At 71.5% G+C, this 115343-nt stretch carries 95 protein-coding genes and 4 pseudogenes (1 of these 99 running past the window's edge); 38 read left to right on the top strand and 61 right to left on the bottom strand.

Annotated features, from left to right (window positions below; translation table 11 throughout):
* Positions 1 to 234: 234 nt before the first annotated feature.
* The 3 genes from AQJ11_RS21120 to thyX form a co-directional block, all read right to left on the bottom strand.
* On the bottom strand, positions 235 to 1920 hold the full coding sequence (locus AQJ11_RS21120) for a ribonuclease J (protein WP_014675386.1): 1686 nt from the start codon (positions 1918 to 1920) through the stop codon (positions 235 to 237).
* Between the two features lie 155 nt (positions 1921 to 2075).
* On the bottom strand, positions 2076 to 2975 hold the full coding sequence (dapA, locus tag AQJ11_RS21125) for a 4-hydroxy-tetrahydrodipicolinate synthase (protein ID WP_014675385.1): 900 nt from the start codon (positions 2973 to 2975) through the stop codon (positions 2076 to 2078).
* A 211-nt stretch (positions 2976 to 3186) separates the two neighbouring features.
* Complete coding sequence (gene thyX, locus AQJ11_RS21130; protein ID WP_041665521.1) at positions 3187 to 3936, bottom strand: FAD-dependent thymidylate synthase; 750 nt, start codon at positions 3934 to 3936, stop codon at positions 3187 to 3189.
* 175 nt (positions 3937 to 4111) lie between these two features.
* Between thyX and AQJ11_RS21135 the strand changes: the two genes are divergently transcribed.
* Complete coding sequence (locus AQJ11_RS21135; protein WP_059264043.1) at positions 4112 to 4372, top strand: hypothetical protein; 261 nt, start codon at positions 4112 to 4114, stop codon at positions 4370 to 4372.
* Between the two features lie 102 nt (positions 4373 to 4474).
* Complete coding sequence (locus tag AQJ11_RS21140; RefSeq protein ID WP_014675382.1) at positions 4475 to 5029, top strand: YdbT family protein; 555 nt, start codon at positions 4475 to 4477, stop codon at positions 5027 to 5029.
* 40 nt (positions 5030 to 5069) lie between these two features.
* Here the strand turns inward: AQJ11_RS21140 and AQJ11_RS21145 are convergent, their stop codons facing one another.
* From AQJ11_RS21145 to rpsO, 5 genes are all read right to left on the bottom strand, one after another.
* Complete coding sequence (locus tag AQJ11_RS21145; RefSeq protein ID WP_058082124.1) at positions 5070 to 5525, bottom strand: tetratricopeptide repeat protein; 456 nt, start codon at positions 5523 to 5525, stop codon at positions 5070 to 5072.
* 28 nt (positions 5526 to 5553) lie between these two features.
* Positions 5554 to 6306: a 4-hydroxy-tetrahydrodipicolinate reductase gene (dapB, locus tag AQJ11_RS21150; RefSeq protein WP_058082123.1), complete on the bottom strand. Its 753-nt coding sequence runs from the start codon at positions 6304 to 6306 to the stop codon at positions 5554 to 5556.
* Between the two features lie 26 nt (positions 6307 to 6332).
* Positions 6333 to 7712 carry a M16 family metallopeptidase gene (locus tag AQJ11_RS21155; RefSeq protein ID WP_014675379.1) on the bottom strand — a complete coding sequence of 460 codons (1380 nt, stop codon included), beginning with the start codon at positions 7710 to 7712 and terminating at the stop codon, positions 6333 to 6335.
* On the bottom strand, positions 7709 to 9928 hold the full coding sequence (locus tag AQJ11_RS21160; RefSeq protein ID WP_014675378.1) for a polyribonucleotide nucleotidyltransferase: 2220 nt from the start codon (positions 9926 to 9928) through the stop codon (positions 7709 to 7711). The genes AQJ11_RS21155 and AQJ11_RS21160 overlap by 4 nt, the downstream gene beginning before the upstream one ends.
* A 380-nt stretch (positions 9929 to 10308) precedes the next feature.
* Positions 10309 to 10596, bottom strand: coding sequence for a 30S ribosomal protein S15 (rpsO, locus tag AQJ11_RS21165; protein WP_014675377.1), 288 nt, complete (start codon positions 10594 to 10596; stop codon positions 10309 to 10311).
* A 272-nt stretch (positions 10597 to 10868) separates the two neighbouring features.
* Between rpsO and AQJ11_RS21170 the strand changes: the two genes are divergently transcribed.
* Positions 10869 to 11159 (top strand): DUF397 domain-containing protein, encoded by a 291-nt coding sequence (locus AQJ11_RS21170; protein WP_014675376.1) that lies wholly within the window; start codon positions 10869 to 10871, stop codon positions 11157 to 11159.
* Between the two features lie 164 nt (positions 11160 to 11323).
* Here the strand turns inward: AQJ11_RS21170 and eccD are convergent, their stop codons facing one another.
* Positions 11324 to 12832: a type VII secretion integral membrane protein EccD gene (gene eccD / locus AQJ11_RS21175; RefSeq protein WP_059264242.1), complete on the bottom strand. Its 1509-nt coding sequence runs from the start codon at positions 12830 to 12832 to the stop codon at positions 11324 to 11326.
* 336 nt (positions 12833 to 13168) lie between these two features.
* Between eccD and eccCa the strand changes: the two genes are divergently transcribed.
* The 4 genes from eccCa to AQJ11_RS49285 all read left to right on the top strand — a co-directional run bounded on the left by eccCa (position 13169) and on the right by AQJ11_RS49285 (position 20650).
* A complete protein-coding gene (eccCa, locus tag AQJ11_RS21180) occupies positions 13169 to 17143 on the top strand; it encodes a type VII secretion protein EccCa (RefSeq protein ID WP_059264044.1) in 3975 nt (1324 codons plus the stop codon).
* A gap of 72 nt (positions 17144 to 17215) precedes the next feature.
* Positions 17216 to 17665 (top strand): hypothetical protein, encoded by a 450-nt coding sequence (locus AQJ11_RS21185; protein WP_059264045.1) that lies wholly within the window; start codon positions 17216 to 17218, stop codon positions 17663 to 17665.
* Positions 17666 to 17670: 5 nt separating this feature from the next.
* Positions 17671 to 19953 carry a DUF6571 family protein gene (locus AQJ11_RS21190; protein WP_059264046.1) on the top strand — a complete coding sequence of 761 codons (2283 nt, stop codon included), beginning with the start codon at positions 17671 to 17673 and terminating at the stop codon, positions 19951 to 19953.
* Positions 19954 to 19966: 13 nt separating this feature from the next.
* Positions 19967 to 20650 (top strand): hypothetical protein, encoded by a 684-nt coding sequence (locus AQJ11_RS49285; RefSeq protein ID WP_159061677.1) that lies wholly within the window; start codon positions 19967 to 19969, stop codon positions 20648 to 20650.
* 328 nt (positions 20651 to 20978) lie between these two features.
* On the opposite strand, the gene AQJ11_RS21200 is transcribed toward AQJ11_RS49285, so the two are convergent.
* The 5 genes from AQJ11_RS21200 to AQJ11_RS21215 all read right to left on the bottom strand — a co-directional run bounded on the left by AQJ11_RS21200 (position 20979) and on the right by AQJ11_RS21215 (position 25386).
* Positions 20979 to 21278: a WXG100 family type VII secretion target gene (locus AQJ11_RS21200; protein ID WP_058082116.1), complete on the bottom strand. Its 300-nt coding sequence runs from the start codon at positions 21276 to 21278 to the stop codon at positions 20979 to 20981.
* 78 nt (positions 21279 to 21356) lie between these two features.
* Entirely contained in the window at positions 21357 to 21701 is a 345-nt protein-coding gene (locus AQJ11_RS21205; protein ID WP_030657588.1) for a WXG100 family type VII secretion target, read from the bottom strand.
* Positions 21702 to 21829: 128 nt separating this feature from the next.
* Entirely contained in the window at positions 21830 to 23083 is a 1254-nt protein-coding gene (locus AQJ11_RS21210) for a S8 family serine peptidase (RefSeq protein WP_398780604.1), read from the bottom strand.
* Positions 23084 to 23173: 90 nt separating this feature from the next.
* Positions 23174 to 24934: a hypothetical protein gene (locus tag AQJ11_RS46130; RefSeq protein ID WP_079082370.1), complete on the bottom strand. Its 1761-nt coding sequence runs from the start codon at positions 24932 to 24934 to the stop codon at positions 23174 to 23176.
* A 2-nt stretch (positions 24935 to 24936) separates the two neighbouring features.
* A complete protein-coding gene (locus tag AQJ11_RS21215; protein ID WP_059264244.1) occupies positions 24937 to 25386 on the bottom strand; it encodes a hypothetical protein in 450 nt (149 codons plus the stop codon).
* Positions 25387 to 26144: 758 nt separating this feature from the next.
* Here AQJ11_RS21215 and AQJ11_RS21220 point away from each other — a divergent pair.
* On the top strand, positions 26145 to 26849 hold the full coding sequence (locus AQJ11_RS21220) for a hypothetical protein (protein WP_059264047.1): 705 nt from the start codon (positions 26145 to 26147) through the stop codon (positions 26847 to 26849).
* Positions 26850 to 26866: 17 nt separating this feature from the next.
* Here AQJ11_RS21220 and AQJ11_RS21225 read toward each other — a convergent pair whose 3' ends face one another.
* The 3 genes from AQJ11_RS21225 to AQJ11_RS21235 are packed head-to-tail and all read right to left on the bottom strand — an operon-like array spanning position 26867 to position 28982.
* On the bottom strand, positions 26867 to 27373 hold the full coding sequence (locus tag AQJ11_RS21225) for a hypothetical protein (protein WP_244218310.1): 507 nt from the start codon (positions 27371 to 27373) through the stop codon (positions 26867 to 26869).
* Between the two features lie 36 nt (positions 27374 to 27409).
* Positions 27410 to 28651 (bottom strand): putative T7SS-secreted protein, encoded by a 1242-nt coding sequence (locus AQJ11_RS48325; protein ID WP_059264048.1) that lies wholly within the window; start codon positions 28649 to 28651, stop codon positions 27410 to 27412.
* 19 nt (positions 28652 to 28670) lie between these two features.
* Complete coding sequence (locus AQJ11_RS21235) at positions 28671 to 28982, bottom strand: hypothetical protein (RefSeq protein ID WP_159061679.1); 312 nt, start codon at positions 28980 to 28982, stop codon at positions 28671 to 28673.
* Positions 28983 to 29017: 35 nt separating this feature from the next.
* On the opposite strand from AQJ11_RS21235, the gene AQJ11_RS21240 reads away from it, so the two are divergent.
* Together AQJ11_RS21240 and AQJ11_RS21245 are read left to right on the top strand one after the other, a co-directional pair.
* Positions 29018 to 29716 (top strand): hypothetical protein, encoded by a 699-nt coding sequence (locus tag AQJ11_RS21240; protein WP_159061680.1) that lies wholly within the window; start codon positions 29018 to 29020, stop codon positions 29714 to 29716.
* 131 nt (positions 29717 to 29847) lie between these two features.
* A complete protein-coding gene (locus AQJ11_RS21245) occupies positions 29848 to 30201 on the top strand; it encodes a DUF4333 domain-containing protein (RefSeq protein WP_059264051.1) in 354 nt (117 codons plus the stop codon).
* Between the two features lie 109 nt (positions 30202 to 30310).
* Here the strand turns inward: AQJ11_RS21245 and mycP are convergent, their stop codons facing one another.
* Together mycP and eccB are read right to left on the bottom strand one after the other, a co-directional pair.
* On the bottom strand, positions 30311 to 31576 hold the full coding sequence (mycP, locus tag AQJ11_RS21250) for a type VII secretion-associated serine protease mycosin (RefSeq protein WP_059264052.1): 1266 nt from the start codon (positions 31574 to 31576) through the stop codon (positions 30311 to 30313).
* 24 nt (positions 31577 to 31600) lie between these two features.
* Entirely contained in the window at positions 31601 to 33124 is a 1524-nt protein-coding gene (gene eccB / locus AQJ11_RS21255; RefSeq protein WP_058082109.1) for a type VII secretion protein EccB, read from the bottom strand.
* A gap of 207 nt (positions 33125 to 33331) precedes the next feature.
* Between eccB and eccE the strand changes: the two genes are divergently transcribed.
* From eccE to AQJ11_RS21270, 4 genes and pseudogenes are all read left to right on the top strand, one after another.
* Positions 33332 to 34693, top strand: a complete 1362-nt coding sequence (gene eccE, locus AQJ11_RS21260; RefSeq protein ID WP_059264053.1) for a type VII secretion protein EccE — start codon at positions 33332 to 33334, stop codon at positions 34691 to 34693.
* Positions 34693 to 35442 carry a hypothetical protein gene (locus AQJ11_RS21265; RefSeq protein ID WP_059264054.1) on the top strand — a complete coding sequence of 250 codons (750 nt, stop codon included), beginning with the start codon at positions 34693 to 34695 and terminating at the stop codon, positions 35440 to 35442. Before eccE ends, AQJ11_RS21265 begins: the two co-directional genes overlap by 1 nt.
* 322 nt (positions 35443 to 35764) lie before the next feature.
* Positions 35765 to 35821: pseudogene (locus AQJ11_RS52705) on the top strand (hypothetical protein); the annotation flags it as partial.
* Between the two features lie 417 nt (positions 35822 to 36238).
* Positions 36239 to 39250 (top strand): MinD/ParA family ATP-binding protein, encoded by a 3012-nt coding sequence (locus AQJ11_RS21270; protein WP_244218311.1) that lies wholly within the window; start codon positions 36239 to 36241, stop codon positions 39248 to 39250.
* A gap of 93 nt (positions 39251 to 39343) precedes the next feature.
* Here the strand turns inward: AQJ11_RS21270 and AQJ11_RS21275 are convergent, their stop codons facing one another.
* The 9 genes from AQJ11_RS21275 to rimP form a co-directional block, all read right to left on the bottom strand.
* Complete coding sequence (locus AQJ11_RS21275; RefSeq protein WP_014675354.1) at positions 39344 to 40291, bottom strand: bifunctional riboflavin kinase/FAD synthetase; 948 nt, start codon at positions 40289 to 40291, stop codon at positions 39344 to 39346.
* A gap of 130 nt (positions 40292 to 40421) precedes the next feature.
* Positions 40422 to 44555, bottom strand: coding sequence for a trypsin-like peptidase domain-containing protein (locus AQJ11_RS21280; protein WP_059264056.1), 4134 nt, complete (start codon positions 44553 to 44555; stop codon positions 40422 to 40424).
* Positions 44556 to 44948: 393 nt separating this feature from the next.
* Complete coding sequence (gene truB / locus AQJ11_RS21285; protein WP_014675352.1) at positions 44949 to 45854, bottom strand: tRNA pseudouridine(55) synthase TruB; 906 nt, start codon at positions 45852 to 45854, stop codon at positions 44949 to 44951.
* Complete coding sequence (rbfA, locus tag AQJ11_RS21290) at positions 45851 to 46309, bottom strand: 30S ribosome-binding factor RbfA (RefSeq protein ID WP_014675351.1); 459 nt, start codon at positions 46307 to 46309, stop codon at positions 45851 to 45853. Before rbfA ends, truB begins: the two co-directional genes overlap by 4 nt.
* Positions 46310 to 46349: 40 nt before the next feature.
* Positions 46350 to 46643: a DUF503 domain-containing protein gene (locus AQJ11_RS21295; protein ID WP_014675350.1), complete on the bottom strand. Its 294-nt coding sequence runs from the start codon at positions 46641 to 46643 to the stop codon at positions 46350 to 46352.
* A gap of 195 nt (positions 46644 to 46838) precedes the next feature.
* Entirely contained in the window at positions 46839 to 49913 is a 3075-nt protein-coding gene (gene infB / locus AQJ11_RS21300) for a translation initiation factor IF-2 (protein WP_058082102.1), read from the bottom strand.
* 145 nt (positions 49914 to 50058) lie between these two features.
* Positions 50059 to 50355, bottom strand: a complete 297-nt coding sequence (locus AQJ11_RS46140) for a YlxR family protein (RefSeq protein ID WP_078611825.1) — start codon at positions 50353 to 50355, stop codon at positions 50059 to 50061.
* Between the two features lie 124 nt (positions 50356 to 50479).
* Positions 50480 to 51466, bottom strand: a complete 987-nt coding sequence (gene nusA, locus AQJ11_RS21305) for a transcription termination factor NusA (protein ID WP_014675348.1) — start codon at positions 51464 to 51466, stop codon at positions 50480 to 50482.
* 2 nt (positions 51467 to 51468) lie between these two features.
* On the bottom strand, positions 51469 to 51996 hold the full coding sequence (gene rimP, locus AQJ11_RS21310) for a ribosome maturation factor RimP (protein ID WP_014675347.1): 528 nt from the start codon (positions 51994 to 51996) through the stop codon (positions 51469 to 51471).
* Between the two features lie 231 nt (positions 51997 to 52227).
* Here rimP and AQJ11_RS21315 point away from each other — a divergent pair, with 231 nt between their 5' ends.
* The 3 genes from AQJ11_RS21315 (at position 52228) to AQJ11_RS21325 (ending at position 54230) form a co-directional block, all read left to right on the top strand.
* Positions 52228 to 52728 (top strand): hypothetical protein, encoded by a 501-nt coding sequence (locus tag AQJ11_RS21315; RefSeq protein ID WP_059264057.1) that lies wholly within the window; start codon positions 52228 to 52230, stop codon positions 52726 to 52728.
* Entirely contained in the window at positions 52725 to 53225 is a 501-nt protein-coding gene (locus AQJ11_RS21320) for a ferritin-like domain-containing protein (protein WP_059264058.1), read from the top strand. Before AQJ11_RS21315 ends, AQJ11_RS21320 begins: the two co-directional genes overlap by 4 nt.
* Positions 53226 to 53330: 105 nt before the next feature.
* Positions 53331 to 54230, top strand: a complete 900-nt coding sequence (locus AQJ11_RS21325; protein WP_059264059.1) for an aminoglycoside phosphotransferase family protein — start codon at positions 53331 to 53333, stop codon at positions 54228 to 54230.
* Between the two features lie 371 nt (positions 54231 to 54601).
* Here the strand turns inward: AQJ11_RS21325 and AQJ11_RS21330 are convergent, their stop codons facing one another.
* The 6 genes from AQJ11_RS21330 to dxr all read right to left on the bottom strand — a co-directional run bounded on the left by AQJ11_RS21330 (position 54602) and on the right by dxr (position 61883).
* Positions 54602 to 56308 (bottom strand): proline--tRNA ligase, encoded by a 1707-nt coding sequence (locus AQJ11_RS21330; protein ID WP_059264060.1) that lies wholly within the window; start codon positions 56306 to 56308, stop codon positions 54602 to 54604.
* Between the two features lie 73 nt (positions 56309 to 56381).
* A complete protein-coding gene (locus tag AQJ11_RS21335) occupies positions 56382 to 56912 on the bottom strand; it encodes a GNAT family N-acetyltransferase (RefSeq protein ID WP_059264061.1) in 531 nt (176 codons plus the stop codon).
* 20 nt (positions 56913 to 56932) lie between these two features.
* The gene (locus tag AQJ11_RS21340; RefSeq protein WP_014675340.1) at positions 56933 to 57781 is read right to left on the bottom strand and encodes a GNAT family N-acetyltransferase; all 849 of its coding nucleotides are present in this window, start codon (positions 57779 to 57781) and stop codon (positions 56933 to 56935) included.
* Positions 57782 to 57983: 202 nt separating this feature from the next.
* The gene (ispG, locus tag AQJ11_RS21345) at positions 57984 to 59141 is read right to left on the bottom strand and encodes a flavodoxin-dependent (E)-4-hydroxy-3-methylbut-2-enyl-diphosphate synthase (RefSeq protein WP_058082097.1); all 1158 of its coding nucleotides are present in this window, start codon (positions 59139 to 59141) and stop codon (positions 57984 to 57986) included.
* A gap of 172 nt (positions 59142 to 59313) precedes the next feature.
* Entirely contained in the window at positions 59314 to 60615 is a 1302-nt protein-coding gene (locus AQJ11_RS21350; protein WP_014675338.1) for a M50 family metallopeptidase, read from the bottom strand.
* The gene (gene dxr, locus AQJ11_RS21355; RefSeq protein WP_059264062.1) at positions 60612 to 61883 is read right to left on the bottom strand and encodes a 1-deoxy-D-xylulose-5-phosphate reductoisomerase; all 1272 of its coding nucleotides are present in this window, start codon (positions 61881 to 61883) and stop codon (positions 60612 to 60614) included. Before dxr ends, AQJ11_RS21350 begins: the two co-directional genes overlap by 4 nt.
* Before the next feature lie 172 nt (positions 61884 to 62055).
* Between dxr and AQJ11_RS21360 the strand changes: the two genes are divergently transcribed.
* Positions 62056 to 62514, top strand: coding sequence for a lamin tail domain-containing protein (locus tag AQJ11_RS21360; RefSeq protein WP_059264063.1), 459 nt, complete (start codon positions 62056 to 62058; stop codon positions 62512 to 62514).
* Here the strand turns inward: AQJ11_RS21360 and AQJ11_RS21365 are convergent.
* Positions 62511 to 64448, bottom strand: a complete 1938-nt coding sequence (locus tag AQJ11_RS21365) for an acyl-CoA dehydrogenase family protein (RefSeq protein ID WP_059264064.1) — start codon at positions 64446 to 64448, stop codon at positions 62511 to 62513. The two genes, AQJ11_RS21360 and AQJ11_RS21365, sit on opposite strands and share 4 nt — an antisense overlap.
* Before the next feature lie 315 nt (positions 64449 to 64763).
* Between AQJ11_RS21365 and AQJ11_RS21370 the strand changes: the two genes are divergently transcribed.
* Positions 64764 to 65777 carry a LacI family DNA-binding transcriptional regulator gene (locus tag AQJ11_RS21370; RefSeq protein WP_059264065.1) on the top strand — a complete coding sequence of 338 codons (1014 nt, stop codon included), beginning with the start codon at positions 64764 to 64766 and terminating at the stop codon, positions 65775 to 65777.
* Positions 65778 to 65965: 188 nt separating this feature from the next.
* Here AQJ11_RS21370 and AQJ11_RS46150 read toward each other — a convergent pair.
* The 5 genes and pseudogenes from AQJ11_RS46150 to AQJ11_RS21400 form a co-directional block, all read right to left on the bottom strand.
* Positions 65966 to 66217 (bottom strand): annotated as a pseudogene (locus AQJ11_RS46150) (Beta-galactosidase C-terminal domain); the annotation flags it as partial.
* A 370-nt stretch (positions 66218 to 66587) separates the two neighbouring features.
* Positions 66588 to 66887 carry a hypothetical protein gene (locus AQJ11_RS21385; RefSeq protein ID WP_059264068.1) on the bottom strand — a complete coding sequence of 100 codons (300 nt, stop codon included), beginning with the start codon at positions 66885 to 66887 and terminating at the stop codon, positions 66588 to 66590.
* Positions 66888 to 67038: 151 nt separating this feature from the next.
* Positions 67039 to 68484: an aldehyde dehydrogenase family protein gene (locus tag AQJ11_RS21390; protein ID WP_014675331.1), complete on the bottom strand. Its 1446-nt coding sequence runs from the start codon at positions 68482 to 68484 to the stop codon at positions 67039 to 67041.
* A gap of 165 nt (positions 68485 to 68649) precedes the next feature.
* The gene (locus AQJ11_RS21395; RefSeq protein ID WP_059264069.1) at positions 68650 to 70227 is read right to left on the bottom strand and encodes a PucR family transcriptional regulator; all 1578 of its coding nucleotides are present in this window, start codon (positions 70225 to 70227) and stop codon (positions 68650 to 68652) included.
* A 107-nt stretch (positions 70228 to 70334) separates the two neighbouring features.
* The gene (locus tag AQJ11_RS21400) at positions 70335 to 72497 is read right to left on the bottom strand and encodes a type IV secretory system conjugative DNA transfer family protein (protein WP_059264070.1); all 2163 of its coding nucleotides are present in this window, start codon (positions 72495 to 72497) and stop codon (positions 70335 to 70337) included.
* A gap of 279 nt (positions 72498 to 72776) precedes the next feature.
* Between AQJ11_RS21400 and gabT the strand changes: the two genes are divergently transcribed.
* On the top strand, positions 72777 to 74111 hold the full coding sequence (gene gabT / locus AQJ11_RS21405) for a 4-aminobutyrate--2-oxoglutarate transaminase (RefSeq protein WP_059264071.1): 1335 nt from the start codon (positions 72777 to 72779) through the stop codon (positions 74109 to 74111).
* Positions 74112 to 74511: 400 nt separating this feature from the next.
* A pseudogene (locus AQJ11_RS46160) lies at positions 74512 to 75147 on the top strand (phosphatase PAP2 family protein); the annotation flags it as partial.
* On the opposite strand, the gene AQJ11_RS21415 reads toward AQJ11_RS46160, so the two are convergent.
* The 8 genes from AQJ11_RS21415 to AQJ11_RS21450 form a co-directional block, all read right to left on the bottom strand.
* Positions 75089 to 76900, bottom strand: a complete 1812-nt coding sequence (locus AQJ11_RS21415; protein WP_059264072.1) for a chitinase — start codon at positions 76898 to 76900, stop codon at positions 75089 to 75091. The pseudogene AQJ11_RS46160 and the gene AQJ11_RS21415 sit on opposite strands and share 59 nt — an antisense overlap.
* 84 nt (positions 76901 to 76984) lie before the next feature.
* Complete coding sequence (locus tag AQJ11_RS21420; protein ID WP_059264073.1) at positions 76985 to 77443, bottom strand: hypothetical protein; 459 nt, start codon at positions 77441 to 77443, stop codon at positions 76985 to 76987.
* Positions 77444 to 77559: 116 nt separating this feature from the next.
* Complete coding sequence (locus AQJ11_RS21425; protein WP_059264074.1) at positions 77560 to 78990, bottom strand: NAD(P)/FAD-dependent oxidoreductase; 1431 nt, start codon at positions 78988 to 78990, stop codon at positions 77560 to 77562.
* A 38-nt stretch (positions 78991 to 79028) separates the two neighbouring features.
* Positions 79029 to 79829 (bottom strand): ABC transporter permease, encoded by an 801-nt coding sequence (locus AQJ11_RS21430; RefSeq protein ID WP_014675321.1) that lies wholly within the window; start codon positions 79827 to 79829, stop codon positions 79029 to 79031.
* Complete coding sequence (locus AQJ11_RS21435) at positions 79830 to 80759, bottom strand: ABC transporter permease (protein WP_058082083.1); 930 nt, start codon at positions 80757 to 80759, stop codon at positions 79830 to 79832.
* The gene (locus tag AQJ11_RS21440; RefSeq protein WP_059264075.1) at positions 80759 to 81919 is read right to left on the bottom strand and encodes an ABC transporter ATP-binding protein; all 1161 of its coding nucleotides are present in this window, start codon (positions 81917 to 81919) and stop codon (positions 80759 to 80761) included. Before AQJ11_RS21440 ends, AQJ11_RS21435 begins: the two co-directional genes overlap by 1 nt.
* Entirely contained in the window at positions 81916 to 83163 is a 1248-nt protein-coding gene (locus AQJ11_RS21445) for a polyamine ABC transporter substrate-binding protein (protein ID WP_014675318.1), read from the bottom strand. Before AQJ11_RS21445 ends, AQJ11_RS21440 begins: the two co-directional genes overlap by 4 nt.
* Before the next feature lie 50 nt (positions 83164 to 83213).
* Positions 83214 to 84749, bottom strand: a complete 1536-nt coding sequence (locus tag AQJ11_RS21450; protein WP_059264076.1) for a gamma-aminobutyraldehyde dehydrogenase — start codon at positions 84747 to 84749, stop codon at positions 83214 to 83216.
* Between the two features lie 208 nt (positions 84750 to 84957).
* On the opposite strand from AQJ11_RS21450, the gene AQJ11_RS21455 reads away from it, so the two are divergent.
* Positions 84958 to 85521, top strand: a complete 564-nt coding sequence (locus AQJ11_RS21455; protein ID WP_059264077.1) for an NADAR family protein — start codon at positions 84958 to 84960, stop codon at positions 85519 to 85521.
* 119 nt (positions 85522 to 85640) lie between these two features.
* Here AQJ11_RS21455 and AQJ11_RS51140 read toward each other — a convergent pair whose 3' ends face one another.
* Entirely contained in the window at positions 85641 to 86513 is an 873-nt protein-coding gene (locus tag AQJ11_RS51140) for a DUF4190 domain-containing protein (RefSeq protein ID WP_244218312.1), read from the bottom strand.
* Between the two features lie 18 nt (positions 86514 to 86531).
* Here AQJ11_RS51140 and AQJ11_RS21465 point away from each other — a divergent pair.
* The 3 genes and pseudogenes from AQJ11_RS21465 (at position 86532) to AQJ11_RS21475 (ending at position 89957) form a co-directional block, all read left to right on the top strand.
* A pseudogene (locus AQJ11_RS21465) lies at positions 86532 to 87766 on the top strand (adenosine deaminase).
* Positions 87767 to 87786: 20 nt separating this feature from the next.
* Positions 87787 to 88473, top strand: coding sequence for a glycerophosphodiester phosphodiesterase (locus AQJ11_RS21470; protein ID WP_015493357.1), 687 nt, complete (start codon positions 87787 to 87789; stop codon positions 88471 to 88473).
* 338 nt (positions 88474 to 88811) lie between these two features.
* Positions 88812 to 89957 (top strand): serine hydrolase domain-containing protein, encoded by a 1146-nt coding sequence (locus AQJ11_RS21475; protein WP_059264078.1) that lies wholly within the window; start codon positions 88812 to 88814, stop codon positions 89955 to 89957.
* On the opposite strand, the gene AQJ11_RS21480 is transcribed toward AQJ11_RS21475, so the two are convergent.
* Entirely contained in the window at positions 89947 to 90459 is a 513-nt protein-coding gene (locus tag AQJ11_RS21480; RefSeq protein WP_059264079.1) for a hypothetical protein, read from the bottom strand. The genes AQJ11_RS21475 and AQJ11_RS21480 overlap by 11 nt on opposite strands.
* A 31-nt stretch (positions 90460 to 90490) precedes the next feature.
* Positions 90491 to 91135 (bottom strand): nitroreductase family protein, encoded by a 645-nt coding sequence (locus AQJ11_RS21485; protein WP_014675310.1) that lies wholly within the window; start codon positions 91133 to 91135, stop codon positions 90491 to 90493.
* 98 nt (positions 91136 to 91233) lie between these two features.
* On the opposite strand from AQJ11_RS21485, the gene AQJ11_RS21490 reads away from it, so the two are divergent.
* Positions 91234 to 91977, top strand: coding sequence for an IclR family transcriptional regulator (locus AQJ11_RS21490; protein WP_059264080.1), 744 nt, complete (start codon positions 91234 to 91236; stop codon positions 91975 to 91977).
* Positions 91978 to 92002: 25 nt separating this feature from the next.
* On the opposite strand, the gene AQJ11_RS21495 is transcribed toward AQJ11_RS21490, so the two are convergent.
* The gene (locus AQJ11_RS21495) at positions 92003 to 93430 is read right to left on the bottom strand and encodes a phytoene desaturase family protein (protein WP_059264081.1); all 1428 of its coding nucleotides are present in this window, start codon (positions 93428 to 93430) and stop codon (positions 92003 to 92005) included.
* A 157-nt stretch (positions 93431 to 93587) separates the two neighbouring features.
* Between AQJ11_RS21495 and AQJ11_RS21500 the strand changes: the two genes are divergently transcribed.
* The 5 genes from AQJ11_RS21500 (at position 93588) to AQJ11_RS21520 (ending at position 99074) form a co-directional block, all read left to right on the top strand.
* Positions 93588 to 94793, top strand: a complete 1206-nt coding sequence (locus tag AQJ11_RS21500) for an exo-beta-N-acetylmuramidase NamZ family protein (protein ID WP_059264082.1) — start codon at positions 93588 to 93590, stop codon at positions 94791 to 94793.
* Positions 94794 to 94940: 147 nt separating this feature from the next.
* On the top strand, positions 94941 to 95873 hold the full coding sequence (locus AQJ11_RS21505) for a GNAT family N-acetyltransferase (protein WP_059264083.1): 933 nt from the start codon (positions 94941 to 94943) through the stop codon (positions 95871 to 95873).
* The gene (locus AQJ11_RS21510) at positions 95870 to 97255 is read left to right on the top strand and encodes an extracellular solute-binding protein (protein WP_244218313.1); all 1386 of its coding nucleotides are present in this window, start codon (positions 95870 to 95872) and stop codon (positions 97253 to 97255) included. Before AQJ11_RS21505 ends, AQJ11_RS21510 begins: the two co-directional genes overlap by 4 nt.
* Complete coding sequence (locus AQJ11_RS21515) at positions 97249 to 98208, top strand: carbohydrate ABC transporter permease (RefSeq protein WP_059264084.1); 960 nt, start codon at positions 97249 to 97251, stop codon at positions 98206 to 98208. Before AQJ11_RS21510 ends, AQJ11_RS21515 begins: the two co-directional genes overlap by 7 nt.
* A complete protein-coding gene (locus tag AQJ11_RS21520) occupies positions 98205 to 99074 on the top strand; it encodes a carbohydrate ABC transporter permease (protein ID WP_059264085.1) in 870 nt (289 codons plus the stop codon). Before AQJ11_RS21515 ends, AQJ11_RS21520 begins: the two co-directional genes overlap by 4 nt.
* A 25-nt stretch (positions 99075 to 99099) precedes the next feature.
* Here the strand turns inward: AQJ11_RS21520 and AQJ11_RS21525 are convergent, their stop codons facing one another.
* Together AQJ11_RS21525 and AQJ11_RS21530 are read right to left on the bottom strand one after the other, a co-directional pair.
* A complete protein-coding gene (locus AQJ11_RS21525) occupies positions 99100 to 100293 on the bottom strand; it encodes a polyamine ABC transporter substrate-binding protein (RefSeq protein WP_059264086.1) in 1194 nt (397 codons plus the stop codon).
* A gap of 51 nt (positions 100294 to 100344) precedes the next feature.
* On the bottom strand, positions 100345 to 101784 hold the full coding sequence (locus AQJ11_RS21530) for a gamma-aminobutyraldehyde dehydrogenase (RefSeq protein WP_014675301.1): 1440 nt from the start codon (positions 101782 to 101784) through the stop codon (positions 100345 to 100347).
* Positions 101785 to 101954: 170 nt separating this feature from the next.
* Here AQJ11_RS21530 and AQJ11_RS21535 point away from each other — a divergent pair, with 170 nt between their 5' ends.
* The 7 genes from AQJ11_RS21535 to AQJ11_RS21565 all read left to right on the top strand — a co-directional run bounded on the left by AQJ11_RS21535 (position 101955) and on the right by AQJ11_RS21565 (position 108644).
* On the top strand, positions 101955 to 102476 hold the full coding sequence (locus tag AQJ11_RS21535) for an Lrp/AsnC family transcriptional regulator (RefSeq protein ID WP_041665515.1): 522 nt from the start codon (positions 101955 to 101957) through the stop codon (positions 102474 to 102476).
* A 19-nt stretch (positions 102477 to 102495) separates the two neighbouring features.
* A complete protein-coding gene (locus tag AQJ11_RS21540) occupies positions 102496 to 103860 on the top strand; it encodes an aspartate aminotransferase family protein (protein WP_058082068.1) in 1365 nt (454 codons plus the stop codon).
* Between the two features lie 190 nt (positions 103861 to 104050).
* Entirely contained in the window at positions 104051 to 104791 is a 741-nt protein-coding gene (locus AQJ11_RS21545; protein ID WP_014675298.1) for an ABC transporter ATP-binding protein, read from the top strand.
* A complete protein-coding gene (locus AQJ11_RS21550; protein WP_059264087.1) occupies positions 104773 to 106110 on the top strand; it encodes a hypothetical protein in 1338 nt (445 codons plus the stop codon). Before AQJ11_RS21545 ends, AQJ11_RS21550 begins: the two co-directional genes overlap by 19 nt.
* A gap of 97 nt (positions 106111 to 106207) precedes the next feature.
* Positions 106208 to 106615, top strand: coding sequence for a VOC family protein (locus tag AQJ11_RS21555; RefSeq protein WP_014675296.1), 408 nt, complete (start codon positions 106208 to 106210; stop codon positions 106613 to 106615).
* 35 nt (positions 106616 to 106650) lie between these two features.
* On the top strand, positions 106651 to 107775 hold the full coding sequence (locus AQJ11_RS21560) for an LOG family protein (protein ID WP_059264088.1): 1125 nt from the start codon (positions 106651 to 106653) through the stop codon (positions 107773 to 107775).
* A 203-nt stretch (positions 107776 to 107978) separates the two neighbouring features.
* Positions 107979 to 108644, top strand: coding sequence for an LAETG motif-containing sortase-dependent surface protein (locus AQJ11_RS21565; protein WP_059264089.1), 666 nt, complete (start codon positions 107979 to 107981; stop codon positions 108642 to 108644).
* Between the two features lie 63 nt (positions 108645 to 108707).
* On the opposite strand, the gene AQJ11_RS21570 is transcribed toward AQJ11_RS21565, so the two are convergent.
* The 7 genes from AQJ11_RS21570 to AQJ11_RS21600 all read right to left on the bottom strand — a co-directional run.
* A complete protein-coding gene (locus tag AQJ11_RS21570) occupies positions 108708 to 109505 on the bottom strand; it encodes a maleylpyruvate isomerase family mycothiol-dependent enzyme (protein ID WP_059264090.1) in 798 nt (265 codons plus the stop codon).
* A 24-nt stretch (positions 109506 to 109529) separates the two neighbouring features.
* Positions 109530 to 110549: an ABC transporter ATP-binding protein gene (locus AQJ11_RS21575; RefSeq protein WP_014675292.1), complete on the bottom strand. Its 1020-nt coding sequence runs from the start codon at positions 110547 to 110549 to the stop codon at positions 109530 to 109532.
* Complete coding sequence (locus AQJ11_RS21580; protein WP_014675291.1) at positions 110550 to 112151, bottom strand: ABC transporter permease; 1602 nt, start codon at positions 112149 to 112151, stop codon at positions 110550 to 110552.
* An 80-nt stretch (positions 112152 to 112231) separates the two neighbouring features.
* Positions 112232 to 113305, bottom strand: a complete 1074-nt coding sequence (locus AQJ11_RS21585; RefSeq protein ID WP_059264091.1) for a thiamine ABC transporter substrate-binding protein — start codon at positions 113303 to 113305, stop codon at positions 112232 to 112234.
* A 212-nt stretch (positions 113306 to 113517) separates the two neighbouring features.
* Positions 113518 to 114624, bottom strand: a complete 1107-nt coding sequence (rlmN, locus tag AQJ11_RS21590) for a dual-specificity RNA methyltransferase RlmN (protein WP_014675289.1) — start codon at positions 114622 to 114624, stop codon at positions 113518 to 113520.
* A gap of 60 nt (positions 114625 to 114684) precedes the next feature.
* The gene (locus AQJ11_RS21595; RefSeq protein ID WP_059264092.1) at positions 114685 to 114873 is read right to left on the bottom strand and encodes a hypothetical protein; all 189 of its coding nucleotides are present in this window, start codon (positions 114871 to 114873) and stop codon (positions 114685 to 114687) included.
* A gap of 40 nt (positions 114874 to 114913) precedes the next feature.
* A protein-coding gene (locus tag AQJ11_RS21600) for a cytochrome P450 (RefSeq protein WP_244218314.1) crosses the window boundary here: on the bottom strand, positions 114914 to 115343 show its final stretch. 851 nt of this gene lie beyond the right edge of the window; only the last 430 of its 1281 coding nucleotides appear in the window; the start codon falls outside the window, past its right edge; the stop codon is at positions 114914 to 114916.

The raw sequence follows: 115343 nt of genomic DNA on the forward strand, positions 1-115343 counted from the left end.
TCTTTTTCCGATCCGATTTCCTCGGTGCTTTCCAGGTTCCCGCTCTCGCGTTTCCCTTTCCGGCGGTTCCGACTTTATCAGAAGTTCTGAGTCGGTTTTCCCACCCGCTCCGGGCATCCGTGTCCAGCGCGTGAAGTGCTGGGGTTCCCGGTTGGGCGGAGCCGTAAACGTACTGGAGCGGGGCGCCTCGATGCAAATCGAGGCGCCCCGCTCCAGGTGCGGACCGACGAGGCGTCAGACCTCCACGACCACCGGCAGGATCATCGGCCTGCGGCGATAGGTGTCCGAGACCCACTTACCGAGGGTCCGGCGGACGAGCTGCTGGAGCTGGTGGGGCTCCACGACGCCGTCCTGGGCGGACCGCTCCAGGACCTCGGTGATCTTCGGGAGGACGTCAGCGAAGGCCGAGTCCTCGATGCCGGAGCCGCGGGCCTGGACGTGCGGGCCGCCGGTGATCTTGCCGGTGGAGGCGTCCACGACCACGAACACCGAGATGATGCCCTCGTCGCCGAGGATCTTCCGGTCCTTCAGTGCCGGCTCACCGACATCGCCGACCGAGAGGCCGTCGACGTAGACGTAACCCGCCTGGACCTTGCCGGAGATCTTCGCCTTGCCCTCGACCAGGTCGACGGCCACGCCGTCCTCGGCGATGACGATCCGGTCGTGCGGGACACCGGTCAGGGCGCCCAGTTCCGCGTTCGCCCTCAGGTGGCGCCACTCGCCGTGGACCGGCATCAGGTTCTTCGGACGGCAGATGTTGTAGAAGTACAGCAGCTCGCCCGCGGACGCGTGGCCGGAGACATGCACCTTGGCGTTGCCCTTGTGGACGACGTTGGCGCCCCAGCGGGTCAGGCCGTTGATCACGCGGTAGACCGCGTTCTCGTTCCCGGGGATCAGCGAGGACGCGAGGATGACCGTGTCGCCCTGGACGATGCGGATCTGGTGGTCACGGTTGGCCATGCGGGACAAGGCCGCCATCGGTTCGCCCTGGGAGCCCGTGCAGACGAGGACCACCTCGTGGTCGGGCAGGTCGTCCAGCGTCTTGACGTCGACCACCAGGCCCGGCGGCACCTTCAGGTAACCGAGGTCGCGGGCGATGCCCATGTTGCGGACCATGGAGCGGCCGACGAAGGCGACCCGGCGGCCGTACTCGTGCGCCGCGTCCAGAATCTGCTGGATGCGGTGGACATGGCTGGCGAAGCTCGCCACGATGATCCGCTTGCGGGCGCCGGCGAAGACCTGCCGCAGGACGTTGGAGATGTCGCGCTCGTGCGGGGTGAAGCCCGGGACCTCGGCGTTCGTGGAGTCGGCGAGGAGGAGGTCGATGCCCTCTTCGCTCAGCCGCGCGAAGGCGTGCAGGTCCGTGAGGCGGTTGTCCAGGGGGAGCTGGTCCATCTTGAAGTCGCCCGTGTGCACCACCATGCCGGCGGGGGTGCGGATGGCGACGGCCAGGGCGTCCGGGATGGAGTGGTTGACGGCGACGAACTCGCAGTCGAAGGGGCCGATGCGCTCGCGGTTCCCCTCCGCCACCTCCAGGGTGTACGGGCGGATCCGGTGCTCCTGGAGCTTGGCCTCGATCAGCGCGAGGGTGAGCTTGGAGCCGATCAGCGGGATGTCCGGCTTCTCGCGGAGCAGGAAGGGGACGCCGCCGATGTGGTCCTCGTGGCCGTGCGTGAGGACGATGCCCTCGATGTCGTCGAGGCGGTCCCGGATGGACGAGAAGTCCGGCAGAATCAGGTCGATTCCGGGCTGCTCCTCCTCGGGGAAGAGCACTCCGCAGTCGACGATCAGCAGGCGACCGCCGTACTCGAAGACCGTCATGTTTCGGCCGATCTCGCCGAGGCCGCCGAGTGGGGTGACCCGCAGGCCACCCTCGGGCAGCGCCGGGGGCGGGCCGAGTTCAGGATGCGGATGACTCAAAAGACTCTCCTCACCACGCGCGCCACGTACCGGTAGGGCACGTGGCGCGCGTGACGTTCGTGCGCAAGCAGTTGTCGTTGTCGAGTGCAGGCACCGGTGGCCTGCGTCTTCAGTTGTTCTTCAGTTGTGAAGCCCCTGTGGTGCCAAGTCTGTTGTCAGAGCTGTACCCCGCCGGCGGCAAGATCGATCTTGAGCTGCGCGATCTCCTCGGGCGAACACTCGACCATCGGCGGGCGCAGCGGTCCGGCCGGCAGTCCCTGGAGGGCCAGGGCGGCCTTGGTGGTCATGACTCCCTGGGTGCGGAACATGCCGGTGTAGACCGGGAGCAGCTTCTGGTGGATCTCCGTGGCCTTGACGACGTCACCCGAGGTGTACGCGTCCACCAGGGCGCGCAGGTCGGGGGTGACCAGGTGGCCGACGACGGAGACGAAGCCGACCGCGCCCACGGAGAGCAGCGGGAGGTTGAGCATGTCGTCGCCGGAGTACCAGGCGAGACCGGACCGGGCGATGGCCCAGCCGGCGCGGCCGAGGTCGCCCTTGGCGTCCTTGTTGGCGACGATGCGGGGGTGCTCGGCGAGCCGGACGAGGGTCTCGGTGCTGATCGGGACGCCGCTGCGGCCGGGGATGTCGTAGAGCATGACCGGCAGGCCGGTGGCGTCGGCGACGGCCGTGAAGTGCCGGTACAGGCCCTCCTGCGGGGGCTTGTTGTAGTACGGCGTGACGACCAGGAGGCCGTGGGCGCCGATCCGCTCGGCTTCGCGGGCCAGCTCGACGCTGTGGTGGGTGTCGTTGGTGCCGACTCCGGCGACGACGTGGGCGCGGTCTCCGACGGCCTCCAGGACGGCTCGTACGAGGTCCGATTTCTCCGCGTCACTGGTGGTGGGGGACTCGCCGGTGGTGCCGTTGACGATCAGGCCGTCGTTGCCTGCGTCCACCAGGTGGGCGGCGAGTCGCTGCGCGCCGTCGAGGTCGAGTGCGCCGTCCGCCGTGAAGGGCGTGACCATGGCGGTGAGGACCCGCCCGAAGGGGGTCTGCGGAGTCGAGGTCGGAGCCATGGGTAACACGCTACTCGGTGCCCGATGCGGGATGTGCCCTTGGGGTGTCGGGAAAGTCAGGACAAAGAGGGAGCCCGGCACTGCCTGCTCGGGGGTTCAAGCAGTGCCGGGTCCGTTTGATCAGGCTAGATGAACTTCTCTAAATGCCGCAATACGGACACCTCGCCAGGCTGACCCGTACATCCGTTCCCGACAGGGGAACAAGGCTTCGTTACGGGGCCACACGCCCGTTCGCGTTGAAGGCGGCGTAGGTCAGCGGCATGAGCCTGGCCCACTCCGCCTCCATCTTCTCGCCCACCATCTCGATCTCCCGCTGCGGGAAGGACGGCACCTTGGCCAGCTCGTGCTGGGTGCGCAGGCCGAGGAAGTGCATCAGGGAGCGCGCGTTGCAGGTGGCGTACATCGAGGAGTAGAGGCCGACGGGGAGGGCGGCGCGGGCCACCTCGCGCGCGACGCCCTCGGCGAGCAGCTTCTGGTAGGCCGCGTACGCCTGCTCGTAGGACTCCCGCAAGGCGCTGCTCACGGCCTCGTGCTGGGCCGGGGTCCCCTCGACGAAGACGTACTTGCCGGGGCGGCCCTGCTGGACGAGCTTGCGGTCGGCACCGGGGACGTAGAAGACCGGCTGGAGCTCGCGGTAGCGGCCCGACTCCTCGTTGTACGACCAGCCGACCCGGTGCCGCATGAACTCGCGGAAGACGAAGATCGGGGCGCTGATGAAGAACGTCATCGAGTTGTGCTCGAACGGGCTGCCGTGCCGGTCGCGCATCAGGAAGTTGATCAGGCCCTTGGAGCGCTCGGGGTCCTTCCTCAGCTCGTCCAGGGACTGCTCGCCGGCGGTGGAGACGCGGGCGGCGAAGAGCACGTCGGCGTCCGAAGCGCTGGACTTCACCAGCTCGACGGTGACGTCACTGCGGAACGTGAGCGACTCGGGGGTGGTCACGGGGGTTGGGGTCCTTCCCATCACTGCGGTGGTTCGCGACCACCTTACGGGGGCACCCGGCGGGGCCCGGCACCACCTCACCCCAAAAAACGCACCCACGATTTTTTCGGACATGGGCACCTTTTGTGTCACTCGATCGTCTGTATCGGTGAGGTCCGCACATTCGATCACCCACCATGAGAGGAACGGCATCACGATGTTCCGCCCCCAGCTACCGCCGGGAGGGACCCCCAGCGGGCCCGTACCCTTCGCCTTCCTGGCCGAGGCGGACAGGTTCCGCAGCAATGTCACTCCCCCGCCCCGTCGGCGCGCGTCCTTCGGCGAGATGGCCGGACGCTGGCTGCTGGGCCTCACCATCGTCGCCGGCCTCATAGGCGCCCTGGTCCTGGGCATGCCGGCGCTCTCCACGCCGTCCGATACGCCGGCTCAGCAGTCCCAGGCGTCCCAGGGGCACTGAGCGCGGGCACTGCCCCTTCCGGACGCTCACGGCTGGTGGGCGGGAACGGGGCCGGATAGCCTCACCGGCACAGCCCCCGTGAGGACCGAGTGAGGACCAGCCGTGCCCCTGCCCTTCCTGACGGCCGAACGCACCTTCGAGACGACGGCCGAGAGTGCGCTGCCGTACGACGATCCGGACCGCTGGCGGCGCCCGTACCGGCCCGGTCCCTGGCGAGTGGGCCTGGCCGCGCTGGTGCTGCTGCTCGCCTCGTTCGTCCTGTTCGCCGCCGTGCTCACCGCGCTCACCGGCTCGCCGGCCGACGCCGGGGTGGTCCTCGGCCTCGGCCTGGCGATCGTCGTCGGCGCGCTGCGGTTGCTGCGCATGGGGGTCTGGGTGAGCCGGCGCGGGCTGCGCCGGACCGGCTTCCTCGGGACGCGGACGGTGCCCTGGGCACGGGTGGTCTCGGTGCGGACCGTGCAGCAGCCGGTGCGCTGGCTGGGTCTGCCGCGCACCGTGCAGGGGCAGGCGCTGGCGCTCGTACGCAAGGACCGGCGTCCGGAGGACACCCCGCCGCTGCTCACCACGCACGGCCTGGACTTCCTCGGCCGGCCGATGGCCTTCGACCGGGCGGCGGACGCGGTGGAGGCGTGGGCGGCGGAGTACGGGGGCCGCTGAGCGAAACGGTGCGGTGCGGCGGTCGTGCGGGGGCGCGCTGTCAGGCGGCCTGCACCGGCTTTCCGTCGTGCAGGGCGATGGCCCTTTGCATCGCCTTGCGGGCGCGCGGGGTGTCGCGGGCGTCGTGGTAGGCGACGGCCAGGCGGAACCAGCAGCGCCAGTCGTCCGGGGACGCCTCCGTCTCGGCCTTGCGCTTGGCGAACACCTCGTCGGCCGAGTCGCGGTCGATCCGGCCGCTGGGCAGGCGCTTGAGCTCGTCGAGCGGCAGACCGCCCTCGGCGTCGAGTTCGGCGGCGAGCTGGTTGGCCTTGCGGACGAACTGGGTGTTCTTCCACAGGAACCACAGCCCGATGACCGGCAGGACCAGCACCGCCACGCCGAAGGTGACGGTGACGACCGTGCCGGACTGGATGAGCATCACGCCGCGGCTGCCGACCAGGACGAAGTAGAAGACCAGGACGGCGGCCGTGACGAGGTAGGTGATCTTCGCGCGCATCGCAGGCGTCTGTCTCGGCTCGGTCGTCTCAGCTCAGGTCCAGGAAGTGCTCCAGGCCGAAGGTGAGGCCCGGAGCGGTCACCACGCGGCGCGCGCCGAGCAGGATGCCCGGCATGAAGCTGCTGTGGTGCAGGGAGTCGTGGCGGATGGTGAGGGTCTCGCCCTCGCCGCCGAGCAGCACCTCCTGGTGGGCCAGCAGGCCGCGCAGGCGGACGGCGTGCACGGGGACGCCGTCGACGCTGGCGCCCCGCGCACCGTCCAGGGCCGTGACGGTGGCGTCCGGCGCCGGTGCCGTCCCGGCCGCCCGGCGGGCCTCGGCGATGAGCTGGGCCGTGCGCGTGGCCGTACCGCTGGGCGCGTCCACCTTGTTCGGGTGGTGCAGCTCGACCACCTCGACCGACTCGAAGTACGGCGCGGCGATCTGCGCGAACTTCATCGTCAGCACGGCTCCGATGGAGAAGTTCGGCGCGATGAGCACGCCGGTCTCCGGGGACTGGGCGAGCCAGCCCCGCAGCTGCGCGAGGCGGTCCTCGGTCCAGCCCGTCGTACCGACGACGGCGTGGATGCCGTGGCGCACGCAGAAGTCCAGGTTGCCCATGACCGAGGCGGGGGTGGTCAGCTCGACGGCGACCTGGGCGCCGGTCTCCGCCAGCGTCTCCAGCTTGTCGCCGCGGCCGAGGGCGGCGACCAGCTCCATGTCCTCGGCGGCCTCGACCGCCTTGACCGCCTCCGACCCGATCCGGCCCCCGGCACCGAGGACCGCCACGCGCAGCTTGCTCATGTTCCTGTTTCCTAACCGGTGGTGTTTCAGGCGACCACGTCGTGCAGCCGGGAGGCCTGCTTGTCCTTGAGCGGGCCGATGACCGACAGCGACGGGCGCTGCCCCAGGATGTCGCGGGCGACCTCGCGGACCTCGTCCGGGGTGACCGCCTCCATCTTCGCGAGCATGTCGTCCACGGACATCTGCTCGCCCCAGCACAGCTCACTCTTGCCGATACGGTTCATCAGCGCGCCGGTGTCCTCCAGGCCGAGGACCGTGGAACCCCGCAGCTGGCCGATGGCGCGGGCGATCTCGTCGTCGGAGAGGCCGTTCTGCGCGACGTGGTCGAGTTCGTCGCGGCAGATGCGCAGGACGTCGTGCACCTGGCTGGGCCGGCAGCCGGCGTAGACGCCGAACAGGCCGCAGTCCGCGAAGGCGGAGGTGTACGAGTACACGCTGTAGGCGAGGCCGCGCTTCTCCCGGACCTCCTGGAAGAGGCGGGAGGACATGCCGCCGCCGAGGGCGGTGTTGAGCACGCCCATGGCCCAGCGGCGGTCATCGGCGCGGGCGATGCCGGGCATGCCGAGGACGACATGGGCCTGCTCGGTCTTGCGGGCCAGCAGTTCGACCTTGCCGGAGGTGCGGATCGTACGGCGGCCCTCGCGCGGGGCGATGGGCCGCGCGTCCGGGTCGCGGAGGGCGCCTGCCTTCTCGAAGGCCGCGCGGACCTGCCGTACGACCTTGTTGTGGTCGATGTTGCCGGCGCAGGCGACCACGAGGTGGGTCGGGTCGTAGTGCTTCCGGTAGAAGCGGCGGATGCGGTCGGCGGTGAGGGCGTTGACCGTGTCCACCGTGCCGAGGACCGGCCGGCCGAGGGCGTTGTCGCCGAACATGGTGTGCGCGAACAGGTCGTGCACACAGTCGCCCGGGTCGTCCTCGGTCATGGCGATCTCTTCGAGGATCGCGCCGCGCTCGACGTTGACGTCCTCTTCGAGGATCAGCGAGCCGGTCAGCATGTCGCAGACGACGTCGATGGCGAGGGGCAGATCGGTGTCGAGCACGCGCGCGTAGTAGCACGTGTACTCCTTGGCCGTGAACGCGTTCATCTCGCCGCCGACCGCGTCGAGCGCGGAGGAGATGTCGAGCGCGCTGCGCCGGGTCGTGCCCTTGAAGAGCAGGTGCTCCAGGTAGTGCGTGGCGCCGTTCAGGGACGGGGTCTCGTCGCGGGAGCCGACGTGCGCCCAGATGCCGAAGGTGGCGGAGCGGACCGAGGGCAGGGTCTCGGTGACGACGCGCAGACCGCCCGGGAGGGTGGTCTTGCGGACCGTACCGATGCCGGCTGTGCCCTTGATGAGGGTTTGGGTACGGGCGACGGCCCGCGCCTCCGAAGAGGGGCGGGCCGTCACCTTGGAGCTACGGGACGTCACTGCTCGGCGTCGTCCTTCGCGGTCTCGTCGCCTTCCTCGCCCTCGATCACCGGAACGAGGGAGAGCTTGCCGCGGGAGTCGATCTCGGCGATCTCGACCTGGACCTTCTGGCCCACGCCGAGCACGTCCTCGACGTTCTCCACGCGCTTGCCGCCGGCGAGCTTGCGGATCTGCGAGATGTGCAGCAGACCGTCCTTGCCGGGCAGCAGGGAGACGAACGCACCGAAGGTGGTCGTCTTGACGACCGTACCCAGGTACCGCTCGCCGACCTCGGGCATCGTCGGGTTGGCGATGCCGTTGATCGTGGTGCGGGCGGCCTCGGCGGAGGGGCCGTCGGCGGCGCCGATGTAGATCGTGCCGTCGTCCTCGATGGTGATCTCGGCGCCCGTGTCCTCCTGGATCTGGTTGATCATCTTGCCCTTGGGGCCGATGACCTCACCGATCTTGTCGACCGGGATCTTGACGGTGATGATCCGCGGAGCGTGCGGGCTCATCTCGTCGGGCCGGTCGATGGCCTCCATCATCACGTCGAGGATGTGGAGGCGGGCGTCGCGGGCCTGCTTGAGGGCCGCGGCCAGGACGGAGGCCGGGATGCCGTCCAGCTTGGTGTCGAGCTGGAGGGCGGTCACGAAGTCCTTGGTGCCGGCGACCTTGAAGTCCATGTCGCCGAAGGCGTCCTCCGCACCGAGGATGTCGGTGAGAGTGACGTAGTGCGTCTCGCCGTCGATCTCCTGGGAGATCAGACCCATGGCGATACCGGCGACCGGGGCCTTCAGCGGCACACCGGCGTTCAGCAGCGACATGGTGGAGGCGCAGACCGAGCCCATGGACGTCGAGCCGTTGGAGCCGAGGGCCTCGGACACCTGGCGGATCGCGTACGGGAACTCCTCGCGCGTCGGCAGCACCGGCACCAGGGCGCGCTCGGCGAGCGCGCCGTGGCCGATCTCGCGGCGCTTCGGGGAGCCGACGCGGCCGGTCTCACCGGTGGAGTACGGCGGGAAGTTGTAGTTGTGCATGTAGCGCTTGCGGGTCACCGGGGAGAGGGTGTCCAGCTGCTGCTCCATGCGGAGCATGTTGAGGGTGGTGACGCCCAGGATCTGGGTCTCGCCACGCTCGAACAGCGCGGAACCGTGCACCCGCGGGATGGCCTCGACCTCGGCGGCCAGGGTGCGGATGTCGGTGACACCGCGGCCGTCGATGCGCTTCTTCTCCTTGATCACGCGCTCGCGGACCAGCTGCTTGGTGAGCGAGCGGTACGCGGCGGAGATCTCCTTCTCGCGGCCCTCGAACTCCGGCAGGAGCTTCTCGGCGGCCAGACCCTTGACCCGGTCCAGCTCGGTCTCGCGCTCCTGCTTGCCGGCGATGGTGAGCGCCTGGGCCAGCTCGGGGCGGACGGCCGCGGTCAGCGCCTCGAACACGTCGTCCTGGTAGTCCAGGAAGATCGGGAACTCGGCGGTCGGCTTGGCGGCCTTGGCGGCGAGGTCGGCCTGCGCGCGGCACAGGACCTTGATGAAGGGCTTGGCGGCCTCCAGACCGGCGGCGACGACCTCCTCGGTCGGCGCCTCGGCCCCACCCTCGACCAGCTTGATGGTCTTCTCGGTGGCCTCGGCCTCGACCATCATGATCGCGACGTCGCCGTCCTCCAGGACGCGACCGGCGACGACCATGTCGAAGACGGCGTCCTCAAGCTCGGTGTGCGTCGGGAAGGCGACCCACTGGCCGCGGATCAGCGCGACGCGGACGCCGCCGATCGGGCCGGAGAAGGGCAGACCGGCCAGCTGCGTGGACGCGGACGCGGCGTTGATCGCGACGACGTCGTACAGGTGGTCGGGGTTGAGGGCCATGATCGTGGCGACGACCTGGATCTCGTTGCGCAGGCCCTTCTTGAAGGACGGGCGCAGCGGACGGTCGATGAGGCGGCAGGTGAGGATGGCGTCCTCGGACGGCCGGCCCTCACGGCGGAAGAAGCTGCCGGGGATCTTGCCGGCGGCGTACATCCGCTCCTCGACGTCCACCGTCAGCGGGAAGAAGTCGAGCTGGTCCTTGGGGTTCTTGGAGGCGGTGGTGGCCGACAGCACCATGGTGTCGTCGTCCAGGTACGCCACGGCGGAACCGGCGGCCTGCTTGGCCAGGCGGCCCGTCTCGAAGCGGATGGTGCGGGTGCCGAAGGGACCGTTGTCAATGACGGCCTCGGCGTAGTGGGTCTCGTTCTCCACTAGCGTTTTCTCCGTTACGTATCGTCTTTCGTCCCTTGGCTGCCCGTGTGGCAGGGGGACGGTGGCGGAGAAGCGCTCCGTGCGGTGCGGGCCGGTCTTCGATCGAAGCACCCGGGGCTCGCTTCCCCCCGGGGGCCACTACCGAGGACCGGCGGCGGCTGGGTGCGCTCCTCCTCGTTCTGTGACGTACCCCGTAGTGCCGTGGCGTACGTCGTTCCGTGTCGTGCGTATTGCGTTGTGCTACCACACTACAAAGCGTGAGTGACACTCCGCACGTCTCCGCACATACGGCGGAGGGTTCCGGCTGCGCGGCAGGGCCCCGCATACGGCAAAGGGAGCGGCCCCCGAGTGCTTTCGGGAACCGCTCCCCTCATGGCGTCTTACCGGGCGCCAGCCGCACCGCGGCGGATGCCGAGGCGGTCGACCAGCGCACGGAAGCGCTGGATGTCCTTCTTCGCCAGGTACTGGAGAAGGCGGCGGCGCTGACCGACGAGGATCAGCAGGCCACGGCGGGAGTGGTGGTCGTGCTTGTGGGTCTTGAGGTGCTCCGTCAGGTCGGAGATCCGACGGGAGAGCAGGGCGACCTGGACCTCGGGGGAGCCGGTGTCACCCTCCTTGGCACCGAACTCGGCGATGATCTGCTTCTTCGTAGCGGCGTCGAGCGACACGCGTACTCCTCATAGTCTGTTGAGTGCCACCGAGTGCCCCCGGTCTACGTCTCGGGGGAGCTTCCGTTACTCGGGAGGCGGGGATCCGCTGGGCGCGGCCTCCAGAACGAGCACGGGGCGGTTCCGGGGGCGCGTACACAAACGGCCGTCACTCAGGGTACCAGGCGATGGCGGGCACCTTGCGCCCGGTCGGCGAACCGCCCTGGTGGGGCGGTCCCGGCCACTAGGGTGAGCGCCGGACCGTACCTACCTCGGGAAGGGGTCGCTGCACGATGGCGGAAACGGAAGCGGAGATCAAGGCGCGCAAGGAGCGGGAGCGGGACGAGCTGTACGCCCTCGACATCTCGGGCGTCGAGTGGCACTGCGCGCCGGGCACGGAGGAGCACGAGGAGCGGGTCGAGATCGCGTACCTGCCCGGCGGGGCGGTGGCGATGCGGTCCTCCCTCGACCCGGACACGGTGCTGCGCTACACCGAGGCGGAGTGGCGGGCGTTCGTGCTGGGGGCTCGGGACGGGGAGTTCGATCTGACGCCTATGGCCCATAACGGGGGGTTGGACGGGTAGGGGGCCACGCATGAGAAAGGGCGGCACGCGCGCGTTGCCGCCCTTTTGCCGTCCGGCTCCTCGCCGGGGAGGGCCCGCTTCCGCCGTCCGGCTCCTCGCCGGGGAGGGCCCGCTTGCGCCGTCCGGCTCCTCGCCGGCGAGGGCCCGCTTGCGCCGTCCGGCTCCTAGCTGGTCATGGCCCGCGCCTGCGCGTACACGTCGAAGACGGCCAGGGCCAGGGGGATCAGTGTGAGGAGGACGAAGCTCTCGGCGATCTCCAGGAAGCGGCCCCAGAAGGGGGTGACACCGCGCCGTGGGGTGATCAGGGCGATCGCGGTGACCAGGGCGGTGGCCGCGGCGACGGCGGCGGCGAGCCAGACGCTCCGGATGTCGAGGGCCGTGGTGTCGCCCCGGAAGGCGTCGGCCAGGTACCCCCGCGGCGGGTTCAGGGCCAGCCCCAGGCCGAGGAAGACGATGGCGGCGAAGCCCGCGGCCAGGGTGGCGCCGACCTGTGCGGTGTAACGGAACAGGTGCGCCCGCATGAGCATCGCCACGCCGGTCGCGAGAGCCAGCAGCTGGGCCCAGATGTTGCTGGAGAAGCCGAGGACGATGGACGCGCCCACCGCGACGAGAGCGCAGCCGCCGACGAGACCGACGAGGAGTTCGTGGCCGCGCCGGGCCTGTGCGGCCACGCGCTCGGCGTCCACGGGTTCCTGGGGCGCGGGCTCGCCGGTGTCGTACCCGCCGCGGGACGGGTTGGGCGGTTCGAAACCGATGGGCAGCCGCGCGAAACGCATGGACAGGCCGGGGAGGAAGGCCAGCGCCACGACGGAGAGCGGGGCGCAGACGGCGGCCGTTTCGATGGGCTTCAGCTCGGTGAGGATCGCGATGAAGGTCGTGATCAGACCGATGGCGGAGGCAAAGAGGAACGCCACGAAGGGTCCGTCGCCGCCCGGCGACACCAGGGTGAGCACCAGGGAGGCGACCAGGACGGCCGTGCAGGCGAGCAGGAACTGCAGTCGCCCGATGCCCTCGCCGGCGGAGAGCGACAGCAGGCCCGAGCCGGCCACGGCCACGTTGGGCAGGGCGCCGAGTCCCAGCGCGACAGCGGAGCCCCGGTCGTCGTACACACGCGCGCGTACGCACGCGATCGTGACGAGCAGGATGCCGCAGACGCCCGCGATGATGCCCTGAAGGCTGTGCATGTCGTGCCGGACCTGCGAGCTCCAGGCCACGAACGCGAGCAGCGCGGGCAGGACGCCGCCCGCGACGAGACCGGCGGCGCGGGTCAGGTCGCCGCTCCACAGGGTGCGGTCCCGGGTGACGGCGGCGGCCACCGCCTCGGAGACGTCGTCGAGGACGGCCGGGGGCAGCGACTCGGCGAACGGGCGCAGGGTGAGCAACTCGCCGTCGAGGATGCGCTGGGCCGTGAAGGACCTGGCGCCGTCGAGGACGGTGCCGTCACGGCGTACGAGGTGGTAGCCGACCGGAGCGCCCTCGGCGGGGCTCTGCTGGGACAGGCGCAGTATCTCCGGGTAGAGGTCGGCGACCGGTACGTCGTCGGGCAGTGCGACGTCGATGCGGCTGTCGGGCGCCACGATGGTGACGCGGCAGAAGCCGAAGCCCATACCCGCCCCGGAAGGGGCTCCGGTGCCCGGTCCACCGGTCGCGCCGGCCGGCACGGAGGCCGTCATGCTCACCTGCTGTTCCCCCTCGTCGGTGGTGGGGCGGCCTACGGTGCCACCGCGCACCTTCCGCCCGTAAAGATGCTGTGTAGGTTGTGCGGCGCCTTCCCGCTCCGCCGGCCGACCGAGCGGTTCTGGCCGGGATCCGCGGGAGGCGCTTGTTTCGAACAGGTGCGGATTGCCCGGGTTTTCCCGGAACGATTCGCAACTGCTCACGCGCTCCACCGGCACCCTACCGCCCGCCGTTGTCGGTGGTTGTCAGTAGGATCGCGGTTCGCGATCGACGTCCGCCTGACACGGGGCGGCGGATGAAACATCTCGGTCCGGCAAGGGAATTGGTGCGTAGTGAGCCACATCGTCGTCAAGCGCCCACCGCGGGCACTGCCGAAGGAAGTGCCCACGGACGAGGTCGTGCTGCAGGCTCCGCCGGAACTCCCGCGCGGTCAGCAGGAAGGCGCACTGATGCAGCTCCTGCCCATGCTGGGCATGGGCGGATCCGTGGTGTTCTTCTTCAACCCTCAGGCCCAGCCCTTCATGAAGATCATGGGCCTGGTGATGGTGGCCTCGACGATCGCCATGGGCATCTCGATGCTCGTCCGCTACCGCCGCGGCAATCAGGGACAGATGGCCGACCTGCGCCGTGACTACCTCCGTTATCTGTCGCAGACGCGTCGTGCCGCCGTGGAGACCGCGCTGGCCCAGCGCGACACCCAGTACTACCTGCACCCTTCGCCGGAGCAACTGTGGGCCCTGGTCGCCGAGGGCAGCCGGGTATGGGAACGCCGCACAGCCGACGAGGACTTCGGGCAGGTACGCGTGGGACTCGGCCCGCAGGCCCTGGCCACGCCCCTGATCCTGCCCCAGACCGCCCCGGTCGACGAGCTGGAGCCGCTGACCGCCGGCGCCGTGCAGCGCTTCCTGGCGACGCACAGCACCCTCGACGACCTGCCGATGGCGGTGTCGCTGCGCGCCTTCTACCACGTGACGATCAGCGGCGAGCCGGGCACCGTGCGCGGCACCGCCCGCGCCGTCACCGCCTCCCTCGCCTCGCTGCACTCCCCCGAGGACCTGGTCATCGCCGTCGTCACCGCACGCGAGTCGGCGCCCGAATGGGAGTGGGCCAAGTGGCTGCCGCACGTGCAAGCTCCGGGCGTCACCGACGGCGCCGGCAGCATGCGCCTGATCAGCGCCGACCCGGTCGAGCTGGAGGACCGGCTCGCCTCCCGTCTGGAAGGCCGCCCGCGTTTCCACCCGTCCGGGCCGCCCGTGCCCGAACAGCCCCATCTGGTGGTGGTGCTCGACGGCATCTCCCTTCCGCCCACCTCCTTGCTGGCCAACCCCGAGGGCCTGCAAGGCGTGACTGTCCTGGAGGTCGTACCGGGCGACCTCACCATCGGGCGCGGCGACCTGTCGGTCGTCGTGCAGCCGAAGGAACTGCGCCTGGAGTCCGCCCACGGCATGGTCTACGAGGGGATCCCGGACGTCCTTTCGTACGAGGCGGCGGAGGCGTTGGCGCGTCAGCTGGCGCCGCTGCGCATGGCATCGGGTGGCGACGACGACGAACCGCTGCTCGCCAACCTGGAGTTCACCGACCTGCTGAACCTGGGTGACGCCGCGTCGGTCGACCCGAAGCGGACCTGGCGGCCCCGCTCCCAGTCGGAGCGGCTGCGCGTGCCGATCGGTGTCGGCGAGGACGGCCGGCCCGTGATGCTCGACCTCAAGGAGGCGGCACAGGAGGGCATGGGCCCGCACGGCCTGTGCGTCGGTGCGACGGGTTCCGGCAAGTCCGAGCTGCTGCGCACCCTGGTCCTCGGCCTCGCCGTGACCCACTCCTCCGAGACGCTGAACTTCGTCCTCGCCGACTTCAAGGGCGGTGCCACGTTCGCGGGCATGGCCCAGCTGCCGCACGTGGCGGCCGTGATCACCAACCTCGCGGACGACCTGACCCTCGTCGACCGCATGGGTGACTCCATCCGCGGTGAGCTGAACCGGCGCCAGGAGATGCTCCGCGACGCCGGCAACTACGCCAACATCCACGACTACGAGAAGGCGCGTGCGGCGGGTGCCCCGTTGCAGCCGATCCCGTCCCTCGTCCTGGTGATCGACGAGTTCAGCGAGCTGCTGACCGCCAAGCCGGACTTCATCGAGATGTTCGTGCAGATCGGCCGTATCGGCCGTTCGCTCGGCGTGCACCTGCTGCTGGCCTCGCAGCGCCTGGAGGAGGGCCGTCTGAGGGGTCTGGAGACGTACCTCTCCTACCGGATCGGTCTGCGCACGTTCTCGGCGGCCGAGTCCCGCGCCGCGCTCGGCGTCCCGGACGCCTACGAGCTGCCGAACGTCCCCGGTTCCGGCTTCCTGAAGTTCGGCACGGACGAGATGGTGCGCTTCAAGGCCGCGTACGTCTCCGGGGTGTACCGCACCAGCTCGCAGCAGGCCGCGGCCCTCGGCGGCCCCCTGCCTGTCGACCGCAGGCCGGTCCTGTTCACGGCGGCCGAGGTCCCGGTGCAGTACGTGCCGATTCCGCAGCAGCGGCAGGAGGAGGAGACCGGCAAGCGGCAGGACGACGCGCTCGCCGACACCGTCCTCGACGTGATCGTGCGGCGCCTGGAGGCGCAGGGCCCGGCCGCCCACCAGGTGTGGCTGCCCCCGCTGGACAGCCCGCCGTCGCTCGACGCGCTGCTGCCGGGGCTCGCCCCGGTCCCGGGCCGCGGTATGACCCAGCCGGGCTACGAGGGCGCGGGCAGGCTGGTCGTCCCGGTCGGCCTGATCGACAAGCCGTACGAGCAGCGGCGCGACCCGCTCTGGCTGGACTTCGGCGGCGCGGCCGGTCATATGCAGATCATCGGCGGCCCGCAGTCCGGCAAGTCGACGCTGTTGCGCTCGGTCATCGCGTCGTTCGCACTGACCCACACCCCGTGGGAAGTGCAGTTCTACGGCCTGGACTTCGGTGGCGGCGGCATGGCCGCGGTGGCCGGTCTGCCGCATGTGGGCGGTGTCGCGTCCCGTCTGGACCCGGAGAAGGTCCGGCGCACGGCGGCCGAGGTGTACGGCGTCATGACCCGGCGCGAGGAGTACTTCCGTTCGGCGGGCATCTCCTCCATCGCGGAGTTCCGCGCCCGTCGCGCGAGGGGGGACATCTCGGTGACCGACCAGCCCTGGGGTGACGTCTTCCTGGTCATCGACGGCTGGGGCAACTTCCGCACGGACTACGAGGCGCTGGAGCCGCTGGTGCTGGACATCGCCGCGCGCGGTCTGGGCTACGGCATCCACCTCGTCCTGACCGCCTCGCGCTCGATGGAGGTCCGCGCGAACCTCAAGGACCACCTGATGAACCGCCTTGAGTTGCGGCTGGGCGACCCCATGGACTCCGAGATCGACCGCAAGGTCGCGGCGAACGTCCCCACCGGTGTGCCGGGCCGCGGTCAGACCCCGCAGAAGCAGCACTTCATGGCGGCGGTCCCGCGGATCGACGGCCTCTCGTCCGACACGGACCTCGCGGAGGCGACGACCGCCCTCGCAGCCGAGGTCACCCGCCACTGGCAGGAGCCGGGCGCGCCCGAGGTGCGCCTGCTCCCCCGCGAGTTCCCGGCCACGCAGCTTCCGCCGGGCGACCGTTTCCCGAACCGCGGCATCTCCTTCGCCCTCGACGAGGACAACCTGGAGCCGGTGTTCGTGGACTTCGAACAGGACCCGTTCTTCCTGGTGTTCGGGGAGAGCGAGTCCGGCAAGTCGAACCTGCTGAAGCTGCTGATCAAGCGCCTGACCGAGCGGTACGACGGCAACACCTGCAAGCTCTTCGTCGTCGACAACCGCCGCTCGCTGCTCGGGGTGACCCCGAAGTCGCACCTGGCCGAGTACATCCCCATGTCGAACCAGATGCAGCACCACATGGACGCACTGGCCGACCTGATGCAGCGCCGCACCCCGACCGCCGATGTGACCCCGGAGCAGCTGCGCAACCGCAGCTGGTGGCGGGGTCCCACGGTGTACGTCGTCATCGACGACTACGACCTCGTGTCCACGTCGAGCGGCAACCCGCTGGCGGGCCTGACGGAACTGCTGCCGTTCGCCCGCGACGTCGGCGTCCGCTTCATCATCGCCCGCTCCACGGCGGGCGCGGGCCGTGCCGGTTACGAGTCGTTCATGCAGCGCATCAAGGAACTCGGCGCCCAAGGCGTGGTCCTCGCGGGCGACCCGGCCGAGGGCGACCTCCTGGGCGGCGTCCGACCGCGGCCGATGCCGGCGGGGCGTGGGATCTTCGTTTCTCGGAAGCGGGGGAAGCCCATGGTTCAGGTGGGATTGATGGAGGCGGAGAACTGAGGCACGTAGACACTGCTGATCTGGCGAGGCTTCCGCTCGTTGGCGGGAGCCAGGAAACGGGGGGAACCGCGCATGGCGTGGGATGAGTGGGAGCAGCTGAAAGCAAAGGCAGCACAGAACCAGTCCGCACACATGCGGCTCAACCATGTCACGCCCGACAACGGAGGCGGCGAAAGTACACGTGGTGATCTCACCGTGCACCAGAAGGATCTCGCCGCGATCGGTTCCGCTGCTCACGAACTGTTCCAGGACTTGGGCCGGTTCAGCGACCACGCCCGTATGTCCTCCATCAAGGCGGCCGGAGGGCTCAAGAGTGAGGGGTTCGACATCGGGGCTGCCCTCGATCACGTAGCCGGACGCTGGGTGGACCAGGTACAGAGCCTCCTCGACGCTTGCGCCCACATCTCCAACCACCTCCGCTACACCAAGAATCAGCACGCCGCCGACGAGTCCTACATCGCCGGCACTCTCAGCAGCATCTCCCAGCTCGACCAGGGCTTCGACGAGCGGAAGGGCAGCTGACGACCATGGATCTCGATGCCTTGCGCTACGGAAACTTCTCGCAGCTCGGAGAGGCCATCACCGACTGGGAGGAGATGACCAGGAACCTGGCGACGCTGAAGGAGGACGCCCAGACCAACCTGAAGAGTCGTGCGGACAAAGCGAACTGGGCTGGTGTCAACGCACAGGTGAGCCGGGAGTTCATCGGCAAGACCGCGGAGGAGTTCGCGGACGCCCACACGCAGGCGGACTCCATCACGAAGATCCTCAAGGACACCCGCGGCGAACTCATCGGCTACCGAGACGAGCTGAACGAAACCCTCGAACGCGCTCCGTACAAGTACTGCACCGTGATCGATACCGGGGGCGGGACCTTCACCGTCAGCGGCAATCCTCGTCCCGACTGGGCTTCCGATCCCAGTGGCAGCACAAGCGCGGTCAGCCAGGAAGACGTCGAGGCCCTTCGAAACGAGATTCAGCGCATTCTCGGCAAGGCGACCGAGAGCGACAGTACTGCGGCCAAGGCGCTCAGACTCCTGGTCGACCAGGCAAAGTACGGCTTTTCCGGCGCCCACTACGAGAACCGGGACGAAGCCGCCAAGGCCGTCGCGGACGCCGACCTGATGGCCAAGATCCTTGCGAAGAATCCGCACGACGTGACGAGCACAGAGCTCGCCTCACTCAACTCCACCCTGGCCAAGTACAAGAACGACCCTCTGTTCGCGGAAGAGTTCGCCACACAGGTTGGCCCGAAGAAGGTGCTGACCTTCTGGGCCGGCATCGCCGACCCCTACCAGGGAACTTACGACCCCGACCGCGCCAAGCAAGCCAAACAGCTCCAGAAGAATCTTGGGATCATCGTCGGTCAAGCCACCCTCTCGGACAGCGACAAAATGCAGAACTGGGAGCGGCAGATGATCCGGCTGGGTCCCGACCAGCTCGGGATCGACGACGCGAGCAACCCAACTGGTTACGCAGTCATGAGTAACCTCATGCGCTTCGGCGACTACGACGACCAGTTCCTCAACGACTACGGCGACAAGCTCCTCGCATACGACAAGAAGATGAACGGCCAGGGCATCAACGCCTGGGTCAACAACTTCAACGACGGCGACCTCAATTACTGGGGCTACAAGAACGATCGCGGCCGCGACCCCATGGCCGGATTCCTGGAGGCGCTCGGCCATAATCCGGATGCATCGGCACAGTTCTTCGCCCAGCCCGACGGCAGCGGTGCCACAGTCAACAAGAACTCCGAGGTCAACGAGCACCTGCAGTACCTGACGAAGGAGCGAGTCTGGGTCTCCGACGCCACGATGCAGGGCAACCACGACTACGTCGCAGCACGCAATTCACTCGGACGCGCGCTGGAAGCAGCCACGACCGGCTACTCTGCTGATGCCTCCCCGAAGGACGTCGCGGCGGGTGACCGTCGCACTGCGGCCACGGCCGGTGTCATGGAGCAGGTCGCTTTCCTCTACGGTGGAGAGGACGGTCCGAAAATGCTGCACGATCAGCCCGAACTGGCCGACAGCCTCGGAAAGATGGCCGGTGCGTACATCGATGACATCGACTACGAACTGTCCGGTATCGGCGACCACAGCAAGGACGCTCTCGACTTCCCCGCTCGATATGCCGGACGAGCCCAATTCGGCAACCAGGGAGCCATCGATTTCCTGAGCGTCCTCGGTCAGGACGAGAACTCACACAAGGCCGTGACAGCCGCCCAGCATGTGTATACCTTGAGCATGCTCGACGCCCATCCGCCGACCAGTGATTCGCATATGAACCAGGCTCGGGACATCATGTCGGTAGGCGCGGAAGCCCGCGGCATCCTGGACAATTCCCGCGTGGAGCAGGCGGCAACGACGTACGGTGAGAACTCAGAGGAAGCCAACAAGGCACTGGGCCGGTCGGGTGACTGGAAGAAACTGCTGGTCGGAGCAGTAGTGGCAGGTGGGGTCGCCTCCATTCCGCTCCCCGGTTCGACGGCTGCCGCAGTCGTCATCGCCCCCGTCGCGGCGGACACCATCACCAATGCGGCCAATACGCTGCTCGGGCACGAAATCGACAAGGCGACGGATGACGCAGAGTCCGATCCTCTGGTCCCGTCACAGATGACGAGCCGTGAATTCTACGGACGAGGGGTCGATGATCTTGGATCGACCTATGATGCGTACTTCAAGGATCACCCAAACGCCAGGGCTGTAGCTGACCAGCAGCAATGGGTCGAAGAAACAAAGAGCAGTTACCTGGGCACCGGCTCCCACGAGAACGATTACCGTGGCCGGCCTCCCTACAAGGATTGAGCAGGGGCGTAAAGTGCTGCGAATCGCAAGGAACGGTACATACGGGACGGCTCTCTCTCTTACAGCTGCGGCGCTTCTTGTGACAAGTTGCAGCAGTGATTCTGATCGAGAGCAGGCGAAGACGTCTGGCACGACCGCGAGCAAGATTTGCGACGGAGCACTCGACGCTCCCGCCCGGCAAGCGCTCCAGAACCTGGCCGGCACTGATCAGTTCGACGAGTCCACTGGTGCCGCCAGCGAGGCAGGACAGCCTCGTACGTTTTCCATACAAAACGCAGTCAAGCATCTGCACGACGAGTATCGTCAGCGCCCAGCTTGCTGGGTGTACAAGACCGGGGACGAGAGCGGGAAGCCACTTCTTGAAATCCGTTTCTCGGCATCCCAGAGTTACCCCAAAGCGTCCGGTAAGGAATCCAACGACAGCAAGGTCAGATACCCCGTGGGGTTGTATGCCAAAGTGGGCCGCGACGGAGCTGACCTGTTCTTCCAGTGCGCCACCGGAGCAGGCTCCAAAGGCGCATACATCGGCGACACGAAGTATGTGAAGGCGGAACTGTATTCCACTGGCTCCCAATTGCGCGGGAACAGCGTCGACAAAGACCGTATGGTGATCCTCAACTCCATCTCCCGCAAGGTGGCTGAGGAGGCAGGCTGCGCTTCGGAAGCCGACCTGCCGACTGCGGTGCCCGATGCGTGATCGAGCCCGTGGCCGGCAAGAGAAGCGCCGATGGGATTCAGTACATCGCCAGGAGGGCAGCTCCGCAGCCAGCAGCATTCCGGCGGCACCTGCCGCCGGCCGCTTTTCCGCCTCACAGCGGCGGAGCGCTCGCCATGCCCTCCTCAATGTGGACTGAGCCGCCAGATGCGGGCCGGGTAACGTTCCTTGCCCGGCCCGACGCAGGTACGGCGGCGAGGACGTTCACTCCTCTTCCCCTGGTCGGCTTCCTGCCCGAGACAACAGCAGGGTGGGCGCCTCCCGCGCGCGCCCACCCTGACGTTGCTTTGCCGCCTCTGCGGCCCTCGGCCTAGCGGAAGTAGCTGGCCGCCTTCTTGTCGCCTTCCATGTACGTACCGCCGGACTGGGCGACGACGTGGCCGATCCCGGCCAGCGCCTGGTGAATGTCGTTCGCCTCCTTGTCCCAGCGGTTCAGCTTCTCGTGGAAGGTGTCCTGGGCCTGACCCTCCCAGTACTGCAGGCTGCTCACGACCAGCCGGCGCAGCTCCTGCAGGTCCTGCTCCAGCAAGCTCGCCTCGTTGCCGATCTTGGTCGCCGCGACATCGAGCCCGTCATAAGTGACTGACAGGCCGTCAGCGTTGTTGGCCATACCTGTTACCTCGTCTCGCTGATGTGTATCCGGTGGATGCGCCGGGGTGCCCCGGCTGAAGTCCTGGTTGTCGCTCGGTCAGTAGGAGCTGAGCGGAGACACGGTGGGAGCGCCGTCCCGGACGTCGATCTTGTTGACGGCCGCGCGGACCTCGTCTTCCTTGCTGTCCTTGATGTTGCGCGTCGCGGTCATGGCCTCGATGACGTCGCCGAGGATGCCGCCGATGGCCTGGAGCGACTGGTTGATCTCGTACTGCTTCGAGTCGAAGGCAGCACGACCGATACCGTGCCACTGGCCCTCCAGGCCGTCGATCACGCCCTGTAGCCCGTGCACCCGCTTCCGGATGCCGTCGTACTTCTCCAGCATCTGCTTCTGCAGGTGGATTACTGCGGCATCTTCGAGCTTCTGCTTGTTCTCGGCCATCTCAGCCCTTTCTCTGTCTGTCTCGTTGGTCCAACTGTCCTGGCCCACTACCGCACAGTGCGGTACGGCGGCGGGCGCGTACTGCACGCCCTATCCGAAGAGCACAGGGCTACAGACGGCTGACGACGTCACCTGGCACGCCGCGCCCGCGCGACAGCCAGCCCGCCACCGCCGATCACGACGATGGCGGCTACGGCGCCGAGCGCGACCCAGAGCGTGGTGTTGTCGTTCGACGACTCCGTGCTTGATCCTGCCGCCGAAGTCCCGCCGGTAGAACCCTTTTCCGGGGCCTGTGACGGGGTTGATGCGGAGGAGGAAGGAGCAGACGGGGACGAGGAGGGGGAAGACGTGGAGGCCGCCGCGGACTTGGCCAGCAGGTCGCCGCCGTTCTCCTTGGCGAGCGGATCGACGTCCGCAGGACCGGGGTTGTAGTGGGCGTTCGCCAGAACCACGCGCGGGCGAACGGCACCATAACCGAGGTATTTGCTCGGTTTGTTCTTCGGCCAGGTGCGGCCGGCGGTGTCGATGAGAGCACGGGTGACCTGGTTCACCGTCCAGTCGGGGTGCGCAGACCAAATCAAGGCGGCGGCACCCGAGGCGATGGCGGCGGCCGAACTCGTTCCGTTCGCGTCGTCACAGTAGGAGCGGAAGTTGGTGTCGCACCAACCAGGGAAGCCCTGGCCCGGTGCAGCGAAGTCCACGTAGCCACCGGACGAGGCAAACTTCGAGACGGTGCCGGTTTTGTCGGCCGCCGTCACTCCCACTACGTATGGGAAGGCGGCTGGGTAGCCGATGTTGTCCCCCGACGTCAGGCCGTCATTGCCGACCGCGGCGATCAGCAGCTTGCCCTTCGAGGCCGCGTACTCGATGGCCTCTTTCACCTCGGGTATGGGAGCCGTCTCACCGAACGACATGCTGATGATCTTCACATCAGTGTCGGCCGCCGCCCTGATCGCATCTTCCGGTTCTGGGGTCTTCTTCTTCTCTTCCGCCCCGCCCTTCAGATCGTCCAGCTCAATCCGATACGGAACGATCTTCGCACCCGGCGCCAGACCCTTCAGGCTGCCCCCGGCTCCCGTACCCGCGATCAACTCCGCCATGGTCGTCCCGTGACCCTCGTAGTCGACTGTCGCACGGTATGCCACCGACTTCGGCGTCTCATCAGCCAGGACCTGCCCCTTCAGCGAAGGAGTATCCGCGTTCACTCCGCTGTCAATGACAGCGACCTTGACACCCTTACCGGTGCTGACCTTCCACATCTGCTCAGCCTGCATCGGACCCAGGTACCACTGCTTTGCCTGGACATCATCTGCAACAGCGCCCGGCGCAAACCCCACGGCCGTGGCCACCAGGACGCCGACGGCCGCGCCCACAGCACGCACTCGTCTACCGCTGCGTGTCCCATGGAGCGAAACCCGCTCGGCTCGTCGGCTCATCCCTGACTTCATCGTCTTCCGTGTCCTCGCTCGCGGTCAGTTCGCTACCGGCGGCACATCACGCCGGGGCTTCTCGGGCAACTGCGTCTCTTCGTCCCCGTCCTCAGCCTTCCGCTTACGGCCAGCACCGCGCACGAGACCGGCACCACCACGCGTCATACCGTTCCGCTCGGCACCCGCAGCGGAGTTCCGCCCGGCCGGCCTGCCCGTAACAGCCTCGGAGGTGCCCGTACCGGTACGAGAGCCGGTCGAATCGGTCGGATTTGCACCGGGCCGCGCCGCGGACTCGGATGCCCCGAAGACACCACGCTGACCCAACCGACCGGTCCTGGCCTGCGAACTGGCCTGTCCCTCTGCCCCGACGACCGTGCCACGGGGAATCCTCGCCCCGCCCTTCGCCGGACCACCTGTGGCCGTGGGGCGCCCCCCGACGACTCCATTGGAACGACCGGCGCCGGTGGCCGGCGTGGTGTTCGCCCGGGGCGTCGCCGTGCCGCCAGGCCGCGGCGTACCACCAGTGACCGCGCGGCCCATCGGAGACGCAGTACCCCTACCGGCGGGCTGTCCCGTCGACGTGGCACGCCCCATCTGGTTCATAGGTCCTTGTGCCGCGGTTCGTCCGGGACCCTGGGGATTGGTCAGCCCGGCCGCACCCGCCCGCCCCTGCGCGAAGGGAGGAGTACGGTACCCAGCCGAACCACTCAGGCTTCGGCCCGACGTCGGATTGGGCAGCGGAACCCGGTAGCCGGCGCCACCCAACGGGTCGGGCTGACCGCCGCCGCCTGCCGGGGGCGTGCCTGTGACCGGCGGAGTGGGGCCGGCCGTGTGTGTGGTTGTGGGAGGAGGCAGCGTGCCGGTGCTATCGATGTTCGTACCGACAGGCGGCTCCTCTGGGAGCGGGACGGTGTGGTTGTTGGGCGTCGTCGGGATGTGGGGCGAGGTGGTGCCGCCGGTGACGTGGTGGACTGCGTTGTCCTGTCCCACTGCAGTGGTGTGATGGCCAATGGCAGGTGCGGAACCGGTACCTGTGTGCGAGCCCGTGCCGGCCGTCGGACGGTCAGCCCCGTACGAGCTGACGGGCCGCGGCCGAGGCACCCCGACTTTGGGCATGGACGTGAAGTTCGGCGTTTTATCCTTGGCGGGCAGGGCCGCGAGAACCTCTTCCGAGACCGCGTAGTACGACGCCAACCGGTTCATCTGGTTGATCGCCTCTTGACGGTCCTTCTCCACTTGCACGGCATGGTCGTACTCCGCCTTGTTCGCGGCCTTCTCCGCGTCGGTGAACTTGTCGGGCCGCTTCGGGTTTGCCCTGGTGTCACGAGCCGGCATGCCACCACGCACGGCCGCGAGGCCCACGGCTGCAGCGGTGATCTGGTCCCCCGCCGCTCCGGCGAACTCGCTCAGGTGATGGGTGTTCCTGACGAGGTTGTCTCCCCAATCACGGAATTCCTGCCCCGACAGTCCGACCCAGGGGACCTTGTCGATGTAGGCCTTGAGGTCGTCAGCAGCCTTCTTGATGGCATCGCGAGCATCCCACAGGGCCTTCCCGGAAGACTCAAGGTCCTCCGGGTCGGTTTCCTCGACAAGATCAATCATCTTGTTCAGATCAAGGTCGCGCTTGTCGAAATCCGTCCTGGCGGCCAAGGCTCGCCCGAAGGGAGTCGCTTCGACCGCCGAGCGCATCATGCCGTTGAGGAACCCGCCCCGCGGACCGTCCTCGATACCACGGACGATGTCCGTCGCGGAGTTCTGCTGAGAAACGCGATGCAGATCGCCGCTGTGCTTCTTGTCCGTCATCGTCACAACTCCGCGCCAGTCTTCGGGTCGTTGGCGTGCTGACTGTCGTCCTTCTTGCGCTGGAGCTTCCCGATCTCCGTCTGGATCGCCCAGAACCGCTGACGCTGCTCCTCTTCGAGTTTTTCGAAGCCATGGCGCGCACCAGTGACCGCAATGCCGGTCGCCTCGATCTGCAGGTGCAAGATTTTGGACAGGGTCGTCAGCTCTTGATGAACTCTCGTGTACTGCTTGTACAGCCCGTGCGCCTCAGGGAACTCGCTCTCCCCTCCAGACGTCAGCGACGTAGCCCTGATCGTCTGAGCACCGACCTTCGCCGGGCTGCCCGCGGACCCTTCGAGAGCGCTCAGCACCTCGTCCACTTGGCCCACGAACTTTCCCAGCGCCTCGCCACTGGCCTCCAGGTTCGCCGCCCTGGTCGCCGACACGCCCCCCACCATGTCTGACGGAAGCACGACGCTCCTCCCCGTTTCCCCGTACATCCATCGGCTCCTCCGGAGCGAGGGCCGACCAACCGCTCGCCGTACGATCGCAAAGCGAGCCGCGTCTCACAACGCGTTTACCACTCTAGTCAACCCGTCCAACCGGTCCAACCAGGCAGGCTTGTTGGCTCGACTTCACCTAAGACCCAGGTGCCACACTTGGTCGGAATTGCCCGTTTCTAATGAGCGAACGCGCACGGCGACACAGTCGCGCCCCACCAGTTCGACGATCAGCGATGCATCAACGTGAAGGCTTGAGCGCGGGCCCCCTCATGCGATCTACAGCAAACCTCCACGCCTCGATGCTGCCCCCGGACAGTTCCAGTCGAAACAACGTCACCTCGCGCGCCGCGCCCGCACAACGGCCACACCTCCGGGCCGTCGTTCCCAACAGCCTCGGACGCACCCACGCCAGCGCAAGACCCGGAAGAGCCAGCCGGCTTCGCACCGGGCCCCGCCACGCACTCGACTCGGCAGGGTTCGACATCCTCGGGGTGACTATCCTCGATACGCAGGTCGATCACCCTGTGCAGGTCGAGGTCATGCTTGTCGTAGTTCGTGCTGATGGCGACAGCCCGCCCGAACAGGCCGACTGCAAGAACGAACGAATCTCCCGAGTTCGGTTCCTTCGCTGACCGGTGCCAATTGCCCTCGCTACCACGAGTGACTCAGCCGGAACGCTCCCGGCGCCCGGCCGACGGTGCGGGCGTCATCAGACATAATCGCGTCCCATGACCGTACTGATGCCTGTGCTCATGATCCTGGTCGTGGGAGGGATCTTCGCCCTCGTCATCACCATGATGGTGCGCGCCCAGCGGAACCGGGCGCGCGGCGTGCAGGAGAGAGCCGCGGCGATCCGACTCGCCCAGGAGCGCGGCTACGGCTACCAGCAAGCCACATACGGGCTGATCGACGGGCTCTGCGGCATGGCGCCGCTGCCCGTCAGCGGGCGCAACCTGCGGGCGGAGCACTACATCACCGGGGAGTTCCGGGGTCGTGGCTTCCGCTGCTTCGAGTATGTGACCGGCACCCTCGACGTCCACGACGGCCCGGGACGGAACCAGCCCGTCTTCTGGACGGTGTTCGCGATCGCCGCGCCGGGCCCCGGGCCCGAACTGGTGGTGCGACGGCCGCAGGCGCTCGACGGGATGACACAGCGTGGCCGTGTGGTGCAGCTCGGCGTGCCGGAGTTCGACGAGGCGTTCCGGGTGATCACGGATGACGAGTCGTTCGCCCGTGACGCCCTGGCGGGCGACGTGGCGCCCTTCCTGACCGCGCAGCCGCAGGCCGTGCGGGACTTCCCGGTCCGGCTGCACAACAGCGAGCTGATCACCTGGCGCCGGGGCCGGCTGAGCCCGCAGGACTTCGACGAGCGGCTCGGCTACCTGTGCGATGTGCTGGACCGGATCCCGCCGCGGGTCTGGTCGGCGGTCTGAGACCGCCGACCCGGGCGTCAGGCGGCTTGGTCCGCCCGTACGGAGCGGACGAACTGCTTGAAGTCGTCCAGCACCGCCGCCAGCTGTTCCGGCTTCGCCGTGAGCACCAGCTCGATCACCGCCCGCTGTGACGGACGGTCCACATCCTCCAGGCCCAGGTAGACCTGGCTCTGCACCAGTTCGAGCGGCTCTCCGTGCAGGGTGGTCGACAGGCGCAGGTTCTGGACGACACCCGGTGAGTCGGTGAGCCCCGGGATGTCGGGAGTCCCCACCTCTTCCTGCTTGGTGACCTCCACGGTGCCGGCCTGCCCGAGCCGCCGTACCGACTCGTCGGCGATCTGCCGCATGGTGGCGCTGTCGTTGCGCATGCCGCCGGCGATGGTGATGTTCGCCGTGAACCCGTCGATGGAGGCGGGGTGCAGAGCGACGAAGGCCGCATCGGGCGCCCCCACCTCGTCCGGCGGCGCCGATCGCCAGCCGTCCGGCAACGAGAACGAGATCTTGACCGGCAGCGTGCCCGTCATCGTGAACCCACTTCCTTGCTGAGCCTCATCGCAAGCCTAGAACCACTTGCCGAGCGTGTGGTCGTATGCCGAGCCCGCGGCATCGCCGATCGCGTCCGCGGCGTCACCGACCGTGTCGACGACCTCGCCCGGATCGACGGTGACCTGGAAGCCCACCTTCCCGCCGAGCCCGAGTCCGACACCGACCTCGCCGCCGACGTGGTACTTGCCGTCGTCGCCCTTGCCGACGTCGACGCTGGCCGAGGCGCCCGCGCCGGCCCACGCCTCGCCGGTCACACCGGCACCGACACCGCCCACGTCCGCGGCGGCCGACCCCTCGGCCTTCGCGCCGGCGAAAGCCTCCGCGCCCCCGTGCAGGCCGTCCTTGCCGATGGTGGCCTTCGCTTCGGCGTTGGCGCCCACCAGCGCGCTGCCTTGGGCCTGAAGGCCGAGAATGCCGTACTCGGCCTTGCCGCCGGCCTCGGCCTTGGCGAGATACATGCTCGCCGTCCCTTTCAGCTCCAGGTTCCCGTCGGTGATGCCGGCGACCGCGGAGGCGTCATTGCCGAGCAGCGAAACACCCGCGTTGCCGGACAACTTGACGCCGCCCACCGTGGTCTCGCCCTTGGCGTCCGCGGACCAGACATTGGCACCGCCGCTGAACTCGGCGATCTTCACCGACCAGCTGACCTTCTTCGGCGCGTCGGGATCTTCCGACGTGGCGTTGGGATCCTGGTAGCCCCATTGCCGCTTCCGCTTGTCGGCAGGGTTGTTCCCGTACTGCCACAGCTCGTCCTCTTTGACGGTGGTCTGGCCGAGTCCGAGCTCCTTGGCGAGCTGCCGCGCCTGGGTCAGCCAGTTCGGGCTGTCCTTGGCGCCGCCGGACAGCTTCTCCAGCTTGGACGAGAGCGTTCCGGCCTCGTGTTCAAGCTGGGTGCGCGCGGTGCTGAGCACCTGCTGTGCTCCCGCGTGGTCGCCTTTGTCCCACTTCTCTATCGCGTCGGCCGCCTGCCCCTGCGCCCAGTGGAGCATGCTGGTGTACGACTTGATGGCGCCGGCCGCACCTGCCATGTGGTCAGATGCGATGTACCAGTTGCCCTTCTCGCCGTTCAGGCTCTTCCAGAACGCGTCGCTGGCCTCTCCGTGCCAGCCGGGGACCTTCACGTCCCGCAGATTGGACCCGACCTTGTCGAACTTGTCCGCCCAGTGCTGCATGGTGTCTGCGAGCTCGGTCAGCGCGTGTACGTCACCGGGAATGAGCTCCTTGGGGTCCTTCGTCGACCCGAGTGCGGCTGCCACTGCTTCCCCCGCTCTTGCCTTACTTGCCCTGGTTCGTCTTGACGGAGTTGGCCGCGTCCCGGACCTGCCCGTCCGTGTCCGTCAAGGTGCCCGATGCCGAGATCAGCCCGGCCGCGCGCTGGGCCGTGCTGCCGCTGAGGATCTGCGCGCCCGCCTGCCAGGTCGCGCAGAACGCCACGAACGACGAGGACGCCGACGAATGCCCGAAGGACGAGCTCCGTCCCGCCGACCCCTCCAGATCGAAACCCTCGGTCGGGCGCAGGGCCTCGACGATGTCTTTGGCGCCCTTTTTGAGAGACTGTGAATCCGCCCCCAGATCAGGATCAGCCACGGCTGCCCTCCTCTTCATCAACTCCTGCCGAGGCAATGCTCATTGACGCACTTAATGATCGGCGCGCGAAGTGTAGCATCGGCACCTGCGGACATCAGAAGGCGAACTCCTCGATGAACTTCGACGACCTGCCGCATCCGACGAAACGGCGCAACGTGGTCATCGTCAACGACCGCGAAATACCGCGCCGTCACTTTCTCCTGGCCGCCGCTGGTGTCTTCGTTCTCTTCGGCGGCGCTTTCAGTGGCATCGTCTGGGCCGGCTGGTCCGACGCACAGGAGAACTCCCGCGGTGACGAGGAGGTCTCCGCCCTGGTCGCCCTCGCGCGGCGGCGGGGATGGACGTACCGGGCGCGGGTCGCGGGGGGCGCCGACCGTTACGAAGGCGCCGCCCCCTTTCCTGACGTGTCGTCGGGACTGAGCGTGTGGGACTGCGTCGAGGGCCGGCATCGCGGCCGTACCGTTCGCTGCTTCGAGTACCGCGACGTGCGGACCGTCCAGTCGGCGGGTCCCGGGCGCTCCCTCACGAAGACGTCGTACTACGCCGTCTTCTCGGTCACCGCTGCGGACACCGTCCGGGGTTCCGTGGTCCGCGCAGCGGACGCCGACGGCCCGCTCCGATTCGACGGCGGCGAACTCATCACCTGGACCAAGGGCCGGCTCCGGGAAGAAGACGTCCTGCCGAAGCTCGATTACCTTTGCAATGTCCTCGACCGCGCGTCTGATTCCCGATGAGTATTCCCGGTGAGGACTTCCGGCAGGCCAAGTGAATGGCTGCGTCGGCGGGATGGAGGATTCATGAAGCTTCCTGGGTGCCAGTATGCTTCGGGCGTTCTCTCGTCCTGATACCCGGAATGGAGCCCCCCATGGCGATAGCCCGCACGTCCGCAGCAGCATGGAGTATTTCGGCTGTGGCCGCCGGTGTGCTGCTTGTCGGCTGTTCGGGATCGGTCACCGTGGAGAAGTCCGAACCGAAGCTCTCCGCCGGCAAACTGGCCGACACGGTATCCGAGAAGCTCGCGGCACAGACGGGTCGACCGAAGCCGGACGTCACCTGTCCGGAGGACCTCGCGGGCAAGGTCGGCACCACCACCCGTTGCACGCTCACCGCCGACGACGGCAGCACGCTGGGCGTGACCGTGACCGTCTCCTCCGTGAAGGGGAGCCAGATCAACTTCGACTTGAAGGCCGACGACAAGGCCTCGCCGCCGGCGAGCTGACACGAGCCCTTCACGGCGAACAGAGCGGTACGACGTGCGGCGGCGGTGCCTCGGGGGACACCGCCGCCGCACCATGTCGGCGTCACCGAACGCCGCCGGAGAACCGACGTCAGGAAGCGCGCGGGCGACCACCGCGCCTGCGGCGCGCGTCGCGGACCGCCACCGCCGTGCCCGTCAGGCCCGCCACCAGCACCAGGCCCCCCACGACCGTGTACGTCGCCAGACGGTTGTCGCGTTCCTCGGCCGTCTCGCCGAAGTGCAGGGGGGTGACCGACGGGGCCTCTCCCCTGGCCACGCCGTTCTCGGGTTTCGGGGACTCGACGGGGTGCGCCGGGTCCACCTCCGTGAGTGCCTTCACGGGGTCCACCACACCCCAGCCCACCAGCCGGTCACGCCCGGGGATCGCGCGTTCCGCGGTCTGTTCGATCTGGGCGACGACCTGCTGGGCCGTCCAGTCGGGGTACTTGGACTTCAACAGGGCGGCGACTCCCGCGACATAGGGCGCCGAGAAGCTCGTACCGTTGTCCGAGCAGTGGCCGTTGCCCGGGACCGTGGAGATCATGTCGACGCCGGGAGCCGAGACCCCCACGAAGTCTCCCGACTGTGAGAACGCGGCGCGTTCGTTGTTGCGGTCGGAGGCTGCCACCGCCAGGACGCCTTCGTACGACGCCGGGTACGTGACCTTGACGTTGCCGCCCAGGCCGTCGTTGCCGGCGGACGCCACCACGACGACCTTATGACCCAGGGCATAGTCGACGGCGTCCTTCAGCTTCGAGGTCTTCGGGTCGAGCGCCTCGGCCGTGTCCTGGGAGATGTTGATGACGTCGGCGCCCGCCTGGACCGCGTACGTGATCGCCGAGGCCAGTGAGTCGGCCGTGCCGTCGCCCTCGGCGTCGTTCTGCTTGATCGGGATGATCGTGGCGTCCGGGGCCAGGCCCACGAAGCCCGTGCCCTTCGCCGGGCGGGCCGCGATGATGCCTGCCACGCGCGTGCCGTGGCCGACCGTGTCGGTGGTGCCCGACTTGTTGCCGCGGTCTATCTTCTCGCCCTTGCGGTTCTTGTCGGGCAGCAGGTTCTTGCCCTTGGACGCGTCCACGGCCTTGGTGAGTTGCGGGTTCCTGACGTCCACACCGGTATCGATCACGGCCACCTGGACGCCCTTGCCCGTGGACTGCGCCCACAGCTCGTCCAGGTTGACGCGTTGCAGCGCCCACGGCCGGCCCGCGTACGGCTTCGACGGGAACGTGCACTGGCCGTCGTCCGCCCGGGCCGGGGAAGGGGGCAGGGCGAGCACCGTGGTCGCCGCGGTGAGGGCCACCGCGGCGACCACGACCACCGCTCGGGTCGCGGCTTCCGACGTCCTTGCCTTCAGCATGAGTCCGTTCTCCTCCGCGCGCCGCTACGAACCTTGCGGCTGCCGCGCCGCCGCCTCCGACAGGCGCGGGCCCGTCGGCAGGAAGGTCGACCACTCCAGCGGGATGGGCGTGGGCGTCAGCTTCTCGTAACCGAGGCGGGTCTGGGCGATCTTCGCCTCGGCCAGTTCCTCCTTGCGCTTCTTGGCGGAGGTGCCGATGCCCTTGTCGTCGGTGGCGCTGTCGCTGTTGGACTGCAAGGCGTAGCGCAGGCCCGTGTCGGTGACCAGGAAGACGCCGCCGGCCGTGGTCTCCGTGCCCTGGAACTGACGGTAGAGCTGACCGGAACCGGCGGTGACGTAGGCACTGGACGAACCCGTGGGCAGCTGGGCGGGGAAGTCCTTGCCGACCCAGGTGGACAGGGTCGTCGCTCCCTTGGCGCCGACCGACCGCAGCACGTTGCAGACCGTGTTGCGGCCGCTGGTGGCGCTGGAGCCGTCGTTCACCGTCCTCGGCTTGTACGTCGGCCAGTTCTTGTCCTCTTCGAAGGCCGTGCTGTCGGCGACCGCGCCGGGGCTGACCTGCTGCGCCTCGCCGGCCTGGCCGACGCCGACGAGCTGACCGCTGTTGAGCAGGAGCGTGGCGGTGAACTCGGAGATGCGGGCCACTTCCCCTCGCAGGACGACGTAGTACCGCAACACCTGTCCGTCGTAGGCCTTGATGACCTCGCCGACCTTGTCGTACTGCGCGGGCATGATCCCGGCGTCGGCCTTCGCGCCGGGTGTGCCCTCGATCGGCGGGATGGCGATCGGGTCGCCCTTGCGGAGGGTGTCGAGCCATTCCTGGGAGACGCGCTGCGGGGCACGGCCCCGGGTGTCGAGGGCTTTGAGGAGCTCCTTGTCGCCCGGGTCGGCGAGCTTGTACGCCGTGCCCCGCGCGTCGACGACGTACTGGGTCTTGCCGTCCGGACCGACGACGTACATCAGGTCGCCTCGGGTGAGCCTGTCGGCTCCCTCCGTCTTGGACCACTCCTTCTTCGCGAGGACGAACGCCGCCTTCTGGATGGCCCGGCCACCGTCGGCGGGGCGCTCGCAGACCGCCCAGCGCTTGGCGGCCTCGGCCTCTTCCGGGGAGGGCAGGCGGTCGGGCGCGTACGGGATGCCGATGGTGGCGCCGTGCGGAGGCTTGCCGCTGTCCAGGATCCCCTCGTCGACGGTGATGACGCTGGCCTTGCCGGGGTCCAGGAGCAACTTGGCCGAGGCCATGTTGAGGACGGGGTGGAGCTGTTTCTGCTTGCCCGTCTTGAGCACGACGTACCGGGTGGTCGACTTGCTGGCGACGATGACGTGTTCCTCGGGGGTGTCCCAGCCCTTGGGTGCCGTCGGGCTGAACATGCCGATCGCACCGAACACCGCGAGGATCACCACACCGACGACGACGCCGGGGACGAGTGCGCCCAGCGGCTTGGGAGCGCCCTCTTCCGAGCCGGAGGGGGAAGGCCGCAGGAAGGACGCGAGCGTGCGGCGCTTCGCGAAGGTGTAGGCGTTGAGTTCGTCCCGCCGTGATGCCATCTGTGTCCGCTCTCTCCCCGTTGCGGAGCCGTGGGGGACCTGTGAAGATCCGTCCCCCGTCCTCGGTTTGCCTCTGGTGCCTCGACTGTCAGACCCGGCCCCTACTATGCCTGTTGCGAGGACGTGCTGGTGGCACGGGTAGGGTGCTCAGGGCTTGAAGGGACCGGAGCGCAAGGGAATTCGGGAGAGTTCGGGGGTTTTGAAGTGATGGCTTCCGCAACGCGGACCCGGTCGCGATCGCAATCGGGGTCACGATCGAGTGGCGCGCGCCGGTCGGGTGCCCGCGGCTCTTCCTCCGGGCGCGACGACGCCCACCAGGCACCCACGCCCTACCAGGGCGCCTTCGCGCCGCGTCTGGAGTCCCGCTCGGGCCGAGGCGGTTCGTTCGCGGTGCAGCGGCTGGTGCTGCTGGAGATCGCGGGCGCGCTAGCGCTGTGCGGCTGGCTCATCGGCACGATGGCGCTGATCGCCGTCGCCCCCGTCTCCCTGGTGTTCGTGGTGCTCGCCGTCGTACGGCGCCGGGGACGCTCCCTGCCGGAATGGCTCGGCACCCTGCTGGCCATGCGGTCCCGCATACGACGGGCCGCGAGCACTCCGGTGCCGCCGGGGACCGACTCCGGTCTCGCGCCCGCCGTGGAGTGCGACCCGACCCTGCGCACGTTCAGCTTCAACCGCGGTGACGACCGCGATCAGCGGCCGATCGGCATGGTGGGGGACGGCGGCTTCCTGACAGCGGTGCTCCAGGTGGAGTCGGACGTCGACGCGCTCCGCGCGGAGCGCGGGAGGCGACCGCTGCCGATGGCCCTCGTCCGGGACGTCCTCGAAGTCGACGGCATCCAGCTGGAGTCGGCGCAGATCGTGGTGCACACCCAGCCCGCGCCCGCGCTGCACCTGCCTCAGCAGTCCGTCGTCGTCAGCAACTACGCGCCGTTGCAGGCCCAGACCGGCTCCCCCGCGGTCCGCATCACCTGGATCGCGCTGAAGCTCGACCCCGAGCTGTGCCCGGAGGCGGTGGCCGCGCGCGGCGGCGGGCTGCTGGGGGCGCAGAAGTGCCTGGCGCGCTCGGCCGAACACCTGTCGAGCCGGCTGACCGGCGCCGGGTTCCGGGCGAACGTGCTCACCGAGGAGGAGCTGACGGCCGCCATCGCCACCTCCGCGTGTGCCAACCCGATGGTGACCGCCCAGGCCGGGCGGGGCGAGGCGCCGCAGCGGCGGACCGAGGAGTCCAGCCGCAGCTGGCGCTGCGACAACCGCCGGCACACCACCTACTGGGTGCGGCGCTGGCCCCAGCTCGGCGGCTCCGGCGGCTCCCTGGCCCAGCTGGTGGCACAGCTGACCGCCGTGCCCGCGCTCGCGACGACCTTCAGCCTGACGCTGGCCAAGGGCGCGCAGCAGGACGTGACCGTCACCGGCCATGTGCGGATCACCGGCCGCAGCAAGCAGGAACTGACCGACGCGCGGCGGGATCTGGAGCGTGCGGCGCAGCAGGCACGCACCGGGCTCGCACGCCTGGACCGTGAACAACTCCCCGGCGTTCTGGCCACCCTGCCGCTCGGAGGTGCCCGCTGATGACCATGACGACCTCACCCACCCCGTCCCGTCCGGGTCTCGGTGAGCGGCTGCGCACCGGCTTCGGCCTGCTCGGCCCCCGTCACCCGCGGCACACCCTGCCCGTGGAGCAGGTGGACGCGCTGACCCTGCCCATCGGCGACGACGGCGTGGTGGTCGGCGTCAACAACGAGGGGCAGCCCGCCATCCTCGGGGTGAACCGCCCCACGCCGTACGACATCGTGCTCATCGGCGGCCTGTGGACCGCGCAGGTCATGGCCCTGCGCTCCGCCGCCACAGGTGCCCGGGTCGCGGTGGAGACCGGGCGGCCGCAGGCCTGGATGCAGATGGTGCATGCCATGGGCGGCGGGCAGAACGGGTTGTCCGTGTACGACGTCGGGCGGGTGCCGCCGCAGGGTGCCTCCGCCGGTACGCCGGTGCTGGTGGTGCGGGACTGCGGGATGCGGCCCCCGCGCGGCCGGGTGGTGTCCGGTCCCTGGCAGTCCGTGCTGACCCTGCTGCCGTATCTCAGCCCCGTCGCGCCCCGGCTGCTGCGGCAGGCGCGGCTCGCCGGTATCCAGCGGGTCTCGCCGGACGAGGCCGCCGAACTCGGGCGCACGATGGGGCTGTCGCGGACCGAGGTGGAGTCGCTGCCGGGGCTGCCCGACGGCGTCACCCTGTGGTGTACCGACCGTGACCGGCAGTACGTACTGACCCAACCCACCGACGCCGAGGTCGGATTGTTGGGCACGCCCCGACGGATGGACTGAACTGCCCTTTTCCATCCCTTTTGTTCAGGGTGTTGTGCGCGATCGCACGGTGTGGACAGGTGTCTGCACGCGTGCCGTGACCTGGTGTGCGGGCGCGGAGAGGTGGGCGGGCCTGCCGAGGTGCGGCTCCTGGTGATTAGGCTGGGAGCGGGCGCGATGACAGGACCCGTGAACCGGCGTCGGTGTCCCGGGGGGAGAGCCGGTGCTTCGGACCGCCCCGAACGACTACGGACGACTCGGTACGACACGGCATGGCCGCCCCGGCACGGCATGAGGGTGCTCGACCACACCAGGAGGAACTGTGAGCAGCGATCGGGACGGGATGCGCGGGGGCTGGGACACACCCGGCGATGACCAGCCCGACGCGGAGGCCGTCGAGACCACCGGCGAGTTCACCATCGACTACGCTCCCCCCGCCTGGTACACGCAGAACGCGTCCGGAGCGGGCGGTACGGGTGCCGGTGGCGCCGGCGGCACGGGAGGTGCCGGCGGTTTCGCCGGGTCCACCGGGTCCGCGGCTGCCGGTGACTCGGGCACTCCGGCGGCTCCCGGGCTGCCGTTCCCCAATACCGCGCCGGTACCGGGCCCGACACCGCCTCCGCCGGCCACCCCGCCGGTGGGTACGCCCCCGCAGGGGACTCCGTTCATCCCGGCCCAGGGGCCTTCGTACGGTCCGGCGGAGGGGACTCCGTACGGTCCGGCGCAGGGCGCGTCGTTCACTCCGCCGCAGGGGACCGCGTACGCTCCCCCGGCCGGGCCTGCGCAGCCCGCACCGCCGACCGGTGACCCCGTTCCGATGCCTCGGCTGCCCGAGGGCTTCGAGCCGCAGCAGGCCCAGCCTGCTCAGCCGGAGGCGTCGGCCGCTTCGGGTGCGGTCGAGCCGGAGACGGACAACGGGGATCTGGAGAGCGGAGCGACCATGCGGTTCTCCGCCGTCGCCCTGAAGCGGCAGATGGCGGAGATCGCCGAGCGCGCTGGCGCCTCCGGAGAGCCGGCCGAGTCCGGGGATGGGGGCTCCGGTGGTGCCGAGGGCTCTGCCGATGCCGAGGGGTCCGGTGGTTCGGAGGGTTCTCTGGGTGCGTCCGGGGCCGAGGGGTCCGTCGACAGCGAGGGCGACGTCGACCGTGCCGGGACGTCCGGCGGCGAGGACGGCGCCGAGGAGTCCGGTGGCGAGGCTGCCGCGCAGGACGGCTCGGTGGCGGAGGCCGCCGTTTCGGGGGGTTCCGCGTCCGACGCGACCGCCGCCGATGAGAAGACCGCGTCGGACGAGTCCGACGAGTCGGACGGGAGCGTTGCCGAGCAGGCCCCCGCTGACAAGGGTGACGCCGAGAAGGACGGCGCTGACGTGGGCGCGGACGGCGCCGTGCGTCCCGCCCGGGCGGACGGCTCCGCCGACTCGGCGCAGTCCGATGCGCCGAAGCCCTCGGACGTCGGGACCGCGAGCGTGCCGGCCGAGGCCGGTGCGCCTCAGCCGGGTGCGGCGGACGACAGCGCACTGCCGGGTGACGGTGCTGCGGACAGCGGTGCGTCGGACAGCGCGGCCCAGCACGCCGACGCCGCCCACCCCGGCACCCCGGAATCCGGCGCCCCGCAGGCCCACACGCCCCACCCCGCCCCCGGGCAGCCCGGCGGATACGGCTTCCCCCAGCCGGACGCCGCCCACCCCGGCGCCCAGCCCCACGCGGCTCAGCCCGCTCCCGGCGCCCCCTACGGCGCCGTACCGCCCGCTCCCCCGGCCCCGCAGGGCGCCCAGCCCGGCTGGACGCCGCCCGCGCCGCAGAACGGGCTGCCCCCGCTGCCGCCCTCGTACCAGCCCGCCGCCCCGGCTGCCGCCGCCCAGTGGCCCGCACAGCCCGGGCAGCAGCCGGCCGCCGCCCCGCCACAGCCCGGTCCGATGCCCGGCCGGCAGCCGCAGGCGACCGGCGGTCAGGGTCCCGCCGGCATGCCCGGCCAGCAGCCGCCGTTCCAGCCGCAGGCGCCGCAGCCCGCGCCCGCCGCATGGCACCAGCCGAACCAAACCGGCCAGGCCGCCCCCGCCCACCAACCGGGCCAGCCGGGCGCGCCCGGCGCTCCGGCGCCCGGCCCGCAGCCGGTCCCCAACGGCCCCACCCCGCCGAGCGGCTACGGCTTCCCGCAGCCCGGCACCCCGGCGCACGGCGCCCCCACCCCACCGGCCCAGCCCGGCGGCTACGGATTCCCGCAGCCCCCGGCGCCCCAGCCGCACTCCAACGGCCCCACCCCGCCGAGCGGTTACGGATTCCCGCAGCCGGGCGCGGTCAACCCCCCTGCGCAGCCCGGCGGTTACGGTTTCCCTCAGCCAGGGAATCCCGACCCGCAGGCGCAGCAGGGCGGTTACGGATTCCCGCAGCCGCCTCAGAACGCGGACGGCGCCCCCAGCGCTCCGCACGCCCCGGTCGACCCCCGCTCCGGTGCCGCGTGGCCGCAGCCCCTTCAGCATGATCAGCGGCAGCCGACCAACCCCGGTGCCGCGCCGCTCGGTTACACCGCCGCCGTGGAGCTGTCCTCGGACCGGCTGCTCAACAACAAGAAGCAGAAGGCGAAGAGCGGGCGGCCCGCGGCGGCGGGCGGCCGGTTCAAGCTCGGCGGCAAGAAGGAGGAGGCCGAGCGGCAGCGCAAGCTGGAGCTGATCCGCACGCCGGTGCTCTCCTGCTACCGGATCGCGGTCATCAGCCTCAAGGGCGGTGTCGGGAAGACCACGACCACCACCGCGCTCGGCTCCACCCTCGCCACCGAGCGGCAGGACAAGATCCTCGCCATCGACGCCAACCCGGACGCCGGTACGCTCGGGCGGCGGGTGCGCCGGGAGACCGGGGCCACCATCCGTGACCTCGTCCAGGCCATCCCGTACCTCAACTCGTACATGGACATCCGGCGGTTCACCTCCCAGGCGCCCTCCGGTCTGGAGATCATCGCCAACGACGTGGACCCGGCCGTCTCGACCACGTTCAACGACGAGGACTACCGGCGCGCGATCGACGTGCTCGGCCGGCAGTACCCGGTCATCCTGACCGACTCGGGCACCGGTCTGCTGTACAGCGCCATGCGCGGGGTGCTCGACCTCGCCGACCAGCTCATCATCATCTCCACGCCGTCCGTGGACGGCGCGAGCAGCGCCAGTACGACACTGGACTGGCTGTCCGCGCACGGGTACGCCGACCTGGTCTCCCGCTCCCTCACCGTGATCTCCGGGGTCCGCGAGACCGGCAAGATGATCAAGGTCGAGGACATCGTGGCGCACTTCGAGACCCGCACCCGCGGCGTCATCGTCGTGCCCTTCGACGAGCATCTGGCGGCCGGCGCCGAGGTCGATCTCGACATGATGCGGCCGAAGACGCGTGAGGCGTACTTCAACCTCGCCGCGATGGTCGCCGAGGACTTCACCCGCCACCAGCAGGCGCACGGCCTGTGGACGAGCGACGGCAACCCGCCGCCGGTGGCCGCCCCGCCCATGCCGGGAGGGCCGATGCCGAGCCAGCCCATGCCCGGACAGCCCATGCCGGAGCAGTTGTACGGCGCCGGGCAACCGTACCCCCAGGCCCCCGGGCAGCCGTACCCCCAGGCCCCCGGGCAGCCGTATCCCCCGGCCCCGGGTCAGCCGTACGCCCCGGCGCAGCAGCCGTACCCGCCTCAGCAGGGCCAGCCGCAGCCGTACCCGGGGGCGCCGCAGCAGCCGGGCTACCCGCAGACCGGACAGCCGCAGCCCCAGCCCCCGTCACAGCCGCAGCCGCAGCCGCAGCCGCAGCCGGGGCAGCCTCCGCAGGCTCCCCCGGCCCCGCCCCAGCAGTAAGGGGCCACGAGAAGGGCGGCCGGTGCTCACCGCACCGGCCGCCCTTCTCGCTGTGACGAGCCTCGCTGGAACGAATCCCGCCGAGGCGAGCGGCTACTCCTCCGCCGCCACGATCTCCCGGCACCGCTTCACGTCCGCGGCCATCTGCTCCAGCAGGGCCTCCAGCGACTCGAACTTCGCCTGCCCGCGCACGTACGCGAGGAAGTCGACGGCGACGTGCAGGCCGTACAGGTCGAGGCCGACGCGGTCGATCGCGTACGCCTCCACCGTGCGCTCGGTGCCGTCGAACTGCGGGTTCGTGCCGACGGAGATCGCGGCCGGCATGGCCTCGCCCTGGGCGTGCAGATATCCGGCGTAGACGCCGTCGGCGGGGATGGCGGTGTGCGGGAGCGTCTCGACGTTGGCCGTGGGGAAGCCCAGTTCCCGGCCGCGCTGGGCGCCGCGGACGACGACGCCCTCCACGCGGTGCGGGCGGCCCAGGATCTCGCGGGCGCCCGCGACATCGCCCTCGGCGACCAGGCGGCGGGTCAGCGTCGAGGAGAACGGCTCGCCGCCGCCCGCCTCACCGGTGACGTACAGGTCGACGACCTCGACCTCGAAGTCGTAGATCCTGCCCTGCTCGATGAGGAAGTCGACGTTGCCGGCCGCCTTGTGGCCGAAGCGGAAGTTGGGGCCTTCCACGACCGCCTTGGCGTGCAGCTTGTCCACCAGGACCTTCACCACGAAGTCGGCGGGCGAGAGCTTGGAGAACTCGGTGGTGAAGGGGAGGATGAGGCACGCGTCGACGCCCAGCTCGGTCATGAGTTCGGCGCGGCGGTGGTGCGGGGCGAGCAGCGGCGGGTGGCTGCCCGGGCGGACGACCTCGCTGGGGTGCGGGTCGAAGGTGACCACGACGGCCGGGACGCCGAGCTCGCGGGCCCGGTCGACGGCGTGCTTGATGATCAGCTGGTGACCGCGGTGGACGCCGTCGTAGGAACCGATGGTGACGACGCTGCGCCCCCAGTCCTCGGGGATGTCCTCCAAGCCACGCCAGCGCTGCACTGTGACCGCTCCTCGAACCCTTGTCCGTGTCTGTCTTGACCTCGTCGTGCAGGTCTAAGGGTGCCATGCCGGGTGCCCCGCGCCAGCATCGGCATGGGGGCTGTGACGGGGCGCACGTTCCCGCCGCTGCTCAGGCCGGTACGCGTACGCCCGCCAGGCTCTCGATCATGCGGCGGGCGCTGGGGCCGACCACGGCCGCCCAGTCGTCCGGGGTCTCGTTCAGCCAGCGGGCCATGCGGGCGGCGAAGCCGGGCACGTGCCGCCCGATGTCGACCAGGGCGCGGTCGAAACGGGTGGCGCCCTCGGGCGTGCGGACGAGGAGCAGGCCGGTGCGGTGGACCAGGCCGCGGGCCTCCTCCTCCCGGCCACCGTGTTCCGTGGCCGCGTGCAGGACGGCGAGCAGGACGGACGGCTCCTCCTCCCGGGCGAGCAGGAACTCCAGCAGCTCGCGGCGGAACGGGCGGGAGGCGGGGGTGCCGGGGGCGGCGAGGACGGTGGCGAGGGCCGCCCGGAGGGGTTCGGGAGCGCCGTCGAGCAGGCCGGTGACGAGGGGCAGCAGGACCGGGCGGGCGGTGGGGCCCTGTTCGAGGCGGCGCCCGACATGCCCGGCGACCTGGCCGGCGACGGGTCCGGCGGTCTCCGGGCGCAGCCACAGCGCCTCCTGGACGAGCGCGGCGACCCGGCGGGCCAGGACCGGGGTGCCGACCTGGGTGAGGCCGCGCAGGACCGCTCCGGTCTCCGGGCCGCCGGCGCCCGGGGCGCACAGGCGGACGCGGAAGGCCTCCAGGACCGGTTCCGGGTGCGTGGTCAGGGCCGGGACGAGGGCGCTGGGCGGGAACTGCGGGTCGCCGTCGGTGAAGTGGCGCAGGGCCGCGGGCAGGTGCCGGTCCCGGCTGCGCGGATCGCGGACCAGCAGGGCGAGGGCGGCGCCGTGCAGGGTGCGGTCGGCCGGGCGGGCGAGCAGGGTGAGGGCGGCGTAGCGCAGCAGCTCGCGGTCGGCGTCCGAGCGGGCGTGGGGGGCCGCGCGCAGGGCGAAGGCCACGGCCGCGACCCGGCGGGCGGGGCGCTCGTCGTGCGCCCAGCGGTCCACCGCCCGGCAGAGAGCCGACGGCTCCTCCTCGGCGAGGACGGCGAGCAGTTCGTCGGCACGCCGGTGCGAGCAGGCCACCAGCACCTCGGTGAGATCGTCCAGGGCGCCGTGCCGGTGGGTGTGCAGCAGCGCCTGCGCGGCGGTGGCCACGGTGGCGTGCGGGGTCGCGGGCAGTGGCCGCTCGTCCGTGAACCACCGGGTGAGCAGGGGCTGTACGGCGGTGGGTGCGGCGGTGAGCAGTCCGGCGACGGCGTCCAGGTACCGGTCGCCTGCCGCGGGGGGCGCCGGGTCCGCCAGGACGAGGCGGCGCAGCAGGTCCAGGCGCTCGGTGTCGGGGACGGGCAGGCCGGTCCAGAAGGCGGGGCGGAAGTCGGCCGGTACGGGCCGCCGGGCGCCGTGCCAGGCGACGACACGGTCGGCGAGCAGGCGCAGCACCTCGGTGTACGGCGTCGCGTCCGGGACCTGGAGCAGGGTCCGGGCGAGCAGCCGGGCGGCCCACCAGGAGCCGGTGTCACGGTCCAGGGCGTCGACCAACTCCCGTAGTCGCAGGGCGAGTTGTCCGGCCCCCTGCTGGCGGGCGAGGAGCAGCAGCGCCTGGACGACGGGTCCGACGCGATGGTGCGGCACCGGGCGGGGCGCGCTCGGCTCGCCGACGCGGTGCACCAGGGCCAGCAGCGCCGCGTCCAGGTCCAGGTGCATGCCCTGGATCCAGTCGGCCAGTTCCTCGTGGGCGAAGCGGTAGCCGGTGCCGGCCGGCACGAGGAGGCCCTCGGTCAGCACGGCGGAGGCCCAGCCGGTACCGCCGCCGAGCCGGGCCGGCGCGGGGCCCCAGGGGAACACCGCCTCGAACGACTCCCCGTCCAGTTCCCCCTGCCCCGGCCCGAGGCTGCGCCGGGCGGCCTCGTGCACCTGCCCGGCCACCCGTGCCGCCAGCCGCCGCACGGCCGTTCCGCGCAGACCGCCGGCGGCGGCGAGGCGGACCGCGATGCGCAGGCACATCAGATCGAGGTAGGCGGCGAACACGTCGTGCCGGTCGAGGGGCCCGACGACCGGCGCGTCGGGTACGGCGGCCCGCACCTCGGACAACAGCCGCAGCACGAGCGGATGCCGGGCGTCCCGCTCACCGAGCGCACCCTCCGGAATCCCGTACCGCACCCGAGCCCACCGCGCCTCACCGACCGTGAAGTCCCCGACCCGCAGACAGGGCGGGAGGGGGTCGGTGGCGGGGGGGAGGGGGGCTTCGCCGGGGACATCGGGGACACCGGGGACGCCGGGGACCGGCTCGGCGGGCGCGGGGGATGCCTGGGCCGGGGTCGCGGGGGTGCCCGGCGTGGGGTCCGGCACCGGGCTGTCGGCCGGGGAGGCGAGGCGGGCCGGGGGGTGGTGCGGATCGGGGCTGCCCGCCGGGAGGGCAAGGCGAGGCAGGGGAACCCGCGGCTCGGCGTCGTCGGGCGATGCGGGGCCGGCCGGTGCGCTGTGCAACGGCTCACCGCCACCCGCTGGGGCCGCGGAACCGGCCGCCGCGTACACCGCACCAGCACCGCCCGCCTCAACCGCGGACCCAGCCGACGCGTGCACGGCACCGGCACCGTCCGCCCGAGCCGCGGAGTCAGCCGGCGCCCGGTCCGGACCGGGGTCGCTCGTCGGGGCCCCGGCTCCAGGCTCTGTCGCCGACGGCTCGCCGCCCTCCGCCTGAACCCTGTCGTCAGGCGGTGTCCGCACCGGCTCCCCCGGGTCGCCCGGCACATGGAGGACGGCCGGCGGGAAGGCCCGGCCGGTGCGTTCCCAGTGCTCCTCCCGGCAGGCCACCACCAGGCGGGTTCCTGTCTCGGTCAGCCAGGTGGCCGTGCCCTGGGCCCAGGCGGACAGGCGGTCGGCGAGGGCGGGGGGCATCTCCTCGGGGCAGTCCAGGAGGAGCAGCAGCGGGCGGCCGGCCCGGGCGGCGAGGCGGGCCACGCGTTCGGGGGTGATGTCGCCGAGGTCTTCGGGTCGGCCGGAGCGGGAGGCGGCGATGATCCGGGCGGCACGCGTCAAGGCGCGGCGGGCCACGTCGGCCACCGAGGTGTCGGTGCCCCTCAGGCCGGCACCGCGCAGCCACAGCGTGGGGGCCGGCCGCTCGCCCCGGGCCCGGCGGGCGGCGAGCGCCGCGAGTTCCGTCGTACGACCGCTGCCCGGCGCGCCGACGAGGCCGAGCACGGGCCGGTCGCCGGTGGCGAAGGCGGCCAACTCCCCGGCGATGCCGGCGCGTTCGACCGGCTCGACGGCGCCCGGGGGGCCGTTCTGGCCGACCGAGGTCATGGTCAGCTGGAGGATGCCGGCGAGGTTGAGGTCGGCGCCGTACGCGGGCACGGTGGCCGCGTTGCGGGCGAGCAGGTCGGCGAGGGCGCCGTCGACGGGCCGCAGCGGCACCGCGAAGCCCGCGTCGCGCTGGGCGCTGTGCAGGGCGGTGCCGAGGACGCCGACGACCGCGCCGGTGCGCGCGTCGAGCACCGGTCCGCCGGCCGCGCCGCCGCCCAGCCGGAGCGCGTCCCGGCCGGCCGTGCCGATGGCCAGTTCCAGTGCGTCGTCCAGGAGGTGGAAGCGGTCCGTGGCGGTGTACGTCACCTGCGTGGCGGCCAGCACCCGCGCCTCGCGCCAGCAGCCGGCGGCGACCTGGACATAGGTGCCGGCGTCGATCCGCTCCCGCACGGTCAGCGGCAGCGGCTCCACGCCGAGGCCCTCGGTGCGTACCAGGGCGAGGTCGAGACCGGGCAGTGCGGTGATCGCGTCGGGGCCGACCACGCAGGTACGGTCGCCGTCGGCGTGCAGCACCAGCCGGGGCAGGCCGTCGACAGCCTCGTGGCTGGTGAGCAGGGTGCCCTCGTGATCGGCGAGGAAGCCGAGTCCGCGCGGGCGGCCGGCCAGGTCCCGGATGCGGACGAGGGCGGCTGCGCAGCGGCCGGTCCCGGCGCCCGCGCCCGTGTCGTCGGCCGGGGCGGTGGCCAGGGCACGGTGGGCCGGACTCGCGCCCGGCCCACCGGCGGCGCAGTCCTCGTCCACGCGCGCCCCGGACGGCCGTACCCCGTGTGCGCCGTGCCCGCCCGCGCGCTCCCCCTCGGCCCGCTCCTCGAACGGCCGCTCTTCGCACCCGTGCCCCCGGCGCCCGCTTCCGCCCCGCGGGCCCCGTTCCGTCATGGTCGTACCTCCCCGCCCGTCCCCGTGCCCTGGGTCCGACGGTAGGCGCGGGATGATCGGCGGGACAGATCGCGTGATGAACGCGCCCCCTTCCGCTCCCCCGGTTCACTCCGAGCGCCTGCCCGGACGGGTGAATAGGCGGAAGTCGCTGGATAACCCTAGGGGTGGGGGAACCGAGGGGGGACCGTGGAGCGGCGGCAGGAACGAACCCGTGTGGCCGGCCGCCGCTCCACGGCAGACAGCCGGCCCACCGGGGGAAAGCCACTCCACGGCAGACAGCCACTCCACGGCGGACAGCCCATCCGTGCGGGGCCGCCCCCAAGGCTCACAGCTCGGCTCTCAGGGCCTCAAGGCTTCAGCCCTCAGAACTTCAGGCTTCAGGGCCCCAGGCCCTCAGCCGAAGACCGCCAAGCTCTTCGCCTTGCCCCGGTGTTCCTCGACCAGCGCGAGGAAACGGCCCTCGGTGTCGAACACGGCGACGGGACCGGCGCCCGCGTACTCGTCGGGGATCTCCAGCCGGACGCCGTTCAGCAGCAGCCGGGACCGCCTGCCGTCGACCTCCCAGCGGGGGAACGCCGCGGTGGCGGCCTCGGCGATCGGCATCACGGTCAGCTCCTGCTGGAGCTGGTCCAGCGTCTTCGCCGCGTCCAGCTTGTACGGGCCGACGCGGGTGCGGCGCAGCGCGGTGAGGTGGCCGCCGACGCCGAGGTCGGCGCCCAGATCGCGGGCGAGGGCGCGGATGTAGGTGCCGGAGGAGCAGACCACCGACACGACCAGGTCGAGCACGGGCGTGCCGTCCTCGGCGACCGCGTCCCGGACGTCGTACACCGTGAAGGAGGAGATGGTCACCGGCCGGGCGGGGATCTCGAAGTCCTCGCCCTCGCGGGCCCGCTTGTACGACCGTACGCCGTCGATCTTGATGGCGCTGACCTTGGACGGCACCTGCATGATGTCGCCGGTCAGCTTGGCGATGCCCGCGTCGATGGCGTCCCGGGTCACCTTGGAAGCGTCGGCGGACGAGGTGATCTCGCCCTCGGCGTCGTCGGTGAGGGTGTTCTGGCCCAGTCGGACCGTGCCCAGGTACTCCTTCTCGGTGAGCGCCAGGTGCCCGAGGAGCTTGGTGGCGCGCTCGACCCCGAGGACCAGGACGCCGGTCGCCATCGGGTCGAGGGTGCCGGCGTGGCCGACGCGGCGGGTCCTGGCGATCCCGCGCATCTTGGCGACCACGTCGTGCGAAGTGAAGCCCGACGGCTTGTCGACGATGACGAGGCCGTCGGGCGTGGTGTGCTTCTGGGTCATTCGGTGGCGTCGCCGTCCGTGTCGCTGTCGTCGTCCGCCGGCTTGCGGTACGGGTCGGCGCCGCCGGCGTACGTGGCGCCCGTGGCCGCCTCGCGCACCTTCTCGTCGGACTGCCGGGCCTTGTCGAGGAGGTCCTCGATGGTCCGGGCGGTGTCCGGCAGGGCGTCCGCCACGAAGGTCAGGGTGGGCGTGAACTTCACCCCGGCCGCGCGGCCCACCTCGGAGCGCAGGATGCCCTTGGCGCTCTCCAGGCCGGCGGCCGCCGCCTTCCGCTCCTCCTCGTCGCCGTAGACCGTGTAGAAGACGGTCGCCTCCCGGAGGTCACCCGTGACCCGGGTGTCCGTGATGGTGACGTGTGAGCCGAGCCGCGGGTCCTTGATCCCGCGCTGCAGCTTCTGGGCCACCACCTCCCGGATGAGGTCCGCCAGCCTTTTAGCCCGCGCGTTGTCGGCCACTGGTCCGTCTCCCGTTCTTTCTCTTGCTTGCGTTTCGTGGTCAGTCGTCGTCGCCGTGGAAGCGCCGTCGCACGGACAGCAGTTCCACCTCGGGGCGGCCGGCGACCAGCCGCTCGCACCGGTCCAGTACGTCGGTGAGGTGCGCCGCGTCGCCGGAGACCGCGGCGAGGCCGATGACCGCCCGCCGGTGGAGGTTCATGTGGTCCACCTCGGCCGCGCTCACGGCGTACTTCCGCTGGAGTTCGGCGACGATCGGGCGGACGACGGAGCGCTTCTCCTTCAGCGAGTGGACGTCGCCGAGGAGGAGGTCGAAGGACAGAGTCCCCACGTACATGTGTGCAACCGGTTCACCCGCCGGTACGGGATCGATGGCCCCGGGTCCGTGCGGCCGGGGACATCAAGAACCGTACCGCGTACCCGCCGGTGGCTCGACAGGGTTTCGGTGCGGTGGGCCGGACACGCACCTGGTGTAAAACGGCGCGCTGGCCGACGGGACCGCAGTCCCGCCGGCCAGCGCGAACCACAGGCGTCACACCCGCGGCTTCTCCCGCATCTCGTACGTCGCGATGACGTCGTCGACCTTGATGTCGTTGAAGTTGCCGAGGTTGATACCACCCTCGTAGCCTTCGCGGATCTCGGTGACGTCGTCCTTGAAGCGACGCAGGCCCTCGATGTTGAGGTTCTCCGCGATGACCTTGCCGTCGCGGATGAGGCGCGCCTTGGTGTTGCGGCGCACCTCGCCGGAGCGGATGAGCACACCGGCGATGTTGCCCAGCTTGGACGAGCGGAAGACCTCGCGGATCTCCGCCGTACCCAGCTCGACCTCTTCGTACTCCGGCTTGAGCATGCCCTTGAGGGCCGCCTCGATCTCCTCGATCGCCTGGTAGATGACCGAGTAGTACCGGACGTCCACGCCCTCGCGCTCGGCCATCTGCGCCGCGCGGCCGGCCGCGCGGACGTTGAAGCCGATCACGATGGCGTCCGAGCCCATCGCCAGGTCGATGTCGGACTCCGTGACCGCACCGACGCCGCGGTGCAGGACGCGGATGTCGACCTCTTCGCCGACGTCCAGCTGGAGCAGGGAGGACTCCAGGGCCTCGACCGAACCAGAAGCGTCACCCTTGATGATCAGGTTCAGCTGCTGGACCTCGCCGGCCTTGAGCACCTTGTCCAGGTCCTCCAGGGACACGCGGCGCGTGCGCTTCGCGAAGGCCGCGTTGCGCTCGCGGGCGGCGCGCTTCTCCGCGATCTGGCGGGCCGTACGGTCCTCCTCGACCACGAGGAAGTTGTCGCCGGCGCCCGGGACGTTGGTCAGACCCAGGACCTGGACCGGCGTCGACGGGCCGGCCTCGGCCACGTTGTTGCCGTTGTCGTCGAGCATGGCGCGCACGCGACCGTAGGCGTCGCCCACGACCATCGTGTCGCCGACCCGCAGCGTGCCTCGCTGGACGAGGACCGTCGCCACGGCACCACGGCCGCGGTCGAGACGGGACTCGATCGAGATGCCCTGCGCGTCCTGGTTCGGGTTGGCCCGCAGGTCGAGCGAGGCGTCGGCCGTGAGGATCACGGCCTCCAGCAGCGAGTCGATGTGCAGACCCTGCTTGGCGGAGATGTCGACGAACATGGTGTCGCCGCCGTACTCCTCGGCCACCAGGCCGTACTCGGTCAGCTGACCGCGCACCTTGGTCGGGTCCGCGCCCTCGACGTCGATCTTGTTGACCGCGACGACGATCGGCACGTCGGCCGCCTTGGCGTGGTTGAGCGCCTCGACCGTCTGCGGCATGACGCCGTCGTTGGCCGCGACGACCAGGATCGCGATGTCGGTCGACTTCGCACCACGGGCACGCATGGCGGTGAACGCCTCGTGACCCGGGGTGTCGATGAAGGTGATCTTGCGCTCTTCGTCGTTGACCTCGGTCGCGACCTGGTAGGCACCGATGTGCTGGGTGATGCCGCCGGCCTCGCCCGCGATGACGTTCGTCTTGCGGATGGCGTCGAGCAGTCGGGTCTTACCGTGGTCGACGTGACCCATGACGGTCACGACCGGCGGACGGACGACCAGGTCCTCGTCGGAGCCCTCGTCCTCGCCGAACTCGATGTCGAAGGACTCAAGCAGCTCGCGGTCCTCCTCCTCCGGGCTGACGATCTGAACCGTGTAGTTCATCTCGTCGGCGAGGAGCTGGAGGGTCTCGTCGGAGACGGACTGGGTCGCGGTGACCATCTCGCCGAGGTTCATCATGACCGCGACGAGGGACGCCGGGTTGGCGTTGATCTTCTCCGCGAAGTCGGTGAGCGACGCGCCGCGGGAGAGACGGATGGTCTCGCCGTTGCCGCGCGGCAGCATCACGCCGCCGACGCTCGGGGCCTGCATGGCCTCGTACTCCTGGCGACGCTGCCGCTTCGACTTGCGGCCACGACGCGCCGGACCGCCGGGACGGCCGAAGGCGCCCTGCGTGCCACCACGGCCACCGGGACCGCCGGGACGGCCGCCGAAGCCGGGACGGCCACCGCCGCCACCGCCGGGACCGCCGCCGAAGCCGCCGCCACCACCGGGACGACCGGCGAAGCCGCCGCCACCGCCCGGACGGGCACCGCCGCCGCCACCGGGACGGCCGGCGAAGCCGCCGCCGCCGGGACGACCGCCGCCGCCGGGACGACCGGCACCGGCCGGGCCGCGACCGCCGCCGGGGCCGGGACGCGGGCCGGCAGCGGGACGCTGCGGCATCATGCCGGGGTTCGGACGCGGACCGGCCGGACCGGGACGCGGACCGCCCTGCGGACGGGGCATGCCCGCCGGGGACGGACGGTTGCCGCCGGGAGCCTGCGGACGCGGACCGCCGCCCTGGGCGCCGGGCGCCTGCGGACGGGGGCCGGCGCCGGGGGCACCGCCGGGGCCGGGACGCGGGCCGCCCTGCGGGCGCGGGGCCTGCGGACGGGCCATGCCGGCGTTGCCGCCGGAGGTGAAGGGGTTGTTGCCCGGGCGCGGACCGGCCGGACGGGCACCGGGACGCGCGGCCTGGCCACCGGGGCGGGCACCGCCCTGACCCGGACGGGCACCCTGGCCCTGGCCCTGGCCGGGGGCCGGACGTGCGCCACCGGGCTTCGGGGCACCGGGACGGGCGCCGGGACGCGGACCCTGGGCGGCCGGAGCCTGCGGGGTCTGCGCGGCCGGGGCCGGCGGAGCGGTGAACTCCGGGGCGGCCGGGGCCGGACGCGGCGCGGGCTTGGGACCGGGCACCGGGCGCGGGCCCGGGGCCGGTGCCTGTGCGGGCGCCGAGGGGGCCGACGGGGCGGCCGGCTGCTGGGCAGCGGGCGCCGTCGGAGGCTTGGGAGCCGCCGGCCTCGGGGCCGGGGCAGCGGGACGTGCCGCCTGCGCCGGAGAGGGCGCGGCGGGCCTGGGGGCGGCCTTGCGCGGGGCGGGCTTGCCGGCGGACTTGCCGTTGCCACCGCCCTGGAAGGCGTCGGTCAGCTTGCGTACAACCGGCGCTTCGATGGTCGAAGACGCCGAACGGACGAATTCACCGAGTTCCTGGAGCTTGGCCATGACGACCTTGCTCTCGACACCGAACTCCTTGGCGAGTTCGTAGACCCGGACCTTAGCCACTTCGCTCCTTTGAGGTCCGGGTTGAAGCCGGACCGTCGCTAGTTCATGGGCGTACTCATCGCGTACTCATCGAGTGCTCATCGCAATCTCGACCTGCTTTCGACTCGCGAGGTACCAGACCGCACGGGGTTCCGTGCGGCTTGTCTTACGGCGTTGCCTGCTCGGCAACTGTTGTCTGCTCGACGTATCGACGCAACGCCTTTGTGTCGAGCGGTCCCGGGACGCGCAGTGCCCGCGGGAACGCCCGGCGGCGTACCGCCTGGTCGAGACAGACCAGGGCGGGGTGTACGTACGCACCCCGGCCGGGCAGCGTACCGCGAGGATCGGGGACGCAGGCGTCCTCGATCTTCACGATCCGCAGGAGATCGTTCTTGGCCGCCCGCTCCCGGCACCCCACACAGGTGCGCTCAGGGCATGCTCGGGCGTGCGTCCGGCCAGACACAGCTAAGTCTACCTCCCCGTACCGACCTCACCCCTTTGGGGCAAGAATCGAACGGCTGTTGTCGTGATCTGAGCGCCGGACGGCTTGGATCTATTCCCTCCGGCGCCCCGATCGGCTCCCCGGTCTACTCCCCGGCCTGCTCGGTGTCGGGCCGGATGTCGATCCGCCAGCCGGTCAGCCGGGCCGCCAGGCGGGCGTTCTGGCCCTCCTTGCCGATCGCCAGCGACAGCTGGTAGTCCGGCACGGTCACCCGGGCGGACCGGGAGGCCAGGTCCACGACCTCCACCTTGCTCACCCGAGCGGGTGACAGGGCGTTCGCGACCATCTCCGCCGGGTCGTCCGACCAGTCGACGATGTCGATCTTCTCGCCGTTCAGTTCGCCCATCACGTTGCGCACCCGGCCGCCCATGGGGCCGATGCAGGCGCCCTTGGCGTTCAGGCCCGAACGGGTGGACCGTACGGCGATCTTGGTGCGGTGACCGGCCTCACGGGCGATGGCCGCGATCTCCACCGAGCCGTCGGCGATCTCCGGCACCTCCAGGGCGAAGAGCTTCTTCACCAGGTTCGGGTGCGTACGGGAGAGGGTGACGGACGGCCCGCGCACGCCCTTGGCCACCCGGACGACGTACGACCTCAGGCGCATGCCGTGCGAGTAGCTCTCGCCGGGCACCTGCTCCTGCACCGGCAGGATGGCCTCCAGCTTGCCGATGTCCACGAGCACGTTCTTCGGGTCGCGGCCCTGCTGGACCACACCGGTGACGATGTCGCCCTCGCGGCCGGCGTACTCGCCGAGCGTCGCGTCGTCCTCGGCGTCGCGCAGCCGCTGGAGGATCACCTGCTTGGCGGTGGTGGCGGCGATGCGGCCGAAGCCGGACGGGGTGTCGTCGAACTCGCGGGGCTCCTGGCCCTCGGCGAGGTCCTCGGGGTCCTCCTTCGCCCACACGGTCACATGCCCGGTCTCCCGGTTGAGCTCCACGCGCGCGTGTCGGCGGCTTCCCTCGGTGCGGTGGTAGGCGATGAGGAGGGCCGACTCGATCGCCTCGACCAGCAGGTCGAAAGAGATCTCCTTCTCCCGAACCAAGCCCCGCAGGGCGCTCATGTCGATGTCCACGGCTACGCCTCCTCCTCTTCCTTCATGTCCTTCTCGCCGGCCGTGCCGGCACTGTCCTTGCGGTTGAACTCGACCTGCACCCGCGCCTTGGCGATCTCCGGGAAGCCGAGTCTGCGGGCGGTGGCCTTGCGGCCCTTCACGCCGGGCACCTCGACGTCGACGCCCTCGTCGTCGACCTTCAGGATCCGCGCGACCAGCTCGCCGCCCTCCGTGAGCTGGAACTTCACGAGCCGGTCGGTGGCGCGCACGAAGTGCCGGTGCTCGGTGAGGAGGCGCTCCGCGCCGGGGGTTCCGACCTCCAGGTCGTACGCCGCGTCACCCATCGCGTTCGTCTCGTCCAGCTTCGCCGAGAGCGCGCGGCTCACATCGGCGATGGCGTCCAGATCCGCCCCGGCGTCGGAGTCGACGACCACCCGCAGCACCCGCTTGCGCCCGACGGAGTCCACGGCGATCTCTTCGAGATCCAGCCCCTGGGAGGTGACGAGCGGTTCCAGCAGCTCTCGCAGCCTCTCGCTCTGGGTGGTGCTCATCCGGGTGACTCCTCGGCCGCGTGTGCTGTTGTGGGATGGGTCGCGTGTCTGATCAAAGGGTACTGCCTCCGACGGGGGCCGGTTCGCATCGAAGGCCCGGGGTGGTCCGCGGCCGGGTGCGGTCGGCCGTCGAGCCGGTGACGCGGGGCGGAGGGACTCGCGGGTACCGTGATCAACGGCGGGTCGGCGTTCCCGCCCGTGTGTTCGTACGAGCCCCCGAGGACGTCAGCCGTGCCGTACCCCCCGCCCTCGCGCGTGCCCACGGGGCCGCGCAGAAGAACCCTGCTCGTCTCGGCCGCCGGCGGCGCCCTGCTGACGGGCTGCTCGGCCGGGCCGGAGTCCGGCGACGACGGTCCGTCGGCCACCCAGCGGGCACGCGCGCGTGCGGCGCGGGACAGCCGGGGGCTGCTGGCACGGTACGACGCCGTGCTCGCCGCGCACCCCGGCCTGGCCGACCGGCTGCGCCCGCTGCGGGCCCAGGTCGCGGCGCACGCGGCGGCTTTCACGGACGGTACGGCGCCCACGGCTTCCGCCACGGCCACCGCCTCCGCCGTTCCCGTCCCGGCCGGCGAGAAGGACGCCGTCGCCGGGCTGGCCGCCGCCGAGCGCGCCCTCGCCGACCGGCGCACCAAGGATCTGCTGGAGGCGCCGGGCGAGCTGGCACGGCTGCTGGCGTCGGTCGCCGCGGCCGGGGCCGCGCACGCGTACCTGCTGACGGAGGGGGCCAGGTGAGCGACGGGGCCGAGCAGGCCGGGACGGCGGAGCTGACCGCCTTGCAGGCCGCGCTGGCGGCGGAGCACGCGGCGGTGTACGGGTACGGCGTCGTGGGCGGACGGATCGGCGAGCGGCGCCGGGCGGAGGCGCGCTCGGCGTACGACGCCCACCGCGCGCGCCGGGACGCGCTGGTGCGCGCGGTGCGCGACTTGGGCGGCGCACCGGTCGCCGCGAGCGCCGCGTACGCGCTGCCGTTCCCGGTCGAGGACGGGGCGGGCGCGCTGCGGCTGGCCGCGCGGCTGGAGGAGCGGGTGGCCGGTGTCTATTCGGACCTGGTGCGGGCCACGACCGGCGCGCGGCGGGCCGACGCGGCCGGGGCGCTGCGGGAGGCCGCGGTGCGGGCGGTGCGCTGGAGCGGGGGGAGCGTAGCCTTCCCTGGTCTGGCCGAGCGGTCCGGCGAACGGGCGGGCGCGGCCGGCACGGCACCGTCACCGTCCGGTTCGCCGCCGCGTTGACCGCCGGCCGGGCGGGCCGGCACCGGACACGATCGGGAACAGGATCAGGACGGGAGACTCGGGCGGGGTCCCGGCAGCACAGGACACGAAGGGAACGACTCGCGCATGGCTTTCGAACCGCCGCAGCGCCTGGTGCGGGCGCTCGGTGAGACGGCACCGGCCGGGGACGACTGGCTGGCGCGGCTGCCCGCGGCGGCCGAGCGGGCCGTCGCCCGGCGCGAGTTGACCGTCGAGCGGGTGCAGGTGCCGGGCGGGCGCAGCAGCCTGGTGGTGCTGGTACGGCGGGCGGACGGCACCCCGGCCGTGCTGAAGCTGGCGCCGCCCCGGGCCCGCCCTCAGAGCGAGCGGGCGGCGCTGGCGCACTGGGGCGGGCTGGGCGCCGTACAACTGCTGGAATCCGAGGCGGAGGACGGGGCGCTGCTGCTGGAGCGGCTGCACCCGGATGTGTCGGTGCGGTCGCTGCCGGAGGCGAAGGCGCTGCTGGAGGCGGCGGGGACGCTGCGCAGGCTGTGGGTCGCACCGCCGGCCGGGCATGTCTTCGAGACCGTCGCCGAGCGGACCGGGCGGCAGGCGGTGGCGATGCGGGCGGGCGCCGGGACCGATCCGGAGGCGGCCCCGCTGGTGGAGGCGGCCCTCGCCGCCCGTGCGGAGCTGCTGGCCGCGCCGCCCGAGCAGTTGCTGCTGCACGGCACGTTCCGGCAGAGCAAGGTGCTCTCCGGGGAGCGGATGCCCTGGCTGGCGGTGGGCCCGGACCCGGTGGTCGGCGAGAGCGCCTTCGATCTGGCGCGGCTGGTGCGGGACCGGGTGGAGGACCTGATCGCGGCGTCGTCCGGACCGTCCACCACCCGGCGCCGGATCAAGCGGCTCGCCGAGTCGCTGGAGGTCGACCAGGAACGGCTGCGGGGCTGGACGCTGTTCCGGGCGGTGGAGTCCGGGGTACGGGCCCGCCGGGTCGGCCGCGAGAAGGACGCGGAGCTCCTGCTGGAGTTCGCGAGCTGGCTCTAGCCGGGCGGGGACGGGTCGCCCACCGGCACGGCCGGGGACGGTGAGCCCGCCAGCACGGCCAGGGGTGGAGAGCCCGTCGGCACGGCCGGGGCGGAGGGCACGTGAGCCGTGACGGCCGGGGCGCCTGCCTCGGCTCGGTGACCGTCGCCGGGACGGGAAGCCCACCAGCACCACAGCGGGGCCGCGAGCCACCAGCCCCACCAGCGGGCGGCGAGCCCACCGGCACGACTAGCGGGATGGCGGGCCCGCCGGCACCGCCGGGGCAGAGGGCACGTGGGCCGTGGCGGCTGGGGTGTCTGCCCTGGTGGTCGTCATCGAACGCGCGGGATGGCCCCGGGCTGAGCCCGGGGCCATCCCGCCGCTGTCTGCCGCTACTGGGCGGTCAGGCGGGCGATCGCGTCCTCGACCGTCAGTTCCTCGCGCTCGCCGGTCTTGCGGTCCTTCAGCTCCAGGACGCCCTCGCCGGCGCGGCGGCCGGCGACCAGGATCTGCGGGACCCCGATCAGCTCCGCGTCGGTGAACTTCACGCCCGGGGAGACCCCGGCCCGGTCGTCCACCAGGACGCGGACGCCCGCGGCGGCGAGCTTCTCGGAGACGTCGAGGGCCAGCTCGGTCTGGAGCGCCTTGCCGGCGGCGACGACGTGCACGTCGGCCGGGGCGATCTCCTTGGGCCAGACCAGGCCGTGCTCGTCGGCGGTCTGCTCGGCGAGCGCGGCGACGGCGCGGGAGACACCGATGCCGTAGGAGCCCATGGTGACGCGGACCGGCTTGCCGTTCTGGCCGAGGACGTCCAGCTTGAGGGCATCGGTGTACTTGCGGCCCAGCTGGAAGATGTGGCCGATCTCGATGGCGCGGTCCAGCTTCAGGCCGGTGCCGCACTTGGGGCAGGGGTCGCCCTCCTGGACCACCACGACGTCCACGTACGCGTCGACCTCGAAGTCCCGGCCGGCGACGACGTTCTTGGCGTGCGTGTGCTCCTTGTTGGCGCCGGTGATCCAGGCGGTGCCGGGGGCCACGCGCGGGTCGGCGATGTAGGTGACCTTCTCGCCCAGGCCCTGGGGGCCGACGTAGCCACGGACCAGGTCGTCGCGCTCGGCGAAGTCCGCCTCGGTGACCATCTCGACGGTGGCCGGGGCGAAGTGCGCCTCGACCTTGCCCAGGTCCACCTCGCGGTCCCCGGGCACGCCGACGGCGACGATCTCGCCGTCCACCTTGACCAGCAGGTTCTTCAGCGTGGCGGAGGCCGGGACGCCGAGCGAGGCGGCCAGCGTCTCGATGGTCGGGGTGTCGGGGGTCGGGATGTCCTCGGCGGCGGGCACGCCGGAGGCGTCCACCGGCTTCAGCGCGTACGTGATCGCCTCCGTGTTGGCGGCGAAGTCGCAGTTCGGGCAGTCGGCGAAGGTGTCCTCGCCGGCCTCGGCCGGGGCGAGGAACTCCTCGGACTTGGAGCCGCCCATGGCGCCGGCGGTGGCCGCGACGATGCGGTAGTCGAGGCCGAGGCGCGCGAAGACGCGCCGGTAGGCCTCGCGGTGCAGGGCGTAGGACCGGCCGAGGCCCTCGTCGTCCAGGTCGAAGGAGTACGAGTCCTTCATCAGGAACTCGCGGCCGCGCAGGATGCCGGCGCGGGGCCGGGCCTCGTCACGGAACTTGGTCTGGATCTGGTAGAGGGTCACCGGCAGGTCCTTGTAGGACGTGCACTGGTCCTTGACCAGGAGGGTGAAGATCTCCTCGTGGGTGGGGCCGAGGAGGTAGTCGCCGCCCTTGCGGTCCTTGAGCCGGAACAGCTCCTGACCGTACTCGTCCCAGCGGCCGGTGGCCTCGTAGGGCTCACGCGGCAGCAGCGCGGGCAGCATGACCTCCTGGGCGCCGATGGCGTCCATCTCCTCGCGGACGACGCGCTCGACGTTGGCGAGCACCTTCTTGCCGAGGGGCAGCCAGCTCCAGATGCCGGCGGCCGTGCGGCGGACGTAGCCGGCGCGGACGAGGAGCTTGTGGCTGAGGACCTCGGCGTCCGCCGGGTCGTCGCGCAGCGTCTTCGCCATCAACTGGGACATGCGCTGGACCGGTGCGTTGGCCATGGTTCTCGTACTCCTGCCGGGAAAGGGTGATGGCATGGAGGTTAGCCGGGCCGCCTGTGCCGGTGGAAATCGGTTATCGCCGGCGCAGCGGCAGGGGGGCGCCCATCACGGCGTACGGCCTCGGTGCGCTCGGGAAGTGGACCCGGCGGGCGAGGTCGACGTAGCCGAGGGAGTGGTAGAGGCCGCGGGCGGGGCTGTCGGTGTCGATCGCGGAGAGGATCGAGCGGGGTTCGTCGGCGGTGTCGGTGATGATGGTGATCAGACGCCGGCCGATGCCGCGGTTCTGGTGGTCGGGGTGGACGTGCAGTTCGGTGATGACGAAGGAGTCGTCCAGCCAGAAGTCGTTGCCGCCCGCGCGCAGATAGGGCTCGACGACGGTGGACCACCAGTGGGTTCGGCTGTTGGGCATGCCGTAGACGAAACCGACGAGCCGCCCCCGGACGGTGGCGCCGTAGGCGCGCGCGCCGCGGTACTGCATGTGCCGCTGGACGATCTGGCGGCGTACGGCGACTTCGTCCGGGCCGAGTCCGAAGGCGACGGCTTGGACGGCCAGGGCCTCGTCCACGTGGGCGGTGAGGTCCAGGGAGCCGATCACGAGGTCCATGCCGGGAGCGTACAGGGCGGTCAGAAGAGCACGCTCATGAAGGCTCCCACCTCGTGGAAGCCCACCCTGCGGTACGTCCTGCGCGCCGCGGTGTTGAAGTCGTTCACGTACAGGCTGACCACGGGGGCCACATCGGCCAGGGCGTAGCGCAGTACGGCCGCCATGCCGGGGGCCGCCAGGCCCCTGCCCCGGTATTCGGGGGCCACCCAGACGCCCTGGATCTGGCAGGCATGGGGGGTGGCCGCGCCGATCTCCGCCTTGAACACGACCCGGCCCTGGTCGTCGACGCGGGCGAAGGAGCGGCCGGAGCCGACGAGTTCGGCGACCCGGGCCTGGTAGAGCAGGCCGCCGTCGCCGGCGAGGGGCGAGACGCCGACCTCCTCGGTGAACATCGCCACGCACGCCGGCATGATCGTCTCCATCTCGTCCTTGCGGACGCGGCGGACGTAGGGGTCCGGGGTGATGTCGGCCGGCATGCGGTCGGTGACCATCAGCGGCTGGTGGGCGCGGACCTCGCGGGCCGGGCCCCAGTGCGGCTCCAGCAGCCGCCACAGCGCGGCGGTGGCCTCGGCGGGGCCGACGATGGAGGAGCAGCGCCGGCCGGCCCGCCGGGCGCGGTCGGCGAAGGCGCGGACGGCGCGGGGGGTGGCGCAGACCGGGACGAGGTTGGCGCCCGCGTAGCACAGGGACGTGAGCATGCCGTCCTCGTACCAGCCCCACATCTCGCCGCCGAGCCGCCAGGGGTCGAGGCCGGCGACCTGGACCCGCGAGGTCACGAAGGCGTTCGCGACCGGCTCGCGGTCGAGGACGGCGAGCGCGGCGTCCAGGTCGCCCGGTTCGAGCACTCGTGAGGTGGTCTGCGTCAACACGTGCGGGGCCTCGCGCTGGGGGTCTGCTGATCTCCGCACTATAGCCGCGCTGCTTCGTCGTGCGCCTGCCAGCCCGGGTGACTTGGGAGCGCCGACGGGTGCGGGCCGGTCGATGGCCGGCCTCGCCCACGCGGCGGAGCCGCACGTCGAGCACGGCCCCGCGCCCCTGGCGGGGCGCTGCCTCCGACCGGCACCGGGAGAGTCAGCCCGCCACCGACACCGACGGTTCGCCGGAGGCCACGCCCTCGGCCTCCATCTGCTCCGCCAGCTTCATGGCCTCCTCGATGAGGGTCTCCACGATCTTGGACTCGGGGACGGTCTTGATGACCTCGCCCTTGACGAAGATCTGGCCCTTGCCGTTGCCGGAGGCGACGCCGAGGTCGGCCTCGCGGGCCTCGCCGGGGCCGTTGACGACGCAGCCCATGACGGCGACGCGGAGCGGGACCTCCATGCCGGTCAGGCCGGCGGTGACCTCTTCGGCGAGCTTGTAGACGTCGACCTGGGCGCGACCGCAGGACGGGCAGGAGACGATCTCCAGGCCGCGCTGGCGCAGGCCGAGCGACTGGAGGATCTGGAGGCCGACCTTGACCTCCTCGACCGGCGGGGCCGAGAGGGAGACCCGGATCGTGTCGCCGATGCCCTGGGAGAGCAGGGCGCCGAAGGCGACGGCCGACTTGATCGTGCCCTGGAACGCGGGGCCGGCCTCGGTGACGCCGAGGTGGAGGGGGTAGTCGCACTGTTCGGCGAGCTGCCGGTAGGCCTCGATCATCACGACCGGGTCGTTGTGCTTGACGGAGATCTTGATGTCGCGGAAGTCGTGCTCCTCGAAGAGGGACGCCTCCCACAGCGCCGACTCGACCAGGGCCTCCGGGGTCGCCTTGCCGTACTTCTGGAGCAGGCGCTTGTCCAGGGAGCCGGCGTTGACGCCGATGCGGATCGGGGTGCCGTGGTCCTTGGCGGCCTTGGCGATCTCCTTGACCTTGTCGTCGAACTGCTTGATGTTGCCGGGGTTGACGCGGACGGCGGCGCAGCCGGCCTCGATGGCGGCGAAGACGTACTTCGGCTGGAAGTGGATGTCCGCGATCACCGGGATCTGGGACTTCTTCGCGATGGTGGCGAGGGCGTCGGCGTCGTCCTGGGTGGGGCAGGCCACACGGACGATCTGGCAGCCGGAGGCGGTCAGCTCGGCGATCTGCTGGAGGGTGGCGCCGATGTCGGACGTGCGGGTCGTGGTCATCGACTGGACCGAGACCGGCGCGTCTCCGCCGACCGCCACGCTTCCGACCTGGATCTGCCGGCTCTTCCGGCGCTCGGCGAGCTTGGTCGGAACGGACGGCATGCCGAGAGAAATCGCAGTCATCTGCTGTGCAACCCCAAGTCGTGGATCAAGGTCCGGTCCCGTGCAACGGCGGGCTCCCAGGCTTTGAGATTACGGCACCGGGCGCCGCGTCAGCACATCCCCACCCGTAAACCCACCCGATGGAATGCGGCCCGGAACCCTAGGGGTCCGGGCCGCGGTGAACGACGGGTGGCTAGGAGATTTTCACCGGGTTCACCACGTCGGCGATCAGCACCAGGACGGTGAAGCAGACGAAGATCCCGGCCACCACGTACGCCACCGGCATCAGCTTGGCGACGTCGAACGGTCCGGGGTCGGGCCGGCGCAGCACGCGGGCCAGGTTCCGCCGCAGCGACTCCCACAGGGCGCCCGCGATGTGCCCGCCGTCGAGCGGGAGCAGCGGGAGCATGTTGAACAGGAACAGGGAGAGGTTGAAGCCGGCCAGCACGAACACGAACATGGCCAGCTGCTGTGAGGCGGGGATGTCCAGGGTGGCGATCTCGCCGGTGACCCGGGCGGCGCCGACGATGCCCATCGGGGAGTCCGGCTCGCGCGGGCCGTCGCCGAAGGCCGCGTCCCACAGGGCCGGGATCTTGCCGGGCAGGGCGACGAGGGAGTCGACGGCGTCGCCGACCCGGTCGGTCATCCAGGTCACGGACTCGCCGAAGTCCTGTTTGACGACGCCGGTGGCGGGGCTGAAGCCGAGGAAGCCGGCCTTGACGTAGCCGTCGACGTAGTTGCCGCCGGCGTCCTTCTTGGCGACCTGGTTCGTGGCGATCCTGGCGTGCAGGGTCACCGCCCGGCCGTCGCGGTCGACGACGAAGGCGACGTTCTTCCCGGCGCTGTCCCGGATGAGGTCCGACAGCGTGTTCCAGTCCTTGGTCGGCTTGCCGTCGAAGGAGACGATCTTGTCACCCGCCTTCATGCCGGCCTGCGCGGCCGGGGACGACGGGTCGGACTTCTTGCAGCTGTCGCGGTGCTGGCTCTGCGCGATGACGCAGGGCGAGACGGATTCCACGACGGTGGTTTCCTTCTGGATGCCGAAGCCCATCAGCACGGTGAGGAAGAGGGCGACCGCGAGCACCAGGTTCATGAAGGGGCCCGCGAACATGACGATGACCCGCTTCCACGGCTTGCGCGTGTAGAACATGCGCGTCTCGTCGCCCGGCTGGAGCTCCTCGAAGGCCGCCGAGCGGGCGTCCTCGATCATGCCGCGCCACGGGGAGGTGGAGCGGGCGGAGACCCGGCCCTGGTCGTCCGGCGGGAACATGCCGATCATGCGGATGTAGCCGCCGAGCGGGACCGCCTTGATGCCGTACTCCGTCTCGCCCTTCCTGCGTGACCAGATGGTCGGGCCGAAGCCGACCATGTACTGCGGCACGCGGATGCCGAAGAGCTTGGCCGTGGACAGGTGCCCCAGCTCGTGCCAGGCGATCGAGACGAGCAGGCCGACCGCGAAGACCACTATGCCGAGGATGAACATCAAGGTCGTCATGCACGCGCCTCCGCGGTCGCCGTCGTGGCTGTGAGTTCGCGGGCCCGGGCTCTTGCCCAGGTCTCCGCTTCGAGGACGTCCGACACCGTGAGTGAGGTTCCCGTGACCGGGGTGCCGTGCTCCTCCACCACCCGGGTGACGGTATCCATGATCCCGTTGAAGGGCAGCGCGCCGCTCAGGAAGGCCGCGACGCACTCCTCGTTGGCGGCATTGAACACCGCCGGGGCCGTGCCCGCGAGCCGCCCCACGTGCCGGGCGAGGTCCACCGAGGGAAAGGCCTCGTCGTCCAGCGGGAAGAACTCCCAGGTGGAGGCCTTGCTCCAGTCGAACGCGGGGGCCGCGTCCGGGACACGTTCGGGCCAGCCCAGTCCGATGGCGATGGGCCCGCGCATGTCGGGGGGCGTCGCCTGGGCGATCGTGGATCCGTCGGTGAACTCGACCATCGAGTGGACATACGACTGCGGGTGCACGACCACCTCAATGCGGTCGAAGGGAATGTCGTAGAGGAGGTGGGCCTCGATGACCTCCAGTCCCTTGTTGACCAGGGTCGCGGAGTTGACCGTGATGACCGGGCCCATCGCCCACGTGGGGTGGGCGAGGGCGTCCGCGACGGTGACGTGCGCCAGTTCGTCCCTGGTCCGGCCGCGGAAGGGGCCGCCGGAGGCGGTGACGACGAGCTTGCGGACGTCGGCCCTGGTACCGGCGGCGAGCGCCTGGAAGAGGGCCGCGTGCTCGGAGTCCACCGGAATGATCTGCCCCGGCTTCGCGAGCGCGGTGACCAGCGGGCCGCCGACGATCAGCGACTCCTTGTTGGCGAGCGCGAGGGTGCGGCCCGCCTCCAGGGCGGCGAGGGTCGGGGCGAGGCCGATGGAGCCGGTGATGCCGTTGAGCACGGTGTGGCACGCGGAGGCGGCGACCTGGGTGGCCGCGTGGGGTCCGGCGAGGATCTCGGGCAGCGGCTCGGCGCCGCCGTACTCGGCGGCGAGCGCCTCGCGCAGCGCGGGGACGACGTCCTCGCGGGCGACCGCCACGGTCCGCACCCGCAGCCGGTGCGCCTGCTCGGCGAGGAGGGCCACCCGGCCGCCGTTCGCGGACAGGGCGGTGACCCGGAAGCGGTCGGGGTTGCGCAGCACGAGGTCGATGGCCTGGGTGCCGATGGATCCGGTGGAGCCGAGGATCACCACGTCCTTGGGGCCGTCCCCGGGGGCGGGGTCGTAGACGAGGTGCGGGTCGGCGAGGGGGGCCGGACGGGCGGGACTGTCGGTCATCCCCCCATTGTGGCGGCACGAGGTGACGGCCCGGACAGCGCGTCCCTCGCGCGGGTGCGTTCAGCGGAATGGTGAACACGCCGTGAAGATCATGTGATAACACTTCAGTCCGGGCCGGTCGCCGTGCGGACCGGCCACGACTTCGCGGACGACATCCTGGGGGGATCTCTCCATGCGTACTGTGCGCATACGCGCCGCCCTGCCCGCCCTCGCCGGCGCGGCCCTGCTCACCGGCACCCTGCTCAGCACCCCGGCCGAGGCCGCCGGGGGCGTGAGGATCCACCACGTGTGGTTCGACAGCCCCGGCACGGACAACCGCTCGAACAAGAGCCTGAACGCCGAATGGGTGCAGCTGAAGAACACCAGCGGCTCGGCGGTCTCGCTCAAGGGGTGGGTGCTGAAGGACGCCTCCAACCACAAGTACGTCTTCGGCAACGTCAAGATCGGCGCCGGGAAGTACCTGAAGGTGCACACCGGCAGCGGCTCGGACACCGCGTCGGACAAGTACCAGGACCGCCGTGCCTACGTCTGGAACAACGACAAGGACACGGCGACGCTGACCAAGGCGAGCGGCAGCAAGGTCGACACCTGCTCCTGGACGACGCGGGACCCGAGCGACACGTACTGCTAACTCCCGAAGGGACGGCGGGCGTTCTCGCGGGCGGGGGGTCCGGGGGTCGCGTCGGCGATCCACGGCCCTTCCCCCGACGGGTCGAGGATGCCCTCCTCCAGCCAGGTGTAGGCCCCGCCGAGGACGTGCTTGACCACCTTGCGGTCCAGGTCGTCGGTGTTGGTCCACAGCCGGGCGAAGAGTTCGTCCACCCGGATGCGGGCCTGGCGGCAGAAGGCGTCGGCGAGCTGGTACGCCTCGCGGCCGTGCTCGCCCTCGCGCCACAGCCGCTCGGCGCGGACGCAGGCCGCGCTCATCGCGAACAGTTCGGCGCCGATGTCCACGATCCGGCCGAGGAAGCCCTGCTTGGTCTCCATCCGGCCCTGCCAGCGGGACATGGCGTAGAAGGTGGAGCGGGCGAGCTTGCGAGCGGTGCGCTCGACGTGGCGCAGGTGCCCGGAGAGGTCGATGCCGTGCTTGAACTCGCCGTACGCCGTCGGCAGTTGACCCGGTCCGGCGACCAGCTTCGGCAGCCACTTGGCGTAGAAGACGCCCGCGTTCGCGCCCGCCTTCGCCTTGGCGGACAGCGGTTTGTCGGGGTCGATGAGGTCGCCGGCGACCGAGAGGTGGGCGTCGACGGCCTCCCGCGCGATCAGCAGGTGCATGATCTCCGTGGAGCCCTCGAAGATGCGGTTGATGCGCAGGTCGCGCAGGATCTGCTCGGCCGGGACCGCCCGCTCGCCGCGCGCCCGCAGCGACTCGGCCGTCTCGTAGCCGCGCCCGCCCCGGATCTGGACCAGTTCGTCGGCCATCTTCCAGGCCATCTCGGAGCCGTAGAGCTTGGCGAGGGCAGCCTCGATGCGGATGTCGTTGCGGTCCTCGTCGGCCATCTGCGAGGACAGGTCGAGCACGGCTTCGAGGGCGAAGGTGGTGGCCGCGATGAAGCTGATCTTGGCGCCGACCGCCTCGTGCAGCGCGACCGGCTTGCCCCACTGCTCGCGCTCGGCCGCCCACTCGCGGGCGATCTTCAGGCACCACTTGCCCGCTCCGGCGCACATCGCGGGCAGCGACAGCCGGCCGGTGTTGAGGGTGGTGAGCGCGATCTTCAGTCCGGCGCCCTCGGGGCCGATGCGGTTGGCCGCCGGGACCCGGACCCGGTGGAAGCGGGTGACGCCGTTCTCGATGCCGCGCAGCCCCATGAAGGCGTTGCGGTTCTCGACGGTGACGCCCTCGGCGGCCGCCTCCACGACGAACGCGGTGATGCCGCCCTGGTGCCCCTCGGACTTCGGCACGCGCGCCATGACGACGAGCAGGTCGGCGACCACCCCGTTGGTGGTCCACAGTTTCACCCCGTCGAGCACGTAGTCGTCGCCGTCGGGTACGGCGGTGGTGGCCAGGCGGGCCGGGTCGGAGCCGACGTCCGGCTCGGTGAGCAGGAACGCGGAGATGTCGGTGCGGGCGCAGCGGGGCAGGAAGGCGTCCTTCTGCTCCTGGGTGCCGAACAGCTTCAGCGGCTGCGGTACGCCGATCGACTGGTGCGCGGAGAGCAGCGCGCCGACGGCGGGGCTGACGGAGCCGACCAGGGCGAGCGCCTTGTTGTAGTACAGCTGGGTGAGGCCGAGACCGCCGTACCGGGGGTCGATCTTCATGCCGAGGGCGCCGAGTTCCTTCAGGCCCGCCACGACCTCGTCGGGGATGCGGGCCTCGCGCTCGATCCGGGCGGGGTCGATCGCCGTCTCGCAGAACGCGCGCAGCTCGGCCAGGAACTCCTCGCCGCGCCGCACGGACTCCTCGTCGGGCAGCGGGTGGGGGTGGATGAGGTCGAGCCGGAAGCGCCCGAGGAACAGCTCCTTGGCGAAGCTGGGCTTGTGCCAGTCCTGCTGCCGGGCGGCCTCCGCCACCTGGCGGGCCTCGCGCTCGGTGACGGTGGTGCGTGGGGTGGTGGTGGCGGACATGCAGGCTCACCTCGCCGCAAAGGGGGACGAATGGGACCGTTCGTTACCGACCAGTGCTACTGGATCGTTGGTACCCGAAACGGGCCGACCCCACCACCCCTCGCGCGCGAACGGTGGACATGCCCGCCGGAGCGCCGGGGCGGGGGTGATGTACTGCGGTCGGCGGGGCGTTCCGCATGCCCCCGAGACAGGCTGTCGAAGCGCTTCGACGCCTATGGACACTCCGGCTCGCCTGGAGCTAGTGTCAGTGTCATCCTCACCCCCCTTGTCGGTTATGCGCAGTGTCGAAGCGCTTCACAACTCTTGGAGAGCTGGATGGTCACCCTCGCCGAGGTCGCTCAGCACGCCGGGGTCTCGGCGAGCACGGTGAGCTATGTCCTCAGCGGCAAGCGGTCCATCTCCGCGACCACCCGGCAGCGGGTCGAGCAGAGCATCCGGGAGCTGGGCTACCACCCGAACGCGGGTGCCCGCGCCCTGGCCGGCAAACGGTCCAACATCATCGCGCTGATGGTCCCCCTGCGCACCGACATGTACGTGCCGGTGATGATGGAGATCGCCATCGCGGTGGCCACCACCGCCCGGACGCACGGCTACGACGTCCTGCTGCTCACCGGCGAGGAGGGACCCGACGCGGTGCGCCGGGTCACCGGCAGCGGTCTCGCCGACGCGATGATCCTGATGGACGTCGAGCTGGAGGACGAGCGGCTGCCGCTGCTGCGGGGAACCGACCAGCCCTCGGTCCTCATCGGTCTGCCCGCCGACACCACCGGGCTGACCTGCGTGGACCTGGACTGGAGCGCGACCGGCGCGCTGTGCGTGGAGCATCTGGCGGGGCTCGGGCACCGCGACATCGCCGTCATAGGCGAGGCCCCGGCGGTCTACGAGCGGCACACCGGCTTCGCCGAGCGCACCCTGGACGGTCTGCGCTCCCGCGCCCGGGAGACGGGCGTACGGGTGCTGCACCGGCCGTGCGAGGGCGGGTACGACGCCCTGGCCCTCACCCTGGCCCGGATCTTCGACGAGCGGCCGGGGACGACCGGGTTCGTGGTGCAGAACGAGTCGGCGGTGGAACCCCTGCTCGCGCTGCTGCGCCAGCAGGGCCGGGCCGTGCCCGAGGACGTGTCCGTGGTCGCGATCTGCCCGGACCAGGTCGCCGTCCAGGCCTCGGTACGGCTGACCTCGGTCGCCATCCCCGCCCAGGAGATGGGCCGGCAGGCCGTGGAACACCTGGTGGCCAAGCTGGACGGGCGGGGCGGCGACGAGGTCGCGCTGCTCACGCCCGAGCTGACGGTACGGGCGAGTTCGGGACCGGCACCGACCGCGCCCTGACCACCCGCCGGGCCCGCCCCGTACACCTCCGCCGGATCCCCTGCCCGCCCGCTCTGCCCGCTGCTCCGACAGGGGCGCTGGGGTGGAGCGGTTGAGAGAATGCCGTGGTGGCCGTTGTCGCTCAGGAAGGTGTCCTCCCGGCGGGCGGCCGGGGCCGGCTCGACAGGTGCCGTGGACCGGCGTGCGGCTCATGATCGCAGCACCGCCACGCCGTAGCGGCCGAGGGTGACCGCGTCCGTGACGTCCGTACCGCCGGGCAGGTCGCGATGGGTCCCGGGGACCTGGACGGTGACCGGCTCCCACCCGTGGTTCAGCAGGAACAGCAGCTCGCCCCGGCGCACCGCCTCCACGGCCGGCGGGAGCCCGTCCAGCTCGCCGCCCCGGTACGGCACGGTCTCGGCGGCCCCGGGCTCCGGTTCGATCTCCTCCGACCAGAGCGTCCGTCCACGTCGAGGGCCGGCCACCGGCCCCCGCGCGGTGCTCGAACGGGGCCTGGCCGGCGCCGACTTCGACGAGCAGTCCGGTGTCGCGATCGTGGACCGGACGAGGACGGCGGGCGACGCGGTGGCCCCGGCTCACGACGGCACGGACGAACTGGTCTACCGCGCCTGCGACTTCGGCGCGGGTGGTGGGCGAGGGCACCTTGGAACTCGCCCTGGACGGCGGCCCGGTGCTGGCGGCGCTCGGCCCGCGTACACGGACCTGACCGCCGGGCTGGTCGCCGTCGCCCGGCGGGGGCCCGGCGCCGGAAGGCGGCGGCGCCGGAACCCTCCGGGACGGCGGGGGTGCGGGGGACGTGCCCTGTCACCGCTAGCGGACCACGATGATCACGGCGCCTCCATTGCCGAACCGGTGATCGAAGCCGTGGTCGAAGTGATGACCGAAGCCGTGGTCGAAGCGGTGGTCGAAGCGATGACCGAAGCCGTGGTCGGAGTGATGGTCGAAGCAGCTCCAGCCGCCCTGACCCCAGCACCAGTCGTCGGTGACCCGGGTGGGCACGGCAGGGGCTGCCGCCGAAGCCGTGCCCGCTGCACCGATCGCGGCGCCGCCGGCCATCACCAGGCCGGCCGCGGACGCCGCGAAGAGGCGCCTCGCGCGTGATGCTCGCATGATGGCCCTCCTTCTTCCCTCAGGGTGCGGTCCTACTTCCTGTACGTCCGCGGAGCCCTTCCGGATTGCCTCGGCGAGCGGAAACGGCGAACGGCCGCAGCCCCCGCACAGCGGGCTGCGGCCGTTCTGTTCCCGACCTGTCCGTGGCAGGTCAGAGCGCGAGACCGGTGAGGACCAGCACGCGCTCGTAGGTGTAGTCCTCCATCGCGAACCGCACGCCTTCGCGGCCCACACCGGACTGCTTGACGCCGCCGTACGGCATCTGGTCGGCGCGGTAGGACGGCACGTCGCCGATCACCACACCGCCGACCTCCAGGGCCCGGTGGGCACGGAAGGCGACCTGGAGGTCGTGGGTGAACACGCCTGCCTGGAGGCCGTACTTGGAGTCGTTGACCGCGGCGAACGCCTCGGCCTCGCCGTCGACCTTCTGCACGGTGAGGACGGGCCCGAAGACCTCCTCGCAGGAGAGGGTCGCCCCGGCCGGTACGTCGGTGAGCACGGTCGGCGCGTAGGAGGCGCCGTCGCGGTCACCGCCGGTGAGCAGGGTGGCGCCGGCCTCAACCGCCTCCTTGACCCAGGACTCGACGCGCTTGGCGGCGTCCTCGCTGACCAGCGGGCCGACGTCGGTCTTCGGGTCGGACGGGTCACCGGTGACCTGGGCCTCGACGGCGGCGACGATCCGCGGCACCAGCCGGTCGTACACGGAGGCGTCGGCGATCACGCGCTGCACCGAGATGCAGGACTGGCCGCCCTGGTAGTTGGAGAAGGTCGCGATGCGGGTCGCGGCCCAGTCCAGGTCGGCGTCGGAGGCGTAGTCGCCGAGGACGACCGCGGCTCCGTTGCCGCCCAGCTCCAGCGTGCAGTGCTTGCGCGGCACCGAGTCCATGATCGCGTAACCGACCTTCTCGGAACCGGTGAAGGAGATGACCGGCAGGCGCTCGTCCTGGACCAGGGCGGGCATCTTGTCGTTCGGCACCGGCAGGATGCTCCACGACCCGGCCGGCAGGTCGGTCTCGGCGAGCAGGTCACCGATGATCAGGCCGGACAGCGGGGTGGCCGGGGCCGGCTTCAGGATGATCGGGGCGCCGGCTGCGATGGCCGGGGCGACCTTGTGGGCGCACAGGTTCAGCGGGAAGTTGAACGGCGCGATGCCGAGCACGACACCCTTCGGGAAGCGGCGGGTGAGCGCGAGCCGGCCCTGGCCGCCGGCGTCGGTGTCGAGCCGCTGGGCCTCGCCGCCGTTGAACCGCCGGGCCTCCTCGGCCGCGAACCGGAACACGGAGACGGCACGGCCGACCTCGCCCCGGGCCCACTTGATCGGCTTGCCGTTCTCGGCGGAGATCAGCTGGGCGATCTCCTCGGTGCGCTCGGCCAGCCGCTTGCTGACGTGGTCGAGAGCGGCGGCGCGGACGTGCGCCGGGGTGGCGGCGAAGTCCTCGCGGACGGCGTACGCGGCGGCCACGGCCTCCTCGACCTGGGCGTCGGTCGGCACGCTGACCTTGCCGACGAGCCGGCCGTCCCACGGGGAGGTGACGTCGAAGGTGTCCTCGCCGGTGGCCTGGCGGCCGGCGAGCCAGAAGGCATGGGTGGAAGTCATGTACGAGTCCCGGCCCTTCCGCGTTGGAGGTGTGTCGCTTGGCTTGCGTGGTCCACGGTAGGGCGGGGGCGGCCGGGGGGCGTTTGTCCGAGTCGTAGCAGTGGACGGACCAGGCACTACTGATTGGACTACTCGGCGCCCCGCACCATCCCGCACCGCTCCGCACTACTCCGTGGACGTCGCCTTCAGGGCGAGCCACAGCTCCATCCGCACGTCCGGATCGTCCAGGCTGCGCCCCAGGATCTCCTCGACCCGGCGCATCCGGTACCGCAGGGTGTGCCGGTGCACCCCCAGGTCGGCCGCCGCCGCGTCCCACTGCCCGTGCCGCGACAACCACGCCCGCAGCGAGGCGACCAGGTCGCCCCGGCCGGTGGCGTCGTGCTCGTGGAGCGCCCGCAGCAACCCGTCGGCGAACGCCTTCACCGCGTCGTCGGCCAGCAGCGGGAGGACCGACCCGGCGGCCAGCCGCTCGTGCTCCACGAACACCCGCCCCCGCCGCCGCGCCACCGACAGCGCCTGCTCGGCCTGCTTGTACGCCGCCGCCGCCGCGATCGGCCCGGCGGGCGCGGACAGGCCGACGACCAGCGCGTCCTCCTCCGTCCGCCCCTGCTCGGCCGCCGCCCGGTCGGCCTCCCGCGCCGCGGCGTGATCGACACAGGCGGCCACCGCCGCGCCCCCGTCGGCGGCCAGCACCACCAGCCGCTCCCCCTCGGGCACGACCAGTACGGCCTCCCCGGCCCGCGCCGCCGCGCTCTCCACGGTCTCCGCGAGCCCGCCCAGCGGTTCGCCCGCCGGGCCGGATGCGGACTCGGCGACGATCATCCGGAACGGGGCGTCCAGCAGCTCGCCGTACAGGTCACCGGCGACGGCCCGCGCGTGGTCGGGCTCGCCCGCGAGGAGCATGCGCAGCACCGCCGCGCCGACGCGCTGCTCGGCGGCGTGCAGGGAGCGGGAGCGTTCGGTGGTGAGGGTGAGCAGGGCGATGGCCGAGTGGACGGCGTACCGTTCGGCGGTGCCGAGCGCGGCGGCCGTGCCCACGGCGAGCGCGGCGCGCGGGCGGCGGCCGGTGCCGAGGCTATGCAGCTCCACCCGGTCCTCGTGCTCGGGTCCGCCGACGACGGAGGACGCGGGCGCGGGCCGCTCCCGCAGCCGTTCCACCTCGCTGGTGAGCCGGGCGGCGCGGCGGCCGGCCCAGTCGGGCGAGGCGGCGACGACGGAGCCCGAGGCGTCGTACAGCGCGGCCCAGCCGTCGACCTGGGCGGCGAGTGCGGTGAGCACCCCTTCCGGGCCGGCGTTCAGTGCCTGTCTGGTCAGCTCGCGCTGGGCGGCGAAGCCCGCGGTGACGGCTCGATACTGGTCGGCGGCGATGGCGGCGGAGACGGCCTTGCTGATCGCGAGGAAGGGGGTGCGGCGGGGGACCTCCAGCAGCGGCAGCCCTTCCCGCGCACAGGCGTCGACGAGCGCGTCGGGGATCTCCTCGTAGTTGACCCCGACGGCGAACCCCAGCCCGACCACCCCCGCGCCGACGAGCCGCCGCACATACCGCCGCATGGCCTCCGGATCCTCCGCGTCCAGCTTGAGCGCGGTGATCAGCAGCAGCTCGCCGCCCTCCATGTAGGGGACGGGGTCGGCCAGCTCGCTGACGTGCGCCCAGCGCACGGGCACGTCCAGACGGTCCTCGCGCGCGCGCACGGTCAGCTTGAGCGCGGAGTGGTGGACGAGCGAGGCGAGAGTCGGGGGCATGGGGCCTTCACGGTGAGGGAGATCCGTCGATCCCGGTGATCTTTTGGCCGCCGTGTATGAACGACCCACCCCGATTCTGCCTCACCGTACGATCCCGCGCTGGCCCCTCACCCCCGCAGATCCACCAGCAACGGCGGCGCGTGGTCGCCCTCCACGGTGGTCAACGACAACACGGCATGCCCCGGCGGCACCCCATGAGCCAACTCGGAAGCCGACCACCGCTCCCGCTCGACCTGACGCACGGTGACGGCACGGGCGGTGGGCGCCTGGCCGGTGATGACCCGGCGCAGCATGTGCACCGCCTTGCCGGCCGGGGTCTCGGCGATGATCTGCCGGTCGGTGACGTCCCGGGTCTCGGTCCACTCCTTGCCCCACACCTCGGCGAAGTCCTGACCGTCCCAGGGGGTGAGCCCGGACAGCGCCATCCGGCAGCCCGCGGCGCCCAGCAGCGGGCCGCGCAGCGGCCGGGGTACGTCGTCCAGGGTGCGCAGCGTGAGCACCGTGCCGGCGTTGGCGCTGCGCAGCCGCTGGATGCCGCGTACGGCCTCCGGGGTGACGACCCCGGTGGCGTCGTCGAGCAGCAGGCAGGCGAAGAGCGACCGGTCCTCCCGCACCGTCACGGAGGCCGTGAACTGGGCGAGCACCAGCCGGGCCAGGATCCGGGAGGCGTCGGCGTGACCGCGCTGGGGCAGGTCGATGCGGACCCGGACCGGGTGGTCGAGCGCCTTCAGGGAGAACGGCCGGCTCTGTCCGGAGGTGTCGAAGAAGGCGGCGAAGGCGGGCCGGTCGAGCAGGGCGATCCGGTCGGCGAGGACCGTGCCGACATCGCCCGGGTGGGCCATCTGCCGCTCCCGGGCGTCGAGTTCCCTGAGCAGGGACGCGTGCCCGGTGTCGGTCAGGCCCTTGCGCAGCGCGGCCAGCGGGCCGGGGGCGCCGTCGAGCAGTTGCCGCAGCTCCGGTACGGAGGGGAAGCGGTCGTGGACGGCGCGGAACGGGCCGAGCAACTGGGCGAGGACCGTGGTGGAGCGGCGGCTGTCGCTGCCGGGGTGCGGGTCCGCGAGGTCGCCGACAAGGGCCTCGGCGAGTATGGCGGCGGCCTCGTCGGGGTCGGTGGTGCCGCCGTAGAGGTCGAGGTCGTACACGGAATCGGGGTGGCCGACGCGGACGACGACGTCGTAGGCCTCGGCCGGGCCGAGCCCGGCGCCCGCGGCGCCGACCACCACGACCGACGCGCGGCCGGCCAGGGCGTGCAGGCAAAGGGACTCGGCGAGCGGTCGCACCACGGCACCGGTCTTCCCGGAGCCGGCCGGGCCGACGGCGAGCAGGGAGGTGCCGAGCAGGTCGGGGCCGAGGGCGAGGCCGGCGCCGCGGTAGTGGTAGGGGTTGCGGGGGTCGTCGGCGGTGGTGCCGAGCCGGACCTGTCCGGTGAGCAGGTCGTGGCGGGCGTGCCGGGCGGGCAGGTCGCGCTCTCCGGAGGGGTGCGGGCAGGCGGCGGCGCCGTCCTTCAGCACGGCGCCGGTGAAGGTGGCCAGGCTGTGCCGGCCGGACCGCACGCCCTGCCAGGCCCTGCTGATCCGCGCGTGGTCCACGTCCCGCATGAGCCCGGCCTTCGCCTCGCCGGCAAGCCGCTCAGCAGCCTCATAGGCCCCGGCCTGCCGCAGCTGCGGCCATTCGGCGGGGTCTTGTTCGGGGGTGGGTGGTGTGTCGGCGGTGGGGACGGTACCGCGACCCGCCGGCACGGCCGAGCGCAGTGCGGGCACCAGAGCGCGCAGGAGGGGGGCGCCGTAGCGGCGCCAGAGCTCACCCCAGTGGCCGATCTTTCCGAACAACGCGAAGATCGCACCGAACACCAGCCACGTGTACAGCCACGATGCGGCCCCGCCCACTTGGCCGGCTTCGCCCTTCACCCAGGAATCCGGCGCGAGCACGTACCACGGCCATTGCCAGAAGCCGCCGAGATAGCCGTTCCACAGCAGAGAACACAGCAGCCATCCGCACAGAAGGGCGATCACGGCCCCACCGAGCAATTGCCGCGTGGGTGTCTCCTTCGGTTCGACCTCCGGCCGGGGCTGATAGCGGAATCGCCAGATTCCAGGTGCCGCCTGCGGCCGGGGGGCGCGCAGCCACGTCAGGAAGGCCGACCCGTCGGGCATCGGCGGCACCCCGGGCGGCATGGGCGGCGGTCCCCCCAGCCCCTCCGGCGCCGCCATGGGCCGCGGTAGTGGGTTGGCGTGCGTGCCGCGTGTGTCGCGCGTCGCGTCGCTGTCCATCGACCTTGCCCCCTGACCAGCCGTTCCGTCCGTCGTCAGCGAGTCAATCTAACGCGCCCGCAGGGGGAGTTCACCGCTTACGTGGCCGTAAGGAGCCGTACCCGCACGGCCGGGCTATGTCCACGGCGGACAACGGGGCTCGCCGACAACGCCCACATGGAGCATGCCCACCCTCCGGAACCGGTCTTAGCCTGCGAGAAAAGAAGGTATGCGTCCGAAAACGCACCGCCCGGAACCGCCCGGGACCGCCCGGTACGCAAGATCATCAGGGAGCCCCCCATGACCGCACTTCCGCAGGAGCGCCGCGTCGTCACCGCCATCCCCGGTCCGAAGTCGCAGGAGTTGCAGGCCCGCCGTACCGCCGCGGTCGCCCAGGGCGTGGGCTCCGTACTGCCCGTGTTCACCGCGCGCGCGGGCGGCGGGATCATCGAGGACGTCGACGGCAACCGGCTGATCGACTTCGGCTCCGGCATCGCCGTGACGAGCGTCGGCGCCTCCGCCGAGGCCGTGGTGCGCCGCGCGAGCGCCCAGCTCGCCGACTTCACCCACACCTGTTTCATGGTCACCCCGTACGAGGGCTACGTGGAGGTCGCGGAGGCGCTCGCCGAGCTGACCCCGGGTGACCACGCCAAGAAGTCCGCGCTGTTCAACTCCGGCGCCGAGGCCGTCGAGAACGCCGTCAAGATCGCGCGTGCCTACACCAAGCGGCAGGCCGTGGTGGTGTTCGACCACGGGTACCACGGGCGGACCAACCTCACCATGGCGCTGACGGCGAAGAACATGCCGTACAAGCACGGGTTCGGGCCGTTCGCGCCCGAGGTGTACCGGGTGCCCGTCGCGTACGCGTACCGCTGGCCGACCGGCCCGGACAACGCCGGCCCGGAGGCCGCCGCGCAGGCCATCGACCAGATCACCAAGCAGGTCGGCCCGGACAACGTCGCCGCGATCATCATCGAGCCGGTCCTCGGCGAGGGCGGCTTCATCGAGCCCGCCAAGGGCTTCCTGCCGGCGATCCGCCAGTTCGCCGCCGACAACGGCATCGTCTTCGTCGCCGACGAGATCCAGTCCGGTTTCTGCCGGACCGGGCAGTGGTTCGCGTGCGAGGACGAGGGGATCGTGCCCGACCTGATCACGACCGCCAAGGGCATCGCCGGCGGTCTGCCGCTCGCCGCCGTGACCGGGCGCGCCGAGATCATGGACGCCGCGCACGCCGGCGGGCTCGGTGGTACGTACGGCGGCAACCCGGTCGCGTGCGCCGGTGCGCTCGGCGCCATCGAGACGATGAAGGAGCTGGACCTCAACGGCAGGGCCAAGCGCATCGAGGAGATCATGAAGGGTCGCCTCACCGCCATGGCCGAGAAGTTCGACGTCATCGGTGACGTGCGCGGTCGTGGTGCCATGATCGCGATCGAGCTGGTCAAGGACCGCGCCACCAAGGAGCCGAACCCGGAGGCCACCGCCGCGCTCGCCAAGGCCTGCCACGCCGAGGGCCTGCTGGTCCTGACCTGCGGCACCTACGGCAACGTGCTCCGCTTCCTGCCGCCGCTGGTCATCGGCGAGGACCTGCTGAACGAGGGCCTCGACATCATCGAGCAGGCGTTCGCCCGCATCTGAGCCGCGCAGCCGGACCGCGCATCTGAGCGGAGGGTCCGCACCCCTGGAAGTGCCTGCGGCAGGCCGTGTGAAGAAGGTGTGCGAGGTGGATGACGGGAGCGGATTCCGTCTGCCAAACCGCCGCCGCCTGCCGTAGGTTCTCCTCAGATGAGAGATACACCCGCCCACAGGGGACTGCGGGCGGACACCGGGCCGGGGCCTCCCCAGCTTCGACCTGGTCGTGCCCTCGCGCACACAACCGGTGCCTGACGGCTCCGGGATCTCCTCACCGATCGGACGGTCGCCGCCCCAAACCCCCCGGGGCGCGCGACGTTCCGGTCCGGACGGCCGCCTCGGAACCACCCCCCCTGTTCCGGGGCGGCCGACCTCCTTCCCCGCGACCGTCTGCCAAGCTGGGCCCATGCTGCTCCTGGTCCTCCCGGCGGTCGTTCTCGCCCTCGTCACCTGGCAGGTCGCCGACGACGGGCCGCTGCTCCGGCTCGACGCGGACGTCAGCCGGGCCCTCGTCCACCCGGACCGGTCCTCCCAGCTGCTCTCCGACCTCGGCAACGTCCAGGTCGCCCTCCCCGTGCTCGCCGTGGCCCTCGGGTACGCGGCCTGGCGGGGCCGGGCCGCCGGTGCCGGGCGCTGGTGGCTGCCGCCGCTCGCCGCGGGCCTGCTGATGGCGCTGGTCCCGGCGGTCGTCGTCCCGCTGAAGGAGTGGACGGCCCGGCCGGGGACACCGGTGGTGCCCCCGGGGACGGGCTACTTCCCGTCCGGTCACACGGCGACGGCCGCGGTCGCGTACGGTTCCGCGACCCTGCTCCTCCTGCCCTGGCTCCGCTCCCCCGCCGCCCGCCGCGTCCTGGTCACCGGGTGCGCGGCCCTCGTCCTCGGGGTGTCGTACGGCCTGGTCCGCCACGGCTGGCACTGGCCGCTGGACGTGGTGGCCAGCTGGTGCCTGAGCACGGTGCTGCTGGCCACCCTGTCCCGCGTGCTCAGCCGAAGTACGCGTCGAAGTTCTTCTGGAACTCCCAGTTCGCGAAGCGGTCCCAGTTCACCGACCACGTCATCAGACCCCGCAGCGCGGGCCAGGTCCCGTGGGTGGCGTACGAGCCGCAGTTCGTCCGCTTCGTCAGGCAGTCCAGGGTCTTGGTGACCTCGGACGGGGAGACGTAGCCGTTGCCCGCGTTGGTCGACGCGGGCATGCCGATCGCGACCTGGTCGGGGCGCAGCGGCGGGAAGACGTTGTTCGGGTCGCCGGCGACCGGGAAGCCGGTGAGGAGCATGTCGGTCATGGCGATGTGGAAGTCGGCGCCGCCCATGGAGTGGTACTGGTTGTCCAGGCCCATGATCGGACCGGAGTTGTAGTCCTGGACGTGCAGCAGGGTCAGGTCGTCGCGCAGGGCGTGGATGACCGGGAGGTAGGCGCCGCAGCGCGGGTCCTGGCCGCCCCACTTGCCGGTGCCGTAGTACTGGTAGCCGTTCTGCACGAAGAAGGTCTCCGGGGCCATGGTGAGGACGAACTTCGCGCCGTACCTGGCCTTCAGGGTCTTCAGCGCCGAGATGAGGTTCACGATCACGGGGGTGGTCGGGTTCTTGAAGTCCGTGTCGTCGGCGTTCAGGGACAGCGAGTGGCCCTCGAAGTCGATGTCCAGGCCGTCGAGGCCGTAGGTGTCGATGATCTTCGAGACGGAGGAGACGAAGGTGTCGCGGGCCGCGGTCGTGGTGAGCTGGACCTGGCCGTTCTGGCCGCCGATCGAGATCAGGACCTTCTTGCCGGCGGCCTGCTTGGCCTTGACGGCCGCCTTGAAGTCGGCGTCGCTCTCCACGTTCGGGCACTCGGTGACCGGGCAGCGGTTGAAGCGGATGTCCCCGGAGGTGACCGAGGTGGGCTCGCCGAAGGCCAGGTCGATGACGTCCCAGCTGTCGGGGACGTCGGCGAGGCGGGTGTAGCCGGCGCCGTTGGCGAAGCTGGCGTGCAGGTAGCCGACGAGGGCGTGGGCGGGCAGGTCGGTCGAGCCGCCGCCACCGCCGCCGGCGCTGGTCGTCGCGGTCACGACCGCGGATCTCGCGGACTCGCCGGCGTCGTTCACGGCGGTGACCTGGAAGCTGTACGCCGTCGAGGCCGCGAGGCCGGAGACGGTGGCCGAGGTGCCGGTCACGGTCTGGACCTTGGTGCCGTCGCGGTAGACCGCGTAGCCGGTCGCGCCGGTCACCGCGGACCAGGACAGACCGACGGAGGACGAGGTCACGGTGGTGGTCCGCAGGCCGGCCGGGGCGGCGGGCGGCTGTGTGGTGCCGCTGCCGCCGGGGCCGACGAGGGTGAGGTCGTCGGCCTGGTAGGCGCCGGTGCCGTACCAGCCGTGGGTGTAGATGGTGACCTTGGTGGTGGCCGCCCCGGTACGGAAGGTGGTGCTCAGCTTCTGCCAGTCGGGGGCGGACTGGGTCCAGGCGGAGACGTCGGTGGTGCCGGTGCCGCTCGCGCCGAGGTAGACGTAGGAGCCGCGGACGTAACCGGACAGGGTGTACTGCGCGTTCGGCTGGACGGTCACCGTCTGGGAGCACTGGGCGTTGTCGCTGCCGGCCGGGGTGGCCTGGAGCGCCGAACTCCCGCTGTGCACGGGGGAGGTGACGGTGGTGCCGGCGGTGCAGGTCCAGCCGGTGAGGCCGGACTCGAAGCCGCCGTTGACCGCGACGTCCGCGTCGGCCGCGCGGGCGGCCGACGAGAGCGCGGTGATGCCGGGCACGGCCAGCAGTGCGGCCGTGAGCGCGGCGAGGAGGGATCTGGGGCGTCTGGCGCGGTCCACGAGGGCCTCCGGGTGCCGGGAGTGGGAGGGGCGGAGCGCACACAACTTGGTCCAGACCAATGCCGTTGTCAAGGTGTCGGGGCGCTACCCGTTCCCGCCCCTCTCCCTCGCCGCCCCCGCCGCCGCCTCGTGCAGGGCCAGTTCCAGCAGCGCCGGGTCGGTCAGCGTGCCCGAGCCGTCCGGCGGCACCAGCCAGCGCACGCCCCGGACCGCCCGGCCGGGATGCGGCACGACGATCCAGGTGCCGGCCCCGGCGGCCTTGATCCCGGTGCCGAGCCAGCGGGCCGCGGTGCCCGGGGGCACGAGGAAGCCGACCCGGCTGTCGCCGAAGTCGGCGAGCACGGGGCCGAGCCGGTCGAGGAGCCGGGTGAGCACGTCGAGGGTCGGATAGCCGAGGTCACCCGGCAGGATCAGGACGTCCCACGCCTTGCCGGCGGGCAGCAGCGCGACCCCGAGGGGGTTGCGCTCCCACTCCCGGCGACAGGCCTCGGGGTCCGGTGCGACGGATGCCAGCCATTCGACCGCCGTCTTCGCCCCAGTCATGAGAAGGCCTCCCTTGCTCTCGTGGACGCGGTCGCGTCACGAGGGAGAGGGAGGCCCTGCGGGGAGCATTACGCGGGTTCGGGCGACTTGTTGCGGCGACCCGGATCAGCTCGTGGCTAACTGTCGAAGCCCAGTCCCAGCCGGTCCATCGTCCGCAGCCACAGGTTCCGGCGGCCCCCGTGGGCGTCCGCGCGGGCCAGGGACCACTTGGTGAGGGCGATGCCCGTCCAGGCGAAGGGCTCCGGCGGGAACGGCAGCGGCTTCTTGCGGACCATCTCCAGTCCGGTCCGCTCGGTGCGCTCCCCGTCCAGCAGGTCGAGCATCACGTCCGCGCCGAACCGGGTCGCGCCGACGCCGAGGCCGGTGTAGCCCGCCGCGTAGGCCACGCGGCCCTGGTGGGCGGTGCCGAAGAACGCCGAGAAGCGGGAGCAGGTGTCGATCGCGCCGCCCCAGGCATGGGTGAAGCGGACGCCCTCCAGCTGCGGGAAGCACGTGAAGAAGTGGCCCGCCAGCTTGGCGTACGTCTCGGGCCGGTCGTCGTACTCGGCGCGGACCCGGCCGCCGTAGGGGTAGATCGCGTCGTAGCCGCCCCACAGGACGCGGTTGTCGGCGGACAGCCGGAAGTAGTGGAACTGGTTCGCCGAGTCCCCGAGGCCCTGTCTGTTCTTCCAGCCGATCGAGGCGAGCTGCTCGGCGGTCAGCGGCTCGGTCATCAGGGCGTAGTCGTAGACGGGGACGGTGTACGACCGCACGCGGCGCAGCAGGCTCGGGAAGATGTTCGTGCCGAGCGCGACCTTGCGGGCGCGGACGGTGCCGTACGGGGTGCGTACGGCCATCCCGGCGCCGTAGCTCCTCAGGGTCAGGGCGGGGGTGTGCTCGTACACCCGCACCCCGAGCTTCAGGCAGGCCTTCTTCAGGCCCCACGCCAGCTTGGCCGGGTGGAGCATGGCCACGCCCCGGCGGTCCCACAGGCCGGCCTCGAAGGTGGGCGAGTTCACCTGCTCGCGCACGGCGTCGGCGTCCAGGAACTCGATGCCGTCCGCGAGCCCCTTGTCCTGGAGCTCCTGGTGCCAGTCGCGCAGTTCCCAGGCCTGGTAGGTCTCGGTGGCGACGTCGATCTCGCCGGTGCGTTCGAAGTCGCAGTCGATGCCGTGCCGGGCGATCGCCGCCTCGATCCCGTCGAGGTTGCGCCGGCCCAGCTCCTGAAGCCGGTGGATCTCGTCGGGCCAGCGGGCCAGGCCGTTGGGCAGGCCGTGGGTGAGGGAGGCGGCGCAGAAGCCGCCGTTGCGGCCGGAGGCGGCCCAGCCCACCTCGCGGCCTTCCAGTAGCACCACATCGCGCCGCGGGTCGCGCTCCTTGGCGTTCAGCGCGGTCCACAGCCCGCTGTAGCCGCCGCCGACCACGAGCAGGTCGCAGGTCTCCGCGGAGGTGAGGGCGGGCTCGGCGGGTGGCTTGCCGGGGTCTTCCAGCCAGTACGGGACCGGCTGGGCTTCGGAGAGAGAGGCGATCCAGTTGTCTTTGCCACGGCTCATGGCGCTTGGGGCCATGATTTCAACTCCCTACAGAGGACGTTCCGCGAAAGGGCTCATGCCTTTTGCTTGTTCCGGCGATTGCTGACGACCATCGACGTCAGCACGAAGAGGACGGCGATCAGGAACATGGCCGTACCGATCACGTTGATCTGGACGGGCGTTCCACGCTGGGCCGAGCCCCACACGAACATGGGGAAGGTGACGGTCGAGCCCGCGTTGAAATTGGTGATGATGAAATCGTCGAAGGAGAGCGCGAACGACAGCAGCGCGCCCGCGGCGATCCCGGGTGCCGCGATGGGCAGGGTGACCCGCAGGAAGGTCTGCACGGGACCGGCGTACAGGTCCCGGGCGGCCTCCTCCAGACGCGGGTCCATCGACATCACGCGCGCCTTGACCGCGGTGACGACGAAGCTCAGGCAGAACATGATGTGGGCGATGAGGATCGTCCAGAAGCCCAGCTGGGCGCCCATGTTGAGGAACAGGGTGAGCAGCGAGGCGGCCATGACGACCTCGGGCATCGCCATCGGCAGGAAGATCAGCGAGTTGACGGCGCCGCGCGCGCGGAAGCGGTAGCGGACCAGTGCGAAGGAGATCATCGTGCCGAGGATCGTGGCGCCGACCGTCGCCCAGACGGCGATCTGGAGGCTGAGGGACAGCGAGCCGCACATGTCGGCGACGCCGCAGGGGTCCTTCCAGGCGTCCGTGGAGAACCGCTGCCATTCGTAGTTGAAGCGCCCCTTCGGTTTGTTGAAGGAGAACACCGTGACGATGACGTTCGGCAGCAGGAGATAGGCGAGCGTCAGCAGTCCGGCGATGACGACGAGATGGCGCTTGAGCCAGGTGACGAAGGGCATTTAGACCAGGTCCTCCGTCCCGGACCGGCGGATGTAGAGCGTGACCATGGCCAGGATCGCGGCCATGAGGATGAAGGAGAGGGCCGCGGCCGTCGGATAGTCCAGAATCCGCAGGAACTGGGTCTGGATGACGTTGCCGATCATGCGGGTGTCGGTGGAGCCGAGGAGTTCGGCGTTGACGTAGTCGCCGGCCGCCGGGATGAAGGTCAGCAGCGTCCCGGAGACCACGCCCGGCATGGACAGCGGGAAGGTGACCTTGCGGAAGGTGGTCCACGGCTTGGCGTACAGGTCGCCGGCCGCCTCGTGCAGCCGCCCGTCGATCCGCTCCAGCGAGGTGTACAGCGGCAGGATCATGAACGGCAGGAAGTTGTACGTCAGGCCGCAGACGACCGCGAGCGGGGTGGCCAGGACGCGGTCGCCGGCCGTCCAGCCGAGCCAGTTGGTGAGGTCCAGGACGTGCAGCGAGTTCAGCGTGTGCACGACCACGCCGTTGTCCGCGAGGATCGTCTTCCAGGCCAGGGTGCGGATCAGGAAGCTGGTGAAGAACGGCGCGATCACCAGGATCATGATCAGATTGCGCCAGCGGCCCGCGCGGAAGGCGATGAGATAGGCCAGCGGGTAGCCGAGCAGCAGGCACAGCACGGTCGCGGCGGCGGCGTAGAAGACGGACCGCAGGAACTGCGGCCAGTACGCGGACAGGGCGTCCCAGTAGGTCGCGAAGTGCCAGGTGACCTTGTAGCCCTCCTCCAGGGAGCCCTGCTGCACGGAGGTGGAGGCCTGGTAGAGCATCGGCAGCGCGAAGAAGACGATCAGCCACAGGATGCCGGGCAGCAGCAGCCAGTAGGGCGTGAACCGGCCGCGCCTGCGCGGGGGCTTCTTCTCCGGGGCGGCGGGGGCGAGGGGCGGGGGCGCCTCGGTGAGGGTGGACATCAGGCGGCGACCTCTTCCTCGGTGCCCGCGTCGATGTCCTGCGCGGCGTCGAGCCCGAAGGTGTGGGCCGGGCTCCAGTGCAGGACCACGTCGGCGCCGGGGACGAGCCGGCCGTCCCGCTCGACGTTCTGCACGTACACCGCCAGCTCGTCGCAGACCGGGCTGTCGACGACGTACTGCGTGGAGACGCCGATGAAGCTCGCGTCGGCGATCTTGCCGGTGAGGCGGTTGCGGCCCTCCGGGATCTCCCCCGCGTCGTCGGCGTGCGTGAGCGAGATCTTCTCCGGGCGGATGCCGACCAGCACCTTGCCGCCGGCCGTCGTCGGGGCGGAACATCGCGCCTCGGGCAGCACCAGCTTGCCGCCGCCCGCCCTGAGCACGATGTCGTCGCCGTTCTTGGTGTCGACCTCGGCCTCGATGAGGTTGGAGGTGCCGAGGAAGTTCGCGACGAAGGTGCTCTGCGGGTTCTCGTACAGGTCGGCGGGCGAGCCGAGCTGCTCGACCCGGCCGCCGTTCATCACGGCGACCGTGTCGGCCATGGTCATGGCCTCCTCCTGGTCGTGCGTGACGTGGATGAAGGTGATGCCGACCTCGGTCTGGATGCGCTTGAGCTCCAGCTGCATCTGGCGGCGCAGCTTCAGGTCCAGGGCGCCGAGCGGCTCGTCCAGCAGGAGCACCTTGGGGTGGTTGATCAGCGCGCGGGCCACGGCGACGCGCTGCTGCTGGCCGCCGGAGAGCTGGTGCGGTTTCTTGCGCGCCTGCTCGCCGAGCTGGACCAGCTCCAGCATGTCCTCCACCTGCTTCTTCACGCTCTTGATGCCGCGCCGGCGCAGGCCGAAGGCGACGTTCTCGAAGATGTCGAGGTGCGGGAAGAGGGCGTAGGACTGGAAGACCGTGTTCACCGGCCGTTTGTACGGCGGCAGGTGGGTGACGTCCTGGTCGCCGAGCCGGACCGTGCCCGTCGTGAGCTCCTCCAGGCCGGCGATCATGCGCAGGGTGGTGGTCTTGCCGCAGCCGGAGGCGCCGAGCAGGGCGAAGAAGGAGCCCTCGGGCACGGTCAGCTCCAGCGGGTGCACGGCGGTGAAGGAGCCGTAGGTCTTGGAGATGCCGGAGAGGCGGACGTCGCCGCTGTTGTCTGATGTCGTCTTCATCGTCGTCACGCCCCTGTGAGCTTCGCGAACTTCTCTTCGTAGGCCGTCTCTTCCTTCGGGCTCAGGGAGCGGAAGGCGTGGGACTTCGCCTGCATGGCCTTGTCGGGGACGATCAGCGGGTTGTCCGCCGCGTCCTTGTCGATCTTCGCAAGGTACGGCTTCACCCCGTCGACCGGCGTCACGTAGTTGATGTACGCGGCGAGCGCGGCGGCCTGCTCGGGTTCGTAGTAGAAGTCCATGAGCCGCTCGGCGTTCGTCTTGTGCCGCGCCCTGTTGGGGACGCACATGTTGTCGGTCGAGGTCATGTAGCCGCTGTCGGGGATGACGAAGTCGACGTCCGGGCTGTCCGCCTTGAGCTGGACCACGTCCCCGGCCCAGGCGAGGCAGGCGGCGAAGTCGCCCTTGGTCAGGTCGGAGGTGTAGTCGTTGCCGGTGAAGCGGCGGATCTGGCCCTTGTCGACGGCCTTCTGGAGGCGGGCGATCACCGCGTCGTAGTCGTCGTCGCCGAACTTCGCCGGGTCCTTGCCCATGTCGAGCAGGGTCATGCCGATGGAGTCCCGCATCTCCGACAGGAAGCCCACGCGCCCCTTGAGCCTGGGGTTGTCGAGCAGGTCGGAGACCGTCTTCACCTCGATGCCGTCGAGCGCCTTCTTGTTGTAGGCGATCACGGTGGAGATGCCCTGCCAGGGGTACGAGTACGCCCGCCCCGGGTCCCAGTCGGGGTTGCGGAACTGGGGCGAGAGGTTGGTGTAGGCGTGCGGCAGGTTGGACGGGTCCAGTTTCTGCACCCAGCCGAGGCGGATCAGCCGGGCGGCCAGCCAGTCCGTGAGGACGAGGATGTCGCGGCCGGTGTCCTGGCCCGCGGCGAGCTGCGGCTTGATCTTGCCGAAGAACTCGTTGTTGTCGTTGATGTCCTCGGTGTAGTTGACCGTGATCCCGGTCCGCCGGCGGAAGGTCTCCAGGGTGGGGTGGTGCTTGCCGCTGTCGTCGACGTCGATGTACTCGGTCCAGTTGGAGAAGTTCACGACCTTCTCCTGGGCGGAGTGGTCCTGGGCGGAGGTGCCGCCCTGGGTCTTGCCCGCCGCGGGGATACCGCAGCCGCTCAGCGCCCCGAGACCGCCGGCGGCGAGCGCGCCGCCCGCGGACGCCCGCAGCAGCGACCGGCGGGTCAGGGCGGCCCTGCCGTTGCGCATACTGCGCCGCATGGCAGCCACTTGGGGCGGGGTGAGGCGGTCGGGCTCGTACTGCTCCATGCGCGTGGTGCCCTTTCGGAGGATCGGCCTGGTCGGTGGCCTGGTCGTCGCTAGCGGTCCCCGAAGATCGTGCGGTGCCAGTCCTTCCTGGCCACCGCGGTGTTGTCGAACATTACGTGCTTGACCTGCGTGTATTCCTCGAAGGAGTACGCCGACATGTCCTTGCCGAAGCCCGATGCCCGGTAACCGCCGTGCGGCATCTCGCTGATGATCGGGATGTGGTCGTTGATCCAGACGCAGCCCGCCTTGATCTCGCGGGTGGCCCGGTTCGCGCGGTAGACGTCGCGGCTCCACGCGGAGGCGGCGAGGCCGTACGGGGTGTCGTTGGCCAGCCGGATGCCCTCATCATCACTGTCGAACGGAAGGACGACCAGTACCGGACCGAAGATCTCCGACTGGACGATCTCGCTGTCCTGGGCCGCGTCGGCGATCAGCGTGGGCCGGTAGTAGGCGCCGTCCTTCAGGTCGCCCTGGGGGGCCTCGCCACCGGTCACCACGCGCGCGTAGCCCCGCGCGCGGTCCACGAAGCCGGCGACCCGGTCGCGCTGGACGTGGGAGATCAGCGGCCCGAGGTCGGTGCCGGGCGCGAACGGGTCGCCGAGCCGCACGGTCTCCATCAGCGCGGCGGTCCGCTCCACGAACGCCTCGTACAGCGGGCGCTGCACGTACGCGCGCGTGGCGGCCGTGCAGTCCTGCCCGGTGTTGATGAGCGCGCCGGCGACCGCGCCGTGCACGGCGGCCTCCAGGTCGGCGTCGTCGAAGACCACGAAGGGCGCCTTGCCGCCCAGTTCCAGGTGCAGCCGCTTGACGGTGGCGGTGGCGATCTGTGCGACGCGCTTGCCGACGGCGGTGGAGCCGGTGAAGGAGGTCATGGCCACGTCGGGGTGCCCGACGAGGTGCTCACCAGCCTCCTTCCCGGTCCCGGTGACGATGTTGAGCACGCCCTCCGGGATGCCGGCGTCCGTGGCGGCCCGCGCGAAGAGCAGCGAGGTCAGCGGGGTCAGCTCGGCGGGCTTCAGCACGATGGTGTTGCCCGCGGCGATCGCCGGGAGGATCTTCCAGGCGGCCATCTGGAGCGGGTAGTTCCAGGGCGCGATGGAGCCGACGACACCGATGGGCTCGCGCCGGACGTACGACGTGTGGTCGCCGGAGTACTCACCGGCGGACTGGCCCTGGAGGTGCCGGGCGGCGCCCGCGAAGAACGCGGTGTTGTCGATGGTCCCCGGCACGTCGAACTCGCGGGTGAGCTTGAGCGGCTTGCCGCACTGGAGGGACTCCGCGCGGGCGAACTCCTCGGCGCGGTCGGCGAGCACGGCGGCGAACCGGTGCAGGGCGTCCGAGCGCTCGCCCGGAGTGGCGGCGGCCCAGCCCGGGAAGGCGGCGCGCGCGGCGGCGACGGCCGCGTCGACGTCGTCGGTACCGGCCAGCTCGTACGTGTACACCTCGGCGCCGGTGGCCGGGTCGACCACGCGGTGGGTGCGGCCCGAGGTGCCCTGGGCGGGCCGGCCGGCGATGAACTGCGCGCCGTCCGCGAGGCGGTCCTGTGCGGGGAATCGTTCCGGGGTGGCGGTGCCCGGGTTGTGCATGTCGCTCTCCTCCGCCGTGCGCCCGTCCCGAGGGACGGGGGGCGTGGCTCCAGCTCGATTTGAGTGCCGATCCTGACAGAGGGACCGGACGTCAACAAGTGATTCCGTTGTTGCCTTTTGGTTACGCGACGGAATCTGTCGACCAGGTGTCGAGTCGGGGCGGAAAAGGACGGACGGAGTGTCAGTGGTGCGTGCCAGACTCGCGTGCATGGGGAAGATCGACGGGGTGGACGCCCTGATCAGGGAGGTCCGGGCGGGGTCCCGGATCAAGTACCTGCACTTCTGGGGACACCGGCCGCGGCCGGACGGCCGGGTCGGCGCGAGCTGTCTGAGCCAGTGGTGGCCGTCACCGTTCGTGGTGGACGGCGTGCGGTACGCGACGGCCGAGCACTGGATGATGGCGGGCAAGGCCCGGCTGTTCGGGGACGCCCAGGCGGAGCGCCGGGTGCTGGCCGCGGAGCATCCCGCCGAGGCGAAGAAGGTGGGCCGGCTGGTCCGGGACTTCGACGGGGCGGTGTGGGAGCGGGAACGCTTCCGGCTGGTGGTCGAGGGCAGTGTGCACAAGTTCGCCGCCGACGACGACCTCGGCATGTTCCTGCTGGGGACCGGGGAGCGGGTGCTGGTGGAGGCGAGCCCGGTGGACCGGATCTGGGGCATCGGCCTGGCCGCGGACGACGAGGCCGCCTCGGACCCGGAGCGCTGGCGGGGCCTGAACCTCCTGGGCTTCGCCCTGATGGAGGCCAGGGAACGACTGGCGGGCGCGGGAGCGTAGGCCTGCGGCGCCTTGGCGGGGGCGGCGTGGGGTTCGCGGTGCCGGGATTTCGACGCCTGGTTTTCGGCGCCGGCTGGGCGGTGGCGGGTCGGCGGTGGCGGGTCGCCCCGGCCGGCGTGTCAGGCGCCCGTCGCTATGAGCAGGGCGAACAGGCCCAGCACCAGGACGATCCCGGCGGCCCCGCAGATGATGCCGGCCAGGGCCACGCCCGGGTTCGTCGCCTCGCCTCGGCCGGCCCTGCCCCTGCCCAGCCCGCCGAAGATCAGGGCCAGGATGCCCAGCGCCAGGGCGATCGGCCACAGGATGAAGCCGACCGCCGAGATGATCCCCAGCACCAGCGAGGCCGTGCCCATGCCGTTGCTCGGGGGCGGCTGCATGCCGGGCCAGGGGTAGCCGGGGGCGGTGGGGTAGGGGGCGACGCCGCCGTACGGGGCCTGCTGCGGGCCCGGGTAGCCGTACGCGGGCGCGGTGCCCGGGTAGCCGTACGGCACCTGGCCGGGGCCGTCGGGGGCGATGGGAGGCGGCGGCACCGGATCCGCTCCCCCGTGTGGGCCGACGGGGGACCCGGGCGGGGCGAAGGGGTTCGCCGGGGGCGTGTAGGGGTTGGGCTGCGGTGCGGGGGCCGGAGGCGCGAAGGGGTTCGGCTCCACGGCGGCGGACGGCGGCGCGAACGGGTTCGGCTGGGGGGGCGGAGACGGTGGTGTGAAGGGGTGCGGGGCCGTGGACGCGGAGCCCTCGGCCGGGCCCGCCCACGGCGTGGGTACGGCGTCGGCGGGCGCGGCCGGGCGCGGGAACGCCGGCACGGATGTCACCGTCTGCTGGTCGTGCACGGCGCCGGGGGCGGGGACCGCGTCCTGGACCCGTGCCTCGTGCGCTCCCCCGGCGGCCGGTGCCGTCCGCTGCGGGTCCTTGTCGAAGGAGACCCGGGGCGTCGCGGGGTGGTGCCCGGCGCTCGGCTCCCCCGGCGTGGACTGCGGCACCTGGTCGGACATGGTCGGCACACCCCTTAGCTGGACGTCCCGTCATGCTACGGGCAGCGCGGGCCACCGCGGCCCGGGGCCTACGATGATGCGGCGCAACCCGATCAGCCGATCATCGCGCCCGCACCAGGGAGCACGTCCACCGCACGACGTGCCACGGACCACGTGCCGCGGGCGCCCGTCCCGGGGAGGACCCCTTGACCGACAGCTCCGTACCCGCCACCGGCACCGCCGACCGCGATCTGCGCGCCTTCATCGCCGGACTGCCCAAGGCGGAACTGCACGTCCACCACGTCGGCTCCGCCTCCCCCCGCATCGTCTCCGAGCTGGCCGCCCGCCACCCCGACTCCAAGGTCCCCAGCGACCCCGAGGCCCTGGCCGACTACTTCACCTTCACCGACTTCGCGCACTTCATCGAGGTGTACCTGTCGGTCGTGGACCTCATCCGCACCCCGGAGGACGTCCGGCTGCTCACCTACGAGGTGGCCCGGGACATGGCCCGGCAGCAGGTGCGGTACGCCGAGCTGACGATCACCCCGTTCTCCTCGACCCGGCGCGGCATCGACGCGCGGGCGTTCATGGACGCGATCGAGGACGCCCGGAAATCCGCCGAGGCTGAGTTCGGAACCGTACTGCGCTGGTGCTTCGACATCCCCGGCGAGGCCGGTCTGGAGTCGGCCGAGGAGACGGTGCGGCTGGCCACCGACGACCGGTTCCGCCCGGAGGGCCTGGTGTCGTTCGGGCTCGGCGGGCCGGAGATCGGCGTGCCCCGGCCGCAGTTCAAGCCGTACTTCGACCGGGCCATCGCGGCCGGTCTGCGCTCTGTCCCGCACGCCGGGGAGACGACCGGCCCGGAGACCGTGTGGGACGCGCTGACCGAGCTGCGCGCCGAGCGGATCGGGCACGGCACCAGCTCGGCGCGGGACCCGAAGCTGCTCGCCCACCTCGCCGAGCACCGCGTCCCGCTGGAGGTGTGCCCGACCTCCAACATCGCCACCCGCGCGGTCCGCACGCTGGAGGAGCACCCGATCAAGGAGTTCACGCGGGCCGGGGTGCTGGTCACGATCAACTCCGACGACCCGCCGATGTTCGGCACGGACCTGAACAACGAGTACGCGGTGGCCGCCCGGCTCCTGGACCTGGACGAGCGGGGCGTGGCCGACCTGGCGAAGAACGCCGTGGAGGCCTCCTTCCTGGACGCGGCGGGCAAGGCGCGGATCACGGCGGAGATCGACACGTACACCGCCGCCTGGCCCGCCTCCTGACACCGGCCACAATGGGGGCCATGCAGACGCTGACCGCCGTGGCCCACCGTGGCGACCCCTACCGTTTCCGCGAGAACACCCTCGACTCACTGCGGTCCGCTCTCGACCGGGGCGCGGACGCCGTCGAGGTCGACGTACGGCTCACCCGGGACGGCGTCCCCGTGCTGCTGCACGACGACACGCTGCGGCGGCTGTGGGAGGTCGACCGGCCGCTGGGCGCGCTGTCCGCCGACGAGCTGCGCGGGCTCACGGCGGGCGGTGTGCCGACGCTGGCGGAGGCGCTGGCCGCCACCGGGGACAGCAGGGTGATGGTGGACCTGTGCGGTCCGGTCGGCCCCCGCGCGGTCGCGCGGATCCTGGACGTGGTCCGGCAGTGCGGGGCCGGGGAGCGGGTCTACTACAGCGCCGGCGCCGAGGCGATGCTCGCCGTCCGCGCCGCCGACCCGGCCGCCGAGATCGCCCTGACCTGGACGACCCTGGCGCCGCCCCGGCCCGCGCTGCTGGCCGCGATCCGCCCGCGCTGGCTCAACTACCGCTTCTCCCTGGTGAACCGGGAGCTGGCGGCCCGCGTCCACCACGACGGCCTTCTGCTGTCCGTCTGGACCCCGGACACCCGCCGTTCCATGAGCCGCCTGCTGGACCTGGGCGTCGACTCGATCACGACGAACCGGGTCGACGTCCTGCACGCCCTGCGCACCGCCGTCTGAGCCCCCGGAGAACGCCCGCGGGGGCACGATTCGCCTGGGCGTCCGCGCCCTCGCCCCCCACTGCCGGATCAGCAGCGCGGCCGTCCGGGTCGTGCACGAGCCGTCGTACGACCGTGGGCCCGGCCTCGTCGTCCCCCTGCACACAGGAGCGCTGCACCCGCGCGGGCGGACCGTAGGGGTGATCCCGGGCAACTCCCCTAGAAGGGCGGCCGGTTGATCGGGGACCGGCAAGGGTCGTGCGTCCTCCTCGGTGAGGATCCGCGGCCCGGCCCGGCGGCTGAGGATGATCACGCACCGTCTTCCGGTGCCCAACGCCCAGCCACCACGAGGAGTCCCGTATGCCCCGCACCGGCCGTTCCGCCCTCCTGGCCACCGCCCTCGTCACCGCGGTGGCCGCCGGCCCGCTGGCCGCCCCCGCCTTCGCCGCAGCCTCGGAGCCCGCCCGTACCTCGACGGCCCCTGCCACCGCCGGCCCCGACACCGAGGCCCTCGCCGCCGCCGTCGCCGGGCTGCCCGACCACGACGCCACCGCCGCGCTGCTCCGCGTCGGCGGTGACGGGACCTGGCGCGGTACGGCCGGGGTGCGGGACGTGCGGACCGGAGCGCCGGCTCTGGAGAACGCGCGCTTCCGGGCCGGTTCGGTGACGAAGGTGGTGACCGCGTCGATCGTGCTGCAACTGGCCGCGGAGGGCCGGATCGACCTCGACGGGACCGTGCAGCGGTATCTGCCGGGACTGCTCACCGAGGACTTCGCGCCGGTCACCGTACGGCAGTTGCTGAACTACACCAGCGGACTGCGCCCGGGTGCGTCCCTCGGCGACACGGTGGAGGAGGGGTACCCGCACCGCTTCGAGACGCTGACGCCCCGGCAGGTCGTGGCGGACGCCGTGGCGCAGGGTCCGGCGTACGCGCCGGGCACGCGGCAGACCTACGGCAACATCCACTACACCGTGCTCGGCATGCTCATCGAGAAGGTGACCGGCGACTCGTACGCGCACCAGGCCGAGTTGCGGATCTTCCGGCCGCTCGGCATGCGGCACAGTTCCTTCCCGGCCGGCGCGGACCCCCGGATCCACGGCCCGCACAACCGGGGCTACGACTGGATCGACGGCAAGCTGGTCGACGTGACCGACTGGAACATGTCGGACCGGTTCGCGGCCGGCGACTTGATCTCCACGACCGCCGATCTGGAGCGGCTGCTGGTCGGGGTGTTCCGCGGCCGGGTGGTGCCGGAGCCGGAGCTGAAGGAGATGTTCACGCTGCCGGACGTGCCCGGGGCGCGGTACGGCGCGGGGCTGGAGCGGTTCGAGGTGAACGGCAAGGTGATCTGGGGCAAGACCGGTTCGCGCCCCGGGTACGCGACCGTGATCGCCGCGACCCCGGACCTGTCCCGCACGCTGGTCTACTCGGTCAACTCCACGGATGCGAAGGGCGACGGCCTGGCCGTCGCCCAGCGCTTCGCGTTCCCGGCGTTCAACCGCTGACGGACGACGCGCCGAGCGCCTCCAGCCGCTTGGTCTTCTTCCGTACGACGTACAGCGGGAGGATCCCGAAGACCCCGAACGACATGTCGATGACGCTCCACCAGAAGGGGATCGCACGGACCGGTCCGCAGACGAGGGCGAGCGGGACGATCCCGGCGCAGGCGATCATCCCGAACTCGACCACCCAGATGTTGCGGACGGGGTCGCGGTACGGGCCGTAGAACGCGACCGCGATGACGAGGTGGGCGAAGGCGAGCCAGTCGGTGCCGTACAGGACGAAGGGGTAGTCGGCGTCGACGGTGTCCAGCCCGACCCGCACCCGGGAGATCCACGCCATCAGTCCCGGCAGGTGCTCCGGCACGGACAGCGCGCGCAACACGCTCTCCGTCCAGTGCAGTTCGTGCACCAGCGGGAAGGCGGTGGCCCCGCTGAGCACGAGGCACACGACGAAGAGGGCCAGCCAGGCGCGGATGCCCTTGAGCAGGGCGGCTCTGTCGCTCATGGCAGCAGCGTACGCCCGGAATTGAACATGTTCAAAACTCTTCCCAGTGGAGCACCCGCTCCCGTGAAATGCGCTGGGCCGGGCGGAAGTCGGTGCCGATGGTGTACGCGACGGGGATGAGGGCGGCCTGCATGACGTCCTCGTACGGGATGCCGAGCACCCGCGCCGACTCCCGCTCGTGGACGAGGTTCCCGGTGGTCCAGCAGGTGCCGAGACCCCGGGCGCGGGCGGCGAGCATGAAGCTCCACACGGCCGGGAGGATGGACCCCCAGGTGCCGGCCTGGCGCAGCACGGGCGCGTCGTCGGTACGGCCCTCCACGCACGGGACGACGAGCGCCGGGACCTCGTGGAGGTGCTCGTACAGATGCGCAGTGCCGGAGTAGACCCGGTCCATCCGGGCCACGCTCGCGCGCCGCACATCGCGTACCGGCAGCGGCTCACTGGCGCCCGGCGCGCTCACCCCGGCCCGCCACACGTCGGCCAGGGCGGCCCGCCGGTCCGGGTCGGTGACGATGACGAAGTGCCAGCGCTGCCGGTTGCGTCCGGTCGGCGCCTGGACCGCGAGGTCGACGCATTCCTCCAGCAGCCGGCGCGGCACCGGCCGGGTGAGGTCGAGACGGTGGCGGACGGCGCGGGTGGTGGACAGGAGCTGGTCGGAAGAGAGGCCGAGAGTCATGTGTTGACCCTGACGGGCTGGGGCGTACCGGGACAACGCCCGGGTTCCACTGAGCGAAAACGCATCGAACACCCGGGCTGCGGACGCGGAGGAACGGTATGGCCGAGAGCGTGGCCGGGCGGGTCCTGTCGGTGCTGGACGCGTTCGGGGACGCGCCGGACACCCTGCGCCTGACGGACATCGCCCGCCGCACGGGGCTGCCCGTGCCGACCGCGCTGCGCATGGTGCGGGAACTGGTGGCCTGGGGCGGGCTGGAGCGGGCGGCCGACGGCTCCTACCGCCTGGGCACCCGCATCCGCACCCTCGGCGCCGCCGCGCCCTGCCCCCGCGGACTCCTCGCCACGGCCCTGCCGGCCCTGCGCACCCTCACCACCCGCACCGGCGGCCACGCCGACGTGGCGATCCCGGCCGACGGCGCGGCCCTCTGCCTGGTCACCGGCGAACGGCTGCCGCTGCACGCCACGGCGGCGGGCAAGGTGCTGCTGGCCTACGGGGTCGGGGGCGGGTACGCATACGGAAGCGGCGGCGCGCCCGGCGAGACCGCCGCCCCCGGCACCCGTACCGCGACCGGCCCGCTCCCGGGCGCCGTCCGCCACACCCCCTACACCGTCACCGCCCCCGGCGCGCTCGGTGCCCAGCTGGCCCGGGTGCGCGCGAGTGGGCTGGCGCAGGCGCACCAGGAGTACCGCCTGGGTGAACTCTCCTGCGCGGCCCCGGTGTTCCGGGACGGCATCGCCGTGGCGGCCGTGTCCGTGACGGCCGCGACGACCGCCCGCCCCGACCGGCTGGCCCCCGCCGTACGGCAGGCGGCGGCGACGGTGAGCCGGGCGCTGAGCGGCTGACGTGCCCGCGGCGCGCCCGTCCGCGTCACCAGTCCGGCGTCGCGCCGAGGTGGCGCAGGGCCGAGGCCGCCGCTCCCGCGCCGCACATGCCGTGGGCGCCGGGGCCCGGCGGGGTGGCGGCGGAGCAGGAGAAGACGCCGGGCAGGGTGGTGGAGTAGGGGTCGAGCGCGGGGCGCGGGCCGAACAGCAGCCGGGGGACGGTGCTGGCGCCGGTGAGGATGTCGCCGCCGGCGAAGTTGGGGTTGGCGGCGGCGAAGCCGGCCGGTGAGGTGGCGCGCAGGGCGGTGACGCGGTCCCGGGTGCCGGGGGCGAAGCGTTCGAGCCGGCCGAGGATGGCTTCCGTGGCGTCGCCGTCGTATCCGTGGGGGACGTGGGCGTAGGCCCAGACGGGGTGGACGTCGCCGGCGGACCGGCCGGGGTCGGCCAGGTACTGCTGGGCGACCAGGACGAAGGGGCGCTCGGGCATACGGCCGTCGTCCACGTCCCTTGCCGCCTGGGCGATCTCGGCGAGCGTGCCGCCGAGGTGCACGAACCCGGACCGCCGGGCGTGCGCGTTCGTCCACGGCACGCCCTGTTCGACGGCCAGGTCCACCTTGAAGGCGGCGGGGCCGCGCCGGTAGCGCTGGTAGGCGCGGCGCACACGGGTGGGCAGCCGGTCGCCGTAGACGCGGGCGATCTGCGCGGGGTCGAGGTCGAGGAGGGTGACGTCGGCGGGCGGGATCTGGGTGTGGCGGGTGATGCGGACGCCGGTGTGGACGCGGCCTCCGTGCGCGCGGAGTGCCCGTTCCAGGCTGCGGGCGATGGCCTGGGAGCCGCCTTCCGCCACGGCCCATCCGGTGGCGTGGCCGGCGGCGAGGATGCCGAGCCCGATGGCGGACCCGAACGGCTCGGACAGCGGGCGGAAGGAGTGCGCGGCGACCCCGGCCCACAGGGCCCGGGCCCGGGTGGTGGAGAAGAGGCGGGCGAGCAGGGTGGCGGGCAGGGGGGTGGGCAGGCCGAAGCGGGCGAGGAGCAGAGGGTGGGAGGGGACGCGCAGGAGGGGGCCCAGCACGTCGTGGCTCAGGGCCTCCCAGTGGCGCGCCGAGGGCTCCAGCAGGCGCCGGTAGCGGGGGCCGTCGGGGCCGAGCAGGCGGGCGGTGTCCTTCACCGAGCGCAGCAGCACCCCCGCCGTGCCGTCGTCCAGGGGGTGGACGCAGTCGACGTCCGGCAGCCGCCAGCGCAGTCCGTGCCGTGCGAGGTCCAGCGCCTTGTGCGCGGGCGAGGCGACGGTCATGGAGTGGACGGCCGAGCAGTGGTCGTGCAGCAGGCCGGGCAGGAGCGCCTCCTGGCTGCGGGTGCCGCCACCGACCTCGTCGGCGGCCTCCAGGAGGGTGACGTCCAGGCCGGCCCGGGCGAGGAGCGCGGCGGCGGTGAGTCCGTTGGGTCCGCCGCCGACGACGATCGCGGTGGTCATGGGGTGATGTCTCCCACGCCGCCCTCCACCGCGAACGTCCTCTTCCGGCCGGAACAGCCGCCTCGGCACGAACCGCCCTGAATCATTGCAAAGTTCCCGGACATACCAGTAAATTGCGCCCCACCCTTCGAGACGTCACCGGCAGACGGGGCAACGGATGAGCACGGACGACCGCGTCGCGGTGACGACCGGGATCGCACGACTGCACGCGTCGCCCGGACTCGCCGGGCCCGGCCGGCTGGGGCTGGTGACCAACCACACCGGCGTCCTCCCCGATCTGCGTCCCGCCGCGCCCGCGCTGCTCGCGGCCGGCGCGCCGCTGGTCGCCCTGTTCGGACCCGAGCACGGGCTGCACGGGACCGGCCAGGCCGGGCAGGGCGAGACCGCCCGGCGGGACCCCGCCACGGGCCTGCCGGTCCACGACACCTACCGGTGCGACGGCGAGCGCCTCGACACCCTGCTGCTCGACAGCGGCGTCGACGCCCTGGTGTTCGACCTCCAGGACATCGGGGCCCGGTTCTACACCTACGTGTGGACGATGTTCGACCTGATGGTCTCGGCGGCCCGTACGGGCGTACGGTTCGTGGTCGCCGACCGGCCGAATCCGCTCGGCGGTCTCGTCAGCGAGGGTCCGCTGCTCGATCCGGCGTGGGCCAGCTTCCTCGGGCGCGCCCCGATACCGGTCCGGCACGGCCTCACCTGCGGTGAACTCGCCCGGCACCTCAACGCCTCCGCCGTCGCCCACGTCGCGGGCCGGCCCGCCGACCTGACGGTGATCGAGGCGGCCGGCTGGCGGCGCGCCATGGACGCGGCGGCCACCGGCCTGCCGTGGATCGCGCCCTCGCCGAACATCCCGACGCCCGCCACGGCCGCCGTCTACCCCGGCACCTGCCTGTTCGAGGGGACGAACCTCTCCGAGGGCCGGGGCACCACGCAGCCCTTCGAGATCGTCGGGGCGCCGTACCTCGACGCGCGGTTCGCGCCCGCGCTCGCCGAACTCGCCCTGCCGGGAGTGCACTTCCGTGACCTGCGCTTCGTACCGACCTTCCACAAACACGCCGGACGGCCGCTGCGCGGGGTCCAGCTCCACCTCACCGACCCCGTGGCGTTCGCGCCCGTACGCACCGCCGTGGCGATGCTCGCCACGCTGCGACGGCTGTACCCGGACGACTTCGCCTGGCACAGCCCGGACGGCGGCGCGGAGGGAACCGGGGAGACCGGCCGCCGTCCCTTCATCGACCTGCTGTGGGGTTCCGACCGGTTGCGGCGCACCGTCGACGCGGGCGACGACCCCCTGCCGCTGTGCGCCCCGCCGGCCCCGCCCGCCGACTGGGCCGGTGCCGACGTGCTGCTCTACCCCTGAGCCCACGACCCGTCGTACGCCCCGCCCCCGGGACCGGGGCCGTGCCCCTGCCCCCGCCCCCGTCTGCCCCGCGCCCGCGGGTGGAAGGACTCCCCGTCGATGACCGACCGCAGGACGACATCCCGGGCCGGGACGCGTGGATTTCGCGTGGGTGACGGACCCCGGCTGGTGGAGGCGTGGCGGCGGAGCGCGCCGGCCGACCCCATCACCCCGGACCGCTTCCGCTCCCTGGTGCTGCTCGACGCCAACTTCGACCCGGAGGGGCTCCGGGTCGCCGTGGACGGCGACCGGGTCGTCGGCGCGGCCTACGCGGTCCGCCGTCTGACGCCGATGAGCGGCACCGACCTGGAGCCGGAGCAGGGCTGGATCCCGTTCTTCTTCGTCGACCCGGCCGCCCGCGGGCGCGGCCTCGGCCGCCGGCTGCTGACCGACGCCCTCGACTGGCTGCACGGCCACGGCCGCACCCGCGTGGACTTCTCCTCGTACACCCCGAACTACATCCTCCCCGGGCTGGACGCCGGGACGTACCCGGAAGCGGTGAGGCTCCTCGAATCGCTGGGCTTCCGCACCCTGTACGAGGCGGCGGCGATGGACCGCGCTCTGGTCGGCTACCGCTTCCCCTGCACGGCGGCGCGCCGCCGGGACGAACTGGCGGCCCGCGGCCACCGGTTCGCCACCCCGTCCGACGACGACCTGGTGGACCTGCTCGCACTCGCCGGGAGCCGCTTCAACCCGGACTGGGCGCGGGCGATCCGGGAGTGCCTGGCCGCGGGTACGCCGCTCGACCGGATCGTCGTCGCCCGGGACCCGTCGGGCCGTCTGGCGGGCTGGGCGATGCACGGCGCGTACGCGTCGGCGGACGAGCGGTTCGGCCCGTTCGGCGTGCGGGAGGATATGCGCGGCACCGGACTCGGCACGGTCCTGCTCCACCTGGTCCTGGAGCGGATGCGGGCGCGCGGCGCGCACTCGGCGTGGTTCCTGTGGACCGGCGAGCGGTCCCCGGCGGGCCGGCTGTACCGGGCGGCGGGCTTCACCACGACCCGGGTGTTCCGCGTGCTGCGCCGGGAGGCCGCCCGATGACACGGTCCCGCCGCACCGACGGCCCGCCTGCCCGTCAGTCATCACGGGCGGCAACGCGTCTGAGCCGCCGTCACTTCGCGCTCGCGCTCCCCTCGGCGCTGCTCGTCTCCGGCTGCGCGGCGCCGCACCGGGGCACCGGGCGGCCCGGTGACCCGATCGTCCTGACCCTGCTCTCGCACTACGCGAGCGGGGAGCTCAAGGAGGCGCTGCGGGGCCCGGTGGACGAGTGGAACGCCACGCACGACCGGGTCAAGGTGCGGACGAAGGCCGTCGAGTTCACGGACCTGCTGACCACGTTCATGGTCCGGCAGGCCGCCGGCCAGGGCGCCGACATCCTCCACCCGTACTGCCTGTGGAACGGCCAGCTCGTCCGGGCCGGCGTCCTGCGGCCCGCCCCGGCCGGGCTCGCCGAGGAGATCAGGCGCGGCTACAGCGCCGCCGCGGTCGGCGCCGCGTCGGTGGGCGGCAGGGTGTACGGCTACCCCACCGAGGTCCAGACGTACGCCCTGTACTACAACAAGCGGCTGCTGCGCGCGGCCGGCCTCGACGGGCCGCCGCGCACCTGGCGGGAGCTGGAGGAGACGGCCTACCGCACCACCAGGCGGGACCGGTACGGCAACACGCTCGTCCAGGGTTTCGGCCTGTCGACCTACGACGACTCCACCACCGTCGGCCAGACGCTCGCGCTGCTCAACGCCGCCGGCGGGACGTTCGTCTCGGCGGACGGCAGGAGCACCGCCATCGACTCACCGGCCGGCCGGGCCGTGTTCGACCTGGAGCACCGCCTCGTCGCCCGGGGGGCGAGCTCCCCCGGCGTCAACGTCTACCGCGCGTTCCCGTCCGGGCAGGTGGCCATGGTGATCGGCGCCGGCTGGTGGACCGGCAGCCTGAAGACCCTGATGGGCGGGGACTACCGCGATGTCGGCGTCGCGCCGCTGCCCCTGCCCGAGGCGGGCGGCGCACGCGCCACGCTCTGCACCGGTTTCATGCTCGGGGTCAACACGGCCAGTGCGCACCCCCGCGAGGCATGGGAGTTCCTGCGCTGGCTCAACGCCGAGAGGACGGGCGGCGAGAAGGGGGCGGCGGCGACCCGGATGAGCGCCCTTCAGGTGTCGGTCGGCTCCCTGACCGGCCGCGCCGACGACATGCGGGCGCTCCTGGGCGCGGGCGCCGGGAACGGCGGGGCCGGCGATCCGAACCTGCGTCCGTTCCTGGACGCGCTGGCCTACGCGGTGCCGGAGCCGAACATGCCGGGGGCGCAGCGGGCCAAGTCGCTGCTGCGCAAGAACATCGAGGCGCTGTGGACCGGCCGGCGCTCGGTCGAGGAGGCGCTGCGCGTCACCCGCCGTCAGGTCGATCAGGAGGTGGCGCGCGCATGGTGAACGCCCTGGTGCCGGAGACGGCCGAACGGACCCCCCGTGCGCGGCCCGTCCGACCCGCCGTCGACGGCCGCATCCGCCACCGGCGCCGCCAGACCGTCGTCGCCTACCTCTTCCTGGCGCCGGTACTGCTGTTCTTCGCGGTCTTCCTGATCCTGCCGCTCGGCTTCGCGCTGCTGCTGTCGACGTCCCACTGGTCCGGGTTCGCCCTCGGCGACATCGAGCCGGCCGGCCTCGACAACTTCACCAACCTGTTCGCGGACGGATCGACGTTCCTGACGCCGGTCCTCACCAACACGCTGCTGTTCGCCCTGGGCACCGTCGCCCTCGCCCTCGCGGGCTCGGTGCTCGTCGCGACCTGCATCGACAAGCTGCGGTTCCAGGGGCTGTGGCGCACCCTGTACTTCCTGCCGATCGTCACGACCGTCGTCGCCGTCGGCAACGTGTGGAAGTACATGTACGAGCCGGGCGGACTGGTCAACGGCGTCCTCAACGCCGTCGGAATCGGCTCGGTGGCGTTCCTCGCGGACCCCGACACCGCGCTGCCCTCGGTCGTGGTCGTCCAGGCGTGGGCCTCGCTGGGCTCGGCGGTCCTCGTCCTGACCGCCGGGCTGAAGTCCATCCCGGAGTCGTACTACGAGGCCGCCGCGCTCGACGGCGCCGGACCGGCCACCGTCTTCTGGAGGATCACGCTGCCGCTGCTGCGGCCGTCCCTGCTGTTCGTGTGCGTCACCCAGTTCCTCACCGGCCTCCAGTCGTTCGCGCTGATCAGCGTGATGACCAGGGGCGGGCCGGGGGACGCGACCAACGTGGCCGCGCTGGAGATGTACCGGCTGGCCTTCGACTACGGCGACTGGGGCACCGCGAGCGCCGCCGCGTTCGTGCTGTTCGTGGTGGTCCTCGCGGTCACGCTGGCGCAGTTGTGGTGGTTCCGGCGCAAGGGGGAGGACGCGTGAGCCGTCGCCGTTTCCCGTGGCTGTCGTCCCTCGTGGTCGCGGCCGGCGCCGTGCTCACGGTGGTGCCGTTCCTCGACATGGTGATGACGTCCTTCAAGGGCCCCGGTGAGTCCGGCACGCTGCCGTACCGGTTCCTGCCCCAGGCGTTCGACCTCTCCAACTACCGTGCGGCGGTACGCCAGTTGGACCTTCCGGTGCTCTTCCGCAACAGCGTGGTCGCCACCGCGCTGATCACCGGGTCGGTGCTGCTCACGTCCTCCCTCGCGGGCTACGCGCTCGCCAAACTGCGCTTCCCCGGCCGGGACTTCGTCTTCCGCCTCGTGCTGTCCACAATGATGTTCCCGCCGTTCCTCTTCTTCATCCCGCACTTCCTGATCCTGGTGCACTGGCCGCTGGCGGGCGGCAACGACCTGTCCGGGCGCGGCGGCGCCGGCCTGACCGTCAGCATCGCGGCGCTCGCCATGCCGTTCCTCGTCAACGGCTTCGGGATCTTCCTGACCCGCCAGTTCATGGTCGCGATCCCGGACGAGGTGCTGGAGGCGGCGCGCATCGACGGCGCCGGCGAGTTCGCCGTGTGGTGGCGGATCGTGGTGCCGCAGACCAAGCCGGTCCTGGTCACGCTCGGGCTGCTGACCTTCGTCGACGCCTGGAACGAGTACATCTGGGCACTGCTCGTCTCGACCGCCAACCCGGACGTGATGACCCTGCCCGTCGGCATCCAACTGCTCCAGGACCACGTGGACCCGACCCGCACGATGCCCATCGTCATGGCCGGCCTCGTCCTGAGCATCCTGCCGGTCCTGCTCCTGTTCCTGCTGCTCCAGAAGTACTACATCAGGGGTGTCATGCTCAGCGGCCTGAAGTGACCCCGGCCCCGCCGCCGGCCACGCGCTAGAACCCCACGATCCCGTTCCACCGCCGGGTGAGCTCCGGGCGTTCCGTGGAGGTGATGTCGCGGGCGACGGCGAGGCGGCGGCGCATGCCGGAGTCCGGGAAGATCAGGGGGTTGTCGGCGAGGGCGGCCGTCTCCTCGTCCTTGGCGGCGGCCAGGATCTCGCGGGCCGCCGGGACCGGGCAGACGTAGTTCACCCAGGCGGCGAGCCGGGCGGCGACCTCGGGGGCGTAGTAGTAGTCGATCAGGCGCTCGGCGTTGGCCTTGTGGCGGGCCCGGTCGGGGATCATCAGGGAGTCCGACCACAGCTCGGCGCCCTCCTCGGGGACGACGAACCGGATGTCGGGGTTGTCCGCCTGGAGCTGGATGACGTCGCCGGAGTACGCCTGGCAGGCGAGGACGTCCCCGCTGACCAGGTCCTTGGTGTAGTCGTTGCCGGTGAACCGGCGTATCTGGCCGCGGCGGACCTGCCGCTCCACCTGGTCGCAGACCCGGTGGAAGTCGTCCGCGGTCCACCGGGTGATGTCGACGCCGTTGCCCTGCATGAGCAGCGCGAACGACTCGTCCAGGCCGGACAGCAGGGTCACGCGGCCCTTGAGGTCCTCGGCCCACAGGTCGGAGACAGCGCGTATCTCGCGGCCGAGCGCGCGGCGGTTGTAGGCGATGCCGGTGATGCCGGACTGCCAGGGCACGGTGAACCGGCGGCCCTTGTCGAAGGCGGGCGTGCGGAGCAGCGGGGCGAGGTGCCGCGCCACGTTCGGCTGGTGGGCGCGGTCCATCTCCTGGACCCAGCCGAGCCGGACGTACCGGGCGCACATCCAGTCGCTGATGACGACCAGATCGCGGCCGGTGGAGCGGTGGCTCATCAGCGCGGGGCCGACCTTGCCGAAGAACTCGTCGTTGTCGTTGATCTCCTCGACGTAGTCGACGGAGATCCCGGTGCGCTTCTCGAACCCCTCCAGCGTCGGCCGCCGGCCGGGGTCGTCGTCGTCGGTGTCGATGTAGAGCGGCCAGTTCGCCCAGGTCAGCTTCTTGTCGCGCGCGGAGTCGTCGGCGGCGGCCCGGTCACCGGGCGCCACATAGGCCGCGGGCACCCCGCAGCCAGCGAGGGCACCGAGCACGGCGGTGCCCCCGAGGGCGGCGAGGAGGGAACGGCGGGACAGCGGGGGCTTGCGGGAAGCAGTCTGGAACACCCCGGAAGCATGCCGTCCCACTGCGTCCGCGGACAATCGGCCCGGGAGCCGTCAGCCGTCCAGCGACGTCATCACGTGCTTGATCCGGGTGTAGTCCTCGAAGCCGTACGCCGACAGGTCCTTGCCGTAGCCGGACTTCTTGAAGCCGCCGTGCGGCATCTCGGCGACCAGCGGGATGTGGGTGTTGATCCACACGCAGCCGAAGTCGAGCTTCTTGGACATCCGCATCGCACGGGCGTGGTCCTTGGTCCACACCGAGGACGCCAGGGCGTACTCGACGCCGTTCGCCCACTCGACGGCCTGGTCCTCGTCGGTGAAGGACTGGACGGTGATGACCGGGCCGAAGACCTCGTTCTGGATGATCTCGTCGTCCTGCTTCAGGCCGGAGACGACGGTCGGGGCGTAGAAGTAGCCCTTGTCGCCGACCTGCTGGCCGCCCGCCTCGACCTTGGCGTGGGCGGGGAGGCGCTCGATGAAGCCGGAGACCTGCTTGAGCTGGTTGGGGTTGTTCAGCGGGCCGAACAGCACGTCCTCGTCGTCCGGCTGGCCGGTCTTCGTCTCGGACGCGGCCTTGGCGAGCGCGGCCACGAACTCGTCGTGGATGGACTCCTGGACGAGGACGCGGGTGGCGGCCGTACAGTCCTGGCCGGCGTTGAAGAAGCCCGCCACGGAGATGTCCTCGACGGCCTTGGCGATGTCGGTGTCCTCGAAGACGACGACCGGGGCCTTGCCGCCCAGCTCCAGGTGGACCCGCTTGAGGTCCTTGGAGGCGGACTCGGCGACGGACATGCCGGCGCGCACGGAGCCGGTGATGGAGGCCATGGCCGGGATCTCGTGCTCGACCATCAGGCGGCCGGTGTCGCGGTCGCCGCAGATGACGTTGAAGACGCCCTTGGGCAGGATCGAGCCGATGATGTCGGCGATCAGGACGGTGGAGGCCGGGGTGGTGTCCGACGGCTTCAGGACGACCGTGTTGCCGGCGGCGATGGCCGGGGCGAACTTCCACACGGCCATCATCATCGGGTAGTTCCAGGGCGCGACCTGCGCGCAGACGCCGACCGGCTCACGGCGGATGATCGAGGTCATCCCGTCCATGTACTCGCCGGCCGAGCGGCCCTCCAGCATCCGGGCCGCGCCCGCGAAGAAGCGGATCTGGTCGACCATCGGCGGGATCTCCTCGGAGCGGGTGAGCCCGACCGGCTTGCCGGTGTTCTCCACCTCGGCCGCGATCAGCTCCTCGGCGCGCTCCTCGAAGGCGTCGGCGATCTTCAGGAGGGCCTTCTGCCGCTCGGCCGGCGTGGTGTCGCGCCAGCCCGGGAAGGCACGGGCGGCGGCCTCCATGGCGGCGTCCACGTCCGCCTGCCCGGACAGCGGCGCGGTGGCGTACGCCTCGCCCGTCGCGGGGTTGACCACCTCGGTGGTCCGTCCGTCGGCGGCGTCCCGGAACTCACCGTCGATGTAGTTGCGCAGACGACGCAGCTCGGTGCTCACTGCCGGCCTCCTGATCTGGTTCAAGCTGTCCGATCTCTGAGACACCCACCCTAGTCGGCGCACCGACGTTTTCAACACCCCTGCCGCGACCAGTTCTGCGAAATCCGCAAGGTGTGGTCTCGTAAACAACGGATTTCATTGATCGGGCCTTGCGAAACTGTCGAGACCTCGTGCACAGTGAGGCCGTGGCCAGTCGAAGCGCAGACCAGAGGGACTCGTCCCGCGAGTCCAGGAACGGCGGCAGTCCCCAGTTGGACGCCGTCTCCCTCGCCATCATCCAGCAGCTCCAGGAGGACGGCCGCCGGCCGTACGCCGCGATCGGCAAGGCCGTCGGTCTGTCCGAAGCGGCCGTGCGCCAGCGCGTGCAGAAGCTGCTGGACCAGGGCGTGATGCAGATCGTCGCCGTCACGGACCCGCTCACCGTGGGCTTCCGCCGGCAGGCGATGGTCGGGATCAACGCCGAGGGCGATGTCGAGAAGATCGCGGACGCGCTGACTGACATGTCGGAAGTCGAGTACGTGGTGATGACCGCGGGCTCGTTCGACATCCTCGCCGAGATCGTCTGCGAGGACGACGACCACCTGCTGGACGTCATCAACAAACGCATCCGGTCCCTGCCCGGAGTGCGCTCCACCGAGAGCTTCGTCTACCTGAAGCTCAAGAAGCAGACCTACATGTGGGGAACCCGATAACCGTGAGGACCCGATAACCGTGAGCAGCAAGGACCTCAGCCGCACCGCGTACGACCACCTGTGGATGCACTTCACCCGCATGTCCTCGTACGAGAACTCCCCCGTCCCGACCATCGTCCGGGGCGAGGGCACCTACATCTACGACGACAAGGGCAAGCGCTACCTCGACGGTCTCGCGGGTCTGTTCGTGGTCCAGGCCGGCCACGGCCGCACGGAACTCGCCGAGACCGCCTTCAAGCAGGCGCAGGAGCTCGCCTTCTTCCCGGTGTGGTCCTACGCCCACCCCAAGGCCGTCGAGCTGGCCGAGCGCCTCGCCGACTACGCCCCGGGCGACCTGAACAAGGTCTTCTTCACCACCGGCGGCGGCGAGGCCGTCGAGACCGCCTGGAAGCTCGCCAAGCAGTACTTCAAGCTCCAGGGCAAGCCGACCAAGTACAAGGTCATCTCCCGCGCGGTCGCCTACCACGGCACCCCGCAGGGCGCCCTGTCGATCACGGGCCTGCCGGCCCTGAAGGCCCCCTTCGAGCCGCTCGTCCCGGGCGCGCACAAGGTGCCGAACACCAACATCTACCGCGCCCCGATCCACGGTGACGACCCGGAGGCCTTCGGCCGCTGGGCCGCCGACCAGATCGAGCAGCAGATCCTCTTCGAGGGCCCGGACACCGTCGCCGCGGTCTTCCTGGAGCCGGTGCAGAACGCCGGCGGCTGCTTCCCGCCGCCCCCCGGCTACTTCCAGCGCGTGCGCGAGATCTGCGACCAGTACGACGTGCTGCTCGTGTCGGACGAGGTCATCTGCGCCTTCGGCCGCCTCGGCACGATGTTCGCCTGCGACAAGTTCGGCTACGTCCCGGACATGATCACCTGCGCCAAGGGCATGACCTCGGGCTACTCCCCGATCGGCGCGTGCATCGTCTCCGACCGGATCGCCGAGCCGTTCTACAAGGGCGACAACACCTTCCTGCACGGCTACACCTTCGGCGGCCACCCCGTGTCGGCCGCGGTGGGCCTCGCCAACCTCGACCTGTTCGAGCGCGAGAACCTCACCCAGCACGTCCTGGACAACGAGGGCGCCTTCCTGCGGACGCTCCAGAAGCTGCACGACCTGCCGATCGTCGGCGACGTCCGCGGCAACGGCTTCTTCTACGGCATCGAGCTGGTGAAGGACAAGAACACCAAGGAGTCCTTCAACGACGAGGAGACCGAGCGCGTCCTGTACGGCTTCCTGTCCAAGGCGCTGTTCGACAACGGCCTGTACTGCCGTGCCGACGACCGCGGCGACCCGGTCGTCCAGCTCGCCCCGCCGCTGATCTCCGACCAGGGGACCTTCGACGAGATCGAGCAGATCCTGCGGGCCACCCTCACGGAGGCGTGGACCAAGCTCTGATCATCCGACGGGATGACCGACCCCGGCCCCGGTGCCCTCCGTTCGAGTGAGAACGGCGGCCCGGGGCCGTGTGCTGTCCGGGCTCCCGTCCGGGACCTGCCTAGCGTGCCAGTGACCGATCAGCCCAGCCTTCGTTCCCCCGGACGGGGGAACAGGCACGGGAAAACGGATCTGAACGAGGTGTACGCCCATGGAGGCTCCGCCGGACAACGACGTGCTCTGGGCACGCTCCCTGCACTTCAGCCACCGCGACGGCTCCCCCGGACTCGCCGGGGTCTCGCTCGGCGTGCGGCAGGGCGAGATCCTCGCCGTCAGCGGCCCGCGCGGCAGCGGCAAGACGACCCTGCTGCGCTGCCTGTCCGGCCTGGAGCCGGTGCGGTGCGGCGAGGTGTGGTTCAACAGCTCCCCCATGCACACGCTCGGCCCGATGGCCCGCGAGCGGCTGCGCCGGGACCGCTTCGGCTGGATCGACCCGGAGCCGTTCCTGGTCCCCGAGCTGAACGTCTGGGAGAACGCCGCGCTCCCGCTGATGCTGCGCGGCGCGGGTCGCCGCCGGGCCAAGGTGGCCGCGCTGGAGTGGCTGGAGCGGCTGGACGTCGGCGAGAAGGCCCGCAGCCGCCCGCGCGACCTCCAGCACGCCGAACGCCAGCGCGTCGCCATCGCCCGCGCGCTCGCCCCCGCACCCACGGTCCTCTTCGCCGACGAGCCCACGGCCCCGCTGCACCGCGCCGACCGCGCCCACGTCCTGCGCACGCTCACCGCGGCGGCCCGCTCGCACGGCATCACGGTCGTCCTCGCCACGCACGACGCCGAGACCGCCGCGCTCGCCGACCGTACGGTGGCCCTGCTGGACGGGCGGCGCGTGCACACCGTGCACCTGCCGGACAGCCCCGACACGGAAGGCCGGGCCGCGTGCTCGCTCTCCGTCTGACCCGTGCCGCCCGGCCCGCCGTCCAGCTGCGCCGCCTGCTGGTGACCGCGGCCTCGGCGGGCACCGGTTTCCTGCTGCTGTCCAGCCTCGGCCACGCCCTGAACCACCCGGAGGCCGCGACCGCCTCCGCGCTGCGCCTGGCCTGGTGCGCGGTGCCGCTCGCCGCCACGGTGTACCTCGCGCTCGCGGTCGCCCGCACCGACCCCGGCACCCGGCCGCGCCCCGGCCTGTCCGCCGTGGGCCTGGGCCCGGCCCGCCTCATGGCCGTCTCCGCGCTGACCACGGCCCTGTCCTGCACCCTGGGCTCGCTGCTGGCCCTGCTGGTCTTCCTCCACCTGCGCGGCGACCTGACGGGCATGCCGTTCGACGGCGCGGCGGCGGACGTCCTGGCGGCGGACCGCTCCCTCCCCCTCCCGGCGACCCTGACCCTCCTCGCCCTGCTCCCGGCCACGGCGACCGCGGCGGTGGCCCTGGCCCTGCGCCCGAGGGACCCGGTCCCCCCGCCCCGGACCGGCCGGGGCTTCGGCCGCTTCGGGGCGTACGGGGCGTCGCCGAGGAAGGAGACGTTCGGGGCGGCGGGACGCTTCAGGGGACGGGCAGCGGGATCACGGGCACCGGCCACGGCGGACTCGCGTGCCGCGGGCGGCCGTGCCGCCGGGGCGGCGGACGCGGACGACGACGCGCCGGCACCGGATGCCGGAGCCGGCTCCGAGCCCCCCGCACCGGCGCCGGACACCGAGGTCCAGCCCCCCGCCGGCCTCCCCTGGGGCGTGGCCCTCGTCACCGCCGGACTGGCCGTACAGGCCTACGCCGGCCGCTCCACCCCCGCGCCCTCCCTCGCCGTGCTCCTCGGCTGGCTCCTGACCGCCACCGGTCTCGTCCTGGCCGCCCCCGGCCTCACCCACCTGTGCGGGCGGCTCCTGCAGTCCACCCGCCCGGGGGCGCTGAGGCTGCTCGCCGGCCGGGTGCTCATGGCGGAGGCCGCCCGGATCGGCCGTCCGCTGGGCGTGGTCTGCGCGGTGGCGTCCGCCGGCTACGCCATGACCGCCCTGTCCGACGGCGCCGGCCCGGCCCCCGCGTTCGGCCCGCTGTCCGCCCTCGGCGCGCTCGTCGTCGCCGGCTCCACGCTCGCCACCCTCCTCACCGCGGCCGTGGAGGCCCGCCAGTGCCGCGCCGACACCGTCGCCGCGCTGCTCCGCCTCGGCGCGCCCGCCGCGATGCTGCGCGGCGCCGCCGTCCTGCGCGCCGCCGCCCTGCTGGCCCTGTTCGGCCCGCTCACCCTCGGGATCGCCGCGCTGTCGGCGCTGCCGCTGGGCTGAAAAAAACTTCGGCGGTCGCCGATGAGTCCGGTGCGGGCCGCCGGTCTACCCCACCGAACGCGACGAACCGCGCACGACCCGGACGGAAGAGGCCCGCATGTACCAGCAGATGATCTTCGTGAACCTGCCCGTGAACGACCTGGACGCCTCGAAGAAGTTCTTCACGGAACTCGGCTACTCGATCAACCCGCAGTTCAGCGACGACAAGGCGGCCTCCGTGGTGATCAGCGACAGCATCGTCGCGATGCTGCTGACCAAGCCGTTCTACGCGACCTTCACCAAGAAGGAGATCGCCGACGCGACGACGACCAGCGAGGTGCTGATCTGTCTGAGCGCCGAGAGCCGCGCGAAGGTGGACGAGCTGGTCGACAAGGCCATCGCCGCCGGTGGCACGGCGAGCGGCGAGACCCAGGACCACGGCTTCATGTACGGCCGCGCCTTCGACGACCTCGACGGCCACACCTGGGAGGTCGTGTGGATGGACCCGGCGGCCGTCCAGGGCTGACCCCGCGGTCCGAACATCCGTGCCAGCATGGGCGGGTGCAACCGACACCCGCCCAGCCGCACCGCGCCGCCCACGACCGCGAGATACAGTCCCTCGCCGAGTTCGACGAGGTGGTCGCCGAGCACGGCTCGCTGGCCCGGTTCCGGGTCCAGGCCGTCGACCTGACCAGCCGTACGGACGTCCTGCTCCGCCTCGACACCGCGGGCGCCGTCTTCCTCGGCTGCCCGATGGACCCCGAGGCCGCCGCCCGGGTCCGGGCGGCCGGGGCCCTGGTGTTCCCGCCGGTACCCGGGCTCCCGTTCGACCCGTACCGCGCCTTCCTCTACACGCCCGACGAGCTGTTCGAGTCGCTGGACGAGGGGTACGAGGTGACGCCGGACGCGCGCGCCTACGCCTGGTTCCAGCGGACGAAGGCCGACGGCGACGTCTTCTCCTCGATGCTCCGCGCGATCCACGACGACGCCGTCTCCGACGCCCTGGACGAACTCCTCGTCGGCGCCCGGGTGGTGGGCGTCATGGGCGGCCACGCGATGGCCCGGGGGACCGACGCGTACGCCGGAGCCGCCCGGCTCGGCCGCGCACTCGCCCGCGCCGGTTACACGGTCGCCACCGGCGGCGGACCGGGCGCGATGGAGGCCGCCAACCTCGGCGCCTACGCCGCTCCGTTCGCCGGCGACATGCTGGACGACGCGCTCCGGCTGCTCGCCAAGGCACCCTCGTTCCGGCCCTCGGTCGGCGAGTGGGCGCGCGCCGCGTTCGAGGTGCGCGAGCGCTGGCCGGGCGGCGGTGACTCGGTGGGCATCCCCACCTGGTTCTACGGCCACGAGCCGCCGAACGCCTTCGCCGCGCACATCGCCAAGTACTTCGCCAACGCCACCCGCGAGGACGGCCTGCTGGCCCGCTCCACCGCCGGGGTGGTCTTCCTGCCGGGCGCCGCCGGGACCGTGCAGGAGATCTTCGACAACGCAACGCCCAACTACTACGAGTCGCGCGGCGAGCCGACCCCGATGGTGCTCGTGGACAGCGGGCACTGGACGCGGGAGCTGTCGGCCTGGCCGTTGCTCCGGTCGCTGGCGCGGGGGCGGGCGATGGAGTCCCGTATCGCCCTCGTTGACCGGATCGAGCAGGCTCCGGACGCGCTCAAACGTCTAGGCGGTTAATAAGCGGGCAAAGTCAACGCCGGTTCACGGCCCGTGCGTTGACACTTCTTATGGAGCGCTTATAAACCTGGGAGCCTCCCGGGGGTGCTGGGGCCTCAGCTGTCCATGCCTCATCCGACGCCCCAACTCCCCCTCCACCCCCCGCAATTGCACTCTGTAAAGGACAAACGTTGTCCATGACTCCGCGTAGCGTACGTCGTTCCGTGCGCGTTCTGGGTGTCGCCTCCGGGTCGGCGGCGCTGGTGCTGGGACTCGCCGGCTCCGCTCTCGCGTGCAACATCAAGGACTTCTCCGCCGAAGCCAAGTGCGACGGCGGCAAGGGCGTCATCGTCGTCACCGACACGGACGCCTCCGCCAAGGACGCCACCGTCAGCGTCTTCCTCAAGGGCGTCGGCGGCGTCGAGACGAAGGTCGGCGAGCAGCCGGTCAAGGGATCCAAGGAGGGTGCCTCGATCACCTTCGCCGAGGACTGGAAGCCGAGCGCCACCTACCGGATCCACGTCAAGGCCGGCGACATCGTCGACGAGGACGTCCAGCCGGACCTGGTGACCCCGTCCACCGCCTGCACGACCGAGAGCGAGACCCCGAAGCCGACGGCCAGCGCGACCCCGTCGCCGTCGTCGTCGCCGAGCGAGTCCGCCCCGGCCCAGCCGGCGACCCCGGCCCCGTCGGCCTCCGGGTCGAGCTCCGCCCCGGCCGGCACCGCCGAGAACGCGCCGTCCCCGGCGGCCGGTGAGTCCAACCTCGCCGAGACCGGTGCGAACTCCAACACCGGTCTGATAGCCGGTGTCGCGGCGCTCCTGGTCGTCGTCGGCGGTGGCGCCGTGTGGTTCGGCATGCGCCGCCGTGGGGCCGGCCGCAACGGCTGACCGCACCGCCGTACCGCGTCCCGGCCCGTCCCCCTGTGCCCCAGGGGGGCGGGCCGGGGTGCGTCAGCCGAACGAGGTCCGCTCCAGCCAGAACTCCAGCACCTCGCGGTCGCCGAGCACCTCCAGGCCGGGCGCGTCCGGCGGGAGCCGGCGGTAGAAGGCGAGCAGCACCGAGGTGAGCGGGCCGCGCAGGGCGACCGTGGCCTTCTCGTGCCCGCGCCGCCAGCTCATCCCCTCCTCGCCCAGCTCGACGATCCACTCGGCGTTCAGGGCCTTGTCGGTGTCGGTGGCGTGCAGATGGATCGAGCGACGCGGGCCGCGCAGATCTCGTGCCGCCTCGTGGGGCGTGTTGCCCTGCACCCACTCCACGAGCTGGAGCCACTCGTCCAGCGCGTCCGCCGCGATGTCCGGCGCCACCTCGTAGGGCAGCCCGGCGGCGAGCGCGGCGTCGGCCCGGTGCACGGTGATCTCGCAGGCCATGCGGCGGGCCCAGAAGCCGGAGCTCAGCACCCCGGACCACGCCCACACCCCGGTGTCGGGGCCGGCCTCGCGCAGTGCGCCGACGACCAGCTCGCCGGTGTCGGCGAGCCACCGGTCCAGGGCCGCCGCGTCCCCGCGCTCCTGCGGACCGGCGCCCAGCGGCACCTTCTCCTGCGGGATGTTCTCCTGCGCCCGGGAGCGCACCAGGGCGTCCACCCAGCGCAGGGCGCCCCCCGTATGGCGTACGAGGTCTTCCAGCGACCAGTCGGGGCAGGTCGGCACGGTGGCGGACAGGTCGGCGCCCGAGGTCACCACTGCTCTCAACTGCTCGATCTGCTGGGCGATTTCGTCACAGTAACGGTCATGCGCGAGCAAAGGCATGGCCTCACCCTAGGAGCTCGTCGATCAGTCGAGCACGACGGTTTCGGCCACGTCGAACTCCACGCCGACCGACGCGCCGGGCTCCGGCGCGTCCCGGAGCGGGCAGGCCGCCTCCAGTCGCGGGCCGTCCGCCGGCTGGAGGTGGACGGCCACATGGGTGCCCTTGAAGGTGCGGGCGGTCACCGTGCACGCCAGGCCCTGGTCGGCGGGCACGAGCCGGACGCCGGCCGGGCGGACGAGGACCGTGCGGGGGCCCTGCGCGGAGCCCTCGGGCACCGGCAGCTTGCCCCACGGGCTGTCGGCGGCCGTGCCGGCGACGGTCGCCGGGACCAGGTTCTCGAAACCGAGGAAGCGGGCCACGAACGCGTCGGCGGGCCGCTGCCACACCCCAAGCGGCGTCCCGGACTGGGCGATGCGCCCGTCCCGCATCACCACAACCCGGTCGGCCAGCGCGAACGCCTCTCCCTGGTCGTGGGTCACCGCGAGCACGGTCGTCCCCAACCGGCCGAACAGCTCCCGCAGTTCGACCACCAGCCGCTCGCGCAGCGAGCGGTCCAGCTGGCCCAGCGGTTCGTCCAGCATCAGCAGCCGGGGCCGGGGCGCGAGCGCCCGGGCGAGGGCCACGCGCTGCTGCTCGCCGCCGGACAGCGAGGCCACCGCCCGCCGGGCGGCGCCGGGCAGCCCGACCAGCTCCAGCAACCGGCCCACCTCGGCGTCCCGTTCGCCCTTGGCGACGCCGTGCATGCGCAGCCCGAAGGCCACGTTCGCGCCGACGTCCCGCTGCGGGAACAACTGGTGGTCCTGGAACATCAGTCCGACGCCCCGCTGGTGCGCGGGTACGCCCCTCTGGTCCCGGCCGTCGAGCAGGACGCGTCCGCCGGACAGGGGCTGGAGCCCGGCCACGGCCCGCAGCAGCGTGGACTTGCCGCTGCCGCTGGGGCCGAGGACGCACACCACCTCGTGCTCGGCGACATCGAGGCCGACGGTGTCGAGCACGGGCCGCCCGCCGAAGCGCACGGTCGCGGCATCCAGGCTCAGCAGCATCTAGAACTCCCCCGTCCGGTCGGTCCGCAGCCGCTCCAGGACGAGCAGCGCGGCGGCGCACACCACCATGAGAATCGTCGAAAGGGCCATCGCCTGGCCGTAGTTGAGGTCGCCGGGACGGCTGAGCAGGCGGGCCACCGCCACCGGGAGCGTCGGGTTGTCGGGCCGGGCGATGAACACGGTGGCCCCGAACTCGCCGAGCGACACGGCGAACGCGAACCCGGCCGCGACCAGCAACGCCCGCCGCACCAGCGGCAGATCCACCTCCCGCCACACCCGCCAGGGCGACGCGCCCAGCACGGCCGCCGCCTCCCGGAGCCGGACGTCCACCGCGCGCAGCACGGGCAGCATGGTCCGTACGACGAACGGCGCGCCGACCAGTGCCTGGGCGAGCGGCACCAGGATCCAGGACTGGCGCAGGTCCAGCGGCGGCTTGTCGAGCGCGATCAGGAAGCCGAAGCCGACGGTCACGGCGGAGACGCCGAGCGGCAGCATCAACAGCGCGTCGAATGCCCGCACCAGCCGTCCCGCGTCCCGCCGGGCCAGCGCGGCGGCGGCGAGACCACCGGTCACCACGGCGATGGCGGTGGCCGCGACCGCGTACTCCAGCGAGGTCCACACCGCGTGCACGGGCGCCACCAGGAACGTACCGCCGTCCGCGTGGGTCAGCGCCCGGTAGTAGCCGAGGCCGGGCGCGTCCAGGGAGCGGCGGACGAGGACGGCGAGCGGCAGGACCAGCAGCAGCGCGACGACGGCGAGGACCGAGGCGAGCAGGGTCCACTGTCCGGCGCCGCGCGGGCGCCGGGCGGTCGCCTTCGGGTCCACGAGCCGCAGCGCGGTCTCCCGGCGCCGTACCGTCCAGGCGTGCACGGCGAGGACCGCGCCGACCGCCGCGAACTGGACCAGGGTGAGGACGGCGGCCGTGGACAGGTCGAAGACCTCCGAGGTCTGCCGGTAGATCTCCACTTCGAGGGTGGAGAAGGTGGGGCCGCCGAGGATCTGCACCACGCCGAAGGAGGTGAAGGTGAACAGGAACACCATCAGGGCGGCGGCGGCCACGGCGGGCGCGAGCGCGGGCAGGGTGACCTTGCGCCAAGCCGTCAGCGGGGAGGCGCCCAGCATCCGGGCGGCCTCCTCCTGCCGGGGGTCGAGCTGCGCCCACAGCCCGCCCACGGTCCGCACGACGACCGCGAAGTTGAAGAAGACATGGGCCAGCAGGATCGCCCACACCGTGGTGTCCAGCCGTACCCCCCACAGCTCGTCCAGCAGCCCGCCCCGGCCGACCAGCGCCAGGAAGGCGCTGCCCGCGACGACGGTCGGCAGCACGAACGGGACGGTGACGACGGCCCGCAGCAGTTGCTTGCCCGGGAAGTCGAGGCGGGCGAAGACGTAACCGGCGGGCAGGGCGAGCAGCAGGGTGAGCGCGGTGGAGGCGAGCGCCTGCCAGGTGGTGAACCACAGCACGTGCCGGATGTCCGGCTGGGTGACGACGTCCGCGATCCGCCCGAGGTGCCAGGCGCCGTCCGTCTTCAGCCCGCGCGCGACGATCGCGGCCACGGGCCAGGCGAAGAACAGCGCGAAGAACGCGACGGGCAGGGCCATGAGGCCGAGCCGCGTCGCGTTCCCCCGCCGGGAGCCGGCTGCCCGGGAGCCGGTTGCTCCGGCTCCTTCGGGTGCTTCGGCTACTTCAGTACGAGTGACGTCCACGACTTGACCCACTGGTCGCGGTTGGCGGCGATCTTGTCCGGGGCCATGGTCTCGGGGTCCTTGGCGGCCGGCCCGTACTTCGTGAAGTCGGCGGGGACGGCGGCCCCCTCGACGACCGGGTAGACGAACATGTTCAGCGGCATGTCCTGCTGGAACTCCCTGGTGAGCAGGAAGTCGAGGAACGCCTTGCCGCCCTTGGCGTTCTTCGCGTTGCTCAGCAGCCCCGCGTACTCGGTCTGCCGGAAGCAGGTGCCGTACGACACCCCGGTCGGGGCGGTGCTCGGCCGCTTCTTGGCGTAGATCACCTCGGCGGGCGGGGAGGAGGCGTACGACACCACGAGCGGCCGGTCACCGCCCGCCTTCCTGCCCTCGGAGGAGCCGGAGAACTCCTGGTAGTACGCCTGCTCCCAGCCGTCGACGACCTTGACGCCGTTGGCCTTCAGCTTCTTCCAGTAGCCCTGCCAGCCCCCGTCGCCGAACCGCGCGGCGCTGCCGAGCAGAAAGCCGAGGCCCGGCGAGGAGGTGGCCGCGTTCTCGGTGACGAGGAGGTTCTTGTACGCGGGCTCGGCGAGGTCGGCGAAGGACTGCGGCGGCGTCAGCTTGTGCGCGCTGAACCAGGCCTTGTCGTAGTTGACGCAGATGTCGCCGGTGTCGACGGGCGTGACGCGGTGCTTGTCCTGGTCGACGCGGAACTCGGGCCGGACCGTGTCGTAGCCCTTGGCCTGGTACGGCTGGAAGAGCCCGTTGTCGAGCGCCCTGGACAGCAGGGTGTTGTCGACGCCGAAGAAGACGTCGCCCTGCGGGTTGTCCTTGGTCAGCACGGCCTTGTTGACGGCCTGCCCGGCGTCGCCGTCCTTGAGGACCCTGACCTTGTACCCGGACTGCTTCTCGAAGTCCTTCAGCACGTTCTTGGAGACGGCCCACGAGTCGTGGCTGACGAGGGTGACGGTCTTGGAGTCCGCGGCCGGTTCGCTCTTGCCGGAACCGCACGCGGACAGGCCGATCAGGCCGAGCCCGACCGCCACGGCCACGAAGGTCTTGTTGTGCACTGGATGTCCTCCTGGGGTGGGCCAGGAAGAGACGCGGCCCTGCCCGGGGCTCCGCTGGGGAGACCCGGGCAGGGCGCAACAGCTTGAGTGATGACCGAACTTCCTACCCAGAATGACCTGGGCGAGGTTCAGAGGGTCTGCGGCCCGGTGCCGCACTCTCAGCGCTGTGGCGCTCCCCTGTCGGAATATGAAGATATGTGGACGGGGTCAGATTACCGCTCGGTGGCCGCGAGCTGACCGCAGGCCCCGTCGATCTCCTGTCCACGGGTGTCCCGGACGGTGACGGGCACGCCGTGCGCGGCGATGGCCTCCACGAACGCCTTCTCGTCCTCCGGCCGCGACGCGGTCCACTTCGACCCCGGCGTCGGGTTCAGCGGGATGAGGTTGACGTGCACGGGCTTGCCCTTCAGCAGCCGTCCGAGCCTGTCGCCCCGCCACGCCTGGTCGTTGATGTCGCGGATGAGCGCGTACTCGATGGACAGCCGGCGCCCGGACTTCTCGGTGTACTCGAACCCGGCGTCCAGCACCTCGCGCACCTTCCACCGCGTGTTCACGGGGACGAGGGTGTCGCGCAGTTCGTCGTCGGGGGCGTGCAGGGAGATCGCGAGCCGGCACTTGAGGCCCTCGTCGGCGAACCGGTGGATGGCCGGCACGAGCCCGACGGTGGAGACGGTGATCCCGCGCTGCGAGAGACCGAGGCCGTCCGGGGCCGGGTCGGTGAGCGCCCGGATGGCACCGACGACCCGCTTGTAGTTGGCGAGGGGCTCGCCCATCCCCATGAAGACGATGTTGGACAGCCGTGCGGGCCCGCCGGGCACCTCACCGTCCCGCAGCGCCCGCATGCCGTCCACGATCTGGTGGACGATCTCCGCGGTGGACAGGTTCCGGTCCAGCCCGGCCTGCCCGGTCGCGCAGAACGGGCAGTTCATACCGCACCCGGCCTGCGAGCTGATGCACATGGTGACCCGGTCCGGGTACCGCATGAGCACGGACTCGACCAGCGTCCCGTCGAACAGCCGCCACAGCGTCTTGCGCGTCGTCCCCTGGTCGGTGGACAGGTGCCGGACGACGGTCATCAGCTCCGGGAACAGCGCCTCCTGGAGCTTGGCGCGGGAACCGGCGGGGATGTCGGTCCACTGCTCCGGGTCGTGCGCGTACCGCGCGAAGTAGTGCTGCGAGAGCTGCTTGGCACGGAACGGCTTTTCACCGATCCCGGCCACCGCGTCCTTGCGCTCGGCGGGCGTGAGGTCGGCGAGATGCCGCGGCGGCTTCTTGGCTCCGCGCGGCGCGACGAAAGTGAGTTCTCCGGGCTTGGGCATGGTCCTACCAGTGTCGCAGATCCACACGGGTGGCCCGGCGCGTGTGTGACGCGGCCGTTCCTAGTCGTCGTCGGTGTCCCCGCTCCGGTTCCGGCTCCGGCTCTTCTGGGCGCTGCTCAGCAGTTCGCCCGCGCCGCGCGTGAGGGCCGCGACGATCCTGACCCAGCGCGGGCCGCCGCGCTCCGCCCACACCACGCACACGCAGCCGCCGATGACGAGCACCAGGATGCCGAGCAGTAGAACGATCATGTTCCCCCCTGTGTTACCGCGTACCTTCCCATGGGACGTGTCACCACGTCACGGGCAGGGTCCTCGGCCCGCGGATCAGCCCCCGCCGTTGGAACTCCACCTCCTCGGGCGGCACGGCCAGGCGGATGCCGGGGAAGCGGGTGAGTACGGCGCCGATCATGACCTCGGCCTCCATGCGGGCCATGACGGCGGCCAGGCAGTGGTGCGGGCCGTGCCCGAAGGCCACGTGGGCCAGGTTGCCGCGGTCGAAGTCCAGGGCGTCCGGGTCGGGGAAGACCTCGGGGTCTCGGTTGGCGGCGAGGTAGGCGTTGTAGACGACGTCACCGGCCCGGATCAGCCGGCCACCGACCTCCACGTCCGCCGTGGCGACGCGGGGGATGCCGACGCCGTTGCGGTGCGGGACGTAGCGGAACAGCTCCTCCACGGCCCGGGGCAGCAACTCCGGCTCGCGGCGCAGCCGGTGCAGGTGG

The sequence above is a fragment of the Streptomyces corchorusii genome (assembly GCF_001514055.1).
GTDB classification, from domain to species: Bacteria; Actinomycetota; Actinomycetes; order Streptomycetales; family Streptomycetaceae; genus Streptomyces; species Streptomyces olivaceoviridis.

What these genes read in the sequence shown, in the direction of transcription:
- dapA (WP_014675385.1), bottom strand. Translation starts at nt 2,975, where the DNA reads ATGGCTCCGACCTCGACTCCGCAGACCCCCTTCGGGCGGGTCCTCACC.
- thyX (WP_041665521.1), bottom strand. Translation starts at nt 3,936, where the DNA reads ATGGGAAGGACCCCAACCCCCGTGACCACCCCCGAGTCGCTCACGTTC.
- AQJ11_RS21135 (WP_059264043.1), top strand. Translation starts at nt 4,112, where the DNA reads ATGTTCCGCCCCCAGCTACCGCCGGGAGGGACCCCCAGCGGGCCCGTA.
- AQJ11_RS21145 (WP_058082124.1), bottom strand. Translation starts at nt 5,525, where the DNA reads ATGCGCGCGAAGATCACCTACCTCGTCACGGCCGCCGTCCTGGTCTTC.
- dapB (WP_058082123.1), bottom strand. Translation starts at nt 6,306, where the DNA reads ATGAGCAAGCTGCGCGTGGCGGTCCTCGGTGCCGGGGGCCGGATCGGG.
- AQJ11_RS21170 (WP_014675376.1), top strand. Translation starts at nt 10,869, where the DNA reads ATGGCGGAAACGGAAGCGGAGATCAAGGCGCGCAAGGAGCGGGAGCGG.
- eccD (WP_059264242.1), bottom strand. Translation starts at nt 12,832, where the DNA reads ATGACGGCCTCCGTGCCGGCCGGCGCGACCGGTGGACCGGGCACCGGA.
- AQJ11_RS21185 (WP_059264045.1), top strand. Translation starts at nt 17,216, where the DNA reads ATGGCGTGGGATGAGTGGGAGCAGCTGAAAGCAAAGGCAGCACAGAAC.
- AQJ11_RS21190 (WP_059264046.1), top strand. Translation starts at nt 17,671, where the DNA reads ATGGATCTCGATGCCTTGCGCTACGGAAACTTCTCGCAGCTCGGAGAG.
- AQJ11_RS21200 (WP_058082116.1), bottom strand. Translation starts at nt 21,278, where the DNA reads ATGGCCAACAACGCTGACGGCCTGTCAGTCACTTATGACGGGCTCGAT.
- AQJ11_RS21205 (WP_030657588.1), bottom strand. Translation starts at nt 21,701, where the DNA reads ATGGCCGAGAACAAGCAGAAGCTCGAAGATGCCGCAGTAATCCACCTG.
- AQJ11_RS46130 (WP_079082370.1), bottom strand. Translation starts at nt 24,934, where the DNA reads ATGACGGACAAGAAGCACAGCGGCGATCTGCATCGCGTTTCTCAGCAG.
- AQJ11_RS21220 (WP_059264047.1), top strand. Translation starts at nt 26,145, where the DNA reads ATGACCGTACTGATGCCTGTGCTCATGATCCTGGTCGTGGGAGGGATC.
- AQJ11_RS21225 (WP_244218310.1), bottom strand. Translation starts at nt 27,373, where the DNA reads ATGACGGGCACGCTGCCGGTCAAGATCTCGTTCTCGTTGCCGGACGGC.
- AQJ11_RS21240 (WP_159061680.1), top strand. Translation starts at nt 29,018, where the DNA reads ATGCTCATTGACGCACTTAATGATCGGCGCGCGAAGTGTAGCATCGGC.
- AQJ11_RS21245 (WP_059264051.1), top strand. Translation starts at nt 29,848, where the DNA reads ATGGCGATAGCCCGCACGTCCGCAGCAGCATGGAGTATTTCGGCTGTG.
- mycP (WP_059264052.1), bottom strand. Translation starts at nt 31,576, where the DNA reads ATGCTGAAGGCAAGGACGTCGGAAGCCGCGACCCGAGCGGTGGTCGTG.
- eccB (WP_058082109.1), bottom strand. Translation starts at nt 33,124, where the DNA reads ATGGCATCACGGCGGGACGAACTCAACGCCTACACCTTCGCGAAGCGC.
- eccE (WP_059264053.1), top strand. Translation starts at nt 33,332, where the DNA reads ATGGCTTCCGCAACGCGGACCCGGTCGCGATCGCAATCGGGGTCACGA.
- AQJ11_RS21265 (WP_059264054.1), top strand. Translation starts at nt 34,693, where the DNA reads ATGACCATGACGACCTCACCCACCCCGTCCCGTCCGGGTCTCGGTGAG.
- AQJ11_RS21270 (WP_244218311.1), top strand. Translation starts at nt 36,239, where the DNA reads ATGCCTCGGCTGCCCGAGGGCTTCGAGCCGCAGCAGGCCCAGCCTGCT.
- AQJ11_RS21280 (WP_059264056.1), bottom strand. Translation starts at nt 44,555, where the DNA reads ATGACGGAACGGGGCCCGCGGGGCGGAAGCGGGCGCCGGGGGCACGGG.
- truB (WP_014675352.1), bottom strand. Translation starts at nt 45,854, where the DNA reads ATGACCCAGAAGCACACCACGCCCGACGGCCTCGTCATCGTCGACAAG.
- AQJ11_RS21295 (WP_014675350.1), bottom strand. Translation starts at nt 46,643, where the DNA reads ATGTACGTGGGGACTCTGTCCTTCGACCTCCTCCTCGGCGACGTCCAC.
- rimP (WP_014675347.1), bottom strand. Translation starts at nt 51,996, where the DNA reads ATGAGCACCACCCAGAGCGAGAGGCTGCGAGAGCTGCTGGAACCGCTC.
- AQJ11_RS21325 (WP_059264059.1), top strand. Translation starts at nt 53,331, where the DNA reads ATGGCTTTCGAACCGCCGCAGCGCCTGGTGCGGGCGCTCGGTGAGACG.
- AQJ11_RS21330 (WP_059264060.1), bottom strand. Translation starts at nt 56,308, where the DNA reads ATGGCCAACGCACCGGTCCAGCGCATGTCCCAGTTGATGGCGAAGACG.
- AQJ11_RS21335 (WP_059264061.1), bottom strand. Translation starts at nt 56,912, where the DNA reads ATGGACCTCGTGATCGGCTCCCTGGACCTCACCGCCCACGTGGACGAG.
- ispG (WP_058082097.1), bottom strand. Translation starts at nt 59,141, where the DNA reads ATGACTGCGATTTCTCTCGGCATGCCGTCCGTTCCGACCAAGCTCGCC.
- AQJ11_RS21350 (WP_014675338.1), bottom strand. Translation starts at nt 60,615, where the DNA reads ATGACGACCTTGATGTTCATCCTCGGCATAGTGGTCTTCGCGGTCGGC.
- dxr (WP_059264062.1), bottom strand. Translation starts at nt 61,883, where the DNA reads ATGACCGACAGTCCCGCCCGTCCGGCCCCCCTCGCCGACCCGCACCTC.
- AQJ11_RS21360 (WP_059264063.1), top strand. Translation starts at nt 62,056, where the DNA reads ATGCGTACTGTGCGCATACGCGCCGCCCTGCCCGCCCTCGCCGGCGCG.
- AQJ11_RS21365 (WP_059264064.1), bottom strand. Translation starts at nt 64,448, where the DNA reads ATGTCCGCCACCACCACCCCACGCACCACCGTCACCGAGCGCGAGGCC.
- AQJ11_RS21370 (WP_059264065.1), top strand. Translation starts at nt 64,764, where the DNA reads ATGGTCACCCTCGCCGAGGTCGCTCAGCACGCCGGGGTCTCGGCGAGC.
- AQJ11_RS21385 (WP_059264068.1), bottom strand. Translation starts at nt 66,887, where the DNA reads ATGCGAGCATCACGCGCGAGGCGCCTCTTCGCGGCGTCCGCGGCCGGC.
- AQJ11_RS21390 (WP_014675331.1), bottom strand. Translation starts at nt 68,484, where the DNA reads ATGACTTCCACCCATGCCTTCTGGCTCGCCGGCCGCCAGGCCACCGGC.
- AQJ11_RS21395 (WP_059264069.1), bottom strand. Translation starts at nt 70,227, where the DNA reads ATGCCCCCGACTCTCGCCTCGCTCGTCCACCACTCCGCGCTCAAGCTG.
- AQJ11_RS21400 (WP_059264070.1), bottom strand. Translation starts at nt 72,497, where the DNA reads ATGGACAGCGACGCGACGCGCGACACACGCGGCACGCACGCCAACCCA.
- gabT (WP_059264071.1), top strand. Translation starts at nt 72,777, where the DNA reads ATGACCGCACTTCCGCAGGAGCGCCGCGTCGTCACCGCCATCCCCGGT.
- AQJ11_RS21420 (WP_059264073.1), bottom strand. Translation starts at nt 77,443, where the DNA reads ATGACTGGGGCGAAGACGGCGGTCGAATGGCTGGCATCCGTCGCACCG.
- AQJ11_RS21425 (WP_059264074.1), bottom strand. Translation starts at nt 78,990, where the DNA reads ATGGCCCCAAGCGCCATGAGCCGTGGCAAAGACAACTGGATCGCCTCT.
- AQJ11_RS21430 (WP_014675321.1), bottom strand. Translation starts at nt 79,829, where the DNA reads ATGCCCTTCGTCACCTGGCTCAAGCGCCATCTCGTCGTCATCGCCGGA.
- AQJ11_RS21435 (WP_058082083.1), bottom strand. Translation starts at nt 80,759, where the DNA reads ATGTCCACCCTCACCGAGGCGCCCCCGCCCCTCGCCCCCGCCGCCCCG.
- AQJ11_RS21445 (WP_014675318.1), bottom strand. Translation starts at nt 83,163, where the DNA reads ATGGAGCAGTACGAGCCCGACCGCCTCACCCCGCCCCAAGTGGCTGCC.
- AQJ11_RS21450 (WP_059264076.1), bottom strand. Translation starts at nt 84,749, where the DNA reads ATGCACAACCCGGGCACCGCCACCCCGGAACGATTCCCCGCACAGGAC.
- AQJ11_RS21455 (WP_059264077.1), top strand. Translation starts at nt 84,958, where the DNA reads ATGGGGAAGATCGACGGGGTGGACGCCCTGATCAGGGAGGTCCGGGCG.
- AQJ11_RS51140 (WP_244218312.1), bottom strand. Translation starts at nt 86,513, where the DNA reads ATGTCCGACCAGGTGCCGCAGTCCACGCCGGGGGAGCCGAGCGCCGGG.
- AQJ11_RS21470 (WP_015493357.1), top strand. Translation starts at nt 87,787, where the DNA reads ATGCAGACGCTGACCGCCGTGGCCCACCGTGGCGACCCCTACCGTTTC.
- AQJ11_RS21475 (WP_059264078.1), top strand. Translation starts at nt 88,812, where the DNA reads ATGCCCCGCACCGGCCGTTCCGCCCTCCTGGCCACCGCCCTCGTCACC.
- AQJ11_RS21480 (WP_059264079.1), bottom strand. Translation starts at nt 90,459, where the DNA reads ATGAGCGACAGAGCCGCCCTGCTCAAGGGCATCCGCGCCTGGCTGGCC.
- AQJ11_RS21485 (WP_014675310.1), bottom strand. Translation starts at nt 91,135, where the DNA reads ATGACTCTCGGCCTCTCTTCCGACCAGCTCCTGTCCACCACCCGCGCC.
- AQJ11_RS21490 (WP_059264080.1), top strand. Translation starts at nt 91,234, where the DNA reads ATGGCCGAGAGCGTGGCCGGGCGGGTCCTGTCGGTGCTGGACGCGTTC.
- AQJ11_RS21495 (WP_059264081.1), bottom strand. Translation starts at nt 93,430, where the DNA reads ATGACCACCGCGATCGTCGTCGGCGGCGGACCCAACGGACTCACCGCC.
- AQJ11_RS21500 (WP_059264082.1), top strand. Translation starts at nt 93,588, where the DNA reads ATGAGCACGGACGACCGCGTCGCGGTGACGACCGGGATCGCACGACTG.
- AQJ11_RS21510 (WP_244218313.1), top strand. Translation starts at nt 95,870, where the DNA reads ATGACACGGTCCCGCCGCACCGACGGCCCGCCTGCCCGTCAGTCATCA.
- AQJ11_RS21515 (WP_059264084.1), top strand. Translation starts at nt 97,249, where the DNA reads ATGGTGAACGCCCTGGTGCCGGAGACGGCCGAACGGACCCCCCGTGCG.
- AQJ11_RS21545 (WP_014675298.1), top strand. Translation starts at nt 104,051, where the DNA reads ATGGAGGCTCCGCCGGACAACGACGTGCTCTGGGCACGCTCCCTGCAC.
- AQJ11_RS21555 (WP_014675296.1), top strand. Translation starts at nt 106,208, where the DNA reads ATGTACCAGCAGATGATCTTCGTGAACCTGCCCGTGAACGACCTGGAC.
- AQJ11_RS21570 (WP_059264090.1), bottom strand. Translation starts at nt 109,505, where the DNA reads ATGCCTTTGCTCGCGCATGACCGTTACTGTGACGAAATCGCCCAGCAG.
- AQJ11_RS21575 (WP_014675292.1), bottom strand. Translation starts at nt 110,549, where the DNA reads ATGCTGCTGAGCCTGGATGCCGCGACCGTGCGCTTCGGCGGGCGGCCC.
- AQJ11_RS21580 (WP_014675291.1), bottom strand. Translation starts at nt 112,151, where the DNA reads ATGGCCCTGCCCGTCGCGTTCTTCGCGCTGTTCTTCGCCTGGCCCGTG.
- rlmN (WP_014675289.1), bottom strand. Translation starts at nt 114,624, where the DNA reads ATGCCCAAGCCCGGAGAACTCACTTTCGTCGCGCCGCGCGGAGCCAAG.
- AQJ11_RS21595 (WP_059264092.1), bottom strand. Translation starts at nt 114,873, where the DNA reads ATGATCGTTCTACTGCTCGGCATCCTGGTGCTCGTCATCGGCGGCTGC.